Raw genomic sequence first — 115,343 nt, forward strand, 5'->3', positions numbered from 1 at the left:
GACGACAAGGGCTTTTTTTGTATTTGTTCAAAAGTAATCTCGCAGTAGCCAACAACTAACCTCATATTCACTATTCATCTTTTATAGGTGTACTTAAACAATGAATTCGTAAAAGTATGCATACTCTCCCATCTTCGTGGATTAGAGGCGAGGGCTACCAATTTCTTACAACTTTCTATATAACTACATACATAATAAAAATAAAATCTCCTATCGAGTTGTTGTTTTTTCTATGTATAAAAAACAAAGCATTATTCTACTATCATTCTTGAGTAGCTTACTTATAAGTGCAGCGGCTCAGACGCAAGAAATACGTGCCATTGACAATAAACGCACGATTGTACTTGGTGTAGTTGAATTTCCTCCGTTAGTAATGAAGGACATCGACGGCAATGGCTGTCATGGCAAAGCTATTGAAGTGTCTTCGCTCGTCTTAGAAAAGCTTGGCTACAATGTCTCTGTAGAATGTCCGCCCCCTGCTAGGCTGTTCGAACGAATAAGAAAAGGACATGTAGACATAACCGTAAATGTCAGGGGAACCAAAGCACTGGAAAACAACGTTATATTTGTAGAGAAGCCATTTAGTTTTCTATCACTAATGATAATGACTAACCCAAAACTTGATAAGCGAAAAACAGTAGCTGCTATTCGTGGGTACGATTACGAAGGGTTGAGACAGGAGCTAGAGGACGATAACTATATTTTTGTTGATATGGCTAACAGTAGTGATGCCATTCAAATGTTTCAGTTCGGACGAACAACACACCTAGTGACCTATGAAGGGCCATATATGGCTTATATTAACAGTGCTTCTGAAGTAATAAAGGACGTTGTAATTTCTATTCGAAGAGACATCCCAACATTCTTTGCAATCTCAAAGGCGAGCAAACTAAAACAGCCTCTTCTACAGGAACTTGATGATATGTTTCGTTCAACTGATGCTGATACCATCATTGAGCTTATGAGCGCTGAATCTCAATAGCGTGTTCACTATCGCTGTTCATGAACGAGATGGCACACTGTAACTGATGAAATTCAGAAGATAAAAGTCATATGTATCATGGTTTTAGTGATTTTTTAAATAAAAATTAATTTCTGTGAAATGAAACTATACTTTTTTGGGTCTTATTTATTACACGTGCTTAACGTACGTTAAACATGACAAAAATCTTTGAGGGTAGAAAAATGAAACAAATCAAGAAATCATCAGTAGCAACAACGTTAGGTGCAGTAGTAATTGGTTCTTTGGCGTCTACGGTTGCAGTAGCAGACGTAAATCCATTTGGTATGCAGTCGCTAGAATCAGGCTATAGCCAATTTGCAGCTGAAGGCAAGTGTGGCGAAGGCAAATGCGGCGGTGATAAGTCTGCAAAAGAAGGCAAGTGCGGCGAAGGTAAATGTGGCGGTGATAAGTCAGCCAAAGAAGGCAAGTGTGGCGAAGGTAAGTGCGGCGGCGACAAGAAAGCTAAAGAAGGCAAGTGTGGCGAAGGTAAGTGCGGCGGCGACAAGAAAGCTAAAGAAGGCAAATGTGGCGAAGGTAAGTGCGGCGGCGACAAGAAAGCTAAAGAAGGTAAATGTGGTGAAGGTAAGTGCGGTAGCATGTAATTCCCTACCGAAAGCTGCAGTACTCTTAACATTTGCATAGAGTAGTGTTTTTTAATTAAATGGCCGTCTATCGATGGCCATTTTTGTCTGAGCAACTTTGTTGAGGAGTAAATAATGAAAAATGTTAGTGGAGCAGGGTTAGGCTTCAGACGAGAAATGCTTGCGAAGTTACTACCTACATTACCTAGCGAAGTAGACTTTTGGGAAGTTGCACCTGAAAACTGGATCCCGCTTGGTGGTAAGTATCAAACTCAATTTCAGGAGGCTAGCTCACAAGCACCTTTTACTACTCACGGTCTATCGTTATCTATTGGCAGTAGCGACAAACTCGATATTGAATTTGTTAAGCGCATCAAGCAATTCTTAGATGCCCACAATATCTCACTTTACAGCGAACACTTGAGCTATTGCAGTGGAGAAGGGCATATGTACGATTTAATGCCCATACCATTCACAGAAGAAGCTGCACAACATGTGATTAGTCGCATAAAACAGGTCCAAGATATTTTAGAGCGCCCACTTGTTCTTGAAAATGTTTCTTACTACATGGCTCCCGGTCAACAAATGTCTGAACTCGACTTTACTAAGACCATTTTGGACGAGTCGGGCTGTTTGATGTTGTTAGACGTGAATAATGTGTACGTAAACAGTATCAACCACAAATATAATGCTAATGATTTCATCAGCGCATTGCCTACAAATAAAATTGTATACGGCCATATTGCAGGGCATTTTGACGAGGCCGATGACCTTAAAGTGGATACTCATGGCGCGGATGTTATCGAGCCGGTATGGAACTTATTGACCCACGCTTATAATACCCATGGTGTTTTTCCAACATTGCTAGAGCGCGACTTTAATATTCCACCATTGGAAAAGTTACTCGGTGAAGTAAAACGTATTAAAGATATACAGCAGGCGTGTTTGCAATCTAGTGGCGAGTTACTTAAAGGAAGTGTTGCATGAGCTATAACTTCCAAGAGGTACAAAGAAGCTTTGTTAATTCAATAAAAAACCCCAAGGCGTTCAATGCTGATAATGATGACCAAGCAAGACGAATGGCTATTTATCAGTCTTTGTTTTTCAACAATATTGATGGCTTTGTAAGTACTGCATTTCCTGTTTTAAAAGAGATAGTAATCAACGAACATGAAGAGAAAGGTTGGGAAGCCTTAGTTCGTCAGTTTTTTATATTACACGAATGCCGTTCGCCTTATTTTGCTGAGATAAGTAAAGAATTTGTTGAGTACTTGTCGACAGCGTCCCATTTAAATATCGATTTACCGGAATTTGCTGCACAGCTTGCCCACTATGAATGGTTAGAACTCGACGTAAGCATAAGAAAGAACGTGCCATCGGTTACTTACTTCGAAGATACAATGGAAGTAAGTGCTGTACGTGTTTCGCCTTATGCTTCTTTAGCGGCTTATTCTTATCCAGTGCATCTTATTGGCTCAGACTACTTGCCAGAAGCTGAATCGCCAGAACAGCAATTTTATGTAGTTTACCGCGATCAGGAGGACGACGTTCAGTTTGTTCACTTAAACGCAGTAACAGCCATTTTGATCCACACACTAGAGCAAAGTGAAGACGGGTTAGATATTAACGAGCTTGCCTCGTTACTTGTCGAGCAATTGCCACAAATCCCCGAAGATGCGCTAAGGGCAGGAATGCATCAAACGCTTAAAGATATGCTTAAGAAAGGTATTTTGCTGCCAGCATGAAACTCGTAATGCTATGTTTGCTTTTAAAAAGCAGACAGCTTTACGCTTACCCTAAATATGAAATGTGAGTTATTTACTTTGCATTTATCCTCTTTATATTAAACTTTAGCCTTTAAGTGTATTGAAAGTGACCGATCAGTCATATTAGCGCTGTCAATCGGGCTTGCTTTCGATTAACATTTAGCACCATTTTTTTGTTCATAAAATTGTTTAGGTAGTGCAAATGGCTGACAATTCAGATTTCAAAGAAGTCTATAACAAGTGGTACTTTCTAGCATCGCTAGCAACTCTAATCGCGTTTCCGTTGATGCATATCATCGCCGGCTGGTTCACCTTCTGGTTATAACGCAGACATTCAAGGCAAAATTGTGACTGCAGAATATATTAAATCAGTAGTGAAAACCGTACCTGACTATCCAAAACCAGGTATTTTATTTAGAGATGTAACCAGCGTTTTAGAAGATCATAAAGCGTTCAGTAGCTGTATCTCGTTGCTTGTTGAAAAATATCAGGGCATGGGATTTACTAAAATTGCGGGCACAGAAGCTCGTGGTTTCCTTTTCGGTGCGCCTTTAGCGATCGAAATGGGCATCGGTTTTGTTCCAGTAAGAAAGCCTAACAAACTTCCTCGTGAAGTAGTAAGCGAAAGCTACGAGTTGGAATATGGAACAGATACATTAGAAATTCATAAAGACGCCATTGAGCCGGGCGATAAAGTTTTACTTATCGATGACCTACTAGCCACTGGCGGTACTATTGCAGCCTCAGCAAAACTTATCCGCTCTCTAGGCGGTGAGGTTAAGCATGCTGGCTTCATCATCAATCTTCCAGATCTTGGTGGTTGTGAAAAGCTGACTGCATTAGATATTCAAAGCTATTCAATCTGCGAGTTCGAAGGCGAATAATCGTCTGTAATTTGAAAAGGCAATAAACGGTATAATGAGTTATCAGGTATTAGCAAGGAAGTGGCGACCAGGCAAGTTCAGTGAGCTTGTAGGTCAAGAGCATGTAGTGTCAGCCATCTCAAATGCTTTGGATAACGATAGACTACATCACGCGTATTTGTTTACGGGTACGCGAGGTGTTGGTAAAACCACCATTGCACGTATCTTTTCAAAAAGCTTGAACTGCGAAGAAGGACAGGGTGCAAACCCGTGTGGTCAATGTAATACCTGTAAAGAAATTGAGCAGGGGAACTACGTTGATCTTTTAGAAATAGATGCTGCATCAAGAACGAAAGTAGAGGATACTCGCGAGCTTCTTGATAACGTGCAGTACAAACCTACTCGCGGCAGATACAAAGTGTACCTTATCGATGAGGTACACATGCTTTCTAAGCACAGCTTCAACGCGCTGCTTAAAACGCTTGAAGAGCCACCTCCTCACGTAAAGTTTCTACTTGCGACAACTGATCCACAAAAGCTACCCATTACGATTCTATCGCGTTGCTTACAATTTAATTTGAAAGCAATGTCGCGCGAACAAATTGTTGGGCAGTTAACGCATATTCTTGAGCAAGAGAATCTACCCTTTGAGCCCCAAGCGCTTTCGCTATTAGCCCGGGCTGCACAAGGTAGTATGCGTGATGCATTAAGCTTAACCGACCAAGCTATTGCGCAAGGCGGAAACAACGTTGTCGCCTCAGTCGTGACCGACATGCTCGGTTTAATGGATAAAAATCAGTTACTAAAAGTGGTTCACGCTGTTGTTAATAAACGGCCCGCTGATGTAATGCAATTAGTAACTGAGATTGCTGAACAAGCACCTGATTACAGCAACGTTCATAGCGAACTAGCAAGTTTGCTACATCAAATTGCGTTAACCCAATGGGTTCCTGAAGCGTGTAAATTAGAGACAACCTCGGCTAAAGCAATTTATCAGTTAGCGAAAGGCATACCCGCTGAGCAGGTTCAACTTTTATATCAAATTGCGTTGCAAGGTAAAAAGGATCTACCCTTTGCTGCTGACGGAAAAAGCGCATTTGAAATGACGCTTATGCGGATGATGACTTTTGCGCCAGCCGTGCCATTAAGTGATACTCAAAGTGCAATAGAGACTCACCAAAGCGAGCAAACTCTTCCTGTTAATAGCCACGACCCAAGTGGTGGCCCGGGAAACGTCAGTAAGCAAGAGGAAGCGCATTCAAGCGAAACTCTTGCAAATCACAACACTGAAAGCGATACAAGCGCTCAAACATCAGTAAGCGAAGTACAACACACTAACGTCCATGGCAATTCAACGGCTCCAGTTGCCGATGATAGTGATAGTTCTGTCGTAGGGCATAACGTTGATAATAACAATACGCCTACGACTACAGAATTAAGTGAAGCTGATAGTAGTCATAGGGCATCTGAGCCCAGCTTAACGCAAAGGCCTAACGAACAGGGTACTATTGCGCAAGGTGACGGTGCGCATGGTGACGATGCACCAGGTAACAGTGCCCAAGGTAACAGCGCAGAAGACAACAGCGTAGAAGACAAAGACTTTGTCTCTAGCGATATAACGTCCGAGCCTAGCGCTAATCCTGCTGCTGATAATGTAATGCCTCATGATCAGACGCCTAATAATGAAGCTTTGCCACATGACGGCCCGCCTCTTGATGCCTACATGGATGACATGCTTTCACACCATGAGGGTGACCTGAACGACCATAGTGATAGTGCAAGTTTTGACGCTCCTGGCGAGTTAGCTGATAATAACAACGCAAGTTTTCAACATGACTCCCAAATTGACAGTGCGCATGCTAGTAATAACGAGCCAGAACAAACACCTGAAGAACAGCTAACATCAACGGCTGATATGTTGGCGCTACGCCAAAAACTGAAACAGCGAAAAGCAGAAGAAGCCGATAGTAAAAGCGCAGCAACAGCAAGTGAGAAGTCTGAAAGTGCTGAGCAAATACAAGCACGCTTTGTTAAAGCAGGCGCTTCCGCAGCATCATCTAAAGTTGCTCAGAACAGTGAGACAAAACCTGAAGAACAGCAAGCTACCAGCGACAGATTAACTAATCCTACTGGCAATGGCCCATCGATAGATAATACCTCTTCACAAGATGATACGCAGCCAAGCGATTTACAGTATAGTGAATCACAAACTCCTGATACTGCGGAACAGCCTGTTGCACTGCAATCCAATAAAGAGAATACGGGGCACAATAACAGCGCAAATGCTGAGCTCAATGAATTTGATTCAGAAGAGTTTGATGCCGATATTCCCTTTGCTAATGATGAAGTTCAGTACCAAGCAGTTCAGCACCAAGCAACGCCAACAGAAGAAAATACACACTCAGGCGAGCAGTATTTTGATGCCACGCAAGCAGAACACATGCATGAACAGGCAATAGTTCATCCTGAGGTTGATGCTTCTCTTGATAGTGGCGATACGCCTCCTTGGGCGATGGATGATCCAGTATCTTCTCCAGCCAATAAAGATGAACGTGGGGTTGAACATTCAGAAGATCAGGCATTCAATAACAGCCCTGAATCAAATGCTATTTCTGAAAATTCAGGTTGGGAAAGCCTAGAGTTCGATGCACCACTTAGCGACACCTACAATGGTTCGCTTAATGCCTATTTAGACAACGGTAACAAACTTACGCATGCAAGCCAGATTGATAGTTGGAGCAACCTAGTAGAGCAAATGCCGGTAGCAGGGCTGCTTAAGCAACTTGTACTACATGCTGCATTTTCTAAAAATGAAAATACAGTAAACCTTGAAATTCATCATAGTCAGGCGCATCTCCTTAATGACAATACGAAAGCACAGCTAATTGATGCACTGCGTCAAGGTATGGGCGAGAATGTAGAGGTTGTTATTAACTTAGGTGAACCTGCCTCAACGCCGTTCTCTTTGCAGCAAGAAATTCATGCTATGCGTCACGCGCATGCACACACGGTTATTAAAACCGATGACACAATACAAGCATTACTGTCGACATTCGATGCATCAGTACTAACCGAAACGGTTAAAGCGCGATAGTAGATTTATTAACACCAAAACCCAGCGAGATAAAAACATGTTTAAAGGTGGAATGGGCAACATCATGAAGCAAGCGCAGCAAATGCAAGAGCGCATGCAAAAGGTACAAGACGACCTAGCAAAACTTGAAGTGACAGGTGAAGCAGGTGCAGGCATGGTAAAAGTTACCATGACATGCAACCACAATGTTCGTCGTGTAGACATTGATGAAACATTAATGGACGACGACAAAGACATGGTTGAAGATCTTGTTGCAGCGGCGTTTAATGACGCGGTTCGTCGTGTTCAAGAAACTAGCAAAGAAAAAATGGGCGATGTAACTGGCGGAATGCCACTTCCACCAGGCTTCAAAATGCCGTTTTAAACTACTTAAAGCCATTATTGGCAGTAGTCTAACACTTTAAATAAGGACCAATTGTATCGCTACACATTGGTCCTTTTTTGTTGATAAAACGTTTGTAGTAAGTTCAAACTACAGTTCAACCTGTTTCGGTTCTACTTCAAAGAGGGGATCTTAATTGCTAAGGAAAGGCCTAGTTATCTCAACGGTGTTTTTATTACCTATTGCAGCGGCCGCATTTTTTCTAAGCGTGCACGAATTGTTTCGCATGAAAACCGTCACAGTTGACCCCAAGTTACGAGAAATTTCGGGGATTGAGTTCGACAAATATAAGCGGTTGTGGGCAATCAACGATAGCGGCGATGATCCCAAGCTGTATATGTTAAATAAAGACGGCTCCATTGCTAGAGAAGTTACTGTAACTAACGCAAAAAACATCGATTGGGAAGATATGACGCAAAATCGGTTTGGTCATTTTTTTCTAGGTGATTTTGGGAATAACGATAACGATCGCCGCTGGCTTACCATTTATAAAATTGAAAACCCAATAGATATCAAAACCGATACTACCGAAGCCGAAATTATAAAGTTTACCTACCCTCAAATGGGGAAGGGTGAAATAGCGCCTAAAGATAAAAACTACGACTTAGAAGCGTTTGTTGAATTCAATCGCCATTTGTATTTGTTTACAAAAAACCGTACAAAGCCTTTCGATGGAATAACCAAACTGTATAAAGTAGGTGACCATGCTGCCAACTTTGACGCGCAATTAATTGGTGAGTTTAAAACCTGTACCACATTAGAAAAACTTTGTTGGATCACGTCCGCTGCGGTTAGCCCAGATAGGACAAAGCTGGTTTTACTAGACTCAACCAGCCTTTGGTTGTTTGAAAACTTTGAAGGTGACAACTTTTTTAGCGGTGATGTCTCTCGTATTGACTTAGGCATTGTTACTCAGAAAGAAGCGGTCACTTTCTATGACGACAACACGCTTGTATTCACCGACGAGGAATTTAAAGGCTTAATAGGCGGTAATGTGTATGAAGTTAAACTCGACCAAGTAAAGCGTAACGTGATTAAATACCGTAAAGACTCAGAACAAAAAGCCTCTAAGCAGTAACACATTATGAAATTTAGCCCCTTACTTTCCGAGCTTATTCAAGCGCTAACTTGCCTTCCTGGCGTAGGCAATAAAAGTGCACAGCGTATGGCGTTTCACTTGCTTGAACGAAATCGTACTGGCGCAATAGACTTAAGTAACGTACTACACAATGCAATGGAGCATATACATCATTGTAAGCGCTGTAGAACGTTTACAGAGGATGAGCTTTGCGACATATGCAGACATCCAGAACGTGAGGCCAGCGGCTTATTGTGTATTGTAGAGAGTCCACAAGACGTATTAGCTATTGAGCAAACGTTGAGCTACAAAGGGCAATACTTTGTTTTGATGGGGCACCTATCGCCCATTGACGGTGTAGGCCCTCAAGAAATTGGCCTAGATGAGCTAGAAACGCGCTTAAAAGCCGGCGGTATAAACGAAGTTATTTTGGCTACTAACCCAACCGTTGAAGGTGAAGCGACTGCGCATTACATTGCACAGCTGTGCAATACTCACAATATTGAGGCTTCACGTATTGCTCACGGCGTGCCGGTAGGTGGTGAGTTGGAATACATAGATGGCAATACACTTACTCATGCATTTTCTGGTCGCCGAAAGCTTTAAATACTCTTGAATTAAGTAGCCATCAGCGCTCTTGGCTACTTTTACCTCTCTATTTCTCCTTATTACTAATAAATTTTCGTTCTAAACGTTGAAAAGTGGGCTACTTGTCCCTACCTCGCTTACAGTAGCGAAATCCATTCAATGAGGAGATATTGGATTATGGCTGAAGCAGCCCAGAAAGAAACCCACGGTTTTCAAACAGAAGTAAAACAGCTTCTTCATCTAATGATTCACTCTTTGTATTCAAACAAAGAGATTTTCCTACGTGAGTTAGTGTCGAATGCCGCCGATGCTGCCGACAAGCTTCGTTTCCGCGCGTTGGAAAACGACAGCTTATACGAGAACGATGGCGACCTTAACGTTAAACTTAGCGTAGACAAAGAAGCGAACACCGTTACCATTACCGACAACGGTATTGGTATGACACGCGATGAAGTTATCGCTAACCTAGGTACTATTGCCAAGTCAGGTACGAAAGACTTTTTCAGTAAATTGTCTGGCGATAGCGCAAAAGATTCACAACTTATTGGCCAATTTGGTGTTGGTTTTTACTCAGCATTTATTGTTGCCGATAAAGTTACTGTGCGCACTCGAGCAGCAGGTGCTGATGCCTCTGCGGGTGTTGAGTGGATTTCAGACGGTGAAGGCGAATTCACTATTGCTGAAATTAACAAGCCAAGCCGCGGCACGGAAATTACACTTCACCTTCGTGAAGAAGAAAAAGAGTATGCCGATACATGGCGTCTGCGCTCTATCGTAAGTAAATATTCTGACCACATCAGCATTCCTGTTCAAATGTGGAAAGACGAAGTACCTGAAAGCGAAGGCCCAGATGGTGAGAAAGTTGAAGCTCAGCCGGGTGAGTGGGAAGTTGTAAACAAAGCAACAGCACTGTGGACTCGTGAAAAGTCAGATATCTCTGAAGAAGAGTACAACGAGTTTTATAAGCATATCTCTCACGACTTTACCGACCCGCTAGCTTGGGCGCACAATAAAGTTGAAGGTAAAACAGAATACACCAGTCTTCTGTATATTCCTTCAAAAGCACCGTTTGATATGTGGAACCGCGATCAAAGTCACGGCCTAAAACTTTACGTACAGCGCGTATTCATTATGGATGACGCTGAGCAGTTTATGCCAACGTACCTTCGTTTCGTTAAAGGTTTGCTAGATAGTAACGATTTACCGCTGAACGTGTCTCGCGAAATTCTACAAGACAACAAGATTACTCAAGCTCTGCGTCAAGGCTGCACAAAACGCGTACTGCAAATGCTTGAGAAAATGGCCAAGAACGACGCTGAGAAATATCAGTCTTTCTGGAACGAGTTTGGTAACGTTCTAAAAGAAGGCCCAGCTGAAGACTTTAGCAACAAAGAGAAAATTGCTGGTCTACTTCGCTTTGCTTCAACGCATGGCGATTCTGATGCTCAAACTGTCTCATTAGCTGATTATATTGAGCGCATGAAGGAAGGTCAGGATAAGATTTACTACGTGACTGCAGATAGCCTTCAGGCAGCGAAATCAAGCCCGCACCTTGAGATTTTCCGCAAGAAGGGTATTGAAGTACTGCTTATGGGCGAGCGCATTGATGAATGGTTAATGTCTCATTTAACAGAGTTTAGCGAGAAGCAGTTCGTTTCTATTGCTAAAGCTAACTTAGACTTAGGCGACTTAGAAGATGAAGAGTCTAAGAAGGCGCAGGAAGAAGCAGAAAAAGAAGTTGAAGGTGTACTTGAACGTGCCAAAGCAGCACTAGGTGATAAGGTCATTGATGTTAAATTTACACATCGCTTAACTGACTCTCCGGCCGTGATTGTTGCTGATGACAACGGTATGACAACACAGATGATGAAGCTGATGCAATCAGCAGGGCAGGCCGTGCCAGACGTGAAGTATCACTTTGAACTAAACCCAGAACATAGCTTAGTGAAACTACTTGCAGATACGCAAGATGAAGAACTATTCAGCCAGTGGGTTGGTGTACTGTTCGACCAAGCGGCATTGTCTGAGCAGGGTAGCTTGAAAGACCCATCAACATTCGTGCAGAACTTGAATACGTTGTTGATGAAGTTGGCAAAGTAAGTTCAAAGCGAACAAATAAAAAAACCGATACTCTATGGTATCGGTTTTTTTTTTTGCAAAGCTCTGATGAATTTTTATTGTTTCGACACTTTAAGGCGCCTATTGCCTAATGCAATTAAGGCAAATAGAAACAAAGAAAGGCTAGCAGGCGATGGAACGGAGACGCTTGCACATGCTGGATCGTTAGGGTTTGATGCACAAAAGTCGAGCGTCTCTTGAAGTTTTGCACGTGCAAAATCCTCTACAAATGTCTGTACAACTGATTGGTCGCTGGTGTTTAAGAAGTCCAGATCAAAAAATCGTCCACCGTTATTTGTAGCGAGGCCAACGAGGTCAGTGTAATTCTGATTTGAAACGACGGCATTGAACAATGAGTTATTCGCCTTTAAAAGTGCATCTGTCGACTGCGCGTTAAACTCTGAGTCGCCGTTCGACCGTTCGTCAGTATAAAGAATCATATTCTTTACGGCATCTGCACGATAAGACAAATTGCCTGTTTCTGACGTTAGTGAGTTGAGTGCAAACGCAGTTGCATCATAGGCTGGCTCAGTACGCCCTGACGCGACAAGGTTTGAAGCTGCAGTGGCGAAGCCTGAAGCGTCTGTAAAATCGGTGATAAGCCTAATAAGGTCACCTGACCTTCCATACCCCACAAGTGCATAACTTGCATCGATGCCGCCTGCAGAAAGAATAGAAGCGAATAAACCAATGTTATTCCGTAGGTTAGTCTGAACGTTCCCCATAGAACCAGACTCATCTACTATCATTACAATATCGGTTTTTATTACTGCTGCATTGGCCGCACTTGAACAGAACAGGCCGAAGATGGTCATTAAAGCAACACTGCTCCATTTGCCGAATTTTGACCGCAATGAAATATTTGTCTTCATTTATTTTAATCCATTGAAATAATTTGAAAGAGCTTTGCGAGTTTCGCTACCTGCATAAATCAGTCCCTTTTTAAAGTATAATTAAATCAACAGCATAGGTTTTTTCTACGCTTGATGCGACGCCAAGTGTAAATTTAACTGACACGTCACGCGTCTTTTTAATGGTGAGCAACGTGTTACATCTAAAACCTGCTCCAAGCAGATAAACTGTATATATATTCGCCATTAGTCTTAAGATTGACATAAGGTCACTGCTTACACTTGTCACTCTACTCCACAATGTGTAAAGTGCGCGAAGTAAAAAGTTTAAAAAACATAAGCGGAGAACGCACTCATGCGAATCATTCTTCTCGGCGCTCCTGGCGCGGGTAAGGGCACACAAGCTCAGTTTTTAATGGGCAAATATGGCATTCCTCAAATTTCAACTGGTGACATGCTACGTGCTGCAATAAAAGCAGGTACAGAGCTTGGTCTTCAGGCGAAGCGTGTTATGGATGAAGGTAAGTTAGTGTCTGACGACATTATTATTGGTTTGGTAAAAGAGCGCATTGCACAAGACGACTGTAAAGATGGTTTCTTGCTTGATGGTTTCCCTCGCACTATTCCTCAAGCTGATGCAATGAAAGACGCTGGTGTTACAGTTGACCACTGTATTGAGTTTGATGTGGCAGATGACGTTATTGTTGAGCGTATGGGCGGCCGTCGCGTACACCCAGCATCTGGTCGTGTTTATCACGTTGTTTACAACCCACCTAAAGTGGAAGGTAAAGACAACGAAACAGGCGATGATCTGATAGTGCGTGACGATGACAAAGAAGACACAGTACGTAAGCGCTTAGCGATTTATCATGAGCAAACGAAACCGCTTGTTGATTACTACAGCGCTGAAGCGAAGGCAGGTAACTGCGAGTACCATAAACTAGACGGTACACGTCCTGTTGAAGAAGTAAGTGCAGAACTTGCCGAACGCCTAGGTTAATACCTAGCACCAAAGATTTTGAAAGGCCGCTTATTTGCGGCCTTTTTTGTGGCTTGTAAGTTGTATTCGGATAACGTTTAATAGCTTCAACAAAGCAAGCAATGCGATTTAGCTAAACCGCTAACCTCGCCTTTATAAAAATAATATACGGAGTTTGTTATGGTGTTGCCTATCACGGCCTTTTACGCAAGCCTTTTGGGTATTTGTTACTTGTATTTGTCTATTCTGGTTATCGGTGCTCGACGACGCCATCAAGTGGGGATAGGTGATGGTGGCCATGAAGACTTGTCTCGCCTCGCAAGGGCGCATGGCAACTTTAGTGAATACGTACCTATTACACTTATCATGATAGCTTGCTTTGAAGCGAATACAGGACAAATGTGGGCAGTTCATAGCTTGGGCACTGCACTGCTGTTTGGAAGAGTACTTCATGCTTATGGTTTAGGTAAACATGCTGGCGTAAGCTGGCAGCGCTTCGCCGGCATGATTTTAACATTTCTAGCTATGCTATGTGCAGCGGTGGGTAATTTAACCCTTATACATTTTGGGCTTTAAGCCTCTTTTCAATATGTCCACATTGAGAGAAAAGCCGATTTTATAATCGGCTTTTCTTTTTTAGCAGCAAACGTTTTGCAGTATTTTTCTGTTCACTAATACAGGTTCTTTTTCTTGTTAAAACAGGTAGTTTTACTGCGGGTATCGTGAATTTTCTTACGATGGCCTAGGTATTAATAAATGGATATTTGAGATTTAAGGAAAGGAAATGACAAACGATATTACAAATGAGCACAGAGTTTTATCTCAAGATGAGATTGAACAGGTTAGTGGTGCATGGCTACCCAATGTTTTTGGTGCATTTGCTGGTGCAATCGGTGGTGTTTATGGTACCGCAATAGGAAACGGTGGTAGTTCTAGCTCTCAGTCCTTGTGGGCTGCAGGAATTGCAGGTGCAACCACTGGGTTTTTAAATCCGGTATCCGGGGTAAGTCGTCTCGTTGGAACTATTGGGGTGGGTGTGGTTGGTGGAGCAGTGACAAATGCTGTTAACTCCCAATTTACCAATCCCGAAGAGTCTGATGAGTAAGGTTGGTTTTTAGTCTACAAACTCATGAATACACAACTAGATAGGTCAGAAGCAGTTTGCGGAGCTTTTTAATGTTGAAGTTTATTTGTTTATTAGCGCTTCTAGTTTTATACACTTATATTTTGAAACGGAAGTTTGATGTAGGTTTTTTTGATGAATGGACTTCTGAAAGATTGGGCTCAGAGCTTTTAGTTTATGTAATGATTGCCCTGCCTATAGCTCTCTCTGGAGCTACGATTGTTATCGTTGATGTTATCTTAGAGTGGTTACCCATAAAATAAAAATGCCCGCGTAAAGCGGGCATTTTTCGTTGTGAACTCTTAGAAACGGTAAGTCACTTTAGAGTAAACAAAGCGTCCACGTGGGTTGTGCACGCCGCCCACGTAACCGTAAAGGTCACTGTCGCCGTTACCAATGGCGAATGGAGGTTCTTCGTCTAGTAGGTTATTGGAGCCAATTACCAAGCGAAGATTATCGCTGTAATTGTAACCGAACTGCAAATCTACCAGCGCTTGTGAGTCAACGGTTCTCGACGTATTTTCTTCGAAATCTAAAACACCATCGAAGTTAATGTCTGGTGTATCTTCAAACTCGCCAATAAAACTAATGTTTAAGTTTGCGTCAAACGAACCCTTCGACCACGTTGTTGCAAACAACCAGCGATGTTCTGGATAGCCGTATTCACCTGTGAAATCTAAATCATTGCGTTCAAAATTGCTCAAATACGACCAGTCTAAGCTAAAGCGCACGTTGCCATACTCGCTCATGTCCATCGTGTAGTTAGCATTAAAATCAATACCAGACGCTTCCTGCGATGAAACGTTCTGGTATGTGTTGAAGATTTTTTGAATAACACCTAATGATTCGCCAGGCTGTGGGTCAAGACGCACACACACCGTGCTGTTTTGATTATTACACTCAGCGTCATACACTAAGCCAAATTGTTGCTCGTCAATTTTGTTATCTTGCGTGATGCTCCACACATCAACACTTAACCCAAGCTCTTGAGTGGGAGCATAAATAACACCTACGTTCCACGATTCAGACTCTTCCGCATCCAAATTCGGGTTACCCGCAAATACAATATTGTAGTCTAATGAGTCACAGTCTTGACCTGTGGCATCACAGCGATATTGATCTACAAAGAAAACACTTTTCTGTGACGGACCTAGCCCAATTTGTGCTAGTGATGGCGCACGGAAACCTTGTGCCCAAGAACCGCGTACGGTTACTTCATCGCTTGGTGCCCAGCGCAATGCAATTTTAGGATTGGTAGTGCTACCGAAATCACTAAAGTGGTCGTAGCGACCTGCTAATTGAAGTTCAAGCGTTTCTGCAACTGGGATTGAAAGCTCTAAGTAAGCTGCATATTGATCACGCTCTGCTGCTGCAGATACCGATTCGGTACCAAAGATAAGCCCACGTTGAAATTGAATATCGGGTATATCAGATACTTGCTCTTCACGATATTCTACGCCAGCAGCCATCATCACAACGTCATCACCAAACTCGAATGCTTCGCCAGAGATGTGTGCATCAACGCTGGTCATGCGCGATTCGCCTCGACGCACTAGGCTTGTGGTAATTTCATCAATTACACTTTGAGGGTTAGTAACACCACCAAACGGGTTATAGTTACCTAAGTCGATTTGCTCTTGTAGCCAGTCAACACGAACCCAACCTTGTGATTGATCGCCACTTTGTTCAGAGCGACTACGGCCTTTTTGCACCGATGCTTCCCAATCGTAATCGCCTATCTGGCCACGAAGCCCTGCAACAAGTCGAAGTGTGTCTGATTCAATATCCCATCGGCGCGGGCCTGCATCAACAGGGCGGTATCGACCAATCTCAATATCTTGCCCAAACGGATTATTCGGGTGAGTACCAGGTACGGTTAAGCCGGCGTCTTCATCAAGTGGTGTTGCCGCACCTCCAGCTTCTGAGGTGTTGTGCTGCATGGCAATTTCCATGAATGCCGTAGTATCTGAAGATATCTTATAGTCGAATTGACCAATAAAGCCGACGCGTTCAGATGCTGGGATAGTAAGGCCGAATGGGCCATAATCAAATAAGCAGCTCCCTGAAGCGGTAGCGTTCTCAGGTGGGCAATCTGGATCGATAGTTTTTACGCCATCAACATAAAAGTAACCTGGGTAGCCGCGCGATGAACGAAAGTCCATGCCACCAAAAGGTGATTGATTGGCGGTGCCAAAGCGGCCCATCTCATCGGCGCCAAGGGTACTGTTGTTGAAATAGTCTAGAATGACTGTAGCGCTACTTTTCTCAGTTTGAGAGCCCCAAAGTAAGCTGGCCGTTGTTTCATCGTAGCTAGGCCCCGTAGTGCCACCATATCCGGCATTAAGCTCCAAGCCTTCAAAGTCTTTTTTCAGAACAATGTTTACTACACCTGCCACTGCGTCTGAACCATAAATGGCTGAAGCGCCATCTTTTAGAATGTCGATGCGCTCAATTGCAGCGACTGGTATTGAGTTAATATCAACAAATGAATTGGTAATACTTTCAGCAAATGAACTAATCGCCACGCGTCGACCGTTAATGAGCACTAGCGTTGCATCTGGTCCCATGCCACGAAGCGATACCGCAGCGGCACCGTTGGCTGTTGAGTCTTGGCTATTATTACGTGTTGAGAAGGTGCCTGCGCCCGTTGCGGGCATGCGTTCTAGAAGTTGCTGTAAATTTTCATAACCCATACTGTCAATCATGGTTGAGTCTATTGATTGTATAGGCGATGGACCTTCCATGTCCGTCCGTTTTATGCGAGAACCTGTTACCGCAATACGTTCTAAATTATCAGCATTGTCTTCAGTTTCTTGCGCATAACCGGTGCTAATTGATGTTACTCCTGAAAGCGCTAAACACACCGCAATAGCACTTAGTTTACGACCTTGTTTCATTACTATTTCCTTATTTCCCTTATACTTATGTTTTCAGCAATAGTCATTTATTGCTGAAATAGAAATAGCACTTATTAGTCTTTAGTTGCAATAGTAACAATAAGGAAAAATGCGACATTACGTTACAATATGTGTAAATGTGACCGTACTGTTTATGTTTAACTGGAAGGGCAGAAGTGGTTAAAAAGAGGTTACGACAAAGTGGAATAGTAGGTTAACTGTGTGTTTGAGGAAAAGAGCCTTCCCTAAAAGGTAGGTTTGAAGACTCTCAACATGCATAGTGGGGAAAGAATGTTTTTTTACATTTGGTAGATTAAGGTAACTACAAATTGGTCGTTACTGAAGCTTTGTAAAAAAGCGTTCTTTTCTTGGTATGTAGTTGTTTGCTACATCTAATGAAAATGCCACAGAACTCGCTTTTCCTTGCACTTCTTCCACAGGAATAAAGCCATAATAGCGAGAATCGACACTGTTGTTCCTGTTATCGCCCATAGCGAGGAAACGTCCCTTAGGTACGGTTACGGTATTAAATGATGAAACAGGGCTGTTAATAGGGTTAAGGGCAATAACACGGCGTTGCCCAAGCACCTCTTCATAAAAAGTGTGCGCCTCTAATGCGGTAAGCTCAGCTTGCTCTCCGTTTATATAAAGCCTGTTTTTAATCAGTTTTACTCTGTCACCTTCTGTGGCGATAACACGCTTAATGAGGCGCAGGTCTGCGGCAGTACTGTCGATTATGACAATGTCGCCACGCGCAATTTTACCTGTCTTCTTGATAACGATGTCGGTAAAAGGTACTTCAAGTGTATATGCGGATTTATTAACCACAACACGGTCGCCAACTTGAAGCGTAGGCTCCATTGAGCCAGAAGGAACGTGATACCAATCTGCCACGCTACTTCTAAATGAAAACATGAGTACTAAAAAAAGCAAAAAAGGGAGGTTGTTTTTAAATGTTTCCTTCACGCTGCTGGCGTTCATACAAATCCTTTCTTTCAGTGTTATTCGAGTTTACGTAAACATATGAAATCATTTGGTCAAATTAGTTCACGGAACACTTGTAATAAAATGTTTCGATATCGGACGGGTATAATTAGAAGCTGTATCGTTGATGGCTTTCAGGCTAGTTCCATAAGTGTATTCACCTACTTTAAGCCTGATAAGCAGTACGTACTGTAATGAAATATAGGTGGGGTATTGCAATTTCGTCAGAAGGTGACCAAAAAATACCCCTAGCGCATCAACGTTAAGGGCATTTCGAATAAAATAAGTATTACTAAGTCACTTACTTATGGCGCTCTCGAAGCACATTAAGCGCATCGTTTAACGACATGTCGCTTGCTTGAAGTAACACTGTTAGATGATACAACAAGTCAGCAGCTTCATTCTTAAGCTCTTCTTTGTCGTGTACCGTAGCGGCCAATGCGGTTTCAACACCTTCTTCACCTACTTTCTGTGCAATACGCTTTATGCCTTTATTGTATAGGCTTGCCGTATAGCTGCTTTTGGGGTCGGCATCTTTACGGGCAGCCAATACGCGCTCTAAATCTGCAAGAAAAGTAAATGCCGGTGTGTTGCCGTCAAACCAGCAGCTTTCAACACCAGTGTGGCATGTCGGGCCGTTAGGGTTGGCAAGTACCAACAGTGAATCTTGGTCGCAGTCGCAGGCAACGCTCACTAAATCTAGCGTGTTACCTGACGTTTCACCCTTCGTCCAAAGACGCTGTTTTGAGCGGCTAAAGAAGGTTACTTTACCTGTTTCAAGGGTTTTCGCTAGGGCATCTTGGTCCATATAACCCTGCATCAATACTTTGCCAGACAGTGCGTCTTGCACAATGGCAGGTAGTAGGTTGTCCATTTTGTCCCAGGCCAGTTTATTGCTGTTTTCGTCAGTAATGATCACGGGTTTACTCCTTCTGCTTGCGCCGTTAATCCGTGACGCTTACGCATGGCAACGCCATTGCTGGTTAATTCTGCTTTTAACTCATCAATATTGATGATGCCCTTGTGAAATACTGACGCTGCAAGCGCGCCATCTACGTCAGCTTGTTGAAACACATCCGTAAAGTGGGCAATTTCACCTGCGCCACCCGATGCAATTAGGGGCACTTCACAGACATCGCGCACTGCTTTAAGCTGCTTCACATCGTAGCCTTTGCGTACGCCGTCTTGGTTCATGCAGTTAAGAACAATTTCACCAGCGCCGCGCGACTGAACCTCTTTAATCCAATCGATGGTTTGCCATTGGCTTTTTTGGGTACGGGCCTCATCGCCAGTGAATTTATACACTTCGTACTGGTCGGTTGCTTCGTTATAGAAACTGTCGATACCAATAACTACACACTGTTGCCCATAAACATCGTGCAGTTGGTTAATAAGGTCTGGATTATTAAGGGCAGGGGAGTTAATCGAAATCTTATCTGCACCCATTTCCAAAATGCGCCCAGCGTCTTCAATACTCTTAATGCCGCCAGCAACACAAAAAGGGATATCAATAACCTGTGCAATACGGCTTACCCAGCTCTTATCTACTACGCGGGCATCAGAGCTTGCGGTAATATCATAGAATACTAGTTCGTCAGCACCTGCTTTCGCATATTGCTCAGCAAGAGGGACAATATCGCCAATAATTTCATGGTTTCTAAACTGAACGCCCTTAACAACTTTGCCGTCGCGTACGTCTAGGCACGGTATTATGCGTTTTGCCAACATGCGATAGCCTCCTTCACCGTAAACTTACCTTCAAGTAGTGCGCGCCCAAGAATAACGCCGCCGACGTTTGTGGGTTTTAGCGCTTCGATATCAGCGATGCTGCCAATACCGCCAGACGCTTGCCAGCTAACGTGTGGGAAACGGGCTGCCATTTCTTGATACAGCTCAGTGTTTGCACCTTGTAGCGTGCCGTCGCGGCTAATGTCGGTACACAGCACATGCTTTGCGCCTACTGTAGCGAAGTCTTCAAGCAAGCCTTCAAGGGCTACGCCAGAATTCTCTTGCCAACCGTGGGTAGCAATAAGCTTTTCACCGCTGTCGCTAATATTGATATCAAGGGCCAATACAATGTGCTCTGGGCCGTATTTTTCTACCCAAGACTTCACAAGCTCGGGTTGTTTTACCGCCAAAGAACCAATCACTACGCGGCTTACGCCCGTTTCTAATAATTGCGCTACTTCTTCTTCACTACGAATACCGCCGCCGGCTTGAAACTTCATGCGCTTGGTATCGACCATAGACTTAATTAGTGAAAGCTGACGTTTACTGGTGTCTTTAGCGCCTGTTAGGTCAACAATGTGCAGCCAGGTTGCACCTTGGTCGGCATAGTCGTGAACCACGTCTACTGGGTCCAGTTCGTATTGGGTTTTCTGCTCGTAGTCGCCTTGATAAAGGCGTACTACGCGTCCGTCAATAAGATCAATCGCTGGAATAATCATTATAGGTTCACAAAGTTAGTCAGTAATTGTGCTCCGGCCTCGCCAGAACGTTCTGGGTGAAATTGCACCCCGTAAAAATTGTCTTTATTTATGGCGGCTGAAAAGGTGTTGCCATAAGTACAGCTAGCAAGCGTATGCTCGTATTCAGGTACCGCAAAGCTATGCACAAAATAAAAGTACGTATCTTGTGGGATGCCTTTGAACAAGCTTTGGTTGCTGTGAGAAACGGTGTTCCATCCCATGTGAGGTAAGCGCACGCCATTCGACTCCATGCGAGCTACGTGCCCGGGCATAAGGTTCAAACAGTCGATGTTGCCTGTGCCTTGAAAGCCACCTTCGGCGCTGGTTTCCACCATAAGCTGCATGCCTAAACATACGCCTAGTACAGGTTGTGTAAGCGATTGAAGCGTTTCTGTCAGCGCTTTTTGCTTAATGCTTGCCATAGCCGCTGCTGCTGTACCTACGCCGGGTAAAAACACTTTGTCAGCGCTTTTAATCACGTTTACTTCGTCAGATACGTCCACTTCAACGCCCAAGCGTTCAAGGGCAAAGCGTACCGACGAAATATTCGCGCAGCCGGTATTCACTATGACTATTTTTTGTCGCTGGCTGGTATTTACCACTGACATTACAGTGCTCCTTTACTGCTTGGCAGTGCATCGCCTTGACGCGTAATAGCTTGACGCAGCGCACGTCCAAATACTTTAAATAAGCTTTCTACCTGGTGGTGAGCATTGCCTTCGCTGGTTGAAAGGTGCAGTGATAGCCCCATGCTTTGTGCAAGCGAGTAGAAGAAGTGTGGTACCATTTCTGTGGCCATTTCACCTACTTGGTCGCGGCTAAATTCAGCATCAAATTTAAGGTGAGGGCGGTTAGAAATATCCATGATACATTCCGCACGACACTCATCCATTGGCAACGCAAACCCAAAGCGACCAATACCGCGTTTGTCGCCTAGTGCCTTTTTAAGCGCTTCACCTAATGCAAGCGCGGTATCTTCTACGCTGTGGTGGTCATCAATGTGCAAATCGCCATCGGTAGTCAGGTTTAACTCAAAACCACCATGGGTAGCAATTTGGTCAAGCATGTGATCAAAAAAGCCCATGCCGGTTTGAATGGTTGATTTAGCTTGCGAGTCTAAATCTACACGAACGCGAATGTCGGTTTCAGAGGTGGTACGCACCACTTCTGCAATACGTGAAGACGCAAGCAAGCTTTTCTGAATATCGTTCCAGTTTAAGCTTTCGCGATTGTACTGAAAGCTGCGAATACCCATGTTTTCAGCAAGCTGTACATCGGTAATTCTGTCACCAATCACAAACGAACGAGTGAAATCAACTTTGCCCTGCTGCAAGTATTCTTGCACTAGGCCAAGCTTGGGTTTACGACATGTGCAGTTATCTTCGTCGAAGTGCGGGCAAATAAGCACGTCGTCAAACACTACGCCCTGGCTTTGGAAAATGGCCATCATGGCATTGTGTGGCTTGTCGAAGTCTTCTTGCGGGAAACTGTCTGTACCTAACCCGTCTTGGTTACTCACCATCACCAACTTAAAGCCAGCCGCTTTAAGCTTAAGTAGCACAGGAATAACGTTTGGCTCGAATACAAGCTTCTCTAAACTATCTAATTGCTTATCTATTGGCGGCTCTTCTACAAGTGTACCGTCGCGGTCAATAAATAAAATGGCTTGCTGACTCATGCCGCGTCCTCATTATTTTTAAATTCGTTAATTAGCTGCATTAAACGCTGGTTTTGCTCTTCAGTACCTATGCTTACGCGTAAACAGTTCTGTAAGTTAAGCTGTTTTGATTGATCGCGAATAAGCATGCCTTGGCTTACCAAGTACTGCATTAGGGCTTGCGCTTTTGCGTAGCGGAATAAGATAAAGTTTGCTCGTCTATCACCCACTAATTCAAAGCCTTCAATAGATGCCAGCGCTTCGGCTAGGGCCTCTTTTTCTCGATTAATGGTAGCCACCTGAAGCTCAAGTAACGTCAGCGACTCTGCCGACAATGCTTGTGCAGCAATCTGCGCTACTGGCTCTGGAATGGGATAGGGCGCTATCACTTTAAGTAGTGCTTGGACGACGGGTGCCTGAGCAAGTGTAAAACCACAGCGAAGACCGGCAAGAGCAAACGCTTTAGACAGCGTACGAAGTACCACCAAGTTTGGATAGTTGTTAATCTCATTTGCCCACGTATTGTCGGCATCGAACTCAATATACGCTTCATCTACAACAACCAGTGCTTTATCGGCAAAGTGATTGAGCACGCTTTTAATGTCTTCACGAGCAACTGGCGTACCGGTTGGATTGTTGGGCGCACAGATGAAAATCACGTTAACGTCATCTTCAGCGCATACAGCATTCACGTTAAGGCTAAAGTCGTCGTTAAGCGGCACTTTCTTAACGCCCACATCACAGGTTTCAGCACTGATTGCATACATACCGTAGGTAGGCGGGCATATCAGAATGCTGTCTTTACCCGGCGTGCAGAAGGTGCGAATAAGTAACTCAATGCCTTCATCTGCGCCGCGGGTAACAATAAGCTGTGACTTATCAAGGCCTGCATAGTTTGCGTATCCACTCACTACCGCTTCGGGCTGACATGACGGATAGCGGTTAAAGTTGCTGCTATCTACGCTGTATTCGTTGGCATAAGGTGACTCGTTGGCATTAAGCCAGTCTTGACCACCTGAAAACAAGCGACGCGCCGATTCATAAGGCTTTAGCGGCACCAAGTTGTCGTTAATTAGGTTGTCGATAAGCGTCGACATTAGGCGTCTCCTTGCTTAAGTGCCTGCATGCGAAGTGCTACGGCTTGTTCATGTGCATCTAACCCTTCGGCGGCTGCTAATGCCATAATTGCAGGGCCTAAATTACGTATTCCGTCTGCACTTAGCTCTTGAATGGTGTAACGGCGCATAAAATCTAAGAGCCCAAGGCTAGAATAGTTTTTCGAATAGCCGTATGTAGGCAATACATGATTGGTTCCAGACGCATAATCACCAGCAGATTCTGGAGACCAAGGGCCCAAGAAAATAGAGCCTGCGTACTTAATTTTTGATAAATAATCGCGGGCATTTTCTATTTGCACAATCAAGTGCTCTGCAGCATAGGCATTGCTTGCTTCAATGGCCTGTTCAATTGAATCGGCTAAAATATAGCGAGCATTCTCCATCGCTGGGCGAGCGATGTCTGCGCGAGACAATGTGCCTAGTTGACGTTCAACCGCAGCTTTCGACTCTTCAATAAGTGTGGCACTGTTAGACACCAAAATAGCTTGCGAGTCTGGACCGTGTTCAGCTTGAGAAAGCAGGTCTGCCGCCACAAACTCTGGGTTCGCAAACTCATCAGCAAGTACCAATACTTCTGATGGGCCCGCAGGCATATCAATAGCAGCTCCATCAGCACGATGGCTAACTTGCTGCTTAGCTTCAGTGACGAAACTATTTCCTGGGCCAAAAATCTTATCTACTTGAGGAATGCTGTCTGTGCCTAAGGCCATAGCGGCAACCGCTTGCGCGCCACCACATAAAAAGATTTTGTCGATACCGCACTTTCTGGCCGCATAGGCAATTTCAGGTGCAATCAACTGCTCTTTATTTGGCGGTGTGCAGAGCAGTTTATTTTCACAACCTGCTACCAATGCAGGCACGCCCAGCATCAACACGGTAGAAGGAAGTGGTGCGCTGCCACCTGGAATATAAAGGCCTACTGCGTCAAGTGCCGTAAAGCGAAGCTCGCATTTAACACCTGGTGTAGTGGTTAATGCAATGTCACTTGGCACCTGCGCTTCGTGAAACGTTTTTATATTGTTAAACGCTGTGTCGATGGCGTTTGCTACCTCAGGTGTAACCTTGGCGGCAAGAGCATCAATGTTGTCTTGTGAAAGTACAAGGCTAGCAAGCTCCGGGCAGTCGAATTTGCGCGTGTAATCCAGTACTGCCGCGTCACCTTCTGCTTCAACGCGGGCGATAATCTCGCCCACGGTTTGTTTTAACTGTTGGCTATTGGCCATAGCCGGGCGAGCTAACGCCTGTTTTTTCTCATTTGCCGAAAGAGATGACCAAGTAATCATAATTGCCTGCCTTTTAGCCCATCATTTTTTCGATTGGCATTACAAGAATAGAGCTACAACCAAGGGCTTTAAGTTTTTCCATGGTTTCCCAGAATAAGGTTTCTGTAGAAACAACATGGATAGCAACCTGCTCTTCGTTACCTGCAAGTGGCAGAACTGTTGGGTTTTCAGCACCAGGAAGTAGGCTTTTTACTTGCTCCAAATACGCTTTGGGTGCGTGTAGCATGATGTACTTGCTTTCTTTTGCTAGTAATACACCATCAACACGCGGCATAAGGCGGTTAACCAGCGTTTCTTTTTCGTCGCTAAGTTCACCGTCGGCACGCTTGATCAATACCGCCTTACTGCGGAAGATTACGTCTTTTTCAACAAGACCATTAGCTTCAAGTGTAGCGCCTGTTGAAACTAAGTCGCAGATAGCATCTGCCACACCCGCGCGAGGTGCAACCTCAACTGACCCCTGAAGCATTACCGCTTTTGCGTTAATTCCTTGCTCTTTGAAATAACGCTCTAAAAGGTAAGGGTAGGTAGTTGCTACTTTCTTGCCTTCTAGAGATTGGATGCCGTCGTACTCCATTTCGTTAGGTACTGCAATTGACAGGCGGCAACCGCCGTAGTCAAGGCGACGAAGCACTTCATACTCAAAAGGTTTACCCGCTGCTTTACGCTCTAGCATTTTTTCTTCTAGCTCGTTTTCGCCAATAAAGCCAAGGTCAACAACGCCATCCATAACAAGACCAGGAATGTCATCATCGCGAACGCGAAGTAAATCAATTGGCTGGTTCGTTGAATGCGCAATCAGCAGGCGATCACGAATGTTTAACTTAATGCCAATCGCCTTAAGTAGGGCGATGCTGTCATCGCTCAAACGGCCTGATTTCTGTACGGCAATTCGAAGTCTTTTGCTGTTACTCATTGAAACGTTCCTTACACGTTGTATTTTAACTTTTGATTGCGCCTAAAACGAAAAACCCCCGGAAGTTTCCTTCCGAGGGTCGAGAATTTTTTATCTGCGCCATTGGAAGGAATCATAGACCTTCCAGCACGAACCTGAAAGGTTATGCTTTATGATGGTGGTGATGTTTCGCCGCGCAGTTAATCATTTGATGAATTTTAATCCTAATTTCGAACGGCTGAAACATTAGCGTTTTGAAATTAGATTTGCAAGGCAAAAGTGAACTCTTTTTCGCCAATAGGTCTAAATAAAAGTATATATAGTAAAACTTTTCGATATGAACGTTTGTGATCCTAAAGCTTTAATGCAAAAACGCAGATAACAGAATATGAGTTGAAGATAATACAGGTGTAACTTGCCGGTGACGTATTCTCAATTATGTGCAATAAAGAGGAATGTATGAGCAACGATCTTTTGTTTCCTATTTTACCACGCAACACCAAGGTACCTGTTGAGGTTGATGAGCGTGTAAAGAAAGTGCAGAAAACAAAAAAATCGGAGCATTTTTCTGAAGACGATAATGATGCGCAACCAGAGGTAAGGAAAACCGAGGTGGTTGAACGTGCATCAGACAGAAACAAAAAAAGTAAAAGAAACTCTGAACAAGATGATGATGGACTAAAGCATATCGATATCAATGTATAGGACGCTTTAAGCTAGCTCCAAAATATTGAAGCGGGGCTTAACTGTCAAAAGCGTGAATGGGCTCTTTTAAATAGCTGCTAATAACGGTGCTTTAATAACGCCCTCTTTGAGCAAAGCATCGTGTTATTCGCTCATACTTTCTTTGGTACTATAAAGCGTTTCAAAGAGGCCATGGAACTGTTTCGTCACTTTATGATTGGGTAAATAGAAAGGCAAGGGTACTCGCTTTGAATGTGACTCTTTTACCTTTACTGTCGCGTTTATAAACGGCCGAATGACTTCCAACCCTTCATTCTCAAGCTCTTTCACCAAAGATTCGGGTAATTTTGCCTGGCTATTAAATTGATTAATAGCAACACCCAAAAATGACAGTGCTGGATTATGATCTGCTTTTAATTCAGCAATATTATCAAGTAAACGAGTGATAGCCTGAGCTGAAAATGCGTCGCAATCGAAAGGAACGATATAATTATCAGCGGCAATCAACGCTGCCTTAGAGTAAAAATTAAAATTTGGTGGCGTGTCTATAAAAATGTAGTCGAAAGACGGTCGCAGTGTTTTTAGGGTCTCGCGAAGCTTGAACATTTTATAACGCGATTCTAACTCCCTTTCCAATTCTGAGAGTTCTGAAGATGCAGGCAAGACGAAGAGGTTTTCAAAAGGTGAGGCTTGCACAAACTCAACGGGTTTATTTGGCGTGCGGAAAAAGCCTACTACTTGTCGAAACATGTCTGCTACGGTTAATGTGTTTTCAGTAACGTCGATACCCGCATAGTGAGTACTGTTTCCCTGAGAATCTAAATCAACAAGTAATGTTTTAAAGCCAAGGTTTGCGCAGCATGCTGCAAGGTTTGTGCTAATTGTAGATTTTCCAACGCCACCTTTCTGATTGAAAACTACGCTAACCATACCAACATCCTTTTAAGAATCGAATGATTAAAATATGCCCAGCTTTTGTGACATAAGTAAAGAGGTTTTCACTGAAAGCGCTTGAGAGCAGGAAGTATTGGGAAAGGGGAAGGAAAAATGCGCCCAACTCTATTAGGGTCGAGCGCAATACGCGATAAAGTAGGGCGTTACTTTTTGTTAAACAGTCTGCGACGACCAATTAAACCAAGACCAAGTGCAAGCAGTAAAGCGGCAGAGGGTTCACTTACCTGGGTAGTTGCCTGCGAGCTTGCTAAAATAATATTGCCAGAGATTAATACATCATCACCTAGAAAATCTTGCTGTAGAATCTCGGTAACGTAATTTTGTACTGAGAAGCTATCGAAGCTTATACGAAGTGCACTTCTTTCCTCGGTACAAAAGGATTCGGCACAAGACGTCGTTGCTTCATTGAGGAAGACCCCAAGCCCTAAAGCATCAAAAAGTGTCACGTTATTCATAATTGGAGAGCCGTCCATTACCGATGCGGTAATATCATTTCCAAGTATGTTTATGTTTATGCTTTCAACAACAGACGACCCTGCAGTGCTAAACACGTAGCCATCTGAGCTAGAAGAAGCATCGACTTTTGATGTTGAACTAAGGGTAGTGTTCGATATATTGATAAAGTCGAGAGCAGGAAGCGACAATCCCTGCGTTGGCAGAAAATTTTGTAGCAGGGTAAATGAGAGATCCTCAATAGTACTACTTCCAATAGTAGTGAAATCACCGAGAGTAGAATTTTCGAGCGTCGAGCTAGCGCTACCACTAAAAATATCCACCGTACCATTAATGCGAGGGTCTTGTGTAGGAAGAGTAAGATCTTGACCAATTAAAGAATTTGTCACGTCATATCCCGACGGAGCTGTGCCGCTCGCGTTACCTAAATCGATCGCAAGTGGCGATAATTCTAGGATTTGTAAGTCAATGTGAAGCGCATTTCCGAAACTGCTAGATATAATGCCTGCCTGAGATGAAGCGCTCATGCACATCAACGCAGCGCTAGTAGTCACAAGCGATAGCATCTTGAATTGCTGTTTCTTTTTACTAGTATATTGTTTCAAACTGCCTAACATAATAAATCCCCCGATAACTGTACAAAAAGCACCACGCTTATGCATTTAGCTATGGGTTATAGATTAGTTGCTGAAAAAGGTATGCGAAATGAAGGATTACCCCCATGCTTACAAATTTTTAACGTAAGCGTGGGGGTCGCAAGCGTACGAGCTCAGGATCGCGGAGAAGTTATTAGTTAGTTTAAATTCTTATCTTTCCAGAATTTTGTTCCTTTCACCGTTGCCTGAAGTGCAAGGCCACTTTCAGTCATCGTGTAAACAGTTATATCACCTACGTAGCCTTCACCTTCCGCCGATGCGCCTTTATTGCCTGCTTTTGCCGCAACATCGGCGTTTCCTCCAACTGTCCAGCCGTTCTCAATGAAATAGCGCATGGCGTCTTGAGTGTGGAAAACCATCACAATGCGGTAGTCCTTGGCACCAAGCCCAAGCCCTACGCCACCCTCGGCCATGTTCATATAGGTTTTTGCACCCGTTACATTGTTGTTTACAACGCCATAACCTGTACCTGCTGCGAAAAATATGACATTTATGTTTGCGTTGGTGAAAACCGCATACCCTGCGGCGTCTCTGATTTGACCGCGAGTGTCAGGCTTTTCGCTGTAAAGGCGTGTCAGTGCATTTTGCTGCATGTCGAGTATTGCCTGTCTTTTTTCTGCGACAGTGCCGTCACCCATTGAAGCACAGGCACTCAGCACGAGCGCAGTAAAAGCTAGCGTTATCTTGGATAAAAAGTACTTAAATTTCATGCGTTTCTCCTTAGCATGGTGGGGTGTGATTTTTATTCGCATCTTCTGATATTAGTCAGAATAAGCGAATAACCACAACAATCTGCTAAGGTATACGCAAAAACCATGCTCAATATTTTGATTGAGCATGTTTATCTTTGGAAAAGCCGTTAAAAGTCTATTTCTAGCTCCAACGCATCAGGCCGTTGATGTTGACCCACCATTTCTTCATAGGGCGTGTTCTGTCGCAACCACACGTGTTCGAATTCTTGGGCATAAAAATGCTCCTTTATTTCATTTATGCAGTGAAATGTTTTTGGTTGTTCCTTGCTGTCTCGCACTAATGTTCGTACAGCGCCGTTTCCCGTTGACGCTAAATAGTTACCACCTTCAAGCGACTCAATGTATAAATTCATGATTGCATCCTCAGTGTTTACTTTTATGTATTAGCGCAATTAATGAAAAGTGATCATTAATTCTGCGTCATATAACCTTGCTACCACCATTTGTTTTTACACACAATAACACCGTGACTCTGCAGTAATTTGAGCAATTCTGCCTTGTCGGTTTCATTTAAAAAATCACCTATTTCATACATGTGTGACGTGGTTTTAAATACCAACCTTGGTAGTCGAACATGCGATACGTCTTCGTAAAAGTACAAATGTGTAGCACTACGTAAAAACGTCACGGCTGCACGCTTCGAGTTTTCAATTTTTATCTGTTTGTCGGTAAGCTCTATCAATTGCCATTGATATGTAGCACGGGAAACCAAGTACATTATCAATATCAACGCTAATACTTCAGCTCCAGCAAAGGGCAGCACAACCCAAGCGCCGACAAACGCCCATGCAGTAGCGATACTGCTCACAAAAATGGCGAAGGACCACATTAAGAACTTGGTTTGAGCCCATGTTGCAGAGCGATTTGGCTGTAGTCTAATGATGACTCCGTGCTCTGAAGTCGACGTTTCTAACATTATTGATATTGCACCGTTAAAAACACTTGCGGTAAAGGGATCAAAATCATAGGTAATCTCGTTTTTATATATTACTCTGTGCGCAAAACATCATAAGCCTTTGCGTTTTCTGAAAGGTGTATACGAGTCAGTTTGCTCAAATAGATTGAAAAACAATCAATGATTTTTTGAAGTCGCTTCATTGATGAAGGAAAAAGTGTGGTTTCTGTCGTTAAAAAAAACAATAAACCAATAATATTACTTGCCTTGATGTGTTTATGGTTGGCGCTGCTTCTTTCTCTGCCGTCACCGATATTAATCATGCAAGATTATGGCGTATTTGCATTCCTGGGAGTTGTTGGCGCCATTTTCGCGAATGCTACTGGTGCTGGTGGAGGGGTGGTCTTCGTACCGTTCTTCCAATTCCTTCAATTCTCGCCAGACAGTATTGTGGCCACGAGTTTTGGAATTCAATGTTGTGGCATGACCGCAGGTGCGCTTACGTGGGCCTATTACTTTAAAAGTGAACACAAGTCTAACGTACATTGGAAAGTGTTGCCCAATGCCCTAATACTCTGTGTTCCTGCGTCACTTTGTGGCATTTTGTTTGCCCAGTATTCTGAAGTAGGACCTGCATTATTAACCCAGTGGTGGGGAGGTCTGGACAACCTCCACATTTTGTTTGGCGTGTTTTCTGTTTTGCTCTCGTTAGCAATATTTGCATCAATTCCGTTATTAAAACGAACGCAGTTTACTTGTGAACTTACAAAGACTGACATTCTAGCACTACCTTTCATAAGCTTTATGGGGGCAATTGTTACTGCGTGGTTGTCGGTGGGGGTTGGAGAACTTGTTGCAGTTTATCTTATTGTGCGTGGTTTTAACGTAACAATGTCCATTGCTGTAGCGGTCATTTTGTCAGCATTTACAGTGTGGGCTGCACTTCCTTATCACCTTTTTGTCAGCCCGTCGGTAGTTTTTGAAGTTGTTCTTTTTGCCGGTATTGGCGCTATTGTTGGAGGCATGCTTGCTAAACATGTAGTGCTGGCTTTTTCAGTGCAAAAGCTAAAACTATTTTTTGGCGGTTGGGTGTTTATCTTGGGTGTTGCTAGTCTACCAATTTTTTAGTCTTTGGTTGTCGACTACAATTTGTTAGCCTTCTGTAATTATTGAGATTAATAGGAGCCACACAATGGGTAATTCAGTCACATCGTTTCAACCCTACAAAGTTACTCAGCCTGAGTGGTCGTCACACGCCGTTATATATCAAGTTAATACCCGTCAATTTTCAAACGAAGGCAAATTTGCTGGTGTCACTGAGCAGTTGTCCAGAATAAAGTCATTAGGTGCAGACATTATTTGGCTTATGCCTATCCACCCTATTGGTGAAGTTGAGCGAAAAGGCAAATTGGGAAGCCCGTATGCCGTGAAAGACTATATGCAAATTAATCCGGAGTTTGGCACCGCTGACGATTTACATACTCTCATCAAAACCGCACATAATTTGTCGATGAAGGTCATTATTGACTGGGTACCCAATCACAGTGCTTGGGACAATCCATTAGTTGAAAAATATCCACAATGGTACGCAAAAGATTACAAAGGTGACTTTAGACCTTCTCCATGGTGGGATTGGAGTGACATTATTGAATTTGATTATACCCAAGTAGGTTTGCGTAACTACATGATTCAAGCAATGCGCTATTGGGTAAAAGAATTTGATATAGACGGTTTTAGACATGATGTTGCAGGTTATGTACCCAATGATTTTTGGCAGCAAGCGCGTTGTGAGCTAGATGCTATTAAGCCTGTTTTTATGCTTGCTGAGTGGGAAAACAGGGACATGCACGAACGAGCCTTTAACATGACATACGCATGGACATGGAACGAGACCATGCATGAAATAGCGATGGGGAAACGCAGTTTAGACAGTTTGCGCAAATACTATTCATGGAATGAGAGAAGCTGGCCACAAGAAGCGTATAGAATGACGTTTGTAAGCAATCACGACAAAAACGCGTGGGACGGCACACAGTACGAGCAGTTTGGAGATGCGTTGGAAGCCAGCATAGTGCTCTCTGTTATAGGCGAAGGTATGCCGCTTATTCACAATGGGCAAGAAGCAGGAGAAACGAAGCGCCTTGCGTTTTTTGAGCGAGATCCAATTGAATGGCAAGAACATGAAATTGGTGATTTGTATCGCGAATTGATTGCGCTTAAAAAATCAAAAGTGGTGCTTGGTAACGGCGAATATGGCGCGAGAATGATTCAGGTGCCTAATAACGCAATGAACAAGGTTTTTAGCTTCGTCAGGCACAATACAGATGAAAAGGTGTTTGTAGTCATTAATTTTTCAAATGAATCGGTTAACACTGGCTTCTATGAAACTTTATTTGAAGGTGACTATATAGATTTTACTACTGGCCAGCACCACACGTTTTCGGCTAATACCCAGTTATCGCTAGGCCCCTGGCAGTACAAAATTTTCGTTAAGCGCTAAACTGGCAATGTTAAAACAACTCGCCAATACTTATATTTTATCTAATCATTAAGGCGCTATGGAAAACAGACTCCCGCTGTATAAAAAACTGTTAGTGTTCTATCGAATAGAGCCAGGTTGTCTTGGTCCTCAAGGGACAGACTATGTAGAAGAGTTTTGTGTTTTTGCGAAAAAGAAGCTCAAGGATTTACATGGGCATTGTTTGCGCTGGACGATAAAGCCACGCTACGACAAGTCTTTACCTGAGCTTGAATTTCAAATAAAGAACTCGACAGTATCAAGAGAAAACGCCGAAAAGTACATGAGCAGTTTTGATATAGAACTTGATGAATTTGAAGAGCAGTTGGAAGAAATGTTGGCCGATTTGGTAGATGCATTTTTCGAACGCTAACGGCCTCGCTTAAAAAGGCGAGGCGCGTTTTTTTAGTGACGTAAATTAACGCAAGGCGTCAACGGGCTCGAACCCTTCTGATTCAAGCTCTTCATTTACGCATTCAAGTAAAAACACATTAAGCGGTTTACCATTAGTTCCGTCTTCTTCAGCAACTTCTTGGCAAAATGCTGTAAGTTCAGTGACAAGTTCTGCGGGTGCTGGTTTCGCTTCGCTTGCGAATGCCGACACTGCCAAACAGCTTAAAAATAATGACACTAAAGTTTTCATATTTACCTTCATGAAATGTTAAGGGAGTCATATCAACGGTCAGGATAGTGCGCCTAAATACGCATTTAAAAAAGCGAATTATTTTGCTCTAAAAGATAAAATCTTTTGATAGTTTATGCATACACTTTTGTACTTCCACGAAGCGAAAAAACTAAGTTAGCAGTTCAAATGCATTAACCTTTAATGGGCATTCATTAAGGTTTTTGGCATAATGCGCGGCCGAATTAGAAAAAGTATACAGCGCTTACACATGCCTACTATTAATAACGTATTCTCGTCAGACGGCTTACTTGCCAAAACCATAAAAGGTTTTGTGCCGCGTGACGCTCAAACTGAAATGGCGAAAGCGGTGAAGCATGCGATTGATACTACTGGTAGCTTAATCGTTGAGGCTGGAACTGGCACAGGTAAAACATTTGCCTACCTTGCGCCTGCATTGTTAAGCGATGGCAAGGCGATAGTGTCAACAGGTACCAAAAACCTTCAGGAGCAGCTGTTTCACAGAGATTTACCGCTGGTAAAAAAGGCACTTGGTAGTAAAAGAAAAACGGCCTTGCTGAAAGGTCGCGCTAATTACTTGTGCCTTCATCGACTGGCACAGCACGGTGGAAATTCTACACTGGTAGAAAAAGAAGTATTAGGGCAACTTTCTGAAGTTAAGCGTTGGTCTAGCAGCACAAAAAGCGGTGATATGGGCGAGCTTAAAACCCTCCCAGAAGACGCAAAAGTACTGCCTCTTGTTACCTCTACCGTCGACAATTGTCTGGGACGAGACTGTCCAGATTATGAAGATTGTTATCTAGTAAAAGCCCGCAGAAAAGCGCTAGACGCCGACATTATTGTGGTAAACCACCACTTGTTTTTCGCCGATATGGCGTTGAAAGACACTGGGTTTGGCGAACTTATTCCTGAAGCCGATGCAATTATATTCGACGAAGCACACCAAATCCCTGATATTGCGAGTGACTATTTTGGCGAGTCTCTTTCTACGCGCCAAATTCACGATATTAGCAAAGACATCACGCTTTTATTTAGAACTGTATTAAAAGATGCTGGCCAGCTAGATAAAGCGGCTGATAAGTGCAGAATGATTGCGTCAGACTTACGCTTATTGTTTCCTGATACGCCAGAGCGTGGCAATTGGGCTGAAGCACTCAATCGCGATGACGTGCGAATGCAGGTGGGTAAGCTCGCTGAAGCATTGGGCGTTTTACATGAAGTGTGCAAACTGCATATTGGCAGGGATAAAGACTTAGACAATATGTATGAGCGTGTAGTGGCAGCTCGTGAGCAACTTGATGCGTTAAGTGATGATAAGCAAGAAAACGTCAGCTTGTGGTACGAGACCACTCAGCGCCATCTTATTATGCACTTAACGCCGCTTTCTATCGCTGCGAAATTTCGCCGTTTTGTGGCATCGCCACCAAGAGGGTGGGTTTTCACTTCTGCAACGCTCATGGTAAATGGCGGCTTCGAACATTTTCAACGTCGAATGGGCCTTGAAGAGGCAAAAACGCTTGGTTTAGATAGTCCGTTTAATTATCCAGAGCAGGCTATGCTCTGTGTGCCCAGATATTTACCTGAGCCCAATAGTTTTTCTATGCGTGAAACACTGTTGCAAACGGCTAAGCGCTTGATAAAAGCGAGCCGCGGTCGGTGCTTTTTATTATTTACCAGCCACGCTATGCTTCGCGAAATTGCTGAAAAGCTAGAAGATGAGGTAGACAACCCTCTGTTGGTGCAAGGAACAACCACTAAGCAAGCGCTGCTTGACGCTTATCTAGCTGATGAAAAAGCGGTGTTAATGGGAACGGGGGCATTTTGGGAAGGTGTTGATGTACGCGGGAATGATTTGGTGTGCGTCATGATAGACAAGCTACCTTTTGCATCGCCAGACGACCCTTTATTGCAAGCACGTATGGAAGATGTGAAAAAGCGGGGAGCAAACCCTTTTGCAGTCATTCAGATCCCGCAGGCAGTCATTACGTTAAAACAGGGTGCTGGACGACTAATAAGAGATCCATCTGATAAAGGTGTATTGGTTATTTGTGACAACCGCTTGGTAACAAAGCCTTATGCCAAAACGTTTGTAGGAAGTTTGCCTGATATGAAGCGTACGCGCAGTCTTGACGAAGTAGAACGCTTTTTAGCAAACATAGATGATAAATAAGTTACAGAGATAATCATGAATATCTTAGCAATTGATACTGCTACTGAAGCGTGTTCAGTAGCGCTACAGCTTGAAAATGTTACCGTGTCGCGTTTTGAAGTTTGCCCACAGCAGCATAGTCAACGCTTACTACCTATGGTAGATGAGGTGCTAAAAGAAGCGGGAGTCTCATTAAACGAGCTTGATCTGTTGGCATTTGGTCGCGGTCCGGGAAGCTTCACGGGCGTAAGGATAGCCACTGGCATGATTCAAGGTTTGGCGCTTGGTACAGGCCTTGAAGTAGCCGGTGTAAGCACACTAGAGGCAATGGCCCGAGAAGTGGCAGCATCGCTCAACAAAACAACACCTACAAACAATGCAGCACAATTTATTGCAGTAGCATCAGACGCACGTATGGGTGAGGTGTATTTTGCAGTATACAAAGCCGACGGCAATGCACTAACGCTAGAAGTAGAAGAGCAAGTGTGCCCCCCAGAGGCAGCGTTGGAACAAATGGCTGCGATAGCAAATAAACCTGTTGTCGTGGCGGGAACAGGGTGGGGAGCTTACGAGCCACTACAACAGTGGCTTCAAGATCATGCTGCTACACCAGAAGTAACGGTTACGTTGCCTAATGCTATTTATATGCTGCCATTGGCTAGTATGGCAAAAGAACGTGGTGATGTATCAGACGCAGTAAATGTCGAGCCTGTTTATTTACGCGATAAGGTGACGTGGAAAAAGCTACCGGGAAGAGAATAGCAGTAATAATAGTCTGAAGACGTTGGCGTGATTCTTGCCTCAATTAGCGCTGTATGAACATCAATACTAGTTTTTCCATACCTTCATCTGACGGTAGTCAGGGAAGAGTAGCAAAAGTAAGCAAAGACCCTCAGCAAAGTGGTAAGGGTCAAGAAGAATCGTCTACGCGGGCGATTGTTGTTGCACCTGATGAACAGGGTACCGACAATGCAAAAGCGTATCAGCAGTTTGTTCGAGAGGAGGGCAATGCATACTCTCAACAAGCCATTGCGTCTTATACCAGCTTTGAAAAGCAACAACAGCGTGAATCAATTCAATCAATGTTTGGCGTAGACATCTACGCCTAACGCAATTTCTATTTGAACAAATCCATATCTTAACTATCTAAACCATTCGGTCTTACTATCATTATTGTTGCTTGTTCTGGGTTTTGCGGCAACGAAATTTATAAAAATGTAAGATTGAAGATGTAGTTGTCGCCAATAATAACTGCTACTGTTATGTTATTGTTTTGGCATGTTTTCTCACATTGATTTTAAGAGATAAACAAGGCGACATTGTCGTCTTAATATGCAGTTTAGGCATAATAAACGAATGCAATGTCTTTTAGGTTATCGTTGGAGCGCTAAAATGTCTCGTTACTTACTTCTACTAGCCGTCGTCATTTTCTCAGGGTGTGCTATTGTGCCCGAAAACATTGATGTGCCAGACGGTACCCCATTGGTTTCGTATTCAAAAGCGGTAACGTCAGGGGCTAGCGTTCAAGGTCAGAAAGCGCGTTGGGGCGGCCTTATCGTAGGGGTAGAAAACAATCCCAATAAAACGTACATAGAACTTGCGCACTTCCCGCTAAATCATTATGGCAAGCCGAATACAGGCGGTGAAACCTCAGGGCGATTTAAAGTGCAAATAGACGGGTTTGTTGACCCTATTGTTTTCGAAGAAGGTCGGGCCGCAACATTTTTAGGCACAATTACACTGCCAACGAGCGGCTTAGTTGGTGAGCAACCCTATATTTATCCAACAATTATTGCCGATGACTACCACATGTGGCGCAAGCGTGATGTGTATGAAGTCGATACAATGTTCTTCAATTACCACACAGGCTGGTATTCACCTTTCTATGGTCCAGGGCCCTTTTTTGGTCCATGGGGCAGCCCTTTCTATCGTCCGTGGGGAAGTCCGTTTTTTCATCCGGGTTTCAATAGAACACGCGTCATTCGTTATCAAAACGCACCAAGCCGCTCAACGATGCCAAAGGGAACGCAGACGAATGGCCAAAGCCGTAAAAAGTCGACGGCTCATCCAATTCGCTTAGATAAACAAAAATAGGTTTAATGAAAGAAGCGGCAGGTATTTGCCGCTTTTTTCTTGTTTTGCGGCAAAGCTGGGGTGGATGTCGACTGCGATATTGCCGCTAAGAGGGAGTTAAAATGATAGAAACTGAGCTTTCGGCAGGTGAATTAAAGCTAGCAGCTCTGGATAATCAGGTTGATGGGCCTGTCGTTATTGGTTTACACGGCTATTTAGATAATGCTGAAAGTATGAAGGTACTTGCTCCCTATTTTAAAGCGTATCGCTATGTTGCCATAGACTTAGCAGGGCATGGACGTTCGCAGCATCGTCCTTTAGGTGCACACTATAACCAAGCCGATTACATTCAAGACCTTTACGCGCTTTTGCAATCCCAACAGTTTAGCGATGTTATATTGGTCGGGCATTCCCTTGGCGGTATATTGGCATCGATGTTTGCAAGCTTGTTTCCAGAGAAAGTACGTGCCGTTGTAAGTATAGATGCGTGTGGTCCTCTTGTTGAAGATGAAAGCACTACGCAACAGCAAATGAGAAACGCCATTATCAATCGTTTTGAAAAGGGGCAAAGCCAGCTTCGTCCCGTCGATTTAGATAGCGCAGTAGAAGCTAGATGTAAAATTTCAGATATACCTGCTGACACTGCCAGAAGTATTTTAAGTCGTAACCTAAAAGAAGAAGCTGACGGCCAGCAATTTTGGTCCTCAGACGCCCGTCTTAGAACAAAATCTATATTGAGGCTGACGGAAAAACAGGCAGAAAACTTATTGCGTGCTATTGTGTGTCCTATGCTAATAATAGGCGCTTCAAGTAGTTTTAAAAACTTGGAAGCCAATTACCCAAAAAGAGCGTCGTGGTTTAAAAATGCCCGATATGAACAATTAGTAGGCGGGCATCATATTCACATGGAAAATACTGAGGATGTAGGCGCGTTAATTAGCCAATTTGTTGAGCAATTGTAAATTGCGCCGTTTATTTTTTTTTACACATCCTATACTATTCGCAAGTTATCAGACCAGTTATGTTGGTGGTGATTTTTAGTACACCAACCAATGAATAAGAATAAAGAAGAGGAGGTTTTGGTGGAAAAAACCTGGCTTAAGCATTACGACCCTCGCGTATCCGCTGAAATTGATGCCGAGCGCTATGCGTCTGTAGTAGACATATTCGAGCAATCGGTAAAGAAATTTAAGAATAAAGAAGCCTTCATTAACATGGGGCACTCTATTACTTTTGAAGAGCTCGATACGCTGTCTGCTCAATTTGCAGCATATTTACAGTCAAGCGGTTTGAAGCGCGGTGATGCTGTGGCAATTATGATGCCTAACCTTCTTCAGTACCCGGTAGCAATGTTTGGCATTCTTCGTGCGGGTATGGTTGTGGTTAATGTTAACCCGCTTTACACAGCACGCGAACTTAAGCACCAGCTTAACGATGCAAACGCGAAGGCCATTGTCATTGTCGAGAACTTCGCCTGCACACTTGAAGAAGTCATTGCAGACACTAATCTGCAAGAAGTTTTTCTAACATCACTTGGTGATATGCTTCCAGCACCTAAGCGCTGGATAGTAAACGCGGTTGTGAAGTATGTTAAAAAGATGGTGCCAGCGTTTAATCTTCCAGAAACCACCTCATTTACTGCGGCGGTTAAGAAAGGCCAATCGCTTACTTACACTCGCCCAGACATCAGCAATAATGACTTGGCTTTCCTGCAATATACCGGTGGTACTACTGGTGTGTCGAAAGGCGCTATGCTTACGCACCGTAACATGGTTGCTAACCTCGAGCAGGTTTCAGGTATTCTCGAGACTGTCATCGAGGAAGGGGAAGACTTTGTGGTTACCGCGCTTCCGCTTTATCATATATTTGCACTGCTAGCGAACTGCCTGATGTTCGTGAAGTACGGTTGTCGCAACCTACTTATCACTAACCCTCGTGATATGCCTGCATTTGTTAATGAGCTTAGCAAATATCCGTTCACCATTTTACCTGGTGTAAATACGCTGTTTAACGGATTACTAAACACCCCAGGGTTCGACGAGCTTGACTTCAGCAAATTTAAGTTTGGTCTTGGCGGTGGTATGGCCGTTCAGCGCCCAGTTGCAGAAAAGTGGGAAAAAGTTACGGGCACTGTTCTTCTTGAGGGCTATGGCCTTACAGAATGTTCACCTGTAGTGGCAGTAAATCCACCACAAATTGAAGCCTATAAAGGCGCCATTGGTATGCCTGTGCCTTCAACAGACATCAAGCTTTTAGACGATGACGGAAACCCTGTTGAAAAAGGCGAGCCAGGTGAAATGTGGGTAAAAGGCCCGCAGGTAATGAAAGGCTATCTGAACCGTCCTGAAGCAACAGAAGAAATTTTGAAAGACGGTTGGCTTGCTACTGGCGATATTGCAACCGTAGATGATGAAGGTTACTTCTATATTGTTGACCGTAAAAAGGATATGATCCTTGTATCGGGCTTCAACGTGTTCCCTAATGAAATTGAAGAAGTGGCTGCAATGCACGATGATATCGTTGAAGCGGCTGCGGTAGGGGTTCCACACGAGGTTAGCGGTGAAGTTGTTAAGCTTTTTGTTGTAAGAAGCAACGACTCACTAACGCCAGAAGATGTTATTGCGCATTGCCGCAATCACCTGACGGGCTATAAAGTGCCAAAACAGGTTGTATTTAAAGATGACCTGCCAAAAACCAATGTAGGTAAAATTCTACGTCGTGAGTTAAGAGACTAATTTCTCTGAATTAGTATACTTAAAGCCGGCGTTTGCCGGCTTTTTTATTACTGTGTCTGAATATGCAATATCAATTAATAACAACATACGAACAATTAGAAAAAGTCTGCATTGCAGCACAGCGTCAAGAAGCCATAGCGCTTGATACTGAATTCGTACGAACACGCACGCTTACTCCTCATCTTGGCCTAATTCAGCTCTACGATGGACACCAATTGGTGTTAATAGATCCACTTGCCATAGAGAACATGCAGCCTTTTGTTTCGCTACTCGAGAATGAAGCCGTAGTAAAGGTACTGCATTCGTGCTCTGAAGACTTGGAAACTTTTTTAACGGCTTTTGGCACACTCCCTTCACCCGTATTCGACACCCAATTTGCTGCAAGCGTGTTAGGCAAAGGGCCTACGTTGGGGTATGCAAAATTGGTTGAAATGCTGTGCGACGTATCACTTGATAAAGGAGAATCGCGCACCGACTGGCTTGCAAGGCCTTTACGTGAAGCGCAGTTAAGCTATGCGGCTAACGATGTGCTTTACCTTTTACCGTGTTATCAACAGCTTGCCGCCGAAATTAAACAAGCAGGGAAGGTTCATTGGATATTCGATGAAATAGCGCTGCTTGGAGCCAAAAAGCGTGCACAAATGCCCGAAGATTTTGCTTATCTGCAAATCAAGAATAATTGGCGTTTGAATGCCGAGCAGCTAACCGTATTACAAGCACTCGCCGCATGGCGTTTGCATACTGCGCGAGAAAAAGACTTAGCATTAAACTTCGTTTTTAAAGAAGGTCATTTGTTTGAAGCTGCGCAGCGTTTGCCAGACAGTAAAAGTGGGCTTTCCCGCATTAATGGCATTAATCATCAATCAATTAGACGCTACGGCGACACCATTATTTCGCTTATTGATGATGCAAGAACTAAATACGCACAAACACCCGAAAATCTGCGGTTACCTGTGGTACTTCGACTCATCGATGTTCCAAAATATAAGAAGAGCCTCAGCGATTTAAAAGTTATTTCAGAGAAAATTGCCCAAGAAAATGGCGTGAGTTCTGATGTAATTGCGTCTAAAAAACAGCTAAATCAGCTTTTGAAGTGGTACTGGTTTCAAGTTGATGAAACGCGTGTACAAGGGCTTATGCCAGATGTGCTTTCAACCTGGCGCGCGCCGCTATTTATGCCACACGTAAAAGCGCTTCTTGGCGACGCGCCAGAGTAATTATTTTTCTACCTTATAATTAATAAGAGACAAGAGATTCACTATGTTATGTGCGGTTTATAAAACCAACAAAAAGCAAGGAATGTATTTATACGTTCCAAAGAAAGGCCACTTTGAAGATGTACCTGAGGCGCTAATGTCGCGCTTTGGCGTGCCTGAACTTGTGACAATCATTGCCCTTGAGAAGCGTGAGCGCCTTGGCGGTGTCGATAAGGAAAAGCTGATAGATGCGCTTAATGAGCAAGGTTTTTATCTACAAATGCCGCCTAAAGAAGACAATTTGCTAGAGAAGCATCGCGAGTCACTTGGTCTTAGTAAAAACCCTGATAAAAAGTTTTAAGGTTTTATGCATTTACGTTTACAACAGCATTTACGCCGCGGTCTTACAATTCACCTTAGTCTTTTATGTAAAGCCGTGGTTTCTCTGCCTTTATTCTTTAGTGTTTTCTCTTATGCGCAAGCACAACAAAGCGATGACGAACAGTTTGCCAAGTTCGAAGAGTATGTTTCAGCCCTTCGCATTGAAGCGCAAGAAAAGGGCTATGAAGAAGCGCTTATCGACGAAGCGTTTGCTGACATCACTTTTCGCCCCACCGTTATAAAGAGTGATAAAAATCAGCCAGAAAGAAAAATAACGCTAGATAGTTATTTGTCTACTCGCGTACCAGATTGGAAGGTTAAGCAGGCTGTAGCGCTTTACGAAGACAATAAAGACTTATTAGAGCGTGTTGCGAAAGACTATGGTGTACAAGCTAGATTTATTGTGGCGCTTTGGGGCAATGAATCTAACTTCGGCAAAATTCAGGGCAATTATAGTGTGCTGTCTGCTCTTGCATCATTGGCCTTTGAAGGGCGCAGAGAAAAATTATTTAAAGATAATTTTTTTGCCGCGCTTAACATTTTGAATGAGGGACATGCAAAAGTAGCTGACTTTAAAGGCTCTTGGGCTGGCGCCATGGGGCAAACCCAGTTTATGCCCATTTCTTTTTCCAACTACGCGGTAGATTACGATGGCGATGGTAAAAAGGATATTTGGCACACAAAGGCCGATGTATTTGCATCAATCGCTAACTACCTTTCATCAGAAGGTTGGACTGACAATGGTACGTGGGGACGACAGGTAAAGCTTACTCAGCCGATTTCAATTTCTGGTTTGTCTAAGGCAAATATGAAGCCACTGCGTTTTTGGCAAGAACAAGGCGTTAAGCGTTTTGATGGTCGAGACTTACCCAAAGTAGATATAAAAGCCTCATTGATAATGCCTGACGGCGAGAATGGCCGAGTTTATTTGGTCTATAACAACTTCCACACGCTGATGAAATGGAATCGTTCATCGTATTTCGGTGTTTCAGTGGGTTACTTGTCTGAAAGAATAAAGCGAGGTTATTAATGCAGTATTCACACAAAGATATGCAGGGAAACGATATTGCGTTGCCTACGGGGAAAGTGATGTGTATCGGTCGTAACTACCTTGACCATATTGCAGAAATGAACTCGGTAGTCTCTAAACAACCCTTACTATTTATGAAGCCCTCGGCGGCGTTGTGCGCTTTATCACAGCCAGTAGCGATTCCAACCGGCAAAGGCGAGTGTCATAACGAATTAGAGGTGTCGGTACTGCTTAAGTCTACGCTTAAAAATGCCAGCGAAGAAGAAGTGCGTGACGCTATCTGGGGCATTGGCCTCGGCTTAGATTTAACGCTTCGCGATGTTCAAGCTAAACTGAAAGCAGACGGGCAGCCATGGGAAAGAGCGAAATCATTTGATGGCAGCGCGCCGCTTTCATGCTTTATTCCTATTGATCAAATAACAGAGCTTGATGACTTACATTTTTCATTAACCATTAATGGTGAAGTAAGGCAGCAGGGGCACACGGCGTTAATGCTGCACAAAATAGTGCCGCAAATTGCCCATATGTCTGGCGAATTTCGACTAGATGCTGGTGACGTAGTGTTTACAGGCACGCCAAAAGGGGTAGGCCCTTTGTTCGCAGGCGATAAAGTAAACGTGGAGCTCAAGGGGCATCTGACCTTAGATACCGAGGTAATTAACGAATGACACAGCCATTCTGGGAAGCTAAGTCTCTAGAGGAAATGACCCAAATTGAGTGGGAGTCGTTGTGCGATGGATGCGCGAAATGTTGTCTACACAAGTTCATAGATGACGAAAGTGTTGAGGAATATTCACCCACCGATCACATAAAAGCGAATGAGCAAATTCACTACACCAATATTGTCTGCTCTTACCTAAACACAAAAAAGTGTGAGTGTACCCAATATGCAAGGCGCACCGAGCTTGTGCCTGACTGTGTAAAGCTCACTAAAGACAACCTTAAAGATATCTTCTTTATGCCCACAAGCTGTGCATACAGGCGCTTACACGAAGGAAGAGGGCTACCGTCGTGGCATCCATTGCTAAACAAAGGTAAAAAGCATGCGATGCATGCAGCAGGCATGTCGGTACGAAACAAAACGGTGTTTGAATCGGATGTAGACTTAAACGAGTTTGAAGACTATATCGCCATTTGGCCGCTAGAAGACCTAGATTAGAAAGCGTAGATTATAAGAACGCTTCTTTTATAGGAGAGATGGAAGTAACGGACGCTGGTGCTTGAACTAGTCATTAACAATGGCGTAGAGCAGGGCGTCTCTGCCAAAAATACGCTTGCGGCATAAACCTTCTTTAACACCACCAATTCGCTCGGCAACGCGCAAACTGGCCTTGTTGTTGGGTTCTACATAGCACTCCAGTCGGTGCAAATTCATTTGTGAAAAGGCTAGTTTCTTAAGCGCTTCACAAATTGCCGTGGCCAGCCCTTTTCCACATGCCTGCGGACTTAACCAATAACCCAAATTAGCTGTTAGGTGCGTGTGGTTAATATAGTTGATAATGCCCATCCCCAAACAGGTTTCATTGTGCATAAGCAAATAGGTTAACCCGTAGCCAGTGTCACGGGCTTTTTCCATATTCTCTATACACTGCTTAGCTAATGCTGGTGTTACAGGGCAAACCGAGGCGCCAAACCAGGGCTTAACATGATGAATAGATTTTTGACCTGCTTCACACAACGCATCGCAATGTTTATGCGCGATGCGTTGTATGGTTACTGGACCTTGCTCGGTGTGGATAGGGGGTAGCCGAGAGGGTAATATGGACAAATCAATCAAAAGGGCTTTTTATCCAATAAACGGCACGCAAACACGATAGCAAATACTGCAAAATACGCAGCAAAGATTATTTGCATCCACTCAGCCATTCCCATAGAAAGAAACTGCCAGCTATCTTCCATACAGTCCCCTTCAGCTGCAAATACCGCGGGGATCCATTCATGCAGCTGTAGCCATGCAGGGAAGTTAGGAACAATTTCACAACTTGCAAAAAACGGGTTAGCGGCATTTAAAATGCCAATGTGTTCTTTTGCAATAAGAAACCCCCAGCCTGCAGACAACGCCCAACCGGCAAAACCTATCATGCGAGTAAGGCCGTTGTTTTTAAATAAAACAATGAGCGCCGAGAGCACGATGCCATACATTGCAGTGCGCTGATAGATGCACATAATGCAAGGCTTCAGGCCCATGCCATATTGAAAATACAGCGCAGCAATTTCTAAACCCAGAGAGGTGGCGAAAAGCACAAGCCATGAAGACTTGTGCTCTGCCCATTGGCTAATACTTCTAATAGGTGAACGCATTAATTAATGCCCCACCGCTTCCATGCCAGCTTCAGCGGCAGTGTGGTGCTCAATTAAGTGCATGTCGTAAAGCACTTGTGTTGCATCTGCAAGGCCAAGGTAAGTTGCTAATAAACCCACAATGGTTAGCACTACAGTGTACGGAAGCGCCATAACTACCATACGGCCATAAGATAGACGAAGTAGTGGTGCAATTGCAGACGTTAATAAGAACAAGAACGCAGCTTGTCCGTTTGGTGTAGCAACACTTGGTAGGTTTGTACCTGTATTGATAGCAACGGCCAGCATGTCATACTGGTCACGAGTAATCTGGCCAGCTTCTAATGCAGCCGTAACCTCAGTAATGTATACGGAGCCAACAAATACATTATCGCTCACCATTGAAAGCACACCGTTCGCCAAGTAGAACATCACCATTTGCGTTTCACCTTCAAACGATAGTACCCAGTGAATTACAGGCTGGAATAAGCCTTGGTCGATAATAACGGCCACGACCCCGAAGAAAACACATAGCAGTGCAGTAAAAGGCAGTGCTTCTTCAAACGCTTTACCAAGCGCATGTTCTTCAATTACACCACTTGCCGATGTAGCAAGTACAATAACCGATAGGCCGATAAGTCCAACGGAAGCCATGTGTGTAGCAAGACCTACAATTAGCCAAATACCAATAAGTGCTTGAACGATAAGTTTGGCGCTTTCGCGCTTGCTGCGACCTTTGTCCATATGGTCGTTGTAATCAACAAGGATTTGCCTAACAGCAGAAGGTAGCTTGGCGCCGTAACTAAACAGCCCAGTCTTTTCTAGAACAATGGTGGTTAATAGACCGAATACGAAAACAGGCAGCGTTACAGGGGCCATGCGAATAAAGAATTCTACGAAGTTCCATCCCGCTTTGTCTGCAATAATTAGGTTTTGTGGTTCGCCAACCATCGTCATTACACCGCCCAGAGCTGTACCAACCGCTGAGTGCATCATAAGGTTGCGAAGGAATGCACGAAAGTCTTCTAAATCGTGGCTGCCTAGTTCATCATCGCTGGTGTGGTCATGGTCTGAATGAAACTCCTTGCCCGAAGCCACTTTATGATAAATAGAATAAAAGCCTAAGCCTACGCTTATGATTACCGCCACAACGGTAAGAGCATCCAAGAAAGCTGATAGAAACGCTGAGGCAACGATAAAGGCCAGTGAAAGCACAAGTTTGTTACGTACTTTTATAACCAGTTTGGTAAACAAGTACATCAGCAGGTCTTTCATAAAATAGATACCTGCAACCATGAACACTAAAAGAAGCAATACTTCAAGGTTTACCTCAATCTCATGCATCATATGTCCGGGCGAGGTCATCCCAATAAACATGGCTTCAATGAGTAACAATCCCCCAGGTTGCAGTGGGTAGCACTTTAGCGCCATTGCCAGGGTGAATATGAACTGTATAACAAGAGTCCAACCTGCAATGTAAGGGTCAACCATAAAAATGATTGGATTTACAATGAGAAAGGCAATTATGGTTTTCTTGTACCAGTCGGGCGCGTGTCCCAGGAAATTCTGATAGATCGCCGCGATCATTGAAGTTTGCATGAGTTCCTGTTCCTTTTACAACAAAGCACACGTTTTTGTGTAACTTTACATTGTGTATTTCCGGTTATTGCATACGTAAACCGCTCTGAATACGCGATATTTTTCGAGTTTAAGCGATTTCGCTGCTGTCATTATAGACGGAATTTAAGCGTACATGATATTAACGCCTTGAGAAAGGAATTCACAGACCCCACCCTGTGAAAGTACCTGAATATTTGTCTAATTTTCACAATGTTGATCATTTAGGCGGTAAATGCTCGTGGCAGTGCTCAATAAATGCACATTATGAGAAATGAATGTGGTAAATGTACCGGTTTGTTTTAACAAGATGTTAAAACCTTTGCTGGACGGCGCATATTTCATTGTGATAATAAATGAGCATCTGGTACAATCAGTTGCAAAATAACAATAACGTGCAGGCGATTAGTTATGATTTATAAGGCGCAGAGTCCCGCTGGATTCGCCGAAGAATATATTGTTGAGTCAATTTGGAGCGGACGCTTTCCTCCAGGCACTATTCTGCCTGCAGAGCGAGAGTTATCTGAGCTCATTGGTGTAACAAGAACAACATTACGTGAAGTACTTCAGCGCTTAGCGCGTGATGGCTGGTTGACGATACAGCACGGCAAGCCAACAAAAGTGAACAACTTTTGGGAAACATGCGGCTTGAATATATTGGAAACGCTTGCCCGTTTAGACCAAGAAGGCATTCCCGAGCTTGTTGATAACTTGCTTGCTGCGCGCACAAACCTAAGTGCAGTATTCATCCGAGGCGCAATTCGTAACAATCCTCAAGAATCTGCAGCAATTATTGCGCGTTACAAAGATGTTGAACAAGAGGGGCTTGCGTTTGCTCAGTTCGATTATCAAATGTCTCACGACCTTGCGTTAGCATCGAACAACAACGTATTCGTTCTAATGATGAATGGGTTCAGAGGTCTTTATTCACGTATTGGTGGTTTCTTTTTCGATTATCAGCAAGCGCGTGATGTAGCCAACAAATACTACGCAGATCTTCTCGAAGTGGCAGAAAAGGGCGAATACGACCGGGTGCCTGTAGTAGTGAGAAAATATGGTATTGAGAGCGGCAAGGTTTGGCAGGAAATTCGCGATGACATGCCAAAAGACATCGTAGACTAATAGTCACATTGTTAGCAAATGAATACATTTATAAAGGCGCCTTAATGGTGCCTTTATTGTATCTATCGCTTTTTGAGCGTTGTCGAGACAGTGTATTTGCAGTTCATCACATCTTGTAACATTTAAATATTGCAGTACCGTAGAAGTTGACCAGTAACCGCTAGAACGACATTATTATTTGGATATACTGAATCCAAGAACAAAAAAGGGCGTGCGTTGAGCGCTTTGATATATAGGAAAGATGATGAAACACTTATGGATAGCCGCTGCTGTTAGCGGTCTGCTAGCGGGTTGCAGCGCAGAGAAGCAGCAGGAACCAGCCAACACCATTTCTCAACAACAGGCACCTAACGTGATGCTTAACACCGATGTACCTGCGCCAGTTGCTAAAAAAGTGCCGTTTGAAATGACGGCACACGGTATTAACCGTACCGACAATTATTATTGGATGAGAGATGACTCTCGCACAAATAAAGAAATATTAGGGCATTTAGAAGCTGAGAATGCTTATGTTGAATCGGTGCTAAGCCCGCTCAAAGAAACGCGAGAAAAGCTTTATGAAGAGCTTGTCTCACGCATTGAGAAAGACGACTCAACGGTACCTGCTTTTTACAATGGGTATTGGTACTACACGAGCTACTCGGGTGAAAACGAGTATCCTATCTATCTACGTAAGCCTACCCTAGACAGCGAGGCAGAGGTATTACTTGATGCCAATGTTATGTCTGAAGGGCATGACTATTTTAGTATTGGTGATTACTCAGTAAGTGAAAACAATGAGCTGCTAGCTTATTCACAAGATACCCTTAGCCGTCGTATTTACACTGCATATGTAAAAAACCTCAAGACAGGTGAAAAACTTGATGACGTTTTAGAAGGCATATCTGGCACTATTCTTTGGGCGAACGACAACACGCACCTGTTTTACGTTAAGAAAGACCCTCAAACCCTTTTGGGTTATCAAGTATATCGCCATAAATTGGGTACTCCTCAGGCTGATGACGTATTAGTTTACGAAGAGACCGATGAAACGTTTTATACGTTTATTGGCAAGAGTAAAGACGCTGATGAGATTTACATCTATCACAGTAACACCGAAAAAACGGGTGTTACGATTATTGATGCAAATAACCCGACGCAAGCACCTGAAATTTTCCTGCCTATCAAAGATGGACAGGAATACAGCTTAGAGAAGCTTGGCGATGAGTATTACGTACTAACAAACATTGATGCCAAGAACTTTAAGGTAATGAAGGCTCCTGCAGAGACAAAAAATGATTTGTCGACGTGGGAAGAAGTAGTGCCTCATCGTTCTGATGTGTTTGTGCAAAGTATTGAAGTGTTGAAGAATCATCTTGTGGTGAAAGAGAAAGAAAACGGCATGCTTCGTTTGGTGGTTCACAATATTGAAACTGGCGAACAGAAAGTGTTACCAACACAAGATCCTATTTACGGCGCATATTTCAATGCTAATACTCAAGTAGATACCAATGTACTTCGTATTTACTACAGCTCGCTTACTACGCCTGGCTCAATACTAGACGTAAACCTAGACACTTTTGAAACCAAGGTTATGAAGCAAACCCGTGTTTCTGACACATTCGATTCAAACGAATATGCGTCTGAACGTGTAATGATTGACGCAAGAGACGGCACGCAAATTCCGGTTTCATTAGTGTACAAAAAAGCACGCTTTAAGAAAGACGGTACAAATCCTCTTTACCAATATGCCTATGGTTCATACGGCTCAACGGTAGAGCCAACTTTTAGAAGCAGTTGGGTGTCTTTGCTTGACCGCGGTTTTGTAGTTGCTATTGCCCATATTCGTGGTGGTCAAATGCTTGGCCGAGAGTGGTACGAAGACGGGAAAATGGAAAACAAAGTTAATACGTTTACTGACTTTATTGATGTATCTAAAGGCTTGGTAGCTCAAAACTATGCCGACAAAGACCGCGTATTTGCTATGGGCGGCAGTGCTGGCGGCCTCCTTATGGGGGCCATTGTAAATATGGAGCCATCGCTGTATCGAGGTGTAAGTGCACACGTGCCGTTTGTTGACGTAGTAACAACTATGAGCGACCCATCTATTCCGCTTACAACCGGTGAGTATACAGAATGGGGTAACCCAGCAAGTAAAGCTGAATTCGAATACATGCTTTCTTATTCACCGTACGACCAGGTTGAGGCTAAAGCGTACCCAAATATGCTGGTAACAACTGGTTTACATGACTCTCAGGTGCAGTATTTCGAGCCAATGAAATGGGTGGCTAAGTTAAGAGAATACAAAACCGACGATAATTTGCTTCTGTTCCAAACTAATATGGAAGCCGGTCATGGTGGTGCATCAGGGCGCTTCAAGCGTTTTGAATCTACTGCACTAGAATACGCGTTCGTAATGCATCTTGCGGACGTAGAGCTATAACGTTGTCAAAGCATTATAAATAATGCTCCATAAATCATGTTGTTAGATGAAAGCCCGAACTAAATGTCGGGCTTTTTTTTATTTTTTTGTTTTTTAGTATGCGGTTTCTAATTGTTATGCGTAAAGTTAAGCCATAGTGTTAAAGAACACTCAAATTTAGCATTCATAGGAGCTGAAAAATGACTACTACAGAAACAATTAAAGGCAAAATCAACGAAGCTGAAGAAATGGCTCGTAAAATTTGGTTGGCAGGTCTTGGCGCTTATGGAAAAAGCGTAGAAGAAGCGCAAGGTCGCTACGAAAAGCTTAGTGAAGAAGCGAACAAGATGTTCGACGATTTGGTAAGCAAAGGCGAAACCCTTGAAGAAGACGCTCGCACTAAGTTTAAATCAACAACTAACGACGTTGAAAACCGCGTAGCAGACGTACGTAAGAAGCTTGGTCTAGATTCAGAGCCTGCAGATCAGCGTATTGAAGAGCTTTCAGCAAAGATTGACGCGCTAACTGAAGCGGTAGCTAAGCTAGCTGCAAGTAAGTAATGCTGATGGGCACCTTGCCCGTCTTTATTTACTGTTCAAAATACTGCACTAATTCTTAGTGCTTTGTAGCGGGCCATGTGCCCGCTAATATTTTCCCCAATCTCCTTGTTAGGAGGCGTTATGAGTACAAAGACTACTGATAAAGATGCCGCTGCAATTGCAAATGCACTGGAAGGCAACGTGTCATCTTCAATTAAATCTTCACCGTTATTCGGTTGGCTAGCCGCCGGTTCAGACCTTATTGCAGCTAAATTAGATACTGCTGCAGGTATGGTAAGCCAGCGAATAGACGATTCCCATGAAGCAATTCAAACTATGCAGGCGAAAGGCCTTGAAGTTGAAAGTGAATTAAAGCGTACGCTCAATCCAATGGCAATTGTAGATACCGCGCAAAAGATAGTGCTGGGCAACCCAGTGGTAAGTGCGTTATCGGGAAGTAAAAAGCGTCAGAAAAAAGACAAGCAGCTTGCATTACTTAACGCAAAAGTAGATTTACTGGTTGAGCAAGTGGCCCTTTTAGCTGCCAAACAAGCTGCAGCCAAAGCATCTGAAAAGGCTGCTACTAAAAGTACGACAAAGAGCGCAGCCGCTGCAAAACCTGCTACAGCTAAAGCGACTGATGCCAAAGCAGCAACTACAAAAGCGCCTGCAAGAAAAGCCTCGACGACGCGTAAAGCAAGTACCACTGCTAAACGCAGCACAAGTACCGCAGCTAAGAAAACAACGTCGGCGTCTGGCACCGCTTCTAAGCGTGCAAGTACATCAACACGAAAAACAGCGGCGAAAACGCAAGATACTAGTGCTAACGCAGAGAAAGGCGAGGGCTAAAACGCCGAACGCATTATTTGCTCACCATGAAAAAAAGCAAGCGCTAACGCTTGCTTTTTTGTGCCTGGATTTTGGGTATATGAACTTTTTGTATATGAACCTAAGCGCTATTGTTTTCTAACCCACAAATTTTGATGCTTTTTGTACCCAAAAAAGTCATGCGGCTCCCAAAAGCTGGGTACTAAGTCTTCAACTGCATCTGAACTTACATTACTTGAAAGCTGATTAATTATTTCCATTAAGCGTTCTTTGCCCATTCGCATAAGTTTTTTCCTATTGCCTTGGAAATATAAATTGCGCGCCTTTGGTATCACTTCCATTGTACCGCTGCTAATGTAGTTCTGATTTCGAGTTACCACTTTACAAGTAGGCTCGGCAGGGTTGCTTGGGTTTAAGCCAGTTACAATAGCGCACTCGAATTGATTTTTTTCGTAACCCTTTTCGTTAACGGGAATGAAAGTTACGCCAAAACCTTGCGGGAAATAGCCAACAATATCTATGAAATCTTGGGCTAGCTGTTTGTTTAAACTTCCTTTCTTGGCTAGTTGCTCTATAAGCATATAGCCCTTCGGCAGGCTTAATCTTGTGTAGTCGGGTTTTGTCGACAGCACAATTGACACGTAAATTTGTGGAATTTTAACAAGTTCACCTAAACCTGTTTTTAAAATAAATGCGTCTTTAACCAGAGAAAGCAAAAATGTATGAACATCTTTTTGCTTTGCATTAAACACTTCTCTTTCTGCCTTGTCATTGCCGATATAAGTTGGGGTTCCTAAACCTTCCGACAAATACTTTAGCGTATTGTGAAAATTTATTTTAAGCAGGGATTTTCGTTGAGTTTCTTCAAGTAGTCTGAATTCGTCAAGATCACCATTTTCCCCTTTTAAAATGTTTAGCGCATCGGGGCAGTGCAACCCAACATCCTGCAGCAATGCAGCGGTAATAAGGGGTGTTGCAAGCGCTTCCTTCCACCTTGTAAAGCCCGCTTGCTCATCATCGAAGCGTGATAGCGTATTTTTGTATTTCGATAAATAGGTATGTGCAACTGTTTTATGTCGCAAAAGCTTATCAACCAAACGCAGTGTTAACACTGCTTTATAAATAGGTTTGTAGCGCTGATGTATTTTCGCAAAGTTACCTTCATTACCGCGAGTAAGTAGCAATAATGTCCCCAAAAATTTTGCGCTTAACAGCTGAGTTTCGTCAAAAGAGTCACCCTCGCAAAGTTGAACAATCTTATTTATAACCGCCTGCAACCGCTCAAGCCTCTCGTTGCGGTCACTATTTAAAAGCGCGGTGCTTTTTTTCAATTTAGCTTCAAGCTGCTCTTTGCTATCCGATTCTTTTTCAGTCGCGTTAGCTAGCTGCGCTTTTAATGTTTGTATTTGTTTCTCTTGTTCTGGGGCAGCAGAAAAATAGTGACGTGCATCTTCAAAAATAGAGCCGTACCCCGCTTCTTGCGGGTATACCATATTTATGAGTTGTTTTACCTGCTGCGTATACATGCTGTCAGGGTTTGGGGGATGTACGCTCACCAGAGTCCTTAACTAGGCTGTTGTCTATTAAAGGTCTTACGATAAGCGTTTGCTGTCAGTTTTACTTTATTCAATAAATCTTAAATTTAGGCGTGACCAAGCTCTACCGCTTCTCGTTTTTTCAGCTTTGTTAAATGATAGCGTAAGTTTTCACTTATTTTAGTATTTCTTTTAATAACATGCAGTTGAGGCCACGACGCTCTCTCACCACTGGTGATAAGATTTTGAATACTTTCTTGCGTAGGGTTAGATAGCACTTGCGACAAGTTTCTAAGCTGTCGCTTAGGAAGTATATTAATGTTCCCTACGTACTGTTGGTCAATAATAGAGCGTACTTTATGTATCGCCAGCTTTGCGCTTTTATTACCTGTGAGTCGTTCGATGATATCAATGGCAAAAATGCTGTTCGACTTAGCCAGCTGGCCTAAGTGCCTTGTCGACATATCCCATAGTGAATTTGGATCTACACGATTGTTCGATATAAAAGGAACCGCCAAAGGGTTGGTTTGGCTTACAATACTGTGGTTAACACCATAGAGTCGCGCTAAGCGCTCAAAGGGTAGGTCTGCCATCAACGAGCCATCGGCGAAACGCCTGTTGGGAATATAAGGCACAATTTCACCGCTTTGCGTTTTCGCTCTAAGCTGAACCGGGCTGAAAATGACTGGCACTGCACACGATGCACGAACTGCTTGAGCAATAATGGCGTTTGGTGATGTTTTAGCGTTTAGTAATCTTGAGTGTTGGTGTAGGTCGGCAGGGGATACTGTAACGGTAATATGACGACCGGTTTTTTTGAACGCCTCTTCAAACGTCGTTAAGTCGAAAAGTTCAATTAGCGCGTTTTCAAGTACAGAGCTATCGAACAAACTCTTCTTACCTAAACCTGCGAAACTGCGCCAGTGCTTAAAAGTTTCATAAATAAACTCGGCACTTAAAGATTCAATCAGTTCGTCGTGGTTTCGTGTGCCAAGCATGGCGGCAATAATAGAGCCCGCGCTTGCTCCTGAAACAACGGTAGGTAATAGGCCTTTTTCGTTTAACGACTTTACAACGCCTGCATGAAAGAAACCCAAGCCGGCGCCACCAGATAACATTAAGCAGCTACGCCCAAACGCGTGAGCGGTTTCTTCAAAAAAATATAACTTTTCGTAGAAATCGACTTCGTTTTCGTCTGCATTAAAAATTTGTTCTAAGGCAAGTGTGACTTCATCAATAAACTGTTCAATGAGGTATTTTGTGCCAATTTTACAATGGCTGAGCAGTATGGGATTGGCAATATTGCCTAAGTTGCCATGAAGGCCCTCGTGAAGAATAGACATAAGCGCGTGAATGTCGCCTTTGCCTCGCGCAATTTGAAGTCGCTGAACACGCTTGCGAATGAGCAGGTGGTCGTAGTTGTCACTCTCGTCTGTGGCTTTCCATTCTTCAGCACCCGATAAGGCATCATGCGCTAGGCACGCCGCTTCATACTCATCGTAACTTTGTGCATGCTCGATGTCGTGCTCTATTTTTTTTAATCGCAAATCGAATACTGCCATGGCAACTACCTATTCAGTTTGAAAGACGCTTCGCCCCGCGGTCGCATCTTTGATCATATTTCACTGTATGCACAAAAGTTAGAATCTACTACCTAATTGGTACGTTCTCGTCACAATCACTATTATTTAGCTGTATGCAGCATTGTTTTCAATCAACAATTAGCACTAATTTTACTTTTTACATTGACCAAATCCCAACCACTCAGTAGCCTGAGCAGTAGAATAATAAAATCGGACCACTTGTTCGCAGTATGGAATGGAATTTTGAAACGCTAAGCCTTTTATCAATCCCGTTGATAAGTGCCGTTGTTGGCTGGCTAACTAATTACCTTGCGGTAAAAATGATGTTTTACCCTATAGAGTTTGTGGGAATAAAGCCCATTTTTGGCTGGCAAGGGCTCATTCCTGCAAAACGTCGGCAAATGGCAGAAATTGAAGTTGAGCTTGTGCTTGGTAAGTTGCTTAGCGTTGAAGAGCTTGCTCAAAGATTAGACCCTGACGAGCTAACCAAAGCCATAGAGAGAAGACTCAGCCAAGTTGTGCGCAAAGTGGTGAACGACGTAATGGCTGAATCCGCACCTCAGTTATGGGCAGCCCTTCCGGTTCAAGGGAAAAATCTTGTTTATCAGCGTATAGAAAACGACATTCCAAATGTTGTGCATAAAATGGTTGATGACTTCCAACACAATATTTCGGAAATTCTCGATATTAAAGAGCTTGTGGTTGAGCAGCTTGTCAATTCCCCTGAACTCATAAATGAGATTTTCTTAACGGCGGGCAGCAAAGAATTTCCGTTCATTGTAAAAAGCGGCTTTTATTTTGGCTTTTTGTTCGGTTTGCCCACCATGCTGTTGTGGTACTTCTATCAGGCGTGGTGGATTTTGCCACTGGGCGGTCTTTTGGTTGGTTACGCCACTAACTGGATTGCAATTAAAATTATCTTCGAGCCAAAACGCCCACGCAAACTAGGGCCAGTTACTATTCAAGGTATGTTTTTAAAACGGCAGAAAGAAGTATCACAGGTTTACGCGTCTATTATCGAAGAAAAGCTGATAACGCCGAAAAATATTACGCACATAATTCTACATGGGTCCGGTTCAGCTCAGCTGCTAGAGCTAATTGAATTACACGTAAATGATGCTATCGAGCGATACGTGTCTATCGCACAGCCTTACTTCGCGTTGGGCGTTGGCTCGGAAAATTATCACAAAATGAAATCGCTAGCAGTACAGCAAATTTTCGATCATTCTGATAAATACTTACTTTACGCGTTTGATTACGCCAACGGCGCACTGCATGTTGGTCAGGACCTTAGTGAGCGTATGCAGGCATTGTCGTCAGAAGAGTTCGAAGGTGTGCTTCGTCCTGCGTACCAGCAAGACGAATGGAAGCTTATTGTAACAGGCGCACTGCTGGGCATGTTGGCAGGCTTTGCGCAGCTATATTTTGTATTCATGTAGCGCAACACCAAAAAGCCCCAGCGGTTAAGGATGTTGCGGTACGCTAGGGCTAAGTTATTGGTATACGCTTTTTGGGTTTTGGTGCCACTAGACGTAGCTAGAGGTAAAAAAGAAAATGAAAACCGCGCAAAGAATTTTGCTTACCGCGCTTACCATGTTCAATGAGCATGGAGAGAACACTGTAACTAGCGTTGATATAGCGGTGGAGTTAGACATTAGTCCGGGAAATTTGTATTACCACTTTAAGGGCAAGGACAGCCTGGTGACGGCATTAATGAAAATGCATGAACAACAAATGCAGAAAGTGCTTCGACGCGATAAGCTTGAAACGCTGCACGCTGAAGACATCATGTATTACCTGTATCTGCTTGTAGACAGTATTCACGTATTCCGATTTTTCTATCGCAGTCCAGCAGACCTAGCAGAAAAATATCCTTCTATTGTGCGGCCGCGGGCTAATATTCAAAAGCAACTACGTGTTCAGTTAGCGTTTCTGTTTGACTCTTTAAGTCAGCGAAACGTGCTGGTAGCAAGCAAAGCAGACCTTACTCTGTTGGTTGATTTGGCCTTGCTTATAATCACGCAGTCGTGCCAATTTGATGAATTAAATAATCATATGGATGATGAAATGCAGCGTTTTCACGCGCTGTCATTGATGATGGTCACTATTTTACCTAGGCTTACGTTGTCTGATAGTGAAAAGTCCTACCTTGAACACGTGCTTAACTCTCATGAGTTCGTGAAAGATTTTAAAACACAGTCGCCCCTCGATTTCGCTTAAAGGAATAAAAATGGCAAAAACGCTCAGTTTCTTAGATAAGTCGTTTTGGATCACCGAGTCTGATGAGAACCCGAAGCATGTGGCGTGTCTTCAGCTTCTCGCCATGCCAAAAGGCGCTGATGGCACGAAATATGTTCCTGAACTGTTTAATGAAATAAGAAGTTTCGCCCGCGCTACGTCGCCTTTTAATTGCGCAGTGAAAACGGTTTTGGGTTATCCCGTCGGTTTTGTGCCAGTTAAAAAATTGAATATGGATTATCACGTTCAAATTCACCGCGTGTCTGATGTAACAAACCGAGAAGCCCTTGATGCATTTGTAGCAAGGCTGCATGCATCTCGGCTAGACCCAGATAAACCATTGTGGCAATACCATTTTATCTTTGACGATAACAGCGACACGTTCGCCATTTATGCGCGTGTTCACCATATGTATGGCGACGGCGCTACGCTTGTACGCTGGTTTCAGTCGGGATACGTGCCTTACTCTCACGACAGCAAGTTTACGCCCTTATGGGCAGTTAAGCGTTTACGACACAGAAAACGCGAGCCAGTCAGTATCGTTAAGCGGCTTTTAGGTATTGGTTATGCACTCAAAACGGCCCTTGACCTGCTTATTATCTTCTTGCGTATATTCATGAAGTTACTTCGTGTGAATCCACACTATATGCCTATTCCATTTACCGGCACCAAAACCGTATTGACCGGACAGGTAAAAGCAGGTCGCGCTGTTGCAACTATGGATTTGGACTTTACTCGGGTAAAAGCGCTAGCAAGACGCACGCGCTCAACTGCCAATGAGGTGCTGTTGTGCGCCTTTGATATTGGCGTGCATAAGCTGCTACAAAATCATGGCCAGGTTTTTAAAAAGGCGCTTTTCACTAATATGCCAATTAATTTAAGAAAGCCCGGCGAGAAAACAACAGGGAACAAGATAGCGATTGTGCCGGTACAGCTTGCCCACGGCGAGACAGACCCATACTTAAGACTACGACAAATTGTTATTAACCACAGAATTGTGAAGCACGCAGCGCAGCACGCAAGGCCGGCCGCGTTTAGCGGATACACTATTGTTATTCAATCTTTAGCATTGGTATTTGAATGGCTTCGCTTATCAAATGTGGTTAAGCCAATTGCAAATATCTTGATATCAAACGTCCCTGGACCGACCGATACACGGTATTTGAAAGACGCAGAACTTCTGGCTTGTTATCCTATCTCTACCATCACACCTGGTGGCGGCGTAAATATTACTCTGATGACCTATGCTGGGACGGCTAATGTGGGTTTAGTTTGCTGTAATAAAAACATTGAGTCACTGCAACCGTTGGCGCGTTATGTATCAAAAGCATTTGATATGTTAGAGGCAAGTGTCGATAACCCAAGACTTAACATCGAAGACATTGGCGAGCAAATTGAGGAAGTACCAGTTTCAATTGTCGCCGATCATTAGCCTAGCAACAATTGAAACAGCATCGGCTTTAGCCGAAAGCCATTTTAATTTTGGTCAGTGTTAGAAGGGACGGTTAAGTAAAAACGCAATACGTTTTCTTCAACCCGCACCGATTTACCAAGCCTAGAGAACAGTACTTCGCGCCATTGTGAAGCGCGCATGCTGTGGCTTAAATCGTCAGGCGTAAACTGACTTGTTATAGCATTGTGTATTTGTGGCTTGTGATAATCGAGTACCGCTTGTTTAGAACCACCAGTATAAAGTTGCAGATAATTCGCCGCGATATCTGATGTGCCAGCAGTTATTAGCGATAGCGCGGATCTTAATGGTTTACCAAGCAGCGTGTTAACTTGCGTTGGGAAGAATTTACTTATTATAAATTGGGTGTCTTTGATAAGCGCGTAATCGTCATTAACCAAGGTAATGTTGTCGGTTGTTAAATCTTCCAAGAACAAGGTGGCTTTTTCTTTGTTGTAGCGCGGTGTAGCGCTAAGTGAAAAAATGACATGAGCGCGATAAATCGTACTTTTTGCTACTTCAACGTTCAAGGCGGCTAGGCATTGAATGCCAATGCGATTGTGCTTGTTGTTAAGGGTTACATTGCCTTCTAGTACTGAAATTTTGCCTGCTCCCACGGGGATATCGAAGTTAAATGTATAGGGGAATACATCTTTAACTAAGTCCTGTAGTTCTTGTTGTGTAAAGTCGTCATGAGTAAGTTTTCCCCACTTAACCAAAATTTGGGCAACGAAGAGTTTTACACGTTCTTTAAAGGTTAATTCAGTAGACAGCATGCTGTTTTTATTTTCTGGGCATTGCGAATAAACGTTAATAATGACCATAAACCCATAAGGTGTCGAGAGAAAAGTACGAATGTCTGCTTTCTTCTAACTGGTTCGTTTTGACTACATCGGTCAAAGGGGGATGACCTTAATTACAGGGGCATTGCTTAAGCTTTTTGCCAGAAAACGGTTAAAAAGACATTAAAAAAGCACTAGATTTATTAAAAGTTACAAATAAAACAGTTCTCAAAATCACGTAATTTGTTAATCTGGTCGTACCACAACGTTTTATTAACATTTTTCTATTTCAAGATATTTCGCTAAACCTGCTGTAAGGAGCTAACACAATGAGTGAAGTGCAAGGTAAATACGATTACATCATTGTTGGTGGTGGATCCGCTGGTGCGGTGCTTGCTACTCGTCTATCGGAAAACCCTGCTGTGGATGTGTTATTGCTGGAAGCAGGGTCCAAAGACTCTAACCCTTTCATTCACATACCGTTTGGCTTGTCGCTTCTCAGCCGTTTTGAGGGGATTGGGTGGGGCTACCACACGGCACCGCAGAAAGAGATGTATGATAGAGAATTATTTTGGCCGCGAGGAAAAACCTTAGGTGGAAGTAGCTCTGTAAATGCAATGTGCTATATCAGAGGGCAGCGAGAAGACTACGACCGCTGGGCGTTTGAAGAGGGCGCAAAGGGCTGGTCTTTTGACGAAGTATTACCTTATTTCAAACGCTCTGAGAACTTTGAAGGTGGGGCGGATGAATATCATGGCACAGGCGGCCCACTGAATGTAAGTAAGCTTCGTCATACTTGCGTGTTATCTGATGCCTTTGTAAATTCAGCCTCTCATGCTGGGTATAAAGAGCTAGATGACTTCAATCGCGATGAACGAGAAGGACTTGGTTATTATCATGTAACTCAAGCAAATGGCCAGCGCTGTTCAACGGCTAAAGGCTATTTAACGCAAGCAAAGCATCGCAATAACCTTACCGTGTTAACAAAAGTTGCAGCGGAAAAAGTACTGCTGAAAGAAGGGCGTGCAATAGGTGTACAAGTAAGAGAAAAAGGCGCTGTAAACAGGTACTTTGCTACCAGCGAAGTTGTTTTGTGTGGTGGCGCTATCAACTCGCCGCAATTACTTATGCTATCTGGCATTGGACCACGTGCAGAGCTTGAAGAAAAAGGTATTTTTGTACAGCAAGACTTGCCGGGAGTGGGAAAGAACCTTCAAGACCACTTAGACGCCATTGTTCAATTTACATGTAAAGCGCGAGAAGGGTATGCCGTTGCCTTTGGCGCATTACCGTCTTATATCAAAGCGACAGCAGATTATGCGTTTAAGCGAAAAGGCATTTTTTCTTCAAATATTGCAGAAGCGGGTGGCTTTGTAAGCTCAAGTTTAGCTACCCAGGGCCCCGACATTCAGTTTCACTTTTTGCCTGCCATTCTAAATGATCACGGACGGCAGCTTGCCTTTGGTTATGGTTATGGTCTTCATGTTTGCTGTTTGTATCCGAAAAGTCGCGGTACTATTTCGCTTCAAAGCAATCATCCAGCAGACCAAGCACTTATTGACCCTAATTATTTGTCTCATCCTGACGATCAAAAAGTCATGATTGATGGCGTGCGCATAGCAAGAAAAATACTTGCGGCACCGGAGTTCGAACAGTTCCAGGGAACCGAACTTTACCCCGGTGCAGACGCCGAAACTGATGAAGAAATTGTAGAGTTTTTGCGCGAGCGAAGTGAAACCATTTACCACCCCATTGGCACTTGCAAAATGGGTAGTGATGACGACCCAATGGCCGTTGTGAATAATGAGCTTAAAGTTCGAGGGATTGAAGCGCTACGGGTGGTAGATGCGTCGGTAATGCCCAGTCTTATAGGTGGTAATACTAACGCGCCTACCATAATGATTGCTGAGCGGGCGGCGGAATTTATCAAGGCTTCTCATGAAGGTCAGCCAGTAGCCATTTAATACTCACTTAATACCCGGTTATTTTGTTACAGGTACATTCATAAAAAGGTCGGCAGCACAGTTACACATTTCCTCAATGTGGCTGCTGTCGGCGTAAATGCCATCAATCAGCAAGCGTGCAATACCGTGTAGCGTTCCCCAAGTAACCTGTGCCAGTCGAAGTGCATCTTGATTATCTGGGAGCAATCCTTTTTCCTGCCAATAACGTGTCATGGTGACTTGAAACTGAAAGCACGGGAAGGCTACATTTTTTAGGTCGTCAGTCGCCGCGTTGTTCTGCCAAATAGTTCTACCGAACATTAATTCATACATTTCAGGGTTATCGGCAGCATAGCCAACGTATTCGTGTACAAACTCTCTAAATCGAGCTTGGGCGGGTTTTTGTTCTTGGTCGAATATACGGCGTGCAGCACTGTGCCAGTCGCTAAAACCTTTGGCAGCGATAGCGCTCAACAGTGCGCTTTTATCTTTAAAATGATGGTAGGGCGCTGTTCGCGATACGCCTGCATCTTCTGCTAATTTTCGCAAAGACAAACTATCAACGCCATGTTCAGCCAAACGTTTGGTTGCCGCACTAAGTAATGCGCTTCGTAAGTCGCCATGGTGATAGCTTTGCGCTGTACTTGCCATATTCTGATACTAATTCCGTAAAAACATCTACATTTACTAAGCACTGCTGATTCTAACAAAATCAACAGCGCTTAGATTACTTTTTATCTTGACAGTGTCAACATAGCCTTTTATCTTGACGCTGTCTAGTTTGCAAAAATGTTAATAGGAAATCACCATGGAGACAGCGCAAACCATGAAGTACTCTACGTTAGAAGTAAAACAAGAAGGGCATATTGCTCATCTTATTCTAAATCGCCCTGACGCGATGAATAGCATGACCCCCGATTTTTGGACCGAATTTCCTGCAGCTATTAGAGCCATTGATGATGCCGCTGAAGCGCGAGTGATTGTTATTTCCTCAACGGGTAAACACTTCTCTGCTGGCATGGACTTGTCGGTGTTTTTGAATATGAAGGAAGACTTCAAGGGTGACCCTTCGCGCCGCGCCGAGCGTATGCGTAGAACCGTTATGTTGCTGCAAGACAGCTTTACCGCCATAGAGCAGGCCAGAATGCCGGTAATTGGCGCCGTTCAGGGGGGCGCTATTGGCGGGGCGGTCGATTTGCTTAGTGCATGCGACATGCGTTATTGCACAAAAGATGCGTTTTTCACCATTAAAGAAACCCAGTTAGGTATGACCGCAGACGTAGGCACGTTGCAGCGCTTGCCGAAGCTCATTCCCATTGGTGTTGTAAAAGAGCTTGCATACACAGGGCGCAACTTTGGTGCTGAAGAGTCTCGCGCCCTGGGCTTTGTAAATCAGGTTTTTGATGATCAGCAGAGTATGCTTGAAGGCGTAATGAAAATTGCGCAGCAAATTGCCGCTAATTCTCCATTGGCGGTATCGGGCACTAAAACCATGATCAACTATGCCGCTGAGCATACCGTTAGTGAAAGTTTGAATTACATGGCAACGTGGCAAGCTGGAATGTTTCAAATGGAAGACGTTTTTAAGGCTATGGAAGCACAAAAAACGCAGCAACTACCCGATTACCCGCCGCTTTACGGCGCAGTGAAAAAAATGAATTCACAATAGCGGCAAATGCCAAAAGCATTATAGACACGAAAAAACGGTGTGGCGCCGCAATAACAGGCATGCGGCCTGCGCTTGTAAACTATTAATTTATTGAGATTGATAAAGCGTTTAAAGAAAACGCACAACATCTTTCTTTGAACACTGATTCAACGCTTTTCAAAGGGCTTTTTTTAGGAATTTATCATGAACCAGACCGTGACTGATCATCCCGTATACCCACATTTATTTCGCCCACTTGATTTGGGCTTCACCACGTTAAAGAACCGCGTATTGATGGGCTCAATGCACACCGGACTTGAAGAAATGCCAGATGGACACAAGCGCATGGCGGCATTTTATAGCGAGCGTGCACGAGGTGGTGTAGGGCTTATTGTTACCGGCGGTATAGGACCCAATGAAGAGGGAGCTACTCATCCGTCAACATTTCGTTTAGATACAGATGAAGCGGTAGCTAACCACAAAGAAGTGACCGATGCGGTTCATATCGCAGGTGGTAAAATCTGCATGCAAATTCTGCACACTGGCCGCTATGCATATAGCCCTAAGCTGGTAGCACCGTCAGCGGTTCAAGCACCTATCAACCCCTTCAAACCAAAAGCATTAGAAGCTGATGAAATTGAAAAGCAAATTCAAGATTTCATCACCGCAGCGACACAAGCTCAACGAGCAGGGTATGACGGTGTTGAAATAATGGGTTCTGAAGGTTATTTCCTAAACCAGTTTATTGCAAAGCGCACTAACCATCGTGATGATGCGTGGGGTGGTGAATATGAAAATCGTATTCGTTTACCTATTGAAGTAGTGCGTCGCGTGCGTGAAGCCGTGGGTAACAGCTTTATTATTATTTATCGTCTATCAATGCTAGATTTGGTTGAGGGTGGCTCAACCTACGAAGAAGTGGTGCAGCTGGGTAAAGAAATAGAAAAGGCGGGGGCTACCATAATCAATACGGGTATTGGCTGGCACGAGGCGCGTATTCCTACTATTGCCACGAAAGTCCCCCGAGCTGCATTTACTTGGGTTACTGCAAAATTCCGAGAAGCCTTATCTATTCCCGTGATCACATCAAACCGAATTAATACACCAGAAGTTGCCGAAGACGTCCTAGCTCGTGGCGATGCGGATATGGTATCAATGGCGCGCCCATTTTTGGCAGACCCTGATTTTGTGCGAAAAGCACAGCAAAACAAAGCCGACGAAATTAATACCTGTATTGGTTGTAATCAGGCTTGTCTTGACCACGTATTTGGCGGGAAAATGACAAGTTGCTTGGTGAACCCACGTGCCTGTCACGAACTTGAAATTAATATTGAACCTGCATCAACCAAAAAACGTGTTGCTGTGGTTGGTGCAGGGCCTGCAGGGCTAGCTGCCGCGGTTACGTCGGCGCAGCGCGGTCACGACGTTGTTATTTATGATGGGGCGAGTGAAATTGGCGGCCAATTTAATGTGGCTAAACAAATTCCAGGAAAGGAAGAGTTCTATGAAACCCTTCGCTATTTTGCGCGCCAAATCGAGCTTCATAAAAATATTACGCTTAAGCTAAATACGTTCGTTGATGCTGCTGCGTTAAACGATGAAGGCTTTGATGAAGTGATGGTGGCAACGGGAATTAAGCCTCGCATGCCAGCCATTGAAGGCATCGAGCACGATAAAGTACTGACTTACCTTGAAGTGCTTAAAGAGAAGAAGCCTGTTGGTAAAAAGGTTGCCATTATTGGCGCCGGTGGTATTGGCTTTGATACAGCTGAATACTTATCGCACGGTAAAGAAACACCAAGTCAAGATATCCCAGCCTTTATGCGCGAGTGGGGTATTGATATGACATTTTCTGCACGAGCGGGTATTGAAGGCGTTAAGCCGCAGCCGGAGCCTTCGCCACGTGAAATTTTCTTGCTACAGCGTAAATCATCGAAAGTAGGTGCAGGCCTTGGTAAAACAACAGGGTGGGCACATCGAGCGGGCTTGTTGGCTAAGGGCGTTACCATGATCCCTGGCGTGTCGTACGACAAGATTGACGATGAAGGGTTGCACATTACGGTAGAAGGTAACCAGCAAGTACTTCCTGTAGATAACGTTATTATTTGTGCTGGGCAAGAGCCAATGCGTGACATTATTGAAGGATTAAAAATGCCCTATCACTTGATCGGGGGCGCAGATGAAGCGCTTGAGCTTGATGCGAAGCGCGCTATTGATCAAGGTACGCGTATTTGTGCAGCTGTGTAAAAGCTAACATAAAATTAGAAAAGCACCGCAATTGCGGTGCTTTTTTGTGTAGGTTTGCTTACTAATGGTTTAGGCGTTAACGTTTAAACGAATTAATGGCATTTAGAATTACTGAGTTAGGCGTTCGAACATTAAACCTAAGACCGCTTTTTAAGCCTTAACTCATTCGACTGCGGTAAAATAGAAAAGTCGAACTCTCCTAATACATTCATACCCAATAGGCCGTCAGTATCTGGTAAGGCTTCCTCGGGTAATACAATTGCCGAAACGTCGGTAAATTCATAACCAGCAAAATAAAACCGTGGTATTTTCACCAAAGGCGCTTCAATCGTTCCCGATGCAGTACGCACGTTAAAATTGCCAATAAACGTTAATCGCCTTGTTCTTCCTAACCTTGCGTAAAGCCGCGAAGAAATTGCGGTTGTGCTAGCGCCTGTATCTAAAATCATTACCGCTTTCTGATTCAGCGCTTTTGCATCTAAACGATATTGGTCGCCAACGCGCACAAGCGCCACCCGCGTTGAACGTGTATCTGTTGTATCGCCTTGCATGTCGTTAAATTCGGTATCGTCAAACGTATCGTCGTTAGCATCAGTTTCTTTGTAAGCTATCGCCCTAATTGCTTGAGCTTGTGCATCGTCGAAGGGAAGTGGAGCAAGCGCATCTTCCATTAATGTTTGCTTTCTTTGATGGGCATAGGCCCGCGCTAAATTTAGCGCATACTGCCGTGAATCTGGTACGCGCTGAAAAAGTGGCTCGTTGAGTTTTGCCAGCAGTTCCCACTGCTGGTCTCTACTTAGCTGCTCTTGAGCTTGCTCATACAGTGTCGCTATTTTTTTACCTATCTCTTCAAGCGCATCAACCGACAAAGGCAGCTCGGCAAGGTCGTATAAATGGACAAGAGCAATACTTAATGGCTTAGTTAGCCGAATCATTTCTGCTTCAAGTAATAACAAACGCTCGTCGAAAGGAGATTGCTTTAACGCATTTGACAACTCAAGTGCCAAACGGTCGAATTGCCGCTTTTCAAGAAGCGCTTCAAGTGAAGGGGTATTGCCGCCGGTTTCTGTTGTTTCAACACTATTTGTACTGCGTCTATTGTTACTCAATTCACTAGGAGATGTGTGTTGAGCTTCTGTATTGCCAATAGGGGAGCTAACGCTAGCTGAAGACGCGCTACTAGAACGAGCTTTGTTAGAAAGAAGCAAGCCATCACCAAATACATCGCTGTTACTTGTTGAATTCAACGCTGTCCACAGATAAACGTTCACAGTCAGCGATAAACAAAGCAAAGCCATTAAAAGTATTGCTATCCATCTAGCCATTTACCATTCTCAACTAAGCGGTTTGATTACGGTGAGAAATGCAGGCATCGCCATAAGCATTTTTGAACAGTTCTGGCATTCGTTTTGGCACGCCGGTATCTAGGCTTACGCAAACAAACGTAGTCAGCGCATCAAACACGGTTTTCTGGCGCTCAGGGCAAATAAATTGAAACTGACGTTTAAGCGTTAATCGGTCGTCGCAGTCAACAATCCATGTAGCGCACTTTAATTCATCGTCTACATGTGAAGGCAGGTGATAGTTCAACTCGTGGCGCTTTATCACCATACCTCTGTTAAGGTCTTGGTAATCGGCAAAATGAAGACCTAAGGCGTTAGAGTGAGACCACGCCAATTTTTCTGCTTGTGCTAAATAAGCAACATTGTTTACGTGCTTATAATGGTCAATATGCGTATGGTCTATTCGCCACGTTTTTATAAATGGAGATTCAAACATCCATGGAAGTGCGTCGTCGTTCACAATATGTCCTTTTTGCAATTAAACGTGAGGAAGCGGGTTATCGTCAGGTAGCGATAGCGTTGGCTCGAAAAGGTTGTGCATTAATGCTTTTTCTCGCTCGAGTACGGGTTGAATAAAGCATTGTACATCGCCAATAGCTTTAAACGCGTTAAACCCTCTTTCTAAAAATTCATGTAATGCTAACACGCCAGCAAGTTTAGCGGGTCTACGAGATAACTTTATCAACATACCTATACCGGGAATTTTAACCACATCAGCAAGCTGATCGCCCAAATGAGATATAATGTCTATCTGATGTTGCCTGTCGTCTTGACGTCCAATACTGCGATAAGCTTCTGCGTAGGTGTCTCTGGTAATAGGGGCATTGGGATAGTGCGTATTTAAGTACTGTGCCATGTCCATATCTAAGTTGAACGATAATGCGTTTAATGAAAGCGCGTCGTCCATTGCATTCATTGCTTTGTCGGGTAGCACTTTGGCAAGTTTGGGAATAACTCGCGCTAAGTCAGCATCCCTTTGGCTGAAGTCTTTCGGACCATAGAGCTCTTCAACAAAGAATGCCATGGCTTTTTGATAGCGCGCCTGTTGCGCTAAATCGTCATGAGATACTAATAACCTTTCACACTGCCATTCTTGAAGCGCGTGGATCAGCGGCATTATGTTTAGCTTGAGTGCTAAGTCTCTAAGCGCGTTTACGCGGTGTATATGCTTAATAATCGCTTGTGCCAATTACAACGCTCCCATTTACAATGATTCCAATAACTTAGTTGACTATCTTTATACTCACCATAGCACGTATTTAGTGCTTTAAACGTACAAATAAATAAGTATCAACAACGCGTACCTCGCTTGCGTTTATCCTATAAAGCTCAGTTTCTTTACAATAGTGGTAGGCGAAAGCGCTGCTATCATGTGAGAAGTATTATGTTACCTGATATACTATGCGCGATTTTTGATTCTAATTTTTTATGATAAACCGTAACGCTTAACGACTCACGCTAGAAGTATGACAAGTCTTTCTCAACAGCCACAAACTGGTGCAAAGCAATTTGATAACGATACTGATGTCCCAGTGCTTATCGCATTGTTTAACAGTACGTTCGTAGATTTTAATACGCGTTTAGTTCTTGGTAATGACGAGCCCGTGTACTTGCCCGCCAATGAAGCCTGTAGCTATCATCAAATCGTGTTTGCACACGGCTTTTTTTCAAGTGCATTACATGAAATTGCACATTGGTGTATTGCTGGAGAGGCCCGCCGATTACAAGAAGACTATGGATATTGGTACTGCCCTGATGGTCGTGATGCAAAACAGCAGGCCAGTTTCGAGAAAGTAGAAATAAAGCCTCAAGCCATAGAGTGGGCATTTACTGAAGCCGCGGGACGACGCTTTCAGGTAAGCACCGATAATTTAAATGGTGCAGAGCCAGACCGTGATGGCTTTACAAAAAACGTGGCGCAACAGCGCTCGCTTTATGAGCAGCACGGATACCCTAAGCGCGCAGCGCGTTTTATTGAAGCGCTTAAAGCTACATTTTCAAATCGAACCCAGATTGGAGCCTCAGTCGCATGAGTAAACCTACTTTTCGCTTAGGTTTAATAGTAAACCCGTTCGCCGGTATAGGTGGAGCATTGGCGTTAAAAGGCAGCGATGGCAAGGACATTCGTGAAAAAGCGCTTGCCAGTGGTGCCGAGAAAAAAGCAAACGAAAAAATGGCGAAAGCCCTGAGCGTATTAGAAGCCCTGTCTGGGCAGTTTTTGGTTGTCACGGCGGCTGGCGAGATGGGTGAGGATGTGTGTAAATCCATGGGCTTCGAGCACGAGGTTATTTACTCTCCATCTCAGGCACAAACAGAAGGTGAGGACTCAGAACGCGCAGCAAAGGCGTTGGTTGAGGCAAATGTAGATCTGATACTGTTCGCGGGCGGCGATGGTACTGCCCGCAATATTTGTAGTGTGGTGGGCAGTGCTGTTCCAGTGCTTGGAGTACCTGCAGGGTGCAAAATTCATTCTGGGGTTTATTGCGTTTCACCATCGGCTGCTGGCCACGTGGTTAGCCAAATGATTGCTGGCGAGTTGGTGAGTGAAATGGACGCCGAGGTACGTGATATTGATGAAGACGCGTTCAGGCGCGGTAAAGTAATTGCAAAACACTACGGTGAAATGCGCGTGCCTGCTGAGCTTAGCTATGTGCAAGCGGTAAAAATGGGCGGTAAAGAAGATGAAGCCCTTGTGCTAGACGATATAGCCGCGTTCGTTAGTGAGTTAATGGAAGACGAGCCTGATACCTATTTTGTAATGGGGTCGGGGTCAACCGTCGGTGCAATTATGGAATACCTTGGCCTTGATAACACCTTACTTGGTGTAGATGTTGTTAAAGCCGGTGAGCTTGTTGCGACTGATGTTACTGCCGCCTCGCTTATTGAAATAACCCACGGTAGCCCATGTAAAGTCGTATTAACGGTAATAGGTGGGCAAGGCCATATTTTGGGGCGCGGGAATCAGCAGTTAAGCCCAACGTTTATTCGCCAAATTGGCAAAGCAAATATGCTGGTTGTGGCTACCAAACAAAAAATTCAAGCCCTTGATGGACGCCCACTTCGCCTTGATTCCGGTGACGCTGAACTAGATGCCTCGCTTGCTGGTGCTTTTACCATCGTCACGGGTTACAAAGACAAAGTATTATACAACGCCGTATAGTGGGGAGGTTCTCACTTGTACGCACTGTTTTCAACATAAAAGGAGATAGGTTTGATACCACCTGCTGCTGCACCACAAGAAGTGGTAAATGCGATTGCTAAAATTGAAGCTTCACTTGATGACGTTGTAAATCACGGTAGTGATGATGAGTTGTTTATAGCAAGTTATTTGCAGGGGCATTTTGCCGTTGAAGCCAGACAGTTAGAAATGCATGCTGATGCGTCGCTCACCCTTCTAGATGAAAAAATGATGAACAGCTTAAACAACGCCTTTAACAACAAAGAGCTTGAAGGTGATGACGCAGCACAAGTAAAGCAATTATGGTCACGCCTTTTTAACGCTGCAAATTAAGACCTTGATACAATAAGAGAGCACTTCTCACTGTTATATTCATAGCGCGTTGAATATACGCGCTATTCACTTATCCGCTAATTGCGTTACGATACAAGTAACAAGTTTTTAACAAGTTGCGAGTAAAGTAATGTTAAACCGTGCGTCTAAGCCTTTTGTAAAGCTAGTAGAGCGCTTCCTTCCAGACCCTTTTGTATTTGTTTTATTGCTCACGTTAATAACATTGGCTGCAGCTGTGGTTCTGCAGCAACAACCCGTGTTATCCGTTATTAGCGTTTGGGGCAATGGTTTTTGGGGCTTACTCACATTTTCTATGCAGATGTTATTGGTACTGGTTACCGGTTTCATGCTGGCTTCAACACCGCTTATGAAAAAGTTGCTAGACAGTCTAGCAGCGTTGGGTAGTTCACCCGGCAAGGCGATTGTTTTAGTTACACTTGTGTCGCTAATGGCAAGCTGGATAAATTGGGGCTTTGGTTTAGTGGTGGGGGCGCTTTTTGCCAAAACCTTGGCAAAGCAAACGCGGGTAGACTATCGGTTGCTAGTCGCCAGTGCATATTCTGGTTTTGTAGTGTGGCATGGCGGTTTAGCAGGCTCGGTACCGCTCACTATTGCTACGCCGGGGCACTTCTCAGCAGACCAAATTGGCGTAGTATCAACATCGCAAACTATTTTCAGTAGCTTCAATTTAACGCTATTAGCCATTTTGTTTGTGGTCATTCCGCTTGTTAACCGTTTAATGCTGCCATCTGAAGACGACAGCGTTATCGTTGATCCCAGTAAGCTAGAGGACCCAACACTTCAGAAAAGTGAAAGCGCAAGCCCTGCCGAAAAGCTTGAAAACAGCATGCCGCTTGCAATTTTGGTTGGATTTGCTGGGCTAGCTTATTTAATTAATTACTTCATTAGTGGCGGCGGATTAAACCTAAACATTGTAAACACGCTTTTCTTGTTTTTAGCCATTGTGCTTCACGGTACACCAAAAAGCTTGCTGTTCAGCTTACAGCAAGCCATTCAAGGTGGCAGCGGTATTGTCATTCAGTTTCCTTTTTACGCCGGTATTATGGCTGTAATGGTGCAGTCCGGACTGGCACAAAGCATGTCTGAGGCACTCATAAGCTTAGCGTCTGCCGATACACTGGCTGTGTTTAGTTTTATAAGCGCGGGCATAGTGAATATCTTTGTGCCATCTGGCGGAGGACAATGGGCAGTGCAGGCACCGGTTGTATTACCAGCGGCATTGGAGCTTGGCGCCGACGTAAACAAAGTCGCAATGGCTGTAGCCTGGGGAGACGCTTGGACTAACCTAATACAACCGTTTTGGGCCTTACCTGTTTTGGCTATAGCAGGACTGCGAGCCAAAGACATTATGGGTTACTGCTTAGTACAGCTTATCATCACCGGCGTTATCATTTCTTTGGTGCTGCGCTTTATGTAGGCGCTCTTTGTAATTCGTATTTTTAAGTATTGTAAAATAGATTCGCTGGTAGACGCACTTACTCGCGCTTTTCATTTAGAGTGTTATGTTATAACATTGAGTGAGTGTAAGTGAGTTTGTGAAGAAACAACTATGTCTACATCAAATGTATTGCCCGTTACTGTGTTATCAGGCTTCTTAGGCGCTGGTAAAACAACAGTGCTAAATCATATCCTGACCAATCGCGAAGGTCTTCGCGTTGCGGTTATCGTTAATGATATGAGCGAAATCAACATCGATGCCGCAACCGTAAAAAATGAGATCAGTTTCAACCGCGCTGAGGAAAAGCTGGTTGAAATGAGTAACGGCTGTATTTGCTGTACCCTTCGAGAAGACTTACTTATTGAAATAGAACGTTTAGCCCATGAAGGCAAATACGATTATTTAGTTATAGAGTCGACGGGTATTTCTGAGCCTTTGCCTGTGGCAGAGACGTTCACATTTGCTGATGAAGACGGTAAAAGCCTGTCGGCTATCAGTCGTTTAGACACCATGGTAACGGTGGTAGATGCGTTTAACTTCCTCAAGGACTACGACGAAGCAAAAATGCTTAACGAAGTCGGTGAGAGCTTAGGCGAGGAAGACGAGCGTAGCGTTGCTGACCTTCTTGTTGAGCAAGTTGAGTTTGCTGACATACTACTTATATCAAAAACCGACTTGGTATCTGAAACCGAATTGGCTCGGCTTCAGGGAATACTGCGTACATTAAATCCAGACGCTTTACAGCTGCCAATGCAGCACGGCGATGTTCCACTTGACCAAGTGTTGAACACAGGGCGCTTCAGTTTCGAAAAAGCGCAGCAAGCGCCTGGGTGGCTCAAAGAGATGCGTGGTGAACACGTTCCTGAAACAGAAGAGTTTGGTATTTCTAGCTTTACCTATGAAGCTCGACGTCCTTTTCATCCTCAGAAGTTTTATGATTTTCTTCACAGTAAAAGAATTGCTGGAAAACTTATCCGTTCGAAAGGCTTTTTCTGGCTTGCAACAAGACCTCAACTAGCAGGTAGCTGGAGCCAGGCGGGCGGTATGGCGCGATACGGTGCAGCAGGTTTGTTTTGGAAAGCGGTGCCAGAGGAACAATGGCCCACAGATCCTGAATACCTTGAAGCAATCAAAGCCCAGTGGGTTGAGCCATTTGGAGATATGCGCCAAGAGCTGGTGTTTATCGGCCAAGGTTTAGATAAAAACGACATTATTACGCGTTTGAGCAACTGCTTGCTGTCGGATAAAGAGCTGCTGGCAGGACGCGAGGTTTGGGCGGCGTTGCCTGATCCATTTCCTGCATGGGAGCATTAACCATGCAAGTACTTAATGTAAAAACAAATTGCTCCTACGCAGCCGACAACGACCCAATGGTGCTTGGTCGAATATTCGATGAAGAGATAAGCGTTGCTCTGTGGTGTCGTGAAAATCAACAGATCGTAGCCAGTTATTTTGACACTGTTTTTAAGCGTTTGGGCATGGGCCTTCGCGGTGTTTTTATTTTGCAGTCGCTAAAGGCTGAACTGGAAGCATCACTTCCCAGCGCAAAAGGCAGAGCTGAAGCCATAGACGATATTTTTCTGCTATCAGACATGCTTACCACGCTATTTAATTGCGACAGTGTTGGTTTGAGATTAGCGCCACTAGATGCAGCAATGTGCCCAAAGCTTCATGCAGACAACATTCCTGTGCGATTAGTGAGTACGTATTTGGGAGAAGGCACACAGTGGTTACCCCAAGAACGCTTAATTTCAGCCAATGCGCTACAGCCAAATGCATCAAATACCCTTGGCACGCACAAGCACAAACTTGCGAAATCGTTGGGCAATGTTAATTACCTTGAAAGCGACATAATGCAGATGTCGTCTTTCGATGTAGGTCTTCTAAAGGGTAAGGCATGGCCTGAGCAAGAGAAGAGTGCTGCGCTGCATCGCTCGTGCCCAGTTTCAGAAGGAGCAAAGAGGGTGTTACTTACACTTGACCCAATGTAAACAAAATTCACTTTTTCCCGTTAGACTTTTGGAAGGCGCTATCAATTTTCTATGTGTGGTTCCCAGTGCGATAGCGCTATTTTTTTCCGAAGCCTTTTTCTCTAGCCTTTTACTCAAGCTTTTTTCTTTAAGGGCCTCCCTTTAGTTAGCTGAGCAAAAACCTGCACAAAGCGGCATAAGTTGTCAAAAAGTGGCAAGCCTTTTCCGCCAAATCCTTCACTAATTAATTCAACTTAGTACCATCGTTTGCATGTGTTTCGATGCTTTTTGTTACTTCTTGCTTTGTTATGGATGAGTTAGGCGAGGTGGAGCGTTTTTTGCATTCTAGCGCTTATTACAGTAAGTAAGCGCCGGTTTTATGGCGAAAATGAATTCATAAGCGGAACAATAGCGATGACAAGTTTCCAACGTTTAAAAAGGTTTGGTGTTAATCAATGCACCAATATTACGTGCTGCATTAAGTACAGCATTGTTGTGCTTTTAGCAGTGGTGCTTTCAGCCTGTTCATCGGCTGATGATTCGAAAAGTCAGCTTGCTCAAACCAATTTATCTACCGTCTCTGCACTTGGAAATATTGAATACTACACCTATTTGCTGGCAAACGAGCTTTTCGCCGATGTGGGGCCCGCCACGCAATCTCGTTATGCGGTAGTGGGCTTTGTGCCGGCAGACTCACTTAAATACGACGCACAGCATCAGCATCCACTGATGCTGCTTGGACATCAGCTAGAGCAAGGCATGATCACAGAGGCCACGAAAAGAGGCTTTTCTACTCAAGAATTTAAGTTGTCGAACGATATAATTGTAAACGACGAAAGCGACCGTATTTTAACGCGTAACATTGACCAACTTTCATCAATAGAACGCGTCGATTTTTATATCACGGGCACAATTATACACCAAGAGTCTGGTGCGGTAGTGAATGCTCGTGTAATCAGTGCACGCACAAAGAATGTGGTAGCAGCAGCTACACGCTTTTTTCCAGCAGAATTATTTTGGCAGGAAGAAAAGGTAACTACGCGAAACGGTAAACTATATAGAACCGAAGGTATGAGGTAATAATATGAAAAATCAGCGTCTTAATTCAGCATTCATACTGTCGGTTTGTGCATTGTCGCTTAACGGTTGCTCAATGATGATGGACGAAGAAGAAATGGCTGAGCAGCAGCCAACGCGTCCGGCCATGAACGTTATTGATGTAACGGCTGAAGACAGAACGCCAGTTGCAGCAACATCATCCAATGAAACTCAACCTCGCGGTATGGATGCGTACGGTGCTATTGGTCAGCCGCCGCTATATTCAAGTGTGCAAGGCGCTTACAAAGGGCGACCGCTTACCAAGCACATTGGCGACTACGTTAAAAACATGACCCAAGACCTTATTGCTAACATGGAATACGTAAACGACAAAACCCCCATTGGCGTTACCCACTTTGCACTACTAGATACAAATCTTCAGCAAACTGACTTGCTTGGCCGACAAATGGCGGAATCTTTCGTTCATGAATTGCATAAATTCCGCGTGCCGGTTATCGACTTTAAAGCGACCGAATATATTCGTATCACCGAAGACGGTGACTTTGTACTGAGTAGAGATTATTTAGAGCTTAGCAGCAGCTTGCCAATTGAATACGTACTTACCGGCACCATGACAAAGCATCAAGGTGGCGTATTAGTTAATGCACGTATTCTTGGAATGCAGTCGCGTGCCGTGGTTGCAAGTGCACAAATGTTAGTACCGTTTTATGTGGTTGATGCGCTTATTCCAAGTGATGGTAGCGAACAAAATGGTATGCGCGATGGCGTTAAGCTAAGCCGAGGCTAAGGAATAGGTATGCGTAAACTATGTACCATTAAGCCATCCAACATAAAACGTAGCTACATTAATCGATTGGCGGCTTTGTTGAATATCAAATACGTCGCCTTACTGGCTGGCGCAGTTTTGCTTAGTGGCTGCACAACGACCGATTCAATTGGGTCGTTTTGGTTAGGCGAGAGTGGTGAAATTAGGCACGATGCCGAGCCTGTACCTGTGCCAAGTCGCTCAGGCCTAGAATACACTCCAGACTCTAGAGACCGAGAATATCAGCAGCACGTAGCGGTGGAGCCTGGCTATAAAGACCCTCTTCATACCGGCTTTTTTCCCTCTCAAACGCACAAACGTTTGAACGACTACGCATCGCAGCTTGCTATGGAATTGATGGAGAACGCCACGCGTCTTACCCATCAAGACCGCGTTGGCGTTGCCAGTTTTGTACGTTTAAATCAGTCGCTAAACGACAGCACGGTGTTAGGAAATCAGCTTTCTGAATATCTTATTGCAGAGCTTCAAGACTTTGGGTTAGCAATTGTCGACTTTAAAGTAGCAGGTGGCATTACTCTCACTCCGGTTGGTGACTTTGTGCTTACTCGAAACGGCGAAAAGCTTGCAAAGCAGGTAGAAATGGACCACGTAGTTACCGGCACTATTATTGAAGATGATAGAGGCGTGCGAGTAAACGCGCGCATTGTTTCGCTTACCGGTAAACAGGTAGTGGCAAGCGCCAATGTTTTTATCCCCGCATTTGTTGTAATGGATTTAAACAAAGTCGCGAGCTTGCCTCGCCAGTAAACCAGCAAGCCTGCTAAACCATGTTTCCTACTCACCGCGAATAGCTTGTCGGGTCATAAAGCGGCTTGTATTCACTGCATTTAGTAGGTCGTTATTAAGCGGTAATGGCTCGTCACATAAACTGCTCACTAATACTTCGGCCATTAATGGGGCAGTAGTCAGTCCCCTAGAGCCTAAACACGTTAACGTAGATACACAACTGCTTGGTAACAGTGGCGACTGCTGTAATGGTTTACCTTGCCCTAAGTCGCTGTATTCGTCTTTTAGCACGTCAAAATTGTGTAAAGCGCCCACAACTGGCTGATGATCAGGTGAGCCTAAACGCGTCGCTGCTCGTGCTTCACCATCATGCTGCAACTCGGCCAATAAAGCAGTGTTTTCCAATGCCTTTTCATGGGTAAGCAAATTTGTACGTGTTTCTTCCTCTCTTACTACCGTTGATAAGTCATTTTTTAGGTACGTCGACCCAAGCGCATGGCGCTGGTTCAGGGCAGGGGTCATGTAGCCTTTGTGGCATAACACCGTATTCAATTCTGAAATAGGGGCTTGCGTAGGAATGGCCTCTACCTGACCGCGAACAGGACGAAGTGGAAGCGAAGCAAACACATCTGAAGTAACAGCGCCTGCACCAAGTGTCAATATTAAATGGTTTGCGAACAGCGTAACCTCTGAAGAGGCGTCTATAACAGCATCTTCTTGTCCACTCTTTGCTTTGGCCTTCTCGTTTATAGTGGAAGCAGTATCAGTGTTAGAACCAACCTCGAATGAAATGTGAAGTGTTTTATTCTTGCTAGTGTCACTGTGACGCACTTCAGTGTGACGAATATAGCGATGATTCGTTTTTACCTCTAAAAGCCCTGTTGCTTCAGCCTGTGCAATCATCGCGTTTACCAGCGAGGGTGGTGAAAGCCAACCGCCTTGTTCAATCCAAAGCCCTGCATAAGGCAAACTAAGGTTTGCTTTTTGGCTTACTTCGTCCTCGTCTATTAAGCGTACTAACGCATCAGGCCAAATTTCTGAAGCGCCCAGCTTGGTTTGTCGTGTGGCTACTTTTTCGTTGAAGCTTAATTGAATAACGCCGCAAAAAGCGTGCGGCACGTCAGGCTGAAAACGCAAAACATCGTCATAACACTGCCTTGCATATAAAAAACTGTGTGCTTGAAGACGGCTAGCAATACTTGCTTCGCTGTGCAGTTGAGGGTAAAAGCCACCTTGAGGATTTCCAGAAGCGCCTGTAGCAGGAATATCGCCATCAAAACACAATGTGGTTTTTATGCCGCGCTTAACCAACGATAAACACGTGCTTGCTGCTCCAAGTCCAGACCCTACTACAACCACATTGTCTGTTTTAACATTTACCTTGTTTGAATATCGGTAATAAGGCCCTTGAGGAGCGCGTAGTTTTGTAGGCACTTGCGCGTTAGCGTCATCAAATACGCCTGTTAGCATGTCGCGTTTGCGGCCAAAACCGTTTCGCTTTTTAATGGTAAAGCCCACAGCTGCAAGGCCTCGCTTAACAATGCCTGCGGCAGTAAAAGTGCCAAATGTGGTGCCTGATTTTGACAATCGTGCCATTTGTGAGAACAGTGCGTCTGTCCACATATCTGGGTTTTTACTTGGGGCAAAACCATCTAAAAACCACGCGTCTATTAAGCCATTTTGCGGGCAGTGCCATTGAGGCAGCAACTCATGTACATCACCCATCCACAAATCTAACGTGGTTGAATATTCAGGGAAATCTAATCTATGACAGCCCTCTAACCCCATAGGGTACTTGGCACTTAACGCATCAGCTTCTAACTTTAACGCCGGAAAAGCTGAAAGCGCCCTTTGCATATCGTGCTGAGGAAGCGGAAACTTTTCAGTGGTAATAAAAAATAATTGTTTGAGCGGGTGTTTGGGGTTCGCCGCCTTGAACGCGTTAAAGGCATGCATAGCAACCAAGAAATTCAGCCCAGTGCCAAACCCTGTTTCGGCAATAACAAAAGTTGGCTTTTCCCACATTAACCAACGCGAGGGTAGGTCGTTGCCCTCTATAAATACATGTTGGGTCTCATCAATACCACTGTCGTTTGAAAAATAAACGTCATCGAAATGTGTGGCCACAGGTGTACCGCTGTCGTTAAATTCAACCTGTGCATGTTTAGATTTCACTCGAGTGTTGTCTCCGTCGTTTTTAATTATTTTAACAATCAATAAAAGGGTGAACGCATTTACAAGTGTTGAATTGCGTCATGAGTAACAACTTGATTAGCCTTCATGCCGCCCACAGTAAACCAGCCACCATCAATATGCAGTAAACCTCTATGGTCCATTGTACTGTGCTTTGACGCACGGACAGACCACGTACCCTTGGCAATATTATACGACCAAATGACTTTGTCTGGCTCAGCAGGTTTGCCGTTGTAGCCCATGCCGTTGTAATTGTAAGGGTTTGTCGACCCTCCAACAAAATGTACAAGCTTTTGTTCAGCGTCGCCGGCACTGGCCATTCTGTATCGTGCTTGCTGAGTTGGGTGAGGAATAACACGCCAGTCAATCTTAGTTGGATCTTTTATGTTTATTTCACCTCGAAAGCAGGCGGTTTCTGCGGCAAAAGAGCGGCGCTTGTTTTCATGTGGGACAACAGAAACACCGTCACAAATTACCATGATGTTGTTTACAATGCCGCCAGCATGACCAAAAACAGGCTTACCTAAAAACGGACTTGCTTGCTGCCATGTGTTTTCAACTGTGTCGTATATTTGAACTAGATTTACATTACCATCGTTATGCCAGCCTGACACAAGGTACACGTAGCGCGATTGATAAACTAACGCTACTGCGTCATCAACAGGAACGGGCATGGATGCAAGACGAGAATACGTGGTGGTTAACGGGTCGTACTTGTACACGTCTGGCGTACTTATTTCACTGTGATCACTGGCAACGGTATAGCCGCCAAAAAGATATGCTGCTTGATTTACACCTACTGCTACAGACGCTAACCGCCCTTTAAGCGATAAACTTGAAGGTACGTCGGGTATTGTCTGCCACTGACCTGCTACACCGTCTTCGATTTTCAATTGCCATGCTTTGTTGTGTACGTCGTGATGCGTTTTACCTTTAAATAACCCCATAAAACTGAACACAAACTGCGTGTCATTAATCTTTAACGTTGCTACTGCATTGTTTGTTGAAGCTTGTGGAAGTGGAGGCAATGAGAGCGCTGATGAGGCCTCTTTAGCCACAAGCGTTTTGCATGCTATCGTGGCTAGCAAAAACGAACTAAAACAGAAACGTTTGCAGAAATTTAATAAGAACATTGTTGTTAGGTTATCCGTGTAGGCTCTCGTTTTTAAAAAGCGTCGCGTGTTATAAGCGCTCTGGGCAGTTATATGAACGCTCTAGGCAGTTACATAAACGCTCTGGGCAGTTATATAAACGCTCTGGGCAGTTATGTGAATAATAACACGGGCAAATGTCACTATGTAATGCTCCTATTGGATTCATGCTTTTGATAGTTCAAAACAAAATAGTTTAAATTGCGTAATTTAAGTCGATTAAGGATGTTTTGTTTGTTGCGCTCGTTGAATTGATTTAAGTTGCTTACAAGTGTACGCTGAGTTTGTGCGTAAAAGTAATTTCGCAACAATAACATAGCGTAAACGGCACCGAAGATTTCGAAAGTTGTTATCAACATAAAGTGCTCAAAGCAGACCACTTTACCAATCAAAATCGTTACCATAAGCCGCAATAACGCAAAGGATAAACTATGAGAAGAGCAGTTATCACCGGTCTTGGCATCGTATCAAGTATCGGCGTGAATAAAGAAGACGTACTTGCTTCATTGAAAGCAGGTAAATCAGGAATTACATTTTCAGAGCAATTCGCAGAAATGGGTCTACGCAGTCAAGTGTGGGGCAATATCGATATTGATTTGAAAGAGCACATCGACAGAAAAGCAATGCGCTTTATGGGCGATGCCGCCGGTTATGCTTATGTAGCTATGCAGCAAGCAATTAGCGACTCGGGCCTTGAAGAAAAAGACATTTCAAACGAGCGCACGGGTATTATTGCTGGCTCTGGTGGCGCATCATCTGAGAACCAAGTATTGTCAGCCGATGTGTTACGAGAGAAGGGCGTAAAACGCGTAGGACCTTACATGGTACCTCGTTGTATGGCGTCTACCGTTTCTGCTTGTTTAGCAACGCCGTTTAAAATTCGTGGCGTTAACTACTCCATTGCCTCAGCATGCGCTACCAGTGCTCACTGTATTGGTAACGCACTAGAGCTTATTCAGCTTGGTAAACAGGATGTTGTCTTTGCCGGCGGCGGCGAGGAACTGCATTGGTCTTTGTCTAGTCAGTTTGACGCAATGGGAGCACTAAGCTCTAAATACAATGACAACCCAGCTGTTGCTTCACGTACCTACGACGCAGCCCGTGACGGCTTTGTAAGCTCTGGCGGTGGCGGTATGGTTGTGGTTGAAGAACTAGAACACGCTCTTGCTCGTGGTGCAAAAATTTATGGTGAAGTAGTGGGCTACGGCGCAACGTCAGACGGTTTTGATATGGTAGCTCCGTCGGGTGAAGGCGCAATTCGCTGCATGAAGATGGCAATGCAGAATGTAAATGGCCCTATTGACTACTTAAATACACACGGTACATCAACGCCGGTGGGAGATGTAAAAGAACTCGCTGCTATTCAAGAAGTGTTTGGGCAGTCTGGAGTGCCAATTAGCGCAACTAAGTCGCTTACAGGTCATGCGCTTGGCGCAGCCGGTGTCAATGAGGCTATCTACAGTTTATTAATGATGGAAAACAATTTCATTGCGCCGTCTATTAATATCGATACGTTGGACGAAGCAGCACAAGGGTTAGATATTGTTACTCAAGCGCGTGAGACGCAACTGAATACTATTATGTCTAATAGCTTTGGCTTCGGCGGTACTAACGCAACACTTGTTATGCAGCGTTATAACGGCTAATTCTAAGAAGAGTGAAACAAAAGCGCATTGCTTGGCTGCAATGCGCTTTTTTTATGTTTTTTATTCATCATCAAAAAGCTAGAACTGATAGCGACTAAAAAGTGCATCAGGAGCGCCTATGGTTATCTTTCCGTAGTGAAGGGTTACCAGTCCTTCTTTTTGCAGTTCACCTAATAACTGGTTCACGGTTTGTCTGCTGCTATTTATCATTTGCGCCAAGGACTCTTGCGACAGTGTTAATGTTATAGCGTCGTGCTTTGGTAATTGTTGGCCATAGCTGGTGGTTAACATCAGTAGGCGCTTTACCAACTGATGCTTCAAGCTTAGCCCTGCACTTGAGTCTATAAATTGAAACGCGCTGCGTACGCGAGTACACAACAATCGCGTAAAATGCGGGTACAGCTCAGGGTATTGTAAGAGCAGTGCTTTAAAGGCAGGCTTCTGGATAATGGCAACGGTACAAGGGGTTTCACAAAAATTATCGTGGGTGCGGGGCAGGTCATCAAACATTGATATTTCGCCAAACCAAGTACCAGGCCCTAAAAGTGCAAACAGCATCTCTCGACCATCTACTCCTACCGATACAACGCGCAGCCTTCCCTCACAAACGCCATAAAAACCAACGCCATCCTCACCTTTAGCGTGAAGCTGTTGCCCTGCTTTTAAATGCTTTAGTCGCATTTTATCAAGCATTGCATCTTGTAAATAGGCTGGGATATCGCTGAACCAGATTGAGCTTGTCAGTACCGATTTAAAGTCTTTCATTTAACAAATTGCTAACATTGTCGTATTTACGACAGTGTATAGCAGTTTCAGCGAGTAATGTAGCCTTATTACAAGCGTGACTCGCGTGGGCACAAAACGCGGGCAAAACAGGATTGGGTGGACGATATGACACAATCGGTAAAAGACCAAGTAAGCGAACAAGAATGGCAAACGCGTGTTGATCTTGCTGCATGCTATCGCGCGGTGGCTATGTACGGATGGGACGATTTAATTTTTACCCATATATCTGCACGTGTACCGGGGCCTGACCATCACTTCCTCATTAACCCTTATGGCATGATGTTCGACGAAGTTACAGCGTCAAGCTTAGTGAAAGTGGATCTTCACGGAAACAAAGTGATGGACAGTGAATATGAAGTAAATCCGGCTGGATTTACTATTCACAGCGCCGTGCATGAGGCAAGGGAAGACGCAAAATGCGTTTTACATTTGCACACAGCAGAGGGGGTTGCAGTATCTATTTTAGAAGAAGGGCTCCAACCGTATTCTCAACAGTCGTTGTTTCCATTGGCGTCCCTGTCTTATCACGCGTACGAAGGTGTAGCCCTGAATCCTGATGAGAAAGCACGATTAGTGCGCGATTTGGGTAATACGCAGTTTATGATTTTACGTAACCATGGCTTGTTAACCTGTGCTGACAATATTGCAGACGCATTTCTTTTTATGTTTATTTTACAGCGTGCATGCGAAATACAGCTTAAAGCACAAGCTACAAACCAGCCACTTATTCCTATTCATTCTGCTATTTTGGACGGTATTAGGGCGCAGGCTGAACAGGTTACAAAAGGTGCTGGCGGTGCGCTAGCATGGCCAGGTATTAAACGTCGTGTTGCACGTCATTTTCCGGGTTTTGATGAATAACAAGTCAAAAGCAAATGGCAGGTTCTTTAACTAAAACGTAAAAGAAGCTGCATAGCGCTAGGTGTAAACCATGGCTTTGCGTTACACTTAGCGCTATGAAAATACTCCTTGAAGACACTATTCCTTTTGGTCGCGACTACCTCGATGATGTAGGTGACGTTACCACCTATGCGTGGCAATCGCTTAAACCTGAAGACTTGCAGCACACTAACATTCTTGCTCTTAGGTCGACAACAAAAGTTACGCCTGAATTACTTGCAAATGCAAAGCATCTTAATTTTGTTACCACTGCAACGGCAGGTACGAATCATCTAGATAAAGACTATTTATCAAACGCAAATATTAGCTTTAATTCTGCGGCGGGATGTAATGCGGTAGCCGTAGCTGAATATGTGCTAAGTGTAATGCTGCATGCCCATGTAGCAAGCAAAGTAGATTTAAACACGGCAACCGTGGGTATTGTTGGCGCAGGCAATGTGGGCAGCGCGTTATCGCGAATTCTTTCAGTGCTAAATATAAAGCATTTGTTGTGCGATCCGCCGCTTGAAGAGGCTGGCGATGCAAGGCATTTCTCAAGTTTAGATGAAATAGCGAACTGCGATGTTATTTCACTCCATGTTCCTTACGTTAAAGCGGGTGCTCATCCCACAGGACATTTAATTGCTCAAAATTTTCTGGCTGCACTTTCAAGTAAACAGATACTAATTAATGCATGTCGCGGTGAAGTAATAGATGAAAGTGCGCTGTTAGCAAGATTAAAGCAGGATAACGCGCCCACGGTTGTGCTTGATGTATTCGATAACGAACCCAACATCGATACACGTTTGTTTGACTATGCATGGTTTGTAACGCCGCATATCGCAGGTCACTCGGTTGAGGGTAAAGTGCGCGGCACGCAAATGATTTATGAACAGATTTGTGAGGTTGTTGGCGCAAAAGCCACTAAATCGTTAGATGATTTTTTAGAGTCCACTTCCCCCATTTCTGCTGAGCTTAATTTTGCGCATAGTGAAAAGCTAGTGTTTGAAGACTTAGCGAAAGTATTTCATAAAGTGTACGACATCAGCATAGACGATCAGCACACGCGCCGCGCAATGACGCAATCTGACAGCGAAGCTTTACACAATAAAAGCGCTATATTTGCCTCTTTGCGTAAGCAATACCGTGTGCGAAGAGAATGCAGTGCTTACAGGTTAATGCTGCCACGCGATACAAGCAAAAACATACAAAATACCTTTTCAGCATTGGGTTTTAATGTGCAGCTTGGCTAAGTGTAAGTTGTCGTTTGACTAATAATGATTGAAAAGTAGTCAACCTGCCTAACAGGCAATAGATAGCGCTAAAATAAAGAGCGTCATTACTTTATTATCACAGTAACAAAATAAAGGCGTACCAAAACACGTCAGTTTTCATTTTTAAACAAGCAAAGCAGAACAAGCTTGTTTAACCAAAGTAGGAGCATTAAGCATTATGTCGCAAGCGTTTGACGTAGCGGTATTGGGTGCCACAGGTTTAGTGGGCCAAACCATGATTGAACTATTAGAAGAGCGTGATTTTCCTGTAAATCGTTTGTATCCGCTTGCAAGTAAACGTTCAGCAGGTAGCACCGTGTCGTTTAAAGGCGAAGATATTGAGGTGCTAGATGCTGATGATTTCGATTGGTCTCTTGTTCAATTCGGGTTCTTCTCAGCAGGTGGTAGCATTTCAGAGAAGTTTGCCCCAAGAGCAGCAGAAGAGGGATGTATTGTTATCGACAATACGTCACACTTCAGATACGAGCCAGACATTCCTCTTGTAGTACCAGAAGTGAATGCTCATGCTCTGGCTGACTTCAGAAACCGCAACATCATTGCTAACCCTAACTGCTCAACTATTCAGATGTTGGTAGCACTTAAGCCTATTCAAGACGCCGTAGGTATAGACAGAATTAACGTATGTACCTACCAGTCAGTGTCTGGCGCCGGTAAAGAAGCGATGGAAGAGCTTGCAAAACAAACGGCCGGCCTGCTTAACGCGAGAGAAGTTAAGAACGAAGCATTTAGCCGCCAAATTGCATTCAACGTTATTCCTCAAATTGATGTATTCCAAGATAACGATTACACCAAAGAAGAAATGAAAATGTTGTGGGAAACGCAGAAAATAATGGGCGATGAAAGCATTTTAGTAAATGCTACTGCGGTTCGCGTGCCTGTTTTTTACGGTCATGCCGAAGCAATTCATTTAGAAACGCGCTCACCTATCGACGCGGAGCAAGTAAAACAGCTTTTAGCAGATGCACCCGGCGTGACGGTTTACGATACAAACGAACAATTTCCAACTCAAGTATCAAGCGCAAGCGGCAACGATATTGTGCATGTAGGCCGAATTCGTAACGATATTACGCACCCTTGTGGTCTTAATTTGTGGGTAGTATCAGACAATATTCGTAAAGGCGCTGCTACAAACAGCATACAAATTGCTGAAACGCTTATTCGCGATTACTTGTAATTATGGCAAACGGCGTAATCTAAGCCTTGTTTTTTAAGGTTAGCTTTCTGGGCTTAGTTTTTTTTGGCCTAGTTTTTTGGTTTTAAGGGCTAAGCATAGAAAAAGTAAACCTTTTTCTATGCTTGCCGATAGACTAAGAGTACAGGCGAAATCCGTAAAACATGCTGTCAAACTAGATTGACCTGAATAACTGGTTTATAGTTTGAGTAATAGCATTAAGTCGTTTTATCGACATTGTATAAAAATAGCATTTAGTCAGTGACTTAGGGTGTTTCATGTTTCCGGAAATAGCCTAGCGATAAACATGTGCTGACAGTATATGTCACCGCCAAATGTTAGGTGCGCCGGTGATTAAAAAATAAAAATAAAAGCCAATACACTTCTTATAAAAACGATTGGCTGTAAATCCGCCTTATCGTCATGGGCGGTAAAGACGCTTGAGGGCATATAGGATAGCTATGAAATTGCATTTGACGGGCTTACTTCTACTTACACTTTGTTTGTCTGCCCCTATCGCGACTGTCGATGCACAGGAGCGCAGTACCTTGTTAAAAGGCCCGAAAGACGCCAGCGATCAATTTTCAGGCCTTGAATACGGCCCAATAGATTCTTCCGATACGTTATGGCGCATTGCAGAGCGCTATCGTCAAAACAACAACCTAAGCGTTTATCAAGTGATGAGCGCTATTTACGAATTAAACCCCAATGCTTTTGAAAACGGCAACCTAAACCTGCTGGTTGATGGCGCCGTGTTAAAGCTGCCCTCCGAGCGTTACATTGCCCGCATCGACAAAAACAAAGCGCAAATGCGTGCGGAGCAAGACGACCGTGAATTTGCAAAAATGCTCAATGAGCCAGGGAGCAGTGTTAAAAACATCAAACCTGCGTCTCCACTGGTAAATCAAAACGACCTATCGCAAACGCAAAACGATATCGAACAGAAAATTACTGCGCTTGATGCTGAGCAAAACCGTCAGTTCGACGAACTTCGTATGCAGTTTGCAGCATCACTGGATAACGTTCAGGCACTGCTTGATGAAAATAAAAAGCTTTACGAACGCGTGGACGCGGTAAACGGCGAGATAGAAAATCTGCGCGGCCAAGTGGAAGGCGATGTTAAGGCGCAGCTTGATATGCAAGTAGCGTTGCAGCAAGAGCTGCTTGATATGATAAAAGCTGAACAAGCACAGCGAGAGGCCGAAAAAGAAACCTCTGTGTTATCTGCGCTTACCAGCCCGTTAAGTTTAATCATTGGCTCGTCTATTTTGTCGCTGCTGCTAGTTGGCGGTCTTATTACTTGGTTGCTCAAACGTAATTCAACGCCGCAGCAAGCTCCTGAAACCACACCTCCTATCACCGCTGGCAACGACGATGTGCCGGTACCTGAATCGGACGTTGCTGACTTGTCGAGTGCGCTTAACGCCGACTTAGATGATACCGCCGACTTATCAGATGACGATTTATTCAACGACGACGATTTGCTCGACGATGTGCTTACTTCCGATTTAGAAGAAAGTTTGGACGATGAGCTAGAGACGTTTGCCGACCTTGAAGACGATATGTTGGTGCCTGATGAAGACAATGAAGAATTGTTTGAAGAAGGTGCTGATGAGCTTGATCAAAGTGAATTAGATAGCTTGTTTGATGATGATGATTTATCAGACAAAGTACTTAATGAAGATAACGACGATTTGGAAGGGTTCGACCTTTCAGGTGATGACGACGTTTTTGATGAAGCTACCGACGATGCTGCGGCTTCCGATGAAAGTGAGACGGCAAGTGACGCCGACAGCAATACAGACGATTTCGATGTTGACGATTTAATTGACGGTGTTCAAGACCAAAGTGCTGACAGCGAAGAAAGCGTAGACCCCGATGACATCCTCGCAGAAGTAGCGCAAAGCGATAATGAAACTGATGAGGACAGCAACGAAACCGTTGATGATGACGATATCGATGCCCTGTTAGAAGGAGCTGGCACAGACAATAGCGACGATAATGTCGATTCAGAAAATGATGAAACCACATCGTCACTTCCTAGCGTTGAAGACCAAGACGACAAGCCTGAAATAAGCATTGATGACCTGTTGGAAGAGCACGGCGTAGATGCTGGTTTAACTGATGAGTTAGACAGCAACGACGATTTAATTAATGAAGACATGCTGGGAAAACTTGATGATGAGATAAACCAGCAGAATAAAGAAATAAACAAGATAACAGACGATTTGCTAAATGAAATTGAGCAAATTGAAATGATGGGCGGCCTTGATGACTTCGACGACGATGACGAAGAAGAAGACATCGATACATCGACACCATCACCACAGTCTATTCAAAGCCTTGATGCAATTACCGATGATTTAGACGAAGTAATTGACGAGGAAATTGAAAGCGATACCGATTTTAGCGATCCGCTTTCTGATGAGTTAATTGCCGAGCTGCAGGCCGAAGATGAGGGCAATGACGAATTTGGTGGTGAGTCTGAGCAAGAAAATGATTTAGACGATCCGTTAACCGACGAATTACTTGCTGAGCTTGAGGCTGAATTGGATTCGGAAGAAGATGTAAGCCCAAGCTCGGATGACGACTCTGATAACGTTGAAGACTCTGAAAGCGATGAAATTGAAGATGATTTCAGTGACCCGCTAACTGATGAGCTTCTTGCTGAGCTTGAGGCTGAAGAAACGAATGCTGATGATATAGACTCTCTCAGTGATGAGCTATTGTCGGAGCTATCGGAAGAAGACGATGAAGAGCTTGCTGAAGAACTAGAAGAATCAGAAGAACCGCAGTCAGAGCAAACAGAAGAACAAGATGTTGACTTCGATGAAGTAGCCAGTGAAGAAAGCGATGAAGGCGCTACGGAAGAGCTTACTGAAGAAGCCGAAAACGAAATCACGGAAAACGCATTAGAAGATGAGATCACTGAGCAATCTGTCGACGATGAAATAGATGCAGAAGCTGAAGAGAATTCAGCTCCAGATGATGAAACTTTAGCTGAAAGCGCCGTCGAGCTCGGTTCAGATGAAGTTACAGACCACGATGAGCAAAACCCTGATCAGCAGGTCCACGATCAGCAAAACGAAGAGCAGCAAGACGAAGAGCAGCTAGACGAAGAGCTTGAAAACGAAATCGCCGACGATGAACTAGCTAGCGACGAACAAGCAGAAAGCGAAACGTCGATAAGCGAAGATGAGCCTGGTGAAGAAGGGGCAGATAGTGCTGAGCAAACCGACATAGAGCAAGACGATGCTGAGTCAGAGGCTCCTGATCGAGAGAATACGGTTCAAGAAGTTTCCGAGCTAGAAGACGTAAATTCTGAAAGTTTAGATCAAGAAAGCATAAATCAAGAAGAGCAGTCTGAAGTTGATTCTGAAGCTGATGAAATAGACGATGATACTAGCGAAGATGCACTACCAAAAGATGACAATACAGACGCTGAACTAGAAGATGCGGTTGAGACTGAGACTGAGACTGAGACTGAGACTGAGACTAAGTCGGAGCAGTCAGTTACAGATAGTGAAGCGGAAGATACCCTTGACGATGAATTAGCAACTGAAGACACTCTGCCAGAGCCAGAGCCAGAGCCAGAGCCAGAGCCAGAGCCAGAGCCAGAGCCAGAAAGCGAAACAGATGAGACTGAGCTAACCGGCGACACAACAGAAGAGCCGATAACCGACGACCAGCAAATTGAAGACGCATTATCAGACGTTGATAGTGACGAATTAAATACTGATGAAGTCGATGAAGAAGAACCTAGCGAACTGTCAGAAGAGCAGGGTGATACTGCTGAAGTAGACGCTCAAGATGAAGCAGCAGAAGATCAACAAGTAGACCCGCTTGACGATGCTATTGAAGCATTCGAACAGCAGATGATGGACGACATTCCTTCGTTTTCTGAAGTTGATTCAACCGATACCGCGTCGAACGAGCCAGCTGAGCAAGAGCCAGAAGATGCTATTGAAGAGGAATCTGAAGACGTATCAGATGAAAATAGTGAAGATGAGTTTGACGATAGCCTGCTCGACGCCGCATTTGATGAAGTAGATACATTCGAGCTAGAACAAGAGGTTGATGGTGTTATTGATTCCGACAGTGAATCACTTGCAAGCGACCGTGAAGATGCTCGCGACTTAGCGCCAGAAGAACTTGCATCGGGTGATGAAGCTTCATCACAAGAGGGACTTGCTGATTCCGATGATAATTCAGACCAAGCCCAGCAAAGCATTGACGAATTAGACGATGTACCTGGTTTAGATGATTGGTTGTCTAGCAATGACAATTCTGACGATGACGCTGTTCTAGAAGACTTAGACAGTACTGAGTTTGATGAGCTTCTTCAAAGCTTAGAGTCTGACGAGCCTGCACAAGCGCAAGACATCGAAGAGACTGAGTTATCGTTACAAGATGACGTAGACGACGAGGAAACATTCTCGTTGGATGAATCTGAAGAAGATGTTGTTACTTCAGATAAGGATGATTCGCAGGGCTCAAGTGACACTGATAATCATGAAGAAGCAGCTTTGCCAGATATCGCAGGCTCTACAGATACTGATGCTCAAGACGATATCTTTGAATTAAAAGATGGTGATTTAGACGACAGTGATTTAGAAGAGTTCTTTGAACTTGAGGGCGGTGAAGAGGAAGCCAGTGACAGTGAGCTTGATGATTTATCACTGCCTGACGAATTTGAGATTGAAGACGCTGATGAGCCTAACGTAGATCCGAGCGAAGAGGCGACTGTTGAGCAGGCAGCAGACAATCAAGAAGGTGCCAACGCTAATACCAACGAGCAGAAAGATGACGATTTAACACTGGATAATCCTGACTTAGATTTGGCAGCCTTGCTAAACGATGGTGGTGATAGTGTTGAAGCAGGGGCTCAAAGGGTTGAGCCAGAGGATTTTCTAGACGTCGAAGCATTGATGGATGAGGGCGATGATGCTAGTGAAGTGGATCCTGACAGTCAAGATCTTGACCTTGATGTAAGTTTGTCTGATTTCACCGGCGTAACAGATGAAGACACCGTTATCGATATAGATAAAGATGCAGGCCAAAACGCGAATTTAGATTTAGCGCGTGCTTATATTGAAATGGATGATGTTGATGCAGCACGAGAGTTGCTTGATGAAGTTATTCGCGACGGTAATCAAGAGCAAAAAGAAGAAGCAGAATCTATTTTGAATGGCATTGGCTAATTGCATGTTAAGTGTGACATGACTACACTTAGCGCCTTTTAGTTTAGAGGTAGTCAAAGATGGGGCGAATTGCCTTAGGCATTGAATACGATGGTGCAGCAGTATATGGCTGGCAGCGTCAGCGCGAAGTACCCAGTGTTCAAGAGCATCTTGAAAAAGCACTTTCAACGGTAGCTAATCAGCCAATTGAAGTTCAATGTGCCGGCCGCACAGATGCTGGCGTTCATGCTACTGGGCAGGTTGTTCATTTTGACTGTGACGCACCTCGCAATGAGCGAGCATGGACGCTGGGCGTTAATGCTAACCTTCCTAATTCGGTAGCCGTTACGTGGGCTAAAAACGTCAGTGATGATTTTCATGCGCGTTTTTCAGCCACTCACCGTCGATACCGTTACGTCATTCATAACACTAAAATGCGACCAGCCATTCTCAATAGTGGTGTCACCCATGTTCACCGCACGTTAGATGAGGTTAAAATGCATGAAGCAGCGCAGGCATTGCTAGGTGAACAAGACTTTACCTCTTTTCGCGCAGCGTTGTGTCAAAGTAATACGCCATTTCGAAATGTAACTAATGTGAGTGTCTACAGGCAGGGGCGTTATGTAATAATCGATATTCGTGCGAATGCCTTTTTGCATCATATGGTGCGCAATATCACTGGGGCACTCGTTGAAATCGGCGCTGGTGAGCAGGACGTTGATTGGATTGCCCATTTGTTAAGTTTAAAAGATCGCAGCCAGTCTGCAGCGACAGCAAAACCAAACGGTTTATACTTGGTAGACGTTACATACCCTGAAGAACATGGATTACCCAAGCCGCCTTTAGGCCCGCTTTTTCTTCCAGAACATTAGGCTTTAATCACCACGAGCAAAGAGACTCACCATGTTTTTGTGGCATAAAAAAACGAAACTGATTCTACTGGCGCTAGTATTGCTGCCTTCTTCGTTGCATGCCACAACAACACCCAAACAAACCACCATTCGGTTTGCTGTTAACACTCCCGGTTCTGCGCCATATTTGTATTATGACGTCACGACAGGTAAATATCAGGGAGTTGTCGTCGATTTTTTCAACACCATTGCACAGAATAAGCTCACGGTTTCTTATCTAGATTCTAATCGAGCCAGAAGCGAGCAGCTTGTGCATACCAGTGCCGTTGATGCCTTTCTTTCCTCGCCTAATTGGCTAGAACATCCCGATGATTTTATCTACAGTGTGCCGTTAATACGGCACGACAGTTACATGTATAAAACTTCTGAGTTTTCTGAACCGTTCGATGCTACTAAGCTTAACGGGTCAAGCGTGTGCACACGCTACGCTTTTGTTTATCCCGTTCTACAACCATTTTTTGATATGCATGAAAACGGTCTTGTTCGGGTGAATTCAAGTAGCCATGAAACCATGGCTACCATGCTGACAAAAGGGCGTTGCGAATTCGCTATTATGAGCGAACAGAATGCGCGTTCCATTATGTTCAACGAAAAATTTTGTTCAAATACTTTCTATCAGTCCCTTAATGTCATTAATGGTGTTGAACTGGTTTTCGTACTGCGCCCTGAACTTGTTGACTTTCAGGCTGTTATCAATGAAGCATTAACCAAGTTTGTAATTAGCGGTGCTAGAGAAGAAGCATTGAAACGCCATTCTGGTGATGCAAGCTTTCCAAAAGGAAAATGTTAGGGGCATTTTGCAGTCTCACTGTAAAGCTTGTGTGTTTTTAAACCAAATCCCCCCAACTTCTTAGACCAGTTTTGTTTTTTCCATTTCGTTGTATTGTGGTCTAATAGCGCGCTATATTAGATAGCTGTTTTGTGGTGATGCGTGTTTTTTCTTGGTATCGCTACAACATGCACAAAATTTCAGTCTTGCTGGTCAACTATGAATAAACATCAAAAATTGTGGCCGGCAAACAAAAATAAAGGATTCATTTTCAATGAGCTGGATTCAAAAGATTCTCCCTCGAACGCAAACGTCAACCAAAGGTAACGTACCTGAAGGAATTTGGACAAAGTGTGGTTCTTGCCAGGCAGTGCTTTATAAAAGTGAGTTAGAAAAGCTTCAGGAAGTTTGCCCGAAGTGTGACCACCATATGCGCATTACTGCGCGTCGTCGCATTGATGCATTTCTTGACGATGGCGATCGCGTAGAGCTTGGTGCTGAGCACGAGCCGCAGGATGTATTGAAGTTCAAAGACTCTAAACGCTATAAAGATCGCATTGTAGCGGCTCAAAAATCAACGAACGAAAAAGACGCTCTAGTCGTTATGCAAGGCAAGCTTAAAGGCATGCCGGTTGTTGTTGCGTGTTTTGAGTTCGCGTTCATGGGCGGTTCAATGGCGTCTGTGGTTGGTGCGCGTTTTGTCGCCGCGGTTAATGCATGTCTAGAAAACAATATGCCGCTAATTTGCTTTTCTGCAAGCGGTGGCGCACGAATGCAGGAAGCACTTATGTCACTAATGCAAATGGCGAAAACGTCTGCAGCATTGGCGAAAATGAGTAAAAAGGGCCTTCCTTATATTTCAGTACTTACCGATCCTACCATGGGCGGTGTATCAGCAAGCCTTGCAATGCTAGGTGATGTTAACGTTGCCGAGCCAAAAGCACTTATCGGCTTTGCAGGCCCTCGTGTTATCGAACAAACTGTGCGTGAGAAGTTACCGGAAGGGTTCCAGCGCAGTGAATTCTTGGTAGAGAAGGGCGCAATTGATATGATTGTTGACCGCAGAGATATGCGTGATAGATTACATGGTCTGTTAGTTAAGTTGCATAACAATCATTAGTGAATAACCAAAATAATACTTCCGTTGGCTCAGCAGGTGCGCCTGTACCATCTTCAAAAAGCCTGGGCCAATGGCTATCCTACTTAGAGTCAATTCATCCTAGCGCTATTGATATGGGGCTAGACAGAGTAAAAGCCGTTGCGAATGCTATGAAGCTATCGCTAGACGGCAGCTTGGTCATTACCGTTGCCGGAACTAACGGTAAGGGCACTACATGTCGCTTGCTTGAGCAAGCATTACTAGCGCAAGGTAAAACCGTTGCGGTATATAGCTCTCCTCACCTAATTGACTATCGCGAAAGAGTGCGCCTAAACGGTGAACTGGCCAACGCTGAAGCCTTTGTGTCGTCTTTTGAATGCGTTGAAGAAGCGAGAGAAGATGTAACCCTTACCTATTTTGAGTTTGGTACCCTTGCTGCAATGAAGATGATGCAGGAGTGGAGTGTTGATGTAGCCATTCTTGAAGTAGGCTTAGGCGGACGTTTAGACGCTACCAACATTATCGACCCTGACCTTGCGGTAATAACCACAATAGATTTAGACCACCAAGATTGGTTGGGCAACACACGTGAAAAAATTGCCCGCGAGAAAGCCGGAATTATGCGTCATCAAGGAAAAGCCGTTGTTGGTGATTTATTCCCACCGTCTTCGCTGTATGACGTTGCCAATGAACTGCAAGCAGTTGTTCGCTGGGCTACTGAAGACTTTATTAGCGAAATTAAAAACGATGGTAATACCTGGTCATGGAAGGGTAAAACGTACGCGTTCGACAATCTGCCATACCCTAATATACCGTTACAAAACGCAAGCACCGCGCTTGCGGCATTAGAATACCTTGAAATGATGCCCAGCGAGTCATCGCTGCAGAAAATCATAGCCAATACGGTTATGCCAGGAAGGCAGCAGACAATCAGTGATGACCCTCTCGTGGTGGTTGATGTAGCCCACAACCCGCAGGCTACTACCGCTATGCAGGCATGGCTTCAACGATACGACGTCAGCAGAATGCGTATTGTTGTTGGTATGCTTAAAGACAAATCTATTGCTGAAACATTGGCGCCGTTAAGTGAGCTAAATGCAAACTGGTATGTGGCCACTACTGAGGGGCCTCGCGGATGTAATGCTGAAGTACTTGAAAATGCACTTGTTAATGCCGGCACAACCATAGAGAATATAGCCACTTACGACAGCGTTTCAGCGGCATACTCTAAGGCACGTGCAGATTACCAGCCCGGTGAGCTAATTTTGGTATTTGGCTCTTTTGTTACCGTGGCAGATGTGCTTGCTAAGTAGTGCGCCAATGCGCACTTACTGCATTTCGTCGAGTATTCAGGGTTTTAGCGGGAGATTACAGTGACATCGGCATTAAAGAATAGACTGGTTGGCACCATTATTATTGTGGCGTTAGCCGTTATTTTTTTACCAGACTTTTTAGACGGTAAGAAACAAACTAACAGAGAGCCTTTTGTTTCTGTGCCAGCCAACCCGCCAGTAAAGCCTATTGTTGAGCCAGAACCTTTTCCTACAGAGCGTGTAGCTAAGGCTGCAGTACCTGAAGTAACGCTTCAGGATGAAACGCCATCAGACGAACTGTTGGAAGAAAATTCGGCTCGAACTGTTAGCAACACGGCTGAAGATTTAGCTAAAAACAGTGCAAAAGAAATTGCAGAAGACGACTTAGCTAGTCAGACCGTTATTGAAACGAAAAGCGATATTGCTGATGAAGATGCTGGCTGGGTGATACAGCTTGGCAGCTTCAGACACGAAAAAAATGTAAAAGCGCTGCTTTCAAAACTGGAAAAAGCAGGGTATCGCGCGTTTAGCCGAAAAATACAAACAAGCTCAGGTAAGCTTAACAAAGTATTTGTTGGCCCAGATTTAGACAAAAAGAAGCTTGAAACGGCGCTTCCACACCTTAAAGAGCTAACAGGGCTTAAAGGCAAGGTGACTACGTTCAAAGTAGAGTAAGTTTTCTAGGGCATTTGTTTTGATGCTCAGTATTATTACGCACTAGTAATATTTCTTGCTTCTGTTAGAATGCGCGCCATCTCGCCAAAGGCTCGTTACTGCATGAAAATTTGTGCGTAACAACAACGCAAAAAAGAGACGATGAACTGGGTAGACTTTTCCATACTGGGTATCATTGCGGTATCTACCTTAATAAGCCTCATCAGAGGTTTTGTTAAAGAAGCCATTTCTTTAGTGGTATGGTTCGCTGCACTCTTTATTTCAAGCAACTTCTATGCTGACCTTGCCGTTTACTTCACAGCCATTGACGACCCCTATTTGAAAAACGGTGCTGCTATTGCGGCGCTGTTCGTTACAACACTCATTTTAGGTGGCATGATTAACTTTGCCATCAGCCAACTGGTGCAAGCTACCGGGCTGTCTGGAACAGATCGCGCGCTTGGCATTGTGTTCGGTGCGCTACGCGGCGTGCTAATAGTTAGCGCTTTACTGTTTTTTATGGACACCTTTACCAGCGCAGCCTCAGCAGCTTGGTGGCAAGCGTCGGTGCTCATCCCAGAGTTTGGTATTATTATTGAGTGGTTTTTCAGCTACGTGAAAGACTCCTCCAGTTTCTTAAATCCCGCTTGAAATAGGTAACGCACATGTGTGGTATTGTCGGAATAGTTGGTAAAACGCCTGTCGCTCAGTCACTGTATGACGGTCTTACGGTTATTCAACACCGTGGACAAGATGCTGCAGGCATAATGACTATCGACCAAAATATGTTTAATTTGCGTAAAGCAAATGGCTTGGTTCGAGATGTCTTCCATACGCGCCATATGAAGCGTCTTACGGGAAATATGGGAATAGGACACGTTCGCTATCCCACGGCGGGCACATCGAGCTCAGCGGAAGCGCAGCCGTTTTATGTGAACTCACCTTTTGGTATTGCGTTTGCTCACAATGGTAACCTTACCAACGCGCACGAGTTGCAAGAAGAAGTTTTTCGGATTGCACGTCGCCATATAAATACAACTTCCGATTCTGAATTGCTGCTCAACATTCTAGCCCATGAGCTTCAGCAAGTTGCAGGCCTAAGCGTTAGCGCAGAGCACATTTTTGAAGTCGTGACCAAAGTGCACAAAAAGATCCGCGGTGCCTATGCGGTTGTTGCTGCTATTATCGGGCAAGGCATTGTGGCATTTCGTGACCCGCACGGTATTCGCCCACTGGCATTAGGTAAGCGCATGACCGAGCTTGGCGAAGAGTGGATGGTAGCTTCTGAAAGCGTGGCAATAGACGCTGTGGGCTTCCAATTTGTTCGCGACGTAGCGCCAGGTGAAGCGGTTTTCATTACAGAAGAAGGGCAACTTCACACTCGTCAGTGTGCAGACAACCCAATTACTTCGCCTTGTATCTTCGAATTCGTTTACTTCGCCCGTCCCGATAGCTTTATCGACGGCATTTCTGTGTATGCATCACGTGTAAACATGGGGCGTAAACTAGGTGAAAAAATTAAGCGCGAATGGGCAGACCTCGATATTGATGTGGTTATCCCGATTCCTGAAACCTCTATGGATGTGGCGCTACAAATTGCTAATACGCTTGAACTGCCATACCGCCAAGGTTTTGTGAAAAACCGATACATTGGTCGCACGTTTATTATGCCTGGTCAAACCATGCGTAAGAAATCAGTTCGCCGCAAACTTAACGCTATTTCTTCAGAGTTTAAAGGCAAGAGCGTACTGTTAGTCGATGACTCTATTGTACGTGGCACAACGTCTGGACAAATTATCGAAATGGCTCGCGAGTCAGGTGCGAAGAAGGTGTATTTTGCTTCAGCAGCACCGGAAATTCGTTTCCCTAACGTTTACGGTATCGATATGCCGTCTGCAAATGAACTCATTGCTTACGGTCGTGAAATAGACCAAATTGCTGAGTTAATCCAAGCCGACGGTCTAATTTTCCAAGATATTTCTGACTTAGTTGAAGCGGTAAAAGAAGAAAACGACAGTATCCAACGTTTTGAAACGTCGGTGTTTGACGGTAACTATATTACTGCCGATATAAACCAAGAATATCTAGAGCGCATCGATATGTCGCGTGGCGAAAAGTCGCGTAAAGCGCCAGTGGTACAAGCTGAGCTTAGCAACCTTGATGTTCATAACATCGAAGGCTCTGATGATTAATCATCACAGTCACTGACCATGAAGATAATAAAAAAGCCGCAGTCAATGCGGCTTTTTTGTGACATTAATTATTAAAACGTGAAGTGTTTAGTGGACAAAAACGGGCCCGCCATACAAGCCCCATACTAATACTGAGCCTGTCATTAAAATAACCAATAAAACCAGCCCGCAGGTAACTACTGAGCTAGAGTAAATAAAGCCTTTGTCTTCGTGCATGTGCATTAAAATAGGTACGCCAGAGTAAAGTAAGTACACTGAATAGCTAATCCCTACCAAAAGCGCTGTCATCACAACCCACAGCTCAGGGTAAAGCCCTGCAAAACCCACCATAAACAACGGTGTTGCAGTGTAGGCCGCAAGCTCCAACGACTGAGTATAGGTAGGTGATACATCGAATGCTTTTGCCAGCTCGTGAATAAGCACTGCTAACGCTACAACCCCTGCAATAAGGCCGAAATACATTCCAATGCCCATCATAATAGCGCTTTGTTCGCTAAGACGAATAGTGTCGCCAGCGCCAATGCTCCAGCCGGTATGTGCACTAGAATAATAAGCAACAACAGAGGGGATTAATGCAATAAATGCGATATGAGTTAGCGCGTAAAAATACGTTTCATGCTTTGTATCGATGGTTTGCCACTCTTCCTTAGGATGAGTGTAGATACCAATTAAATGGTTTAAGATCATAAGTCCTGCCTTGTTTCACCAACGTTTTTATTCTTCAAATGAATTATTGTTGTAAGGCAGTGGGGACAATCTAATAGATGAAGCTACGTTTTTAAGTAAACGCTGCTGCATGCAAATACACGGCGCCAAGCGCAAAAAAAACTGCCGTTAACAATATGTTTACAATTTGAGTGTGCAGGAATACCGCAAGGCCGTCAACAACTATTGGTTAATATTTGATCGCGCCAATAGTAAAAGCTTTTTTGAGGCTTTGAAACGAAAGGCTTTAAGACGAAAAGCTTTGAGAACAAAGTGCCTTAAGCCGCAACAGGGGCGCCAGAGTGGAAGCGAAAAGTCTCATCAGCGCTTTCAATCAACGATTTTTCGACCTCGCCAAAATGCTTTACGCGTTCCTCAATGTCTGTATCTGAAATGGCGGCGGCCAATGTTAAGTAGTCTTCAAAGTGGCGGGCTTCAGAGCGTAGCAGCGATACGTAAAACTTACCTAGCTCTTCTGATACATGAGGGGCCAGTTTGGCAAAACGCTCGCAAGAGCGTGCTTCAATGTAAGCCCCGCATATTAGCTTATCTACTAATTTTTCTGGCTCGTAAGTGCGAACGTGACGAAGAAGTCCGTTGGCATAGCGGCTCGACGTTACCGATTTATAGTCAAAGCCCAGGGCGTGCATTATCTCTAAAACTTGATAAAAATGATGGAGCTCTTCTTTAATTAACATCACCATTTTATCTAGCATGTCTTTTTTAAAAGGGTCTAAGCCTTCTACGTTGAACACACTTTTTGAAAGGTGTTTAGTGTTAAGCGATTCCCAATCACCTTCGTGACGATAAGTAAAATCTTCGTAGGGTTTTAACCAGCCAAGAAGTACTTTACTTGTTTCGTCATCGGCCACATATCGACGTAACAGATACATTGCGCTTTGTGCAGCTTTGAGTTCGCAAATAAGATGGTCGGTAAGCAGAATACGCAGGTTGTCTTCTTTTTTGGCTTCTTCAATCCACGATTCAGGCGTTTCGCATTGTAAAAATGCGTTAACAGGCGCTAAAAGAGATGAAGCTTCAACAGAAGAAATAACCGACATAATGTAACACTACCTACCAAGTTTGTTGCGTTGTCTAAATTCGGCCGCAATACTACCCGATAGGCAATAACCCATACAACTTAAAAAAGTGATAAAACCGTTATGAATTACCTTGCGCATCTGTTCCTAGCTAGGAAAACGCCAGACTCTCACTTTGGTAATCTGTTGGGTGATTTTAGGCGCGGTGTTGATGTGTCAGTTTATTCAAATGCCGTCTTACTTGGGCTTGAAAACCATTATGCGGTAGATAAGTTTACCGATGCTCATGAAAGCGTAGTAACCGCAAAACAATTTTTTCACACAAGTAGGCGACGATTTGCCCCCGTGGCGTTAGATATCTATTTTGATCACTTGCTTATAAAGCACTGGCGCAGCTTTAGCCATATTCCTTTTGAACAATTCTGTGCAAGTAGCTTTAACCTATTGGAGCAAGGTTTACCCAAGATGCCGCGCACAATGCAACACAGCGTTGGCCATATGATTACGCATAATTGGTTCGAAGACTATGCCAAGGAAGAGGGGATTGCCAAGGCTATATCCGTTGTGGCGAAGCGCATTCGTTTTACCAATGAATTCCATAAAACCGTAGACGATATTGAAAAGTACAAACATGCTATAGAGAAGCAATTTCTTTCATTCTTCCCTGAACTCATCACATTTGTTTCGCAACACGGGCCAGAAAGTACGTTAAAGTAAAATACACCGCTGTTTACGCATGCGGCATACGTCGAAAATTTCAGTTACTTTATCGAGCATCGGTTAGGAATTGACCGTGACACGGTATAGTAGTCGATTAATAAAACATACAATCGCAAAATAAATAAAAAAGAACTTACTATGAAAAACAGAACATCATTGTCCAGGGCTGGCGCAATATGGTTTGCCTTGTTTACCCTTGTTTCGGTTAGTCAAATTGCTTATGCACAAGAGCACAAACGCACTATCGAAATTGATAGTTCAGTAAAGACTGAACACGAAACTAAAATACTTGGTAAGCGCGTTAAATACAGTGCAACAACAGGTACACAGCCGGTGTGGAACAAAAAAGATGAAGCAGTAGCGACATTATTTTACACCTATTACCAGCGTACTGATGTTAAAGACAACGCAACGCGCCCGCTAATTATTTCGTTCAATGGTGGTCCAGGCTCTGCATCGGTATGGATGCACGTAGCGTATACCGGCCCTCGTATACTGAATATCGATAACGAAGGTTATCCGGTTCAGCCTTACGGCGTACAAACAAACCCTTATTCCATTCTAGACGTAGCTGATATTGTTTTTGTAAACCCAGTAAATACGGGTTATAGCCGCGTACTGCCAAACGCTGAAGGTAAAATGCCGTCAAAAGAAGAGCAGAAGAAAATGTTCTTTGGTGTTAATGCAGATATTAGCTATCTTGCCGATTGGGTGAACACGTTCGTAACACGCAACAACCGCTGGCGCTCGCCTAAGTACTTAATTGGTGAAAGCTATGGTACAACCCGTGTTTCAGGGTTAGCGTTAGAACTACAAAACCGCCAGTGGATGTATTTAAATGGCGTAGTGCTAGTGTCACCAACCGATATTGGTATTGAGCGTAATGGCCCTGTAAAAGCGGCGAATCGCCTACCTTACTTTGCCGCCACCGCGTGGTATCACAACAAGCTAGACAGCGAATTACAAAGCAAAGACCTACTTGAGCTGTTGCCAGAAGTTGAAGACTTTACTATCAACAAGCTTATTCCGGCGTTAGCTAAAGGCGGCTTTATTGGTGCAGAAGAGAAGCGTGCCGTGCTTGCGCAGATGGCGCGTTACTCGGGGTTGTCTGAAGAAGCGATTTCTCAGAATAACTTAGATGTAAGCACCTTCTATTTTTGGAAAGAGCTTCTTCGGGACGAAGGCAAAACACTTGGCCGTCTTGATAGCCGATATTTAGGTATTGATGCCAAGCAAAGTGGCGATCGTCCAGATTACTGGGCTGAGCTAACGTCTTGGTTGCATTCGTTTACGCCTGCAATTAACTATTACCTACGCGAAGAACTAAACTACAAAACCGATACAAAATATAATATGTTTGGCGATGTGCACCCGTGGGATAGAAGCAACAACAAAACAGGTGAAAATCTGCGTTTGGCCATGGCTCAAAACCCATACTTAAATGTCATGGTTCAGGCTGGTTATTACGATGGTGCCACGAACTATTTTGATGCCAAATATACGATGTGGCAGCTAGATCAAAGTGGTGTTATGAAAGACCGTTTAAGTTTTAAAGGCTATCGCAGTGGGCATATGATGTACTTACGTCGCGATGACCTTAAACAGTCTAACCAAGATTTACGCGAGTTTATCAAAAGCAGCACGCCAGAAGAGGGCGAGCCTGCCATGTATAAGCGATAGTTATCTTTAAGGGTTGGGGCAGTGGGTTGCCCCAACGCTATCTAATTAGCGTTGCTTTTAAAAACAAAACTTAAAAAACAAAACGCGCCTTATTCCAGGTTATCTTGCAAACTTTCTTCTTTTATTACGTCTAGCTCACACAAATGCGCGAGTATTTTTTGGGTTTGTGCTTTCAGCATGTCTCTTAAAAGCCTTACTGCAGGGGTAATTGTTTGTCTACTCGGGCAAATAAGCCACAGCTGTGTAGGCCTTGGCGAATATTCAGGTAACATTCGAATAAGGCGCTTATTCACAATGTCGTCATAAGCATCTAAGCTCGACTTAATGGCAATGCCTTTACCGGCTACAGCCCACTTACGAACAATTTCACCGTCGTTCGCAATTCTATTTCCACTCATTTTAACTTTGGTTTGCGTACCATTTCGCAGAAACTCCCACTCGTCATAGGTTTTATCGTATAACTGATAAAACAAGCCATTGTGCTGGTGAAGTGTTTGAATGCTAGTAGGCACTCCGTGTTTCTCGATATATGCAGGAGAGGCCACTAACAAGGAAGGAACGTTACATATTTTAAACCCGTATGTGTTTGCGTCAGAAGGCTTACCATATCGCAGTACAAGGTCGATAGGATCTCGGTAGAAGTCGACTTTACTATCGCTTAAATGCAGCTTTACGCTTATGTTCTTGTGAGAATCCATAAAGGTATCAAGCCACGGAACAACAAGGTTTCTACCTAAGTCTGAAGATATTCCTAAGCAGATTTCGCCCTCAACAATACCGTTGTCAGTTTTTACGTTTTGCTGTGCATCGTTAAGCATTTTAAGTGCTTTATGGCAGGTAGGCATGAAGCGCTCTCCTGCAGCTGAAAGTCGTAAAGAGCGGGTGGTGCGTACGAATAACTCAGTGCCCAGCTGTTGTTCAACGCGCTTTATTGCGGCACTGGCGGTTGCTGTGCGCATGTTTAAGTGAGTGGCAGCTGCAGTAATATTTCTAAACTCAGCCACTTTCAGCACTATATTTAGGTCGTTAAGAAGCATTATTCTCAAATAATTTTTGATAATGTTTCTTTTATTGTGCTGTTTATTACGAATTAATCAAGCGTATGATGAAGGTATGTTAATCAACAAGAGATAACGTTATGAAAGCGGTTGGATATACACAGTCACTTGCAGTGACAGAGAAAAATGCATTAGTAGACGTTGAAATTGATAAGCCACAGGCGAGTGGACGCGACTTACTTGTAAACGTAACTGCAATAGCGGTTAACCCTGTGGACTATAAAATTCGTCATCGTGTAAACCCTGAGGGCGGTATACCTAAAATATTAGGGTGGGACGCTGTAGGCGAGGTGGTTGAAGTGGGCAACGAGGTTGTGAACTTTAATATTGGCGATAAAGTGTATTATGCGGGAGACTTAACCCGAAGCGGTTCAAATGCTGAATTTCAATTAGTGGATGAACGCATTGTGGGTAAAGCGCCAAAAAGTTTGTCTGACAGTGAAGCCGCTGCCTTACCGCTCACCACAATAACGGCCTATGAGATGCTGTTCGACCACCTAGCTATCAAAAAGCAGTCTAACGCGAGTGACGAGGTTGTGTTAGTGGTTGGCGCTGCCGGTGGCGTAGGCTCAATCGCTTTACAGCTATTGAAATGTTTAACAGGAGCTACGGTAATTGCAACGGCGTCTAGAGAAAGCTCAAAAGAGTGGGTTACTTCATTGGGGGCCGACTACGTTATTGACCATAGCAAGCCAATGGCCGAGCAACTACGTGAACTCAATGTGGGTGAAATTACACATATTGCAAGCCTGAATAATACGGGCGCTTATATGGACGACTTCGTTGAAATGTTAAAGCCAAAGGGGCGTTTGGCGTTAATCGATGATCCTGAACATCTTGATGTATCGAAGCTTAAGCAAAAGAGTATTTCTTTACACTGGGAGTTTATGTTCACACGTTCTATGTTTGAAACAGACGACATGATTGAACAAAGCAACCTGCTTAACGAGGTATCTGCGCTTATAGACGAAGGTAAAATTAAAACCACAGTAGGAAAACATTTAGGAAAAATTAACGCTGCAAACCTCATTGAAGCGCATAAAACGTTAGAAGCAGGAACCGCTATTGGCAAGCTAGTGTTGGAAGGCTTTTAATATTTATCGATGATTAGAATTAGTTAAAATAATTCGATAGTTTCGAAAATGCCGCTTTTTAGCGGCATTTTTGTATGACGCCTAGCGTAATATTAGTTTGTTTGAGTACATAAGAATGGAGTTCATTTAAGAAATTAAAGTAGATAATTATCTAGTTTTAGTATAATTTTTATACAGGCGTGAAGTGTCGTCTTTCTTTATTACAGGGAAGAGGTAATGAAACTATGAATTCACTAAAGCACATTCTCGCCGCTTGCTTGTTGTTCACTTACCAAGAAATGGCAAATGCTGAAAGCTTCGAAGTTGTTGCAATTGAATATCCGCCTTTCACGACGATTACTGAACAGGCTGGCGGTATTGCCTTTGAGCTATTAGAAAATAGAGAAGCAGGAAACAACCTTGCGTTGAAACCCTTATTTTTACCGCCAGCCCGCGCTGCGCGATATTTACGAGAAAATGAGTGGTGCAGCACCTTTTATCCTCCGCCAGAAAATGACGATTTTATTAAGTATCAGCTGTCTGAAAAAAATGTGCATGTAGGTTTATTGCGTTTAAAGCAAACCGATGACTTTACGTGGACGTCACTGTCGCAGCTTAAAGGACAGAGTGCAGCAATATTACGTACAAGTGTCGACTCAGAGTTTACACAGCGTTTTACTGATGCTGGAATTGAAGTAACGTTTGCCGAATCTCCCCAGGCGATTATCATAATGGTGCTGTTATCAAGAGTGGATTTTGGGTTAGCGGATTCATGGTCGTTCGAAAGGCTTGAATCTGAAAGCAAAGCCAAATTACAGTTTTCAAAAACATCACTTGTTGAGCTACCAGTTACGTTGTACGTGCACAACCGATGCGTAGACAGAATTAATATAGATGCGTAATAGGGGGTAGATTATTTCGTATTTTCGGCGGTGTCTTGTTGCTCCAGCGCTTTTTTTGCTGCCTTCCACTGCTCAAGTTTTTCAAAATAGGCATCCCAAACACACGGGCAGCATGAGCCTCCGCCACAACAGTCATCTTTAAGCGGTTTCTCTGGCTCTTCTGGCAAGTTTGGCGCGTTTTTTACCACGTTTTAGTCTCAGTATTCTTATTACTACTCGATATAGTAAATCTGTTGTTTTCGCTATTCAAATAAGCGATGTAAATCTTCTTCATACACTGTCATATTTAGTGATACAGCTGTTCCTATTGCACTTTTTATCACGAATTCATACTATCAAATTTATCACCTCTTTATGGACATACATGTAAAAGGACATTAAATGAAAATATTATCTCTAATAGCTTTGCTGATTCTTTCTAGCGCGGTGTTTGCGCAACAAATGGCAGTTACCGATACCGGCGAAACGGTTTTTCTGTTCAAGGACGGTACCTGGGCATACGAGTCGGAGAGCGACATTAATATGGTTATTGAAACCAATGACATGCCTTTTGAAAAAAATGACGATGCAACGTTTAAAGTCAAAAGTAAGGTCAATAACACTAGCGTGTTTATCAATCCGAAAGATTGGAAGTTTGCAAAATCAACGAATAATCCAGATGCGGAATACGAGTTTACCTACCAGCACGGTGATTTGTACGCAATGTCGATTACCGAAGAAATTCAAATTGAGCTAGAGCAACTTGCAGATCTTGCGTTATTAAACCTGCGAGCCTTTGCGCCAAATGCAAAAATTGTGAATCAAGAGTTTCGCACAGTAAATGGCGAGCGTGTTTTACACATGGAATTTCAAGGTACCGGCAACGGCATTAATTTTAGCTACGTTGGCTACTATTATTCCAACGAGATGGGCTCTACCCAGTTAGTTGTGTACACATCAACCAGCCTTGTTCCTAAATACCGAAGTGCTATTGAAGGTCTGCTTAATGGGTTAACTGCGAATAATGCCTAACGCACAAGATTTATGGCTATTAACAAACGCTGGTAATAAACGATCGTAATACAACTTTTCAGCCACAAAAAAGCCCCTGTAAAGAGGGGCTTTTGCGTTTTCAGTCCACATCAAAATACGTTGTGTGCCGGTTAATTGAGATGGTCTGCACGGTTATTAAATGATGGTGTGCTAAGCACTACTTTAAATGTCGCTGTTTTCAATTGCTCCGCTGTCTTTAGCCGCGCTTTTGGTAGTAGTAGACGGCTCGGCTACATTTACTGGCTTTGGCGTTACCTTATTTGGCGCAGCACTAAGCAGCTCACTATTGCCTGTCACTAAGTCTTCTAACGTGCCGTTTTCAGCATCAACTAAGCCAACTTCACGCAGCATAGCGTCTACTAATGGTGCGTTGGCACGGTAGCCAAGGGCTGCTTGTGTTACTTGATCGGCTAACCCTGCACCGGCTACTGCGTCACTGCGCGAACCTGCAGCGCCGCCATTTTGGCCATAGCCCTGTAGTATTTTAATGCCTTCAATGTTTTCAATAGGTTTAACGGCTTGCGCGACTAACTCTGGCAATACTTTAAGCATCGCAAGGGCTTTTTGTAGCTCAATTTGTTCGTTCTTCAGCGTATTTTCAGCTTCGTGTAGCGCCTGTTTACCTTGAGCTTCTACTGCCAATACTTTTTCGTCAGCATCTGCTTGCAGTATTTTTGCATTCGCAGACGCTTTTGCTTCTGTCAGTATGGCAGCGGCAGAGTTTTCTGCAGCTTCTTTCTTCGCTTGCGCTTCAACGGTTATACCTACCGCTTCACGCTCAGCTTCTTTACGTGCATCAATAACTTCGATTTGTTTGCTACGTTCAGCTGCCGCGACAGACTTTGCTGTTAATACTGCTTCTTCTTTTTCTACTTTCTGTTTTTCAGCTTCTGCTGCTTTGGCTCTAGCTGCACTTTCTTCTTCTGACTTCACGGCTACCGCTATTTGCTTCACCTGCTCAGACACTTCAATTTCTTGTTGTTGACGAATACGCGCTTGCTCTAATGCTTGGCGCTTCGCAATTTCTTGGGTTTCAATTTCACGTGACTTTTCAATCTCAGCCGCTTCAATTGCTCGTTCTTTCGCAATTTCTGCTTCACGCTCTTCTCGTTCTTTCGTTTCGCGCTGTTTAGCAATCTCTGCTTTTTGTTCTTGTCGTTTAAACGCTAGCACTTGCTCTTGCGTTAATCGCGCTTCTTCTTCATCGCGTTTTACTTCAAGAGACTGTTTTTCTGCAGCGAGGTTACGCTGTTCAATAAGAATGCGGTTTTCCTGCTCGATATCGTTGGTTTCTTTGCGCTTTTCTTCAATAATCTTTGCCAAACGAGCACGGCCTTCCGCGTCGAATGCATTATTTTCATTAAAGAATTGAAGATCGGTTTGGTCAAAGCCAGTTAAGCTTACCGACTCTAGTTCTAAGCCATTCTTTTCTAGGTCATTAGCCACGCTTTGCTGTACTTTTTGAACAAAGTCGGCACGTTGTTCGTGCATTTCTGTCATGGTCATTTCAGCCGCAACAGCACGAAGTACGTCAACAAACTTCGACTCCATTAGCTTTTTAACTTCTTCAGCGCGAGTGGTGCGAGTGCCCAACGTTTGTGCCGCCATAGAAATGCCGTTAGCGTTTGGTGCAACGCGCAGATAAAAGTCGGCTTTTACATCTACACGCATTCTATCTTTTGTGATTAGGGCATCTTTTTGAATCTTTTCAACTTCAATGCGAAGGGTATTCATGTTAACCGGAATAACTTCATGCACTACTGGCAGTACAAGTGCGCCGCCATCTTTTATCACTTTCTCGCCACCTAATCCGGTTCGCACGAAGGCGGTTTCTTTGGTTGCCCTGGTATAAAGCTTCGCAAAAATAAGACCTATTACAAGAAGACCTACAACAATGGCACCGGCAATAAAGAGTATTGACGGCAAGCTAGACGTTTGAATTGTATCCATACTTTTTCTCTTTTAGTTAAAGGTAGCGGGTTGCTAACCAGCTGTGTTCATTTTTCTGCACTAAAATAACGCGCTCTCCTTGAGCAAAGCGTTCTTTATCTTCAAAAGGTTCAACTAATACAAAGTGGGGTTGGGCGTAGCTATCGGTAAATTTAGCTTCTGCTGGGTTGCCTCGCGACGCGCGGCCTATAGTAATTTCTGCTACCGAACCTACGAATTCGTCGGCGCTAACGGCGCTAGATTCTATCGACGGAATTATGCGCGCTATATATACAACGGTTTTTGCGCTTAGCAATAAGCCGCCTACAAATGCTACAGGCACAGAAACAAATGGTGGGAGCGCAGTTGATATCACTGCGGTACTAAGCGAGTTAGCAATAAATCCAACAGCACCGAATGTGGTTAAAAAAACAACCAGCCACACTAAAAAAGGAACGCGGTTCAGGTTCATCCAGCTGGCTAATTCAGAGCTTAGAATACTACTAGAATCAATATCGCTAATTTCGTCGCCAATGCCAATTAATGAAACACCAAATAGCATGCCCGCAAGCTCCATTACCAATACAAGAAATACGGCACTTAGCGCGATACTAAACCAAAAGTTAGAGGGGGAAAGAAAGAGGTCTGTCATTTACACCGTCCATGATGAGTAACATTTTTATAACGTTATACCACAGACTAAAATTTAAACCAGTGAAAGCGCTGGAACTTTAGTATAGAAATGTAAATGAACGTATTCGACTATTTAAAAGAGTGCTGGGTAAGCGTTACTTCATTTGGTGTGACTTTTAACACGCTGCCTTGGTCGTACCAATCGCCTAATACAATGCGTGATGCCGGTTTGCCATTAGCGGTTAAAGAATGAATGTTAGGTCTGTGAGTATGACCATGGATCATGCGCTGTACTCCCCATTTTTCCATTACTTTCACTACTTCCTCTGGCGTTACATCCATAATTTCAGGCTTTAAGTTTTGCTGGTTCGCTTTACTTTTTGCGCGCCCATTTTCTGCCACACGCTGTCGATACCAAAGCGGTAGTGCCAGCATAAGCCTTGGCCACCACCACCCACGAGACTTCTTACGGAATTTTTGATAAGCCACGTCTTTGGTACAAAGTTCGTCGCCATGAGTTAACAGTGTGGGTGTGCCGTATAAATCAATGACTTCTTGTTCATTAAGCAGCGTCATTCCCGCTTTTTTTAACCAGGTTTCGCGTATAGCGAAGTCGCGATTACCGTGAATAAAATAAACAGGGCAATGTGTGCTTACTTGTTTAAAAGCCTTTGCAATGGCGGTATTAAAGGGCGTTATATTGTCGTCGCCAATCCATACTTCAAATAAGTCACCTAACACGTATAGTGCGTCTGCATTTATGGCTTCTTCATTTAAAAAGCGCATTAGGCAGTCGGTTATGTCTGGGCGTTCATCACTTAAATGAAGGTCGGCAATAAAATAGGTAATCGACATATAACGTATTAAACACTCGTAGTAGATTAAAAAGCCGCATCGAATGACGCGGCTTTACGCAGGATCAACGTAGACTTATGCAGAGACGGTTGCAGATTCAATGATTACAGGCTCAACCGGCACATCTTGGTGATAACCGTGATTGCCAGTTTTAACTGCTTTAATCTTTTCAACTACGTCCATGCCTTCAACTACCTTACCAAATGCGCAGTAGCCCCAACCATTCACGTTCTTAGCAGAGTGATTTAGGAAGTCGTTATTGTTTACGTTAATGAAAAACTGTGCTGTAGCAGAATGTGGGTCTTGGGTACGCGCCATAGCAATAGTACCAGCTTCGTTTGCTACGCCGTTGTCAGCTTCGTTTTCAATAGGATCTTTAGTATCTTTCTGTTCCATGTCAGGAGTGAAGCCACCACCTTGGATCATAAAGTTGTTAATAACACGGTGAAAGATAGTGTTATCGAAAAAACCGTCTTCTACATACGAGATAAAGTTAGCAACTGTTTTAGGCGCCTTGTCTTCAAATAGTTCAAGTTTGATGTCACCAAAGTTCGTTTTTAGTGTAACCATTGTGGTTTGTCCTGTGTAAATGTAAAAGTGTAAGCGTAATAGTATCGTAAAAACACCCGTTAATAGTAGTGCAAATGCGAGTTTAGCGATAAAAGCCTTCGTATTTGCAATACCATTTGAACAATGACGGTGCTACACTTTGCGACCCAAAAATACAGATACAGGAAACAGAAATATGCTACATCTTTACAACACCCGAACCCGTGAAAAAGCGAAGTTTGTTCCGCTTGAAGAAGGGAAAGTGGGTTTGTATGTGTGTGGTATCACTGTATACGACCTAAGCCACATGGGGCATGCACGCACGTATTTAAGCTTTGATGTGCTTGTACGTTACATGCGTCACCTGGGTTTAGAGGTAAAATACGTTCGCAATATCACCGATATTGACGACAAAATTATTGCTCGTGCTAATGAAAATGGCGAAAGCTTTGAAGCGTTAACAGCGCGCACTATTGGTATGATGCACGAAGACTTTGCTGCCATTAACCTGCTTGAACCAGACGTAGAACCGACGGTTAGCGGGCATATGGATGAAATAATCGAGTTAATAGCGCGCTTAGTAGATAAAGGCTATGCCTATCAAGCAGCAAATGGCGATGTGTTATTCGACGTTAGCAAATACGACGACTACGGCAAGCTTAGCAAGCAAGATCTTGAACAATTGAAATCTGGTGCCCGCGTAGAAGTGGTTGCTGATAAAGACGACCCGTTGGACTTCGTATTATGGAAAACCACGAAGCCAGGTGAGCCAGCTTGGGCGTCACCTTGGGGAGAAGGCCGCCCGGGTTGGCACATTGAATGTTCAGCCATGAATCATAAGCATTTAGGCGCGCACTTTGACATTCACGGTGGTGGTTCTGATTTAACTTTCCCACACCATGAAAATGAAATTGCTCAGTCATGCTGCGCTTACGACACACCCTATGTAAATGTGTGGATGCACGCTGGAATGGTGCAGGTAAACGACGAGAAAATGTCGAAGTCGCTAGGTAACTTCTTTACGCTTCGCGACGTGCTAAAAGAACATGATTCAGAAACACTACGTTTCTTTTTAATGTCGGCACATTACCGCAGCCAGTTAAGCTACTCACAAGATAATATTACTCAGGCTAAGGCCGCGCTAGAACGTTTGTATACAGCACTTCGTGGTGTAACAGTCGATGAAAGCACTGACTTGTCACATGGTGGTTATTTGGCCCGTTTCGAGTCTGCAATGAACGATGATTTAAACGTGCCTGAAGCATTTTCAGTGTTGTTTGATGTAGCTCGTGAGCTTAATCGTCAAAAAGACAATGCCGAAGAAGCGGGTAAGTTGGCCGCCGTACTTAAAGGGTTGGGTGCTATTTTAGGTATGTTGCAAAGCGACCCTGATGCTTACTTAAAAGGTGGTGAAGGTAACGATGATGAAGCGGCAGAAATTGAAGCGTTAATTAAACAGCGTAACGATGCACGTGCCGCAAAAGACTGGGCGGCAGCAGATGCTGCCAGAGACGCGCTTACTGCCAAAGGCGTAGTACTTGAAGACGGTCCTAATGGCACTACGTGGCGTAAAGCGTAAGCCTTACTGTTACATAAAATAGAAAAGCCCACGTTTGTGGGCTTTTTTGTGATGCTATGTTTAAGGTATCACTATTAATTACGGTGTTAAGTGCTAGCAGCCACTGTCGCCATTTATCCAGCGCTGTACATCATCACTTAGGTTTAAATCTGAGCCTAAGTTGAATTCACCTTCTCGTACTAACACGTCGCTGCCACTTCCGTTTCTTGTAATAGTGACATGAAGAAAAGGGTATTGTGGCGTGCTGCCTTCCATTCTACTGGCGGTTACTTTGTATCCGCGCTGAGTCTCATATTTTTTTACTGCAATATCTTTATCTATGGGTAACCGTAAGCTTGACCAACAACGACTGCCGTAATACTCAATACGTTCGGCTATCTCGTCTGCAGATTGGTTAGTAGAAGTACTTGAGGTAGGTAAAATAATCATACAGCCGGTAGACAGGCTAATAGCAGTAAAGGTAAAGAGTACTTTTGCAAAGTTGACTACTTTAGATGTGTTGCTCATGTGTTCCCTTATTTTCTTATTATCTTGATATTCCATTGTTTTATTATATTTAGTTTATATGCATGTTATCTGAACAAGTCGTTTAAAACGAAAAATAACGTGGGCTAACGTATGCTTCTCTCTTGGAAGCCATAACAAAGTCAGTGAAGGACTATAGATAAAGGCTAGAGCGCTACAATTCAGGATTGTCTGTTGGTATCGCAGACTCTTTTTTCAATAGCTCCGATTTCCAGCGCTGCTGTGAAACGTGGGCTTTTACAAGCTCAATACACTCGTTCACCACGTTTAATACTTCTTTATCTAGTGCGTCGGCCGAAGGGGTGTAATCGTGAAGTCCAACAGATATAAAGTGATCGATACGGTCTGAGTCTAAATCGTTAAGCAAGTTCACTAGCGATTTGGTGACAATGTCGGTTACCGATGCTTCAAGGGTGTTTTCAATCGTCTTTCCGATAACAGGCAGGTAATTCAATGTAGACACTTGCGCGTTTTCACGCACTGCCTTGCCCACACTTTTACGAACGTGCTCGCGAATAACCTCTCCGTGCTCGTCACTATTTAGTGACTGACCTAAGTGATTAATCACGCCCGCAAGCCACTGTGTAATTACTGGGCGTCTGGGTGCTAATACCTGCTCATTAATATCGTCTAGTAACGGCGAGCCTGCCGAAATGTCTTTCTGCGCATCGCTTAATACTTTTACTACAATTCTATCGCTTAGTTCTTCAACAAAAACGTCGGCGTAGAAAGCAAAGAATCGAAATATGGCGGTTTCATTCAAATTGATAATCTTGTATTTGTGCAAACGGTGCAAAATAGACAGTATACGTAAAAAGCGAAATAGCCTTGTTGGACCTGTTGGTATTAGCCCAACAATGTCATACCAATGAAGGAAGGGAAAAAAGTACCATCTAAGATGCTCTTTTCTTACTACCGCTACAATCCAGCGAAAGCAAAATTCAGTGAAGAAAATACCAATAAAGACGAGGTCGACCAGAATAAAGTTATTGTGAACAGGATCATAGGTGTCGATTAGGGCAGGGAAGTGGGCATCCAGCTGCCCATAGATAAAATCAGTGGCGTACAGCGAATCAAAAATTAGCAATGCAAGGTTTATAAACAACACACCCAGCATAACCAAATCTAGCACAAGCCACGGTGTTTCGTGGCTGTTGCGCAAGTTCTCTCGATTCACTCTTAGCATATCCGTATCCCAATTAGTCGATAACTTGTACGCCAGTATCGAGGCGTTTAACCCGACTCGCTAAGTCGCGTTACGTCAACATAAAGCTTAAGCTTTTGACCCGGCTGTAGGTAGCGTTTTGTGTTTAACGCATTCCATTTGCTGATGTCGCTTACCTTCACGTTAAACTTGCTGGCAATTCTAGACAATGAATCGCCGTTTCTAACGGTATAGGTTAAACGCTTGGTCACGCCGGCATCAGATTTACCTTCTTGCCATATTACCAAGGTTTTACCTAGGCGTAAGGTATCGCCCGGTGCCATGCCGTTCCATTTTGCCAACTGCTTAGTACTTACCTTATATTTACGCGCAATATCCCAAAGCGTATCACCTGACTGCACAGTGTGGCGTATTTTCTGTTTCGACGAGCGATTGCTTTGTAGGCTAGCAAGACGCTGCTCTTGTGATAAAGAGTAGCTGTTCAATTCTTGCAATGCCACTGGCACCATAATGGCCTGGCCAACGCGTATCATCGAGCCATCTAATTCATTTACCTGCTTAATCACTTTAACGGTGGTGTGATATTGCTGCGCAATTTTACTAAGGCTGTCACCAGACTTAACGGTATGACGCACCCAATTTAAGCGCTCTTTTTTGTCGATATTTGCCAGCGCATTTGCGAACGAATCCGCTTTATCAATTGGAAGTACGAGTCGGTGTGGACCATCGGGCGATGTTGCCCAGCGATTAAAACCAGGGTTTAGGCCGTGCAGTTCTTTTAAACTTATGCCTGCAAGGTCGGCAGCAAACGCAAGATCTACCTGAGAGCCAGTGTCTACCACATCAATAACCGGCACGTTTTCCACTTCAGGCCATTTGAATGCGTACTCATCTTTATGCTTTAGAATGTCAGCCAGTGCCAAAAGTTTAGGCACATAAGCACGTGTTTCTTTTGGTAAATTTAAACTGAAGAAGTCGGTTGGTTTACCAGCGCGCTTGTTAGCCTTTATAGCGCGCATCACTCGTCCTTCGCCGCTGTTATAGGCTGCTAATGCGTGAAGCCAGTTACCGTCGAACATTTTATTAAGGTAAGTCAGGTAATCTAACGCACCTTGTGTTGAGGCAATAACGTCACGGCGCCCGTCATACCACCATGTTTGATCCATACCAAAGCGTTTACCCGTGCCCGGAATAAACTGCCACATACCTGCGGCGCGACCATGCGAATATGCAAACGGGTCGAAGGCGCTTTCTACAATAGGTAGCAGCACTAATTCCATCGGCATTTCACGCTTTTCAATTTCTTCAGCGATATAAAAGAGGAAAGGTTTCGCGCGTTTTACAACGCGAGACATGTATTCAGGGTGTTTTAAATACCATCTACGCTGTGCGTTTACGCGATCAACGTCTGGAATGTCTAGCTGGAATTTCGCGCTTGCACGCTCCCATACGTCGGTTATCACGATTTCTGGCTGTGCTTCTGGCACATCTACACCTTGTGCAGTTTCTTCTAGCAGGTCGTCATTAGGGTGAACAACTTCAATTACCCCATCGCGTGCTAGCTCACAATCGGCGATAGCCTCTTCGCTTTCATGAAGCTCAGAGCAGGCTTGTAACGCTGGTGGCTCATTATCTACTGTACCTGTTAATTGTGCATCGGTGTTGTTGGTATCAGTTAATTGACAACCTGAAAGGCCTATCGCCAACAGCAAAGGCGATAGCGGAAAAAACTTCAACTGCATTTATGAAGAAACCTCGTAAAGCACTGCAAACCCGTCATTTTACGTGAAGTAGCCTGCTTTTGCATCAAAACTCATCTTTCCAGCGACGAACAGCAGCAAATACTGCTATGTCATCATTTAATGATTGTTCACTGAATGCTTCGGCAGAGGTTTTAACAGAAAGTTCATGTGAACGTAAAAAGGGGTTAATTGCTTTTTGTTGGCCTAGCGTGGTGGGCAGCGTTGGTTCGTCAGCCGCGCGCTTGATATCAACCCAGTCACTATATTGCTGTAAAGCGGCATTGTTTGGCTCTACCGCGAGTGCAAAGTTTACGTTGGCCCTTGTATATTCATGGGTGCAATAAATTTGCGTGTCTTCGGGCAGTCGCTTCAGCTTGTTTAGCGAATGATGCATTTGTTCAGGTGAGCCTTCAAATAATCGCCCACAACCAGCAGAAAATAGAGTGTCACCACAAAACACTAAGCCATGGCCTAAAAAAGCGATGTGATCAAGCGTGTGACCTGGTACTTCCATTACATGTAGAGACATTGAAAGCAGCGGCAGCGCTACCGCATCGCCTTGCGAGACCGACTTAGTAATGCCGCGAATATGCCCACCTCTAGGGCCAATTATGGGTAAATCGGGAAGTGCTGATGCCAGCTTCGCAATACCGCCAGTGTGATCTCTGTGGTGATGAGTGATAAGCACCGCTGAAAGGCTTAAGTTGTTTTTCTTTAAATAAGCAAGCACTGGCTCGGCGTCACCAGGGTCAACAACTACGGCATGCTTTTCGTTATGTACACACCAAATGTAATTGTCGGTAAACGCCGGAATAGGGTAGATAGACACACCAGAAGGTAAGGTATTCGCTGCCATGTTTTGCCTGCTTGTGTAGGTGAAATTATGCGTTACTATAGGAGCTTGTTACTAACAGAGCAACCAAAGAGCGTGCTTCAGTGATAATGAAATCGGCGTTTAAAGCA

Annotated in this window: 109 protein-coding genes and 1 other annotated feature (1 of these 110 running past the window's edge); of the genes, 67 read left to right on the plus strand and 42 right to left on the minus strand. The window is 44.0% G+C overall.

The genetic code is table 11. From position 1 onward, the window contains the following. The first annotated feature begins 232 nt into the window (after positions 1 to 232). From V7R35_RS10400 to htpG, 10 genes are all read left to right on the plus strand, one after another. Entirely contained in the window at positions 233 to 982 is a 750-nt protein-coding gene (locus tag V7R35_RS10400; RefSeq protein ID WP_334014748.1) for a substrate-binding periplasmic protein, read from the plus strand. A 203-nt stretch (positions 983 to 1,185) separates the two neighbouring features. Beyond that, a complete protein-coding gene (locus tag V7R35_RS10405) occupies positions 1,186 to 1,605 on the plus strand; it encodes an HvfA family oxazolone/thioamide-modified RiPP metallophore (protein ID WP_334014749.1) in 420 nt (139 codons plus the stop codon). A gap of 114 nt (positions 1,606 to 1,719) precedes the next feature. Further along, on the plus strand, positions 1,720 to 2,571 hold the full coding sequence (locus tag V7R35_RS10410; protein ID WP_334014750.1) for an HvfB family MNIO-type RiPP peptide maturase: 852 nt from the start codon (positions 1,720 to 1,722) through the stop codon (positions 2,569 to 2,571). Further along, positions 2,568 to 3,329, plus strand: a complete 762-nt coding sequence (locus V7R35_RS10415) for an HvfC family RiPP maturation protein (RefSeq protein WP_334014751.1) — start codon at positions 2,568 to 2,570, stop codon at positions 3,327 to 3,329. The genes V7R35_RS10410 and V7R35_RS10415 overlap by 4 nt, the downstream gene beginning before the upstream one ends. A gap of 368 nt (positions 3,330 to 3,697) precedes the next feature. Then, positions 3,698 to 4,234 (plus strand): adenine phosphoribosyltransferase, encoded by a 537-nt coding sequence (apt, locus tag V7R35_RS10420; RefSeq protein WP_334014752.1) that lies wholly within the window; start codon positions 3,698 to 3,700, stop codon positions 4,232 to 4,234. A gap of 34 nt (positions 4,235 to 4,268) precedes the next feature. After that, positions 4,269 to 7,307 carry a DNA polymerase III subunit gamma/tau gene (gene dnaX / locus V7R35_RS10425; protein ID WP_334014753.1) on the plus strand — a complete coding sequence of 1,013 codons (3,039 nt, stop codon included), beginning with the start codon at positions 4,269 to 4,271 and terminating at the stop codon, positions 7,305 to 7,307. A gap of 37 nt (positions 7,308 to 7,344) precedes the next feature. Further along, complete coding sequence (locus tag V7R35_RS10430; protein ID WP_334014754.1) at positions 7,345 to 7,671, plus strand: YbaB/EbfC family nucleoid-associated protein; 327 nt, start codon at positions 7,345 to 7,347, stop codon at positions 7,669 to 7,671. Between the two features lie 199 nt (positions 7,672 to 7,870). After that, the gene (locus V7R35_RS10435; protein ID WP_438823469.1) at positions 7,871 to 8,767 is read left to right on the plus strand and encodes a hypothetical protein; all 897 of its coding nucleotides are present in this window, start codon (positions 7,871 to 7,873) and stop codon (positions 8,765 to 8,767) included. Between the two features lie 6 nt (positions 8,768 to 8,773). Further along, positions 8,774 to 9,373, plus strand: coding sequence for a recombination mediator RecR (recR, locus tag V7R35_RS10440; protein WP_334014756.1), 600 nt, complete (start codon positions 8,774 to 8,776; stop codon positions 9,371 to 9,373). Positions 9,374 to 9,532: 159 nt separating this feature from the next. Further along, complete coding sequence (htpG, locus tag V7R35_RS10445; RefSeq protein WP_334014757.1) at positions 9,533 to 11,455, plus strand: molecular chaperone HtpG; 1,923 nt, start codon at positions 9,533 to 9,535, stop codon at positions 11,453 to 11,455. Positions 11,456 to 11,529: 74 nt separating this feature from the next. Here htpG and V7R35_RS10450 read toward each other — a convergent pair whose 3' ends face one another. After that, entirely contained in the window at positions 11,530 to 12,345 is an 816-nt protein-coding gene (locus V7R35_RS10450; protein ID WP_334014758.1) for a vWA domain-containing protein, read from the minus strand. Between the two features lie 334 nt (positions 12,346 to 12,679). On the opposite strand from V7R35_RS10450, the gene adk reads away from it, so the two are divergent. The 4 genes from adk (at position 12,680) to V7R35_RS10470 (ending at position 14,689) form a co-directional block, all read left to right on the plus strand. Further along, positions 12,680 to 13,324 carry an adenylate kinase gene (gene adk, locus V7R35_RS10455; RefSeq protein ID WP_334014759.1) on the plus strand — a complete coding sequence of 215 codons (645 nt, stop codon included), beginning with the start codon at positions 12,680 to 12,682 and terminating at the stop codon, positions 13,322 to 13,324. A gap of 159 nt (positions 13,325 to 13,483) precedes the next feature. Further along, positions 13,484 to 13,879: an MAPEG family protein gene (locus V7R35_RS10460; protein WP_334014760.1), complete on the plus strand. Its 396-nt coding sequence runs from the start codon at positions 13,484 to 13,486 to the stop codon at positions 13,877 to 13,879. Positions 13,880 to 14,087: 208 nt separating this feature from the next. Continuing rightward, positions 14,088 to 14,408, plus strand: a complete 321-nt coding sequence (locus tag V7R35_RS10465) for a hypothetical protein (protein WP_334014761.1) — start codon at positions 14,088 to 14,090, stop codon at positions 14,406 to 14,408. Positions 14,409 to 14,479: 71 nt separating this feature from the next. Continuing rightward, positions 14,480 to 14,689, plus strand: coding sequence for a hypothetical protein (locus V7R35_RS10470; protein WP_334014762.1), 210 nt, complete (start codon positions 14,480 to 14,482; stop codon positions 14,687 to 14,689). 39 nt (positions 14,690 to 14,728) lie between these two features. Here the strand turns inward: V7R35_RS10470 and V7R35_RS10475 are convergent, their stop codons facing one another. The 10 genes from V7R35_RS10475 to hisG form a co-directional block, all read right to left on the minus strand. Continuing rightward, positions 14,729 to 17,323 (minus strand): TonB-dependent receptor, encoded by a 2,595-nt coding sequence (locus V7R35_RS10475; protein ID WP_334014763.1) that lies wholly within the window; start codon positions 17,321 to 17,323, stop codon positions 14,729 to 14,731. A 336-nt stretch (positions 17,324 to 17,659) separates the two neighbouring features. Beyond that, the gene (gene lepB, locus V7R35_RS10480) at positions 17,660 to 18,304 is read right to left on the minus strand and encodes a signal peptidase I (RefSeq protein WP_334014764.1); all 645 of its coding nucleotides are present in this window, start codon (positions 18,302 to 18,304) and stop codon (positions 17,660 to 17,662) included. Between the two features lie 304 nt (positions 18,305 to 18,608). After that, positions 18,609 to 19,226 carry a bifunctional phosphoribosyl-AMP cyclohydrolase/phosphoribosyl-ATP diphosphatase HisIE gene (gene hisIE, locus V7R35_RS10485; protein ID WP_334014765.1) on the minus strand — a complete coding sequence of 206 codons (618 nt, stop codon included), beginning with the start codon at positions 19,224 to 19,226 and terminating at the stop codon, positions 18,609 to 18,611. After that, entirely contained in the window at positions 19,223 to 20,035 is an 813-nt protein-coding gene (gene hisF, locus V7R35_RS10490) for an imidazole glycerol phosphate synthase subunit HisF (protein ID WP_014950033.1), read from the minus strand. Before hisF ends, hisIE begins: the two co-directional genes overlap by 4 nt. Then, positions 20,017 to 20,754: a 1-(5-phosphoribosyl)-5-[(5-phosphoribosylamino)methylideneamino]imidazole-4-carboxamide isomerase gene (gene hisA / locus V7R35_RS10495; RefSeq protein ID WP_039225201.1), complete on the minus strand. Its 738-nt coding sequence runs from the start codon at positions 20,752 to 20,754 to the stop codon at positions 20,017 to 20,019. Before hisA ends, hisF begins: the two co-directional genes overlap by 19 nt. Beyond that, positions 20,754 to 21,383 (minus strand): imidazole glycerol phosphate synthase subunit HisH, encoded by a 630-nt coding sequence (gene hisH / locus V7R35_RS10500; protein WP_334014766.1) that lies wholly within the window; start codon positions 21,381 to 21,383, stop codon positions 20,754 to 20,756. The genes hisA and hisH overlap by 1 nt, the downstream gene beginning before the upstream one ends. After that, positions 21,383 to 22,453 carry a bifunctional histidinol-phosphatase/imidazoleglycerol-phosphate dehydratase HisB gene (gene hisB / locus V7R35_RS10505; protein WP_334014767.1) on the minus strand — a complete coding sequence of 357 codons (1,071 nt, stop codon included), beginning with the start codon at positions 22,451 to 22,453 and terminating at the stop codon, positions 21,383 to 21,385. Before hisB ends, hisH begins: the two co-directional genes overlap by 1 nt. Beyond that, a complete protein-coding gene (gene hisC, locus V7R35_RS10510) occupies positions 22,450 to 23,529 on the minus strand; it encodes a histidinol-phosphate transaminase (RefSeq protein WP_334014768.1) in 1,080 nt (359 codons plus the stop codon). The genes hisB and hisC overlap by 4 nt, the downstream gene beginning before the upstream one ends. Beyond that, positions 23,529 to 24,833 carry a histidinol dehydrogenase gene (gene hisD / locus V7R35_RS10515; protein ID WP_334014769.1) on the minus strand — a complete coding sequence of 435 codons (1,305 nt, stop codon included), beginning with the start codon at positions 24,831 to 24,833 and terminating at the stop codon, positions 23,529 to 23,531. Before hisD ends, hisC begins: the two co-directional genes overlap by 1 nt. Before the next feature lie 13 nt (positions 24,834 to 24,846). Then, complete coding sequence (gene hisG, locus V7R35_RS10520; RefSeq protein ID WP_334014770.1) at positions 24,847 to 25,749, minus strand: ATP phosphoribosyltransferase; 903 nt, start codon at positions 25,747 to 25,749, stop codon at positions 24,847 to 24,849. Positions 25,750 to 25,799: 50 nt separating this feature from the next. Continuing rightward, positions 25,800 to 25,916, minus strand: a sequence feature (His leader region). A gap of 271 nt (positions 25,917 to 26,187) precedes the next feature. On the opposite strand from hisG, the gene V7R35_RS10525 reads away from it, so the two are divergent. Further along, positions 26,188 to 26,433 (plus strand): hypothetical protein, encoded by a 246-nt coding sequence (locus V7R35_RS10525; RefSeq protein WP_334014771.1) that lies wholly within the window; start codon positions 26,188 to 26,190, stop codon positions 26,431 to 26,433. 123 nt (positions 26,434 to 26,556) lie between these two features. Here V7R35_RS10525 and V7R35_RS10530 read toward each other — a convergent pair whose 3' ends face one another. The 5 genes from V7R35_RS10530 to V7R35_RS10550 all read right to left on the minus strand — a co-directional run bounded on the left by V7R35_RS10530 (position 26,557) and on the right by V7R35_RS10550 (position 30,143). Next, positions 26,557 to 27,342 (minus strand): ParA family protein, encoded by a 786-nt coding sequence (locus V7R35_RS10530; RefSeq protein WP_334014772.1) that lies wholly within the window; start codon positions 27,340 to 27,342, stop codon positions 26,557 to 26,559. A 167-nt stretch (positions 27,343 to 27,509) separates the two neighbouring features. After that, complete coding sequence (locus V7R35_RS10535; RefSeq protein WP_334014773.1) at positions 27,510 to 28,436, minus strand: hypothetical protein; 927 nt, start codon at positions 28,434 to 28,436, stop codon at positions 27,510 to 27,512. Positions 28,437 to 28,612: 176 nt separating this feature from the next. Further along, complete coding sequence (locus tag V7R35_RS10540; protein ID WP_334014774.1) at positions 28,613 to 29,185, minus strand: YSC84-related protein; 573 nt, start codon at positions 29,183 to 29,185, stop codon at positions 28,613 to 28,615. 149 nt (positions 29,186 to 29,334) lie between these two features. After that, positions 29,335 to 29,607 (minus strand): DUF6482 family protein, encoded by a 273-nt coding sequence (locus V7R35_RS10545; RefSeq protein ID WP_334015012.1) that lies wholly within the window; start codon positions 29,605 to 29,607, stop codon positions 29,335 to 29,337. A gap of 53 nt (positions 29,608 to 29,660) precedes the next feature. Next, on the minus strand, positions 29,661 to 30,143 hold the full coding sequence (locus V7R35_RS10550) for a DUF2244 domain-containing protein (protein ID WP_334014775.1): 483 nt from the start codon (positions 30,141 to 30,143) through the stop codon (positions 29,661 to 29,663). Positions 30,144 to 30,341: 198 nt separating this feature from the next. Between V7R35_RS10550 and V7R35_RS10555 the strand changes: the two genes are divergently transcribed. From V7R35_RS10555 to V7R35_RS10565, 3 genes are all read left to right on the plus strand, one after another. Beyond that, positions 30,342 to 31,250: a sulfite exporter TauE/SafE family protein gene (locus tag V7R35_RS10555; protein ID WP_334014776.1), complete on the plus strand. Its 909-nt coding sequence runs from the start codon at positions 30,342 to 30,344 to the stop codon at positions 31,248 to 31,250. A 64-nt stretch (positions 31,251 to 31,314) separates the two neighbouring features. Beyond that, the gene (locus V7R35_RS10560) at positions 31,315 to 32,622 is read left to right on the plus strand and encodes an alpha-amylase family glycosyl hydrolase (protein ID WP_334014777.1); all 1,308 of its coding nucleotides are present in this window, start codon (positions 31,315 to 31,317) and stop codon (positions 32,620 to 32,622) included. A 58-nt stretch (positions 32,623 to 32,680) separates the two neighbouring features. Next, a complete protein-coding gene (locus V7R35_RS10565; RefSeq protein ID WP_334014778.1) occupies positions 32,681 to 33,013 on the plus strand; it encodes a hypothetical protein in 333 nt (110 codons plus the stop codon). A 45-nt stretch (positions 33,014 to 33,058) separates the two neighbouring features. Here V7R35_RS10565 and V7R35_RS10570 read toward each other — a convergent pair whose 3' ends face one another. Further along, on the minus strand, positions 33,059 to 33,283 hold the full coding sequence (locus V7R35_RS10570; RefSeq protein ID WP_334014779.1) for a hypothetical protein: 225 nt from the start codon (positions 33,281 to 33,283) through the stop codon (positions 33,059 to 33,061). Between the two features lie 250 nt (positions 33,284 to 33,533). On the opposite strand from V7R35_RS10570, the gene V7R35_RS10575 reads away from it, so the two are divergent. The 11 genes from V7R35_RS10575 (at position 33,534) to V7R35_RS10625 (ending at position 44,006) form a co-directional block, all read left to right on the plus strand. After that, complete coding sequence (locus V7R35_RS10575; RefSeq protein WP_334014780.1) at positions 33,534 to 35,453, plus strand: ATP-dependent DNA helicase; 1,920 nt, start codon at positions 33,534 to 33,536, stop codon at positions 35,451 to 35,453. Between the two features lie 15 nt (positions 35,454 to 35,468). Continuing rightward, positions 35,469 to 36,194: a tRNA (adenosine(37)-N6)-threonylcarbamoyltransferase complex dimerization subunit type 1 TsaB gene (gene tsaB / locus V7R35_RS10580; RefSeq protein WP_334014781.1), complete on the plus strand. Its 726-nt coding sequence runs from the start codon at positions 35,469 to 35,471 to the stop codon at positions 36,192 to 36,194. A gap of 53 nt (positions 36,195 to 36,247) precedes the next feature. Next, on the plus strand, positions 36,248 to 36,541 hold the full coding sequence (locus tag V7R35_RS10585) for a hypothetical protein (protein ID WP_334014782.1): 294 nt from the start codon (positions 36,248 to 36,250) through the stop codon (positions 36,539 to 36,541). Between the two features lie 283 nt (positions 36,542 to 36,824). After that, positions 36,825 to 37,526, plus strand: a complete 702-nt coding sequence (locus tag V7R35_RS10590) for a Slp family lipoprotein (RefSeq protein ID WP_334014783.1) — start codon at positions 36,825 to 36,827, stop codon at positions 37,524 to 37,526. A 101-nt stretch (positions 37,527 to 37,627) separates the two neighbouring features. Continuing rightward, positions 37,628 to 38,467 carry an alpha/beta fold hydrolase gene (locus V7R35_RS10595; RefSeq protein WP_334014784.1) on the plus strand — a complete coding sequence of 280 codons (840 nt, stop codon included), beginning with the start codon at positions 37,628 to 37,630 and terminating at the stop codon, positions 38,465 to 38,467. A 120-nt stretch (positions 38,468 to 38,587) separates the two neighbouring features. Next, the gene (gene fadD, locus V7R35_RS10600; RefSeq protein ID WP_334014785.1) at positions 38,588 to 40,240 is read left to right on the plus strand and encodes a long-chain-fatty-acid--CoA ligase FadD; all 1,653 of its coding nucleotides are present in this window, start codon (positions 38,588 to 38,590) and stop codon (positions 40,238 to 40,240) included. A gap of 62 nt (positions 40,241 to 40,302) precedes the next feature. Continuing rightward, positions 40,303 to 41,457 carry a ribonuclease D gene (gene rnd / locus V7R35_RS10605; RefSeq protein WP_334014786.1) on the plus strand — a complete coding sequence of 385 codons (1,155 nt, stop codon included), beginning with the start codon at positions 40,303 to 40,305 and terminating at the stop codon, positions 41,455 to 41,457. Positions 41,458 to 41,500: 43 nt separating this feature from the next. After that, positions 41,501 to 41,797 (plus strand): YcgL domain-containing protein, encoded by a 297-nt coding sequence (locus V7R35_RS10610; protein ID WP_334014787.1) that lies wholly within the window; start codon positions 41,501 to 41,503, stop codon positions 41,795 to 41,797. Between the two features lie 6 nt (positions 41,798 to 41,803). Then, positions 41,804 to 42,847, plus strand: a complete 1,044-nt coding sequence (locus V7R35_RS10615; protein WP_334014788.1) for a lytic murein transglycosylase — start codon at positions 41,804 to 41,806, stop codon at positions 42,845 to 42,847. Continuing rightward, positions 42,847 to 43,515 (plus strand): fumarylacetoacetate hydrolase family protein, encoded by a 669-nt coding sequence (locus V7R35_RS10620; protein ID WP_334014789.1) that lies wholly within the window; start codon positions 42,847 to 42,849, stop codon positions 43,513 to 43,515. The genes V7R35_RS10615 and V7R35_RS10620 overlap by 1 nt, the downstream gene beginning before the upstream one ends. After that, the gene (locus V7R35_RS10625) at positions 43,512 to 44,006 is read left to right on the plus strand and encodes a YcgN family cysteine cluster protein (protein WP_334014790.1); all 495 of its coding nucleotides are present in this window, start codon (positions 43,512 to 43,514) and stop codon (positions 44,004 to 44,006) included. Before V7R35_RS10620 ends, V7R35_RS10625 begins: the two co-directional genes overlap by 4 nt. A gap of 66 nt (positions 44,007 to 44,072) precedes the next feature. Here V7R35_RS10625 and V7R35_RS10630 read toward each other — a convergent pair whose 3' ends face one another. The 3 genes from V7R35_RS10630 to nhaB are packed head-to-tail and all read right to left on the minus strand — an operon-like array spanning position 44,073 to position 46,726. Beyond that, positions 44,073 to 44,624 (minus strand): GNAT family N-acetyltransferase, encoded by a 552-nt coding sequence (locus tag V7R35_RS10630; RefSeq protein WP_334014791.1) that lies wholly within the window; start codon positions 44,622 to 44,624, stop codon positions 44,073 to 44,075. Continuing rightward, positions 44,621 to 45,148: a disulfide bond formation protein DsbB gene (gene dsbB / locus V7R35_RS10635; RefSeq protein ID WP_334014792.1), complete on the minus strand. Its 528-nt coding sequence runs from the start codon at positions 45,146 to 45,148 to the stop codon at positions 44,621 to 44,623. The genes V7R35_RS10630 and dsbB overlap by 4 nt, the downstream gene beginning before the upstream one ends. Before the next feature lie 3 nt (positions 45,149 to 45,151). After that, positions 45,152 to 46,726, minus strand: coding sequence for a sodium/proton antiporter NhaB (gene nhaB / locus V7R35_RS10640; protein WP_334014793.1), 1,575 nt, complete (start codon positions 46,724 to 46,726; stop codon positions 45,152 to 45,154). 429 nt (positions 46,727 to 47,155) lie between these two features. On the opposite strand from nhaB, the gene fadR reads away from it, so the two are divergent. From fadR to V7R35_RS10660, 4 genes are all read left to right on the plus strand, one after another. After that, the gene (gene fadR / locus V7R35_RS10645) at positions 47,156 to 47,866 is read left to right on the plus strand and encodes a fatty acid metabolism transcriptional regulator FadR (RefSeq protein ID WP_334014794.1); all 711 of its coding nucleotides are present in this window, start codon (positions 47,156 to 47,158) and stop codon (positions 47,864 to 47,866) included. Between the two features lie 244 nt (positions 47,867 to 48,110). Then, the gene (locus tag V7R35_RS10650; RefSeq protein ID WP_334015013.1) at positions 48,111 to 50,288 is read left to right on the plus strand and encodes a S9 family peptidase; all 2,178 of its coding nucleotides are present in this window, start codon (positions 48,111 to 48,113) and stop codon (positions 50,286 to 50,288) included. Positions 50,289 to 50,467: 179 nt separating this feature from the next. After that, the gene (locus tag V7R35_RS10655; protein ID WP_334014795.1) at positions 50,468 to 50,827 is read left to right on the plus strand and encodes a phasin-related domain-containing protein; all 360 of its coding nucleotides are present in this window, start codon (positions 50,468 to 50,470) and stop codon (positions 50,825 to 50,827) included. Between the two features lie 120 nt (positions 50,828 to 50,947). Further along, on the plus strand, positions 50,948 to 51,655 hold the full coding sequence (locus V7R35_RS10660) for a hypothetical protein (protein ID WP_334014796.1): 708 nt from the start codon (positions 50,948 to 50,950) through the stop codon (positions 51,653 to 51,655). 107 nt (positions 51,656 to 51,762) lie between these two features. On the opposite strand, the gene V7R35_RS10665 is transcribed toward V7R35_RS10660, so the two are convergent. Together V7R35_RS10665 and V7R35_RS10670 are read right to left on the minus strand one after the other, a co-directional pair. After that, positions 51,763 to 53,190, minus strand: a complete 1,428-nt coding sequence (locus V7R35_RS10665) for a hypothetical protein (protein ID WP_438823466.1) — start codon at positions 53,188 to 53,190, stop codon at positions 51,763 to 51,765. Positions 53,191 to 53,276: 86 nt separating this feature from the next. Next, a complete protein-coding gene (locus tag V7R35_RS10670) occupies positions 53,277 to 54,731 on the minus strand; it encodes a DUF3336 domain-containing protein (protein ID WP_334014797.1) in 1,455 nt (484 codons plus the stop codon). A gap of 251 nt (positions 54,732 to 54,982) precedes the next feature. Between V7R35_RS10670 and V7R35_RS10675 the strand changes: the two genes are divergently transcribed. From V7R35_RS10675 to V7R35_RS10685, 3 genes are all read left to right on the plus strand, one after another. Further along, a complete protein-coding gene (locus V7R35_RS10675) occupies positions 54,983 to 56,191 on the plus strand; it encodes a DUF445 domain-containing protein (protein ID WP_334014798.1) in 1,209 nt (402 codons plus the stop codon). Between the two features lie 115 nt (positions 56,192 to 56,306). Beyond that, positions 56,307 to 56,972, plus strand: coding sequence for a TetR/AcrR family transcriptional regulator (locus V7R35_RS10680; protein ID WP_334014799.1), 666 nt, complete (start codon positions 56,307 to 56,309; stop codon positions 56,970 to 56,972). A gap of 10 nt (positions 56,973 to 56,982) precedes the next feature. Then, a complete protein-coding gene (locus V7R35_RS10685) occupies positions 56,983 to 58,422 on the plus strand; it encodes a wax ester/triacylglycerol synthase domain-containing protein (protein ID WP_334014800.1) in 1,440 nt (479 codons plus the stop codon). A 44-nt stretch (positions 58,423 to 58,466) separates the two neighbouring features. Here V7R35_RS10685 and V7R35_RS10690 read toward each other — a convergent pair whose 3' ends face one another. Beyond that, positions 58,467 to 59,264: a DUF1439 domain-containing protein gene (locus tag V7R35_RS10690; protein WP_334014801.1), complete on the minus strand. Its 798-nt coding sequence runs from the start codon at positions 59,262 to 59,264 to the stop codon at positions 58,467 to 58,469. Between the two features lie 287 nt (positions 59,265 to 59,551). Between V7R35_RS10690 and V7R35_RS10695 the strand changes: the two genes are divergently transcribed. Continuing rightward, positions 59,552 to 61,186, plus strand: a complete 1,635-nt coding sequence (locus V7R35_RS10695) for a GMC family oxidoreductase (protein WP_334014802.1) — start codon at positions 59,552 to 59,554, stop codon at positions 61,184 to 61,186. A gap of 18 nt (positions 61,187 to 61,204) precedes the next feature. On the opposite strand, the gene V7R35_RS10700 is transcribed toward V7R35_RS10695, so the two are convergent. Next, positions 61,205 to 61,816 (minus strand): TetR/AcrR family transcriptional regulator, encoded by a 612-nt coding sequence (locus V7R35_RS10700; protein ID WP_334014804.1) that lies wholly within the window; start codon positions 61,814 to 61,816, stop codon positions 61,205 to 61,207. Between the two features lie 175 nt (positions 61,817 to 61,991). On the opposite strand from V7R35_RS10700, the gene V7R35_RS10705 reads away from it, so the two are divergent. Both V7R35_RS10705 and V7R35_RS10710 read left to right on the plus strand, forming a co-directional pair. Then, on the plus strand, positions 61,992 to 62,834 hold the full coding sequence (locus tag V7R35_RS10705; protein ID WP_334015015.1) for a crotonase/enoyl-CoA hydratase family protein: 843 nt from the start codon (positions 61,992 to 61,994) through the stop codon (positions 62,832 to 62,834). A gap of 183 nt (positions 62,835 to 63,017) precedes the next feature. After that, positions 63,018 to 65,060, plus strand: a complete 2,043-nt coding sequence (locus V7R35_RS10710) for an NADPH-dependent 2,4-dienoyl-CoA reductase (protein WP_334014806.1) — start codon at positions 63,018 to 63,020, stop codon at positions 65,058 to 65,060. A 137-nt stretch (positions 65,061 to 65,197) separates the two neighbouring features. Here the strand turns inward: V7R35_RS10710 and V7R35_RS10715 are convergent, their stop codons facing one another. Genes V7R35_RS10715 through V7R35_RS10725 form a run of 3 tightly spaced genes read right to left on the minus strand, consistent with a single transcriptional unit; the run spans position 65,198 to position 67,592 of the window. Then, positions 65,198 to 66,385 (minus strand): retropepsin-like aspartic protease family protein, encoded by a 1,188-nt coding sequence (locus tag V7R35_RS10715; protein WP_334014809.1) that lies wholly within the window; start codon positions 66,383 to 66,385, stop codon positions 65,198 to 65,200. A gap of 13 nt (positions 66,386 to 66,398) precedes the next feature. Beyond that, positions 66,399 to 66,839 carry an acyl-CoA thioesterase gene (locus V7R35_RS10720; RefSeq protein WP_438823470.1) on the minus strand — a complete coding sequence of 147 codons (441 nt, stop codon included), beginning with the start codon at positions 66,837 to 66,839 and terminating at the stop codon, positions 66,399 to 66,401. A gap of 42 nt (positions 66,840 to 66,881) precedes the next feature. Further along, entirely contained in the window at positions 66,882 to 67,592 is a 711-nt protein-coding gene (locus V7R35_RS10725) for an FFLEELY motif protein (RefSeq protein WP_334014811.1), read from the minus strand. 277 nt (positions 67,593 to 67,869) lie between these two features. Between V7R35_RS10725 and V7R35_RS10730 the strand changes: the two genes are divergently transcribed. From V7R35_RS10730 to V7R35_RS10770, 9 genes are all read left to right on the plus strand, one after another. Then, positions 67,870 to 68,436 (plus strand): elongation factor P hydroxylase, encoded by a 567-nt coding sequence (locus tag V7R35_RS10730; protein ID WP_334014812.1) that lies wholly within the window; start codon positions 67,870 to 67,872, stop codon positions 68,434 to 68,436. Beyond that, positions 68,433 to 69,563, plus strand: coding sequence for an ATP-NAD kinase family protein (locus tag V7R35_RS10735; protein ID WP_334014813.1), 1,131 nt, complete (start codon positions 68,433 to 68,435; stop codon positions 69,561 to 69,563). Before V7R35_RS10730 ends, V7R35_RS10735 begins: the two co-directional genes overlap by 4 nt. A gap of 51 nt (positions 69,564 to 69,614) precedes the next feature. Then, positions 69,615 to 69,914 carry a YfcL family protein gene (locus tag V7R35_RS10740; RefSeq protein ID WP_334014815.1) on the plus strand — a complete coding sequence of 100 codons (300 nt, stop codon included), beginning with the start codon at positions 69,615 to 69,617 and terminating at the stop codon, positions 69,912 to 69,914. Positions 69,915 to 70,044: 130 nt separating this feature from the next. Next, on the plus strand, positions 70,045 to 71,352 hold the full coding sequence (locus tag V7R35_RS10745) for a short-chain fatty acid transporter (protein WP_334014816.1): 1,308 nt from the start codon (positions 70,045 to 70,047) through the stop codon (positions 71,350 to 71,352). A gap of 132 nt (positions 71,353 to 71,484) precedes the next feature. Then, a complete protein-coding gene (zigA, locus tag V7R35_RS10750) occupies positions 71,485 to 72,687 on the plus strand; it encodes a zinc metallochaperone GTPase ZigA (protein ID WP_334014817.1) in 1,203 nt (400 codons plus the stop codon). A 2-nt stretch (positions 72,688 to 72,689) separates the two neighbouring features. Then, the gene (locus tag V7R35_RS10755) at positions 72,690 to 73,364 is read left to right on the plus strand and encodes a DUF1826 domain-containing protein (RefSeq protein ID WP_334014819.1); all 675 of its coding nucleotides are present in this window, start codon (positions 72,690 to 72,692) and stop codon (positions 73,362 to 73,364) included. A 393-nt stretch (positions 73,365 to 73,757) separates the two neighbouring features. Next, positions 73,758 to 74,423, plus strand: a complete 666-nt coding sequence (locus V7R35_RS10760) for a FlgO family outer membrane protein (RefSeq protein WP_334014821.1) — start codon at positions 73,758 to 73,760, stop codon at positions 74,421 to 74,423. Between the two features lie 4 nt (positions 74,424 to 74,427). Further along, on the plus strand, positions 74,428 to 75,189 hold the full coding sequence (locus V7R35_RS10765) for a FlgO family outer membrane protein (protein WP_334014823.1): 762 nt from the start codon (positions 74,428 to 74,430) through the stop codon (positions 75,187 to 75,189). 9 nt (positions 75,190 to 75,198) lie between these two features. Further along, on the plus strand, positions 75,199 to 75,975 hold the full coding sequence (locus tag V7R35_RS10770) for a FlgO family outer membrane protein (protein ID WP_334014824.1): 777 nt from the start codon (positions 75,199 to 75,201) through the stop codon (positions 75,973 to 75,975). 27 nt (positions 75,976 to 76,002) lie between these two features. Here the strand turns inward: V7R35_RS10770 and mnmC are convergent, their stop codons facing one another. Together mnmC and V7R35_RS10780 are read right to left on the minus strand one after the other, a co-directional pair. Next, positions 76,003 to 78,129 carry a bifunctional tRNA (5-methylaminomethyl-2-thiouridine)(34)-methyltransferase MnmD/FAD-dependent 5-carboxymethylaminomethyl-2-thiouridine(34) oxidoreductase MnmC gene (mnmC, locus tag V7R35_RS10775; RefSeq protein ID WP_334014825.1) on the minus strand — a complete coding sequence of 709 codons (2,127 nt, stop codon included), beginning with the start codon at positions 78,127 to 78,129 and terminating at the stop codon, positions 76,003 to 76,005. Positions 78,130 to 78,188: 59 nt separating this feature from the next. After that, positions 78,189 to 79,205 (minus strand): Kelch repeat-containing protein, encoded by a 1,017-nt coding sequence (locus V7R35_RS10780; protein WP_334014826.1) that lies wholly within the window; start codon positions 79,203 to 79,205, stop codon positions 78,189 to 78,191. 524 nt (positions 79,206 to 79,729) lie between these two features. Here V7R35_RS10780 and fabB point away from each other — a divergent pair. After that, entirely contained in the window at positions 79,730 to 80,944 is a 1,215-nt protein-coding gene (gene fabB / locus V7R35_RS10785) for a beta-ketoacyl-ACP synthase I (protein ID WP_334014828.1), read from the plus strand. Between the two features lie 78 nt (positions 80,945 to 81,022). Here the strand turns inward: fabB and V7R35_RS10790 are convergent, their stop codons facing one another. Beyond that, positions 81,023 to 81,709: a Crp/Fnr family transcriptional regulator gene (locus V7R35_RS10790; protein ID WP_334014830.1), complete on the minus strand. Its 687-nt coding sequence runs from the start codon at positions 81,707 to 81,709 to the stop codon at positions 81,023 to 81,025. Positions 81,710 to 81,835: 126 nt separating this feature from the next. On the opposite strand from V7R35_RS10790, the gene V7R35_RS10795 reads away from it, so the two are divergent. From V7R35_RS10795 to purF, 11 genes are all read left to right on the plus strand, one after another. Then, positions 81,836 to 82,591, plus strand: coding sequence for a class II aldolase/adducin family protein (locus tag V7R35_RS10795; RefSeq protein WP_334014831.1), 756 nt, complete (start codon positions 81,836 to 81,838; stop codon positions 82,589 to 82,591). Positions 82,592 to 82,686: 95 nt separating this feature from the next. Next, complete coding sequence (locus tag V7R35_RS10800; RefSeq protein ID WP_334014832.1) at positions 82,687 to 83,862, plus strand: 4-phosphoerythronate dehydrogenase; 1,176 nt, start codon at positions 82,687 to 82,689, stop codon at positions 83,860 to 83,862. 199 nt (positions 83,863 to 84,061) lie between these two features. Then, a complete protein-coding gene (locus V7R35_RS10805) occupies positions 84,062 to 85,078 on the plus strand; it encodes an aspartate-semialdehyde dehydrogenase (RefSeq protein WP_334014833.1) in 1,017 nt (338 codons plus the stop codon). Between the two features lie 458 nt (positions 85,079 to 85,536). After that, on the plus strand, positions 85,537 to 90,276 hold the full coding sequence (locus tag V7R35_RS10810) for a FimV/HubP family polar landmark protein (protein ID WP_334014834.1): 4,740 nt from the start codon (positions 85,537 to 85,539) through the stop codon (positions 90,274 to 90,276). A 59-nt stretch (positions 90,277 to 90,335) separates the two neighbouring features. After that, entirely contained in the window at positions 90,336 to 91,127 is a 792-nt protein-coding gene (gene truA / locus V7R35_RS10815) for a tRNA pseudouridine(38-40) synthase TruA (RefSeq protein ID WP_334014835.1), read from the plus strand. 31 nt (positions 91,128 to 91,158) lie between these two features. Continuing rightward, positions 91,159 to 91,956 carry a substrate-binding periplasmic protein gene (locus V7R35_RS10820; RefSeq protein ID WP_334014836.1) on the plus strand — a complete coding sequence of 266 codons (798 nt, stop codon included), beginning with the start codon at positions 91,159 to 91,161 and terminating at the stop codon, positions 91,954 to 91,956. A 253-nt stretch (positions 91,957 to 92,209) separates the two neighbouring features. Further along, positions 92,210 to 93,055, plus strand: coding sequence for an acetyl-CoA carboxylase, carboxyltransferase subunit beta (gene accD / locus V7R35_RS10825; protein WP_334014837.1), 846 nt, complete (start codon positions 92,210 to 92,212; stop codon positions 93,053 to 93,055). Next, the gene (gene folC / locus V7R35_RS10830; protein ID WP_334014839.1) at positions 93,055 to 94,347 is read left to right on the plus strand and encodes a bifunctional tetrahydrofolate synthase/dihydrofolate synthase; all 1,293 of its coding nucleotides are present in this window, start codon (positions 93,055 to 93,057) and stop codon (positions 94,345 to 94,347) included. The genes accD and folC overlap by 1 nt, the downstream gene beginning before the upstream one ends. Before the next feature lie 60 nt (positions 94,348 to 94,407). Beyond that, a complete protein-coding gene (locus V7R35_RS10835; protein ID WP_334014841.1) occupies positions 94,408 to 95,022 on the plus strand; it encodes an SPOR domain-containing protein in 615 nt (204 codons plus the stop codon). A 141-nt stretch (positions 95,023 to 95,163) separates the two neighbouring features. Next, complete coding sequence (locus V7R35_RS10840; RefSeq protein WP_334014842.1) at positions 95,164 to 95,652, plus strand: CvpA family protein; 489 nt, start codon at positions 95,164 to 95,166, stop codon at positions 95,650 to 95,652. Positions 95,653 to 95,666: 14 nt separating this feature from the next. Continuing rightward, on the plus strand, positions 95,667 to 97,193 hold the full coding sequence (gene purF, locus V7R35_RS10845) for an amidophosphoribosyltransferase (RefSeq protein ID WP_334014843.1): 1,527 nt from the start codon (positions 95,667 to 95,669) through the stop codon (positions 97,191 to 97,193). Positions 97,194 to 97,280: 87 nt separating this feature from the next. Here purF and V7R35_RS10850 read toward each other — a convergent pair whose 3' ends face one another. Then, a complete protein-coding gene (locus V7R35_RS10850; RefSeq protein WP_334014844.1) occupies positions 97,281 to 97,880 on the minus strand; it encodes a Yip1 family protein in 600 nt (199 codons plus the stop codon). Between the two features lie 296 nt (positions 97,881 to 98,176). Beyond that, positions 98,177 to 98,959, minus strand: a complete 783-nt coding sequence (gene miaE / locus V7R35_RS10855; RefSeq protein ID WP_334014845.1) for a tRNA isopentenyl-2-thiomethyl-A-37 hydroxylase MiaE — start codon at positions 98,957 to 98,959, stop codon at positions 98,177 to 98,179. Between the two features lie 102 nt (positions 98,960 to 99,061). Between miaE and V7R35_RS10860 the strand changes: the two genes are divergently transcribed. Further along, positions 99,062 to 99,655 (plus strand): acyl carrier protein phosphodiesterase, encoded by a 594-nt coding sequence (locus tag V7R35_RS10860; protein WP_334014846.1) that lies wholly within the window; start codon positions 99,062 to 99,064, stop codon positions 99,653 to 99,655. A 141-nt stretch (positions 99,656 to 99,796) separates the two neighbouring features. Further along, on the plus strand, positions 99,797 to 101,338 hold the full coding sequence (locus tag V7R35_RS10865; RefSeq protein WP_334014847.1) for a S10 family peptidase: 1,542 nt from the start codon (positions 99,797 to 99,799) through the stop codon (positions 101,336 to 101,338). Positions 101,339 to 101,427: 89 nt separating this feature from the next. On the opposite strand, the gene V7R35_RS10870 is transcribed toward V7R35_RS10865, so the two are convergent. After that, positions 101,428 to 102,375, minus strand: a complete 948-nt coding sequence (locus tag V7R35_RS10870) for a LysR family transcriptional regulator (protein ID WP_334014848.1) — start codon at positions 102,373 to 102,375, stop codon at positions 101,428 to 101,430. Positions 102,376 to 102,476: 101 nt separating this feature from the next. On the opposite strand from V7R35_RS10870, the gene V7R35_RS10875 reads away from it, so the two are divergent. Both V7R35_RS10875 and V7R35_RS10880 read left to right on the plus strand, forming a co-directional pair. Beyond that, a complete protein-coding gene (locus V7R35_RS10875) occupies positions 102,477 to 103,490 on the plus strand; it encodes a zinc-binding alcohol dehydrogenase family protein (RefSeq protein WP_334014849.1) in 1,014 nt (337 codons plus the stop codon). 224 nt (positions 103,491 to 103,714) lie between these two features. Next, a complete protein-coding gene (locus tag V7R35_RS10880; protein WP_334014850.1) occupies positions 103,715 to 104,371 on the plus strand; it encodes a hypothetical protein in 657 nt (218 codons plus the stop codon). 11 nt (positions 104,372 to 104,382) lie between these two features. Here the strand turns inward: V7R35_RS10880 and V7R35_RS10885 are convergent, their stop codons facing one another. After that, positions 104,383 to 104,559, minus strand: coding sequence for an oxidoreductase-like domain-containing protein (locus V7R35_RS10885; RefSeq protein WP_334014851.1), 177 nt, complete (start codon positions 104,557 to 104,559; stop codon positions 104,383 to 104,385). Between the two features lie 193 nt (positions 104,560 to 104,752). Here V7R35_RS10885 and V7R35_RS10890 point away from each other — a divergent pair, with 193 nt between their 5' ends. After that, entirely contained in the window at positions 104,753 to 105,382 is a 630-nt protein-coding gene (locus V7R35_RS10890; RefSeq protein ID WP_334014852.1) for a hypothetical protein, read from the plus strand. Positions 105,383 to 105,565: 183 nt separating this feature from the next. On the opposite strand, the gene V7R35_RS10895 is transcribed toward V7R35_RS10890, so the two are convergent. The 4 genes from V7R35_RS10895 to V7R35_RS10910 all read right to left on the minus strand — a co-directional run bounded on the left by V7R35_RS10895 (position 105,566) and on the right by V7R35_RS10910 (position 109,390). Beyond that, positions 105,566 to 107,353, minus strand: coding sequence for a flotillin family protein (locus V7R35_RS10895; protein ID WP_334014853.1), 1,788 nt, complete (start codon positions 107,351 to 107,353; stop codon positions 105,566 to 105,568). Positions 107,354 to 107,369: 16 nt separating this feature from the next. Continuing rightward, entirely contained in the window at positions 107,370 to 107,984 is a 615-nt protein-coding gene (locus V7R35_RS10900; protein WP_334014854.1) for an OB-fold-containig protein, read from the minus strand. Between the two features lie 110 nt (positions 107,985 to 108,094). Further along, positions 108,095 to 108,820 carry a UDP-2,3-diacylglucosamine diphosphatase gene (gene lpxH / locus V7R35_RS10905; protein ID WP_334014855.1) on the minus strand — a complete coding sequence of 242 codons (726 nt, stop codon included), beginning with the start codon at positions 108,818 to 108,820 and terminating at the stop codon, positions 108,095 to 108,097. Between the two features lie 75 nt (positions 108,821 to 108,895). Further along, positions 108,896 to 109,390 (minus strand): peptidylprolyl isomerase, encoded by a 495-nt coding sequence (locus V7R35_RS10910; RefSeq protein ID WP_334014856.1) that lies wholly within the window; start codon positions 109,388 to 109,390, stop codon positions 108,896 to 108,898. 175 nt (positions 109,391 to 109,565) lie between these two features. On the opposite strand from V7R35_RS10910, the gene cysS reads away from it, so the two are divergent. Continuing rightward, the gene (cysS, locus tag V7R35_RS10915) at positions 109,566 to 110,948 is read left to right on the plus strand and encodes a cysteine--tRNA ligase (protein WP_334014857.1); all 1,383 of its coding nucleotides are present in this window, start codon (positions 109,566 to 109,568) and stop codon (positions 110,946 to 110,948) included. A 93-nt stretch (positions 110,949 to 111,041) separates the two neighbouring features. Here cysS and V7R35_RS10920 read toward each other — a convergent pair whose 3' ends face one another. From V7R35_RS10920 to gloB, 4 genes are all read right to left on the minus strand, one after another. After that, positions 111,042 to 111,455 (minus strand): halomucin, encoded by a 414-nt coding sequence (locus V7R35_RS10920; RefSeq protein WP_334014858.1) that lies wholly within the window; start codon positions 111,453 to 111,455, stop codon positions 111,042 to 111,044. Positions 111,456 to 111,627: 172 nt separating this feature from the next. After that, positions 111,628 to 112,659, minus strand: coding sequence for an ion transporter (locus tag V7R35_RS10925; protein WP_334014859.1), 1,032 nt, complete (start codon positions 112,657 to 112,659; stop codon positions 111,628 to 111,630). A 47-nt stretch (positions 112,660 to 112,706) separates the two neighbouring features. Next, positions 112,707 to 114,380 carry a lytic transglycosylase gene (locus V7R35_RS10930; protein WP_334014860.1) on the minus strand — a complete coding sequence of 558 codons (1,674 nt, stop codon included), beginning with the start codon at positions 114,378 to 114,380 and terminating at the stop codon, positions 112,707 to 112,709. A 64-nt stretch (positions 114,381 to 114,444) separates the two neighbouring features. After that, on the minus strand, positions 114,445 to 115,236 hold the full coding sequence (gloB, locus tag V7R35_RS10935) for a hydroxyacylglutathione hydrolase (protein ID WP_334014861.1): 792 nt from the start codon (positions 115,234 to 115,236) through the stop codon (positions 114,445 to 114,447). 86 nt (positions 115,237 to 115,322) lie between these two features. Between gloB and V7R35_RS10940 the strand changes: the two genes are divergently transcribed. Further along, on the plus strand, positions 115,323 to 115,343 hold the 5' portion of the coding sequence (locus tag V7R35_RS10940) for a methyltransferase domain-containing protein (RefSeq protein ID WP_334015016.1). The gene runs 771 nt beyond the window's last position; only the first 21 of its 792 coding nucleotides appear in the window; its start codon is at positions 115,323 to 115,325; its stop codon lies beyond the right edge, outside the window.

This window comes from Alteromonas sp. S167, assembly GCF_036864375.1.
In the GTDB taxonomy this organism is placed as follows: domain Bacteria; phylum Pseudomonadota; class Gammaproteobacteria; order Enterobacterales; family Alteromonadaceae; genus Alteromonas.

Coding starts and splice junctions, on each gene's coding strand:
- V7R35_RS10570 (WP_334014779.1), bottom strand. CDS start 33,283: ATGAAAACTTTAGTGTCATTATTTTTAAGCTGTTTGGCAGTGTCGGCA.
- V7R35_RS10415 (WP_334014751.1), top strand. CDS start 2,568: ATGAGCTATAACTTCCAAGAGGTACAAAGAAGCTTTGTTAATTCAATA.
- V7R35_RS10745 (WP_334014816.1), top strand. CDS start 70,045: ATGTTAAACCGTGCGTCTAAGCCTTTTGTAAAGCTAGTAGAGCGCTTC.
- htpG (WP_334014757.1), top strand. CDS start 9,533: ATGGCTGAAGCAGCCCAGAAAGAAACCCACGGTTTTCAAACAGAAGTA.
- V7R35_RS10430 (WP_334014754.1), top strand. CDS start 7,345: ATGTTTAAAGGTGGAATGGGCAACATCATGAAGCAAGCGCAGCAAATG.
- V7R35_RS10475 (WP_334014763.1), bottom strand. CDS start 17,323: ATGAAACAAGGTCGTAAACTAAGTGCTATTGCGGTGTGTTTAGCGCTT.
- V7R35_RS10620 (WP_334014789.1), top strand. CDS start 42,847: ATGCAGTATTCACACAAAGATATGCAGGGAAACGATATTGCGTTGCCT.
- recR (WP_334014756.1), top strand. CDS start 8,774: ATGAAATTTAGCCCCTTACTTTCCGAGCTTATTCAAGCGCTAACTTGC.
- V7R35_RS10820 (WP_334014836.1), top strand. CDS start 91,159: ATGTTTTTGTGGCATAAAAAAACGAAACTGATTCTACTGGCGCTAGTA.
- V7R35_RS10575 (WP_334014780.1), top strand. CDS start 33,534: ATGCCTACTATTAATAACGTATTCTCGTCAGACGGCTTACTTGCCAAA.
- truA (WP_334014835.1), top strand. CDS start 90,336: ATGGGGCGAATTGCCTTAGGCATTGAATACGATGGTGCAGCAGTATAT.
- hisD (WP_334014769.1), bottom strand. CDS start 24,833: ATGATTACTTGGTCATCTCTTTCGGCAAATGAGAAAAAACAGGCGTTA.
- V7R35_RS10585 (WP_334014782.1), top strand. CDS start 36,248: ATGAACATCAATACTAGTTTTTCCATACCTTCATCTGACGGTAGTCAG.
- V7R35_RS10755 (WP_334014819.1), top strand. CDS start 72,690: ATGCAAGTACTTAATGTAAAAACAAATTGCTCCTACGCAGCCGACAAC.
- V7R35_RS10870 (WP_334014848.1), bottom strand. CDS start 102,375: ATGCTTCTTAACGACCTAAATATAGTGCTGAAAGTGGCTGAGTTTAGA.
- V7R35_RS10535 (WP_334014773.1), bottom strand. CDS start 28,436: ATGTTAGGCAGTTTGAAACAATATACTAGTAAAAAGAAACAGCAATTC.
- V7R35_RS10450 (WP_334014758.1), bottom strand. CDS start 12,345: ATGAAGACAAATATTTCATTGCGGTCAAAATTCGGCAAATGGAGCAGT.
- V7R35_RS10900 (WP_334014854.1), bottom strand. CDS start 107,984: ATGACAGACCTCTTTCTTTCCCCCTCTAACTTTTGGTTTAGTATCGCG.
- lepB (WP_334014764.1), bottom strand. CDS start 18,304: ATGAACGCCAGCAGCGTGAAGGAAACATTTAAAAACAACCTCCCTTTT.
- V7R35_RS10405 (WP_334014749.1), top strand. CDS start 1,186: ATGAAACAAATCAAGAAATCATCAGTAGCAACAACGTTAGGTGCAGTA.
- rnd (WP_334014786.1), top strand. CDS start 40,303: ATGCAATATCAATTAATAACAACATACGAACAATTAGAAAAAGTCTGC.
- V7R35_RS10880 (WP_334014850.1), top strand. CDS start 103,715: ATGAATTCACTAAAGCACATTCTCGCCGCTTGCTTGTTGTTCACTTAC.
- dnaX (WP_334014753.1), top strand. CDS start 4,269: ATGAGTTATCAGGTATTAGCAAGGAAGTGGCGACCAGGCAAGTTCAGT.
- miaE (WP_334014845.1), bottom strand. CDS start 98,959: ATGTCGGTTATTTCTTCTGTTGAAGCTTCATCTCTTTTAGCGCCTGTT.
- V7R35_RS10800 (WP_334014832.1), top strand. CDS start 82,687: ATGAAAATACTCCTTGAAGACACTATTCCTTTTGGTCGCGACTACCTC.
- V7R35_RS10865 (WP_334014847.1), top strand. CDS start 99,797: ATGAAAAACAGAACATCATTGTCCAGGGCTGGCGCAATATGGTTTGCC.
- V7R35_RS10765 (WP_334014823.1), top strand. CDS start 74,428: ATGAAAAATCAGCGTCTTAATTCAGCATTCATACTGTCGGTTTGTGCA.
- V7R35_RS10700 (WP_334014804.1), bottom strand. CDS start 61,816: ATGGCAAGTACAGCGCAAAGCTATCACCATGGCGACTTACGAAGCGCA.
- V7R35_RS10650 (WP_334015013.1), top strand. CDS start 48,111: ATGAAACACTTATGGATAGCCGCTGCTGTTAGCGGTCTGCTAGCGGGT.
- accD (WP_334014837.1), top strand. CDS start 92,210: ATGAGCTGGATTCAAAAGATTCTCCCTCGAACGCAAACGTCAACCAAA.
- hisC (WP_334014768.1), bottom strand. CDS start 23,529: ATGTCGACGCTTATCGACAACCTAATTAACGACAACTTGGTGCCGCTA.
- V7R35_RS10790 (WP_334014830.1), bottom strand. CDS start 81,709: ATGAAAGACTTTAAATCGGTACTGACAAGCTCAATCTGGTTCAGCGAT.
- V7R35_RS10550 (WP_334014775.1), bottom strand. CDS start 30,143: ATGTTAGAAACGTCGACTTCAGAGCACGGAGTCATCATTAGACTACAG.
- V7R35_RS10890 (WP_334014852.1), top strand. CDS start 104,753: ATGAAAATATTATCTCTAATAGCTTTGCTGATTCTTTCTAGCGCGGTG.
- zigA (WP_334014817.1), top strand. CDS start 71,485: ATGTCTACATCAAATGTATTGCCCGTTACTGTGTTATCAGGCTTCTTA.
- V7R35_RS10525 (WP_334014771.1), top strand. CDS start 26,188: ATGAGCAACGATCTTTTGTTTCCTATTTTACCACGCAACACCAAGGTA.
- V7R35_RS10410 (WP_334014750.1), top strand. CDS start 1,720: ATGAAAAATGTTAGTGGAGCAGGGTTAGGCTTCAGACGAGAAATGCTT.
- cysS (WP_334014857.1), top strand. CDS start 109,566: ATGCTACATCTTTACAACACCCGAACCCGTGAAAAAGCGAAGTTTGTT.
- fadR (WP_334014794.1), top strand. CDS start 47,156: ATGATTTATAAGGCGCAGAGTCCCGCTGGATTCGCCGAAGAATATATT.
- V7R35_RS10660 (WP_334014796.1), top strand. CDS start 50,948: ATGAGTACAAAGACTACTGATAAAGATGCCGCTGCAATTGCAAATGCA.
- V7R35_RS10720 (WP_438823470.1), bottom strand. CDS start 66,839: ATGTTTGAATCTCCATTTATAAAAACGTGGCGAATAGACCATACGCAT.
- V7R35_RS10850 (WP_334014844.1), bottom strand. CDS start 97,880: ATGATCTTAAACCATTTAATTGGTATCTACACTCATCCTAAGGAAGAG.
- V7R35_RS10690 (WP_334014801.1), bottom strand. CDS start 59,264: ATGGTCATTATTAACGTTTATTCGCAATGCCCAGAAAATAAAAACAGC.
- V7R35_RS10695 (WP_334014802.1), top strand. CDS start 59,552: ATGAGTGAAGTGCAAGGTAAATACGATTACATCATTGTTGGTGGTGGA.
- dsbB (WP_334014792.1), bottom strand. CDS start 45,148: ATGCGTTCACCTATTAGAAGTATTAGCCAATGGGCAGAGCACAAGTCT.
- adk (WP_334014759.1), top strand. CDS start 12,680: ATGCGAATCATTCTTCTCGGCGCTCCTGGCGCGGGTAAGGGCACACAA.
- V7R35_RS10590 (WP_334014783.1), top strand. CDS start 36,825: ATGTCTCGTTACTTACTTCTACTAGCCGTCGTCATTTTCTCAGGGTGT.
- V7R35_RS10670 (WP_334014797.1), bottom strand. CDS start 54,731: ATGGCAGTATTCGATTTGCGATTAAAAAAAATAGAGCACGACATCGAG.
- V7R35_RS10910 (WP_334014856.1), bottom strand. CDS start 109,390: ATGGTTACACTAAAAACGAACTTTGGTGACATCAAACTTGAACTATTT.
- gloB (WP_334014861.1), bottom strand. CDS start 115,236: ATGGCAGCGAATACCTTACCTTCTGGTGTGTCTATCTACCCTATTCCG.
- V7R35_RS10675 (WP_334014798.1), top strand. CDS start 54,983: ATGGAATGGAATTTTGAAACGCTAAGCCTTTTATCAATCCCGTTGATA.
- tsaB (WP_334014781.1), top strand. CDS start 35,469: ATGAATATCTTAGCAATTGATACTGCTACTGAAGCGTGTTCAGTAGCG.
- V7R35_RS10710 (WP_334014806.1), top strand. CDS start 63,018: ATGAACCAGACCGTGACTGATCATCCCGTATACCCACATTTATTTCGC.
- V7R35_RS10730 (WP_334014812.1), top strand. CDS start 67,870: ATGACAAGTCTTTCTCAACAGCCACAAACTGGTGCAAAGCAATTTGAT.
- V7R35_RS10930 (WP_334014860.1), bottom strand. CDS start 114,380: ATGCAGTTGAAGTTTTTTCCGCTATCGCCTTTGCTGTTGGCGATAGGC.
- V7R35_RS10735 (WP_334014813.1), top strand. CDS start 68,433: ATGAGTAAACCTACTTTTCGCTTAGGTTTAATAGTAAACCCGTTCGCC.
- V7R35_RS10610 (WP_334014787.1), top strand. CDS start 41,501: ATGTTATGTGCGGTTTATAAAACCAACAAAAAGCAAGGAATGTATTTA.
- V7R35_RS10840 (WP_334014842.1), top strand. CDS start 95,164: ATGAACTGGGTAGACTTTTCCATACTGGGTATCATTGCGGTATCTACC.
- V7R35_RS10465 (WP_334014761.1), top strand. CDS start 14,088: ATGACAAACGATATTACAAATGAGCACAGAGTTTTATCTCAAGATGAG.
- V7R35_RS10860 (WP_334014846.1), top strand. CDS start 99,062: ATGAATTACCTTGCGCATCTGTTCCTAGCTAGGAAAACGCCAGACTCT.
- V7R35_RS10770 (WP_334014824.1), top strand. CDS start 75,199: ATGCGTAAACTATGTACCATTAAGCCATCCAACATAAAACGTAGCTAC.
- hisF (WP_014950033.1), bottom strand. CDS start 20,035: ATGTTGGCAAAACGCATAATACCGTGCCTAGACGTACGCGACGGCAAA.
- V7R35_RS10460 (WP_334014760.1), top strand. CDS start 13,484: ATGGTGTTGCCTATCACGGCCTTTTACGCAAGCCTTTTGGGTATTTGT.
- V7R35_RS10795 (WP_334014831.1), top strand. CDS start 81,836: ATGACACAATCGGTAAAAGACCAAGTAAGCGAACAAGAATGGCAAACG.
- V7R35_RS10925 (WP_334014859.1), bottom strand. CDS start 112,659: ATGCTAAGAGTGAATCGAGAGAACTTGCGCAACAGCCACGAAACACCG.
- hisA (WP_039225201.1), bottom strand. CDS start 20,754: ATGATTATTCCAGCGATTGATCTTATTGACGGACGCGTAGTACGCCTT.
- V7R35_RS10560 (WP_334014777.1), top strand. CDS start 31,315: ATGGGTAATTCAGTCACATCGTTTCAACCCTACAAAGTTACTCAGCCT.
- hisG (WP_334014770.1), bottom strand. CDS start 25,749: ATGAGTAACAGCAAAAGACTTCGAATTGCCGTACAGAAATCAGGCCGT.
- nhaB (WP_334014793.1), bottom strand. CDS start 46,726: ATGCAAACTTCAATGATCGCGGCGATCTATCAGAATTTCCTGGGACAC.
- V7R35_RS10655 (WP_334014795.1), top strand. CDS start 50,468: ATGACTACTACAGAAACAATTAAAGGCAAAATCAACGAAGCTGAAGAA.
- V7R35_RS10685 (WP_334014800.1), top strand. CDS start 56,983: ATGGCAAAAACGCTCAGTTTCTTAGATAAGTCGTTTTGGATCACCGAG.
- V7R35_RS10805 (WP_334014833.1), top strand. CDS start 84,062: ATGTCGCAAGCGTTTGACGTAGCGGTATTGGGTGCCACAGGTTTAGTG.
- V7R35_RS10920 (WP_334014858.1), bottom strand. CDS start 111,455: ATGAGCAACACATCTAAAGTAGTCAACTTTGCAAAAGTACTCTTTACC.
- V7R35_RS10565 (WP_334014778.1), top strand. CDS start 32,681: ATGGAAAACAGACTCCCGCTGTATAAAAAACTGTTAGTGTTCTATCGA.
- V7R35_RS10470 (WP_334014762.1), top strand. CDS start 14,480: ATGTTGAAGTTTATTTGTTTATTAGCGCTTCTAGTTTTATACACTTAT.
- purF (WP_334014843.1), top strand. CDS start 95,667: ATGTGTGGTATTGTCGGAATAGTTGGTAAAACGCCTGTCGCTCAGTCA.
- V7R35_RS10595 (WP_334014784.1), top strand. CDS start 37,628: ATGATAGAAACTGAGCTTTCGGCAGGTGAATTAAAGCTAGCAGCTCTG.
- V7R35_RS10810 (WP_334014834.1), top strand. CDS start 85,537: ATGAAATTGCATTTGACGGGCTTACTTCTACTTACACTTTGTTTGTCT.
- V7R35_RS10680 (WP_334014799.1), top strand. CDS start 56,307: ATGAAAACCGCGCAAAGAATTTTGCTTACCGCGCTTACCATGTTCAAT.
- hisB (WP_334014767.1), bottom strand. CDS start 22,453: ATGAGTCAGCAAGCCATTTTATTTATTGACCGCGACGGTACACTTGTA.
- V7R35_RS10895 (WP_334014853.1), bottom strand. CDS start 107,353: ATGGATACAATTCAAACGTCTAGCTTGCCGTCAATACTCTTTATTGCC.
- V7R35_RS10625 (WP_334014790.1), top strand. CDS start 43,512: ATGACACAGCCATTCTGGGAAGCTAAGTCTCTAGAGGAAATGACCCAA.
- lpxH (WP_334014855.1), bottom strand. CDS start 108,820: ATGTCGATTACCTATTTTATTGCCGACCTTCATTTAAGTGATGAACGC.
- V7R35_RS10875 (WP_334014849.1), top strand. CDS start 102,477: ATGAAAGCGGTTGGATATACACAGTCACTTGCAGTGACAGAGAAAAAT.
- V7R35_RS10705 (WP_334015015.1), top strand. CDS start 61,992: ATGAAGTACTCTACGTTAGAAGTAAAACAAGAAGGGCATATTGCTCAT.
- V7R35_RS10715 (WP_334014809.1), bottom strand. CDS start 66,385: ATGGCTAGATGGATAGCAATACTTTTAATGGCTTTGCTTTGTTTATCG.
- V7R35_RS10540 (WP_334014774.1), bottom strand. CDS start 29,185: ATGAAATTTAAGTACTTTTTATCCAAGATAACGCTAGCTTTTACTGCG.
- V7R35_RS10400 (WP_334014748.1), top strand. CDS start 233: ATGTATAAAAAACAAAGCATTATTCTACTATCATTCTTGAGTAGCTTA.
- V7R35_RS10530 (WP_334014772.1), bottom strand. CDS start 27,342: ATGGTTAGCGTAGTTTTCAATCAGAAAGGTGGCGTTGGAAAATCTACA.
- V7R35_RS10760 (WP_334014821.1), top strand. CDS start 73,758: ATGACAAGTTTCCAACGTTTAAAAAGGTTTGGTGTTAATCAATGCACC.
- V7R35_RS10615 (WP_334014788.1), top strand. CDS start 41,804: ATGCATTTACGTTTACAACAGCATTTACGCCGCGGTCTTACAATTCAC.
- hisH (WP_334014766.1), bottom strand. CDS start 21,383: ATGTCAGTGGTAAATACCAGCCAGCGACAAAAAATAGTCATAGTGAAT.
- fabB (WP_334014828.1), top strand. CDS start 79,730: ATGAGAAGAGCAGTTATCACCGGTCTTGGCATCGTATCAAGTATCGGC.